We start from the raw sequence: 114,917 nt of genomic DNA, 5'->3' as shown, positions 1-114,917 counted from the left end.
ACCGAACTGAAAGGCGACAACGCCGATCAGGACGTGGGTATCGCTGTTCTGCGTCGCGCTGTTGAAGCGCCACTGCGCCAGATCGTTGCCAACTCCGGCGACGAGCCAAGCGTAGTCGTCGACAAGGTCAAGAACGGCGAAGGCAGCTTCGGCTACAACGCTGCGACTGGCGAATACGGCGACATGATCGAAATGGGCATCCTGGACCCTACCAAGGTTACCCGTTCGGCTCTGCAAGCTGCAGCCTCGATCGGCGGTCTGATCCTGACCACCGAAGCTGCTGTTGCTGATGCACCGAAGAAAGACGGCGGTGCTGGCGGCGGTATGCCAGACATGGGCGGTATGGGCGGCATGGGCGGCATGATGTAAGCCAGCCTTACCCCTGTACGAAAAAACCCCGCCTGCGACAGCAGGCGGGGTTTTTTATTGCCGGGAATTTGAAAGGCGCCTCGGTCTAGTGTGGGAGCGGGCTTGCTCGCGAAAGCGATGCGTCAGACAACATGTTTGTTGAATGTTGAGCCGCTTTCGCGAGCAAGCCCGCTCCCACATTTTTGATCTGTGTTTCAGGCACTCACCGGTTGTGCTTTGGCAACAGCGTCGGCTCGGGAAGCAGGCCGATAAAGAATCCAGTAATACGACCCCAGGCAAATCAGCCAGCAGAACACCGCCGTCCACAGGTTGTGCGAGAAAAAGTGCGCGCCCTGCATCATCCGGCCGATGGAAAACACCGAACCCAGGGCAAATGCAAAGACAAATGCCGCACGGGCCATGCGCGGGCGACGGTCACGCAGCACGAAGAACAACGCAAACAGGGTGAAACCGGTCGCAGCATGGCCGCCGGGCCAGCAGCGACCGGGCTTTTCGGTGGCCGGGCGCGGGCTGAGCAATTCGCTGTAGGTTTCATGACCGCCGAATTGCTCCAGGCTCCATGGGCATTGCACCGCCGTCACCGCTTTCATCGGCGTGACAAACGACGTCGCCAGCCCCAGCGAGAGCACCAGGCAACCCAGTTCCCGCTTGAACGGTTTGAGCCTGGCCATGAAAAACGAGGCGATGAAGCCGAGGATGGCAAACACCGAGAAGGCGATGACTACCTGCTTGGCGCGATCGTGCAGGATATCCTCGAGGAAGTAACTGTGGCGTCCGATGAATTCCCCGGCGACCGGGTCGTAAAACAGCCTGGCCAGGTCCATGTCCAGACTGGTCAATTCGAGCAACACCAGAATGATCGCGGCAACGGCAGGGACTCCAAGGCACACCCAGAAATTGAGCGGACGAGGAGCGGGGCGGGCGAGGGTCGAAACCATGCGAGTTCCTTGGTCGGTAAAGTGTTCTGAAAGGCGCAGCCGCGCAGAGTTTGAACCCGATTATGTCGTCAACCTGTGAGTCGATAGTGAAAAAGTCGTTAATGCCGCAAACGTTTGATTTCAACGGTTACAGCAGCACGCAATCCTAGCCCTGAGCCACACTTGGCCTTAAGCTGCGCGGGCCACGACGGCCGTTACTGTGGACGGAGAGATACCCATGCGAATTCTATTGGTTGAAGACAACCGCGATATCCTGGCCAACCTGGCCGATTACCTGGGGCTCAAAGGCTATACCGTGGATTGTGCGCAGGATGGTCTGTCGGGCCTGCATCTGGCGGCCACCGAGCACTACGATTTGATCGTGCTCGATATCATGCTGCCCGGCATCGATGGCTACACCTTGTGCAAACGCCTGCGCGAAGATGCCCGCCGCGAAACGCCGGTGATCATGCTCACGGCCCGCGATCAACTGGACGACCGTCTGCAGGGCTTCAAGTCCGGCGCCGATGATTACCTGATCAAGCCGTTTGCCCTGTCTGAACTGGCGGCGCGTATCGAAGCAGTCATGCGCCGGACCCAGGGCGGCGGGCGGCGGACCTTGCAGGTCGGCGACCTGAGCTATGACCTCGATACCCTGGAAGTCACCCGCGAAGGCCGATTGCTGAAACTCAACCCGGTCGGCCTGAAATTGCTGGCCGTGTTGATGCAGAAAAGCCCGCATGTGTTGCGCCGTGAAATTCTTGAAGAAGCGCTCTGGGGCGATGACTGTCCGGACAGCGACAGCCTGCGCAGCCATGTCCACCAACTGCGCCAGGTGATCGACAAGCCGTTCGCCAAGCCGTTGTTGCAAACCGTTCACGGCGTGGGGTATCGCCTGGCCGAGGGGCGTGATGGAGTTTAAGCAGAGCCTCTCCCAACGAATCATCATTGCCTTTGCGCTGATGAGCGCACTGGTGGCGGGTGCCTTTGCCATGGGCATCGTGGCGACTGTGCACCTGGTGGAAGAAAAACTGATTTCGGCAGGCCTGGGCGGTGATTTGCAGCGCCTGTTGCTGATGGACAATGTCACGGACTGGAGCCATCGCCCCGAACCGGACCAATTGTTCTACTTCAGCAACGGACCAGGCGATTTCAGGTTGCCCAAGGATTTGCGCCATCTGGAGCCAGGTTTTCACGAAGTCTTTCGTGAAAACCTGTCGTACCACGCCATGGTCGAAATCGTCGACGGCCGACGTTACGTGCTGTTGCAGGATCAGAGCGACTTCGAAGAGCGCGAGCGGGTGCTGTTTGCCGTGGTGCTGGTGGGTTTCGTACTGAGCCTGGCGCTGGCGGTGTTTCTCGGCTGGGTCCTGGCGCGCAAGGTCATGGCGCCGGTGGTGCGGCTGGCTCGGCAGGTACGCCATCGCGATCAACTGCTCGGCCTGGCCCCCCCTTTGGCCCCGGATTATGCCGCCGACGAAGTGGGCGAATTGGCCGTGGCCTTCGACGCTACCCTCGGGCGCTTGCGTCAGGCCCTGACCCGTGAGCGCTTGTTTACCAGCGATGTCAGCCACGAATTGCGTACACCCCTGATGATATTGGCCAGTTCCTGCGAGTTGTTGCTGGAAAATCCTGGTCTCGATCAGCGCGGTCGCGCCCAGGTCGAGCGCATTGCCCGGGCCTGTGAAGAAATGCGTGAGTTGGTGCAAACCTTCCTGATGCTGGCCCGTGCCCAGCGCGAAGACGCCGGCATGTCGCCGCAGCAGCCCCTGGGTCAGGTAGCCGAGGGCCTGGTCGGTCTGTGGCGCGAGCCCATTGAAAGCAAAGGGTTGAAGCTGATCTTCGAACCGGGCAACCCTGAGGCCAAGAGTTACAACGCGACGCTCCTGCACGCAGTGATGGGTAACTTGCTGCGCAACGCCTTGCATTACACGGAGCGGGGCTTCATTCGCCTGAGCCTGACGGGCACGGGATTTCTGGTCGAAGACAGCGGTGTGGGCATTCCCGAGGAAAAACGCGAGGCGATGTTCGAACCCTTCGTCCGGGGTACTGAAAAGCGCGGGGAAGGCCTGGGCCTGGGGCTTTCACTGGTGCAGCGGATTTGTGAAAACCAGGGTTGGAGCGTCAGCCTGACGACGATGGAGCCCAGTGGCTGCTGTTTTCAGGTGGAGCTATCACGAACTTGATCTGTTGAGTCAGGTCGTCCAGAAAACCCTATCAATTCAGTAAAACCCTGTAATAATTCTGGGTTTCCCATAACGATATTTTCACAAATGGATGACCAGTCACCGACACCACAAAATCTAAGGTAGTTGCATCAGAAGTTCAGGAGACCTGATGATGGACGGCCCGATCAAACTCGATTTTTCTGAAAAGTACGACGATCAACACGCGCAACGCTATTTGCGCAAACATCAGGAAGGTCTCGGTCGTCGATTGTCTCACTGGCGTGACGAACAACTGGCGCGCAAGGCGCTGGCCTTGGTTGGCGAGCCTGGTTTGGTCCTCGATTTGCCTTGTGGTGCAGGGCGTTTCTGGCCCTTGTTGGCGGAAAAATCCAACCGTGTGATCATCGGTGCCGATAACTCGGAGTCCATGCTGAAGGTCGCCACCCAGGCGCAACCGGCCGATGTGGTGAAGCGGGTACAACCCTTGCACACGTCTGCATTCGACATCGCCTTGCCGGACAACGCCGTCGACAGCATTTTTTGCATGCGCTTGCTCCACCACATCGGTGAAGCCAAGCATCGCATGGCTATCTTGCGTGAATTCGAGCGGGTTTCCCGCGACAGCGTGATCCTTTCGCTGTGGGTCGATGGCAACTTCAAGGCCTGGAAACGCAAGCGTTCGGAGAAATCCCGTGGGCAGGAAGGTTACCAAAACCGGTTTGTGTTACCGGCCGCTACCGTAGAGAAGGAATTTGAGCAGGCGGGTTTCCGGATCCAGGAACAACTGGACTTTTTGCCGCTCTATGCCATGTGGCGAGTTTACGTATTACGCAAGAGGTAACAGGATGGCAGTGCAGTGTGCAGCAGAAACGGAAGTCGTTCCCCAGGACCGCTTCGATTACTTCTGGAATCAGCGCGGTGAATGGGTAGAAGAGCCCAACGTCCGTCGCGGCGGGGAAAGCGGCGTTCAACGCCTGATGGGCAGTGATGGTCAACTGCTCTACGTCAAGCGCCAGACCGGGCATATCCATCGTAGCTTGCAGCACCCTTTCGGGCGGCCTACGGTCATGCGCGAGCATGTCGCGCTCACCGGTGTAACCGCGCTTGGCGTACGGGTTCCGGAGATCGTGTTCTGTGGGGCACAGCGCGATCCTGTGCACAAGTGGCGTGCCCTGCTGGTCACCAAGTCACTGGACGGCTTCGAGGAGATCGATCGCTGGTACGCCGGTGGCGGTCGCGAGCGTCATGGTGAAGCCATTAACGAACGAGTGCTCAAGGACCTGGCTGAAAACCTGGCTCGCATGCACAAGGGCCGCTGGCAACACGGTTGCCTTTACGACAAGCACGTATTCGTTCGCGTGACCGGTGAGGGCGAGACGGCCAAGGTCGAAGTGGCCCTGATCGATCTGGAAAAATGCCGACAGCGTCTGACGACCCATCGCGCAGCTGTTCATGACTTGAAGCAATTGCGTCGCCACTCGTCGTTCAGCGACGCAGACTGGAAAAAGCTCGTCTACTTTTATGAGACGGCGTTTGGCAGCGCTATCAAGGGTTTATAGCGATGAAACTCGAAATTGCACGAGGTTTGTTTCTGGTAGGAGCCTTGGCAGTTGCATCGATCGCGATGGCAGCCTGGGAGCAACCACGCCCCCAGGTTCTCAGCTCGATAAGCGCAGAAGAACATTGTCCGTTGCCGCGGGTTGCGAAGGCATCCGTGGCCACTCGACCCGATCATGATTTGTTGCTATTCATGTTCGGACTTTCTCAGGGATTGAGGCCGCAAAGTTGAACCGATTGAAGCCAAAATGAAAGGCCTCGCACCAACGAGGCCTTTTTTTTTGCCCGGATTTTCAACCTGCACGATTCAATGTGGGAGCGGGCTTGCTCGCGAAAGCGGCTCAACATTCAACAACGATGTTGTCTGACACACCGCTTTCGCGAGCAAGCCCGCTCCCACAGGTTTTTCTGCATCAGGGCTTATCCGGTTTGGCCAGCATCGTGTAGATGCAGGGCAGCACAAACAGGGTGAACAAGGTGCCGATCGACATGCCGGTCGCGATGACCGTGCCGATGTCGAACCGGCTGACCGCACCAGCACCGGTGGCGATGATCAATGGGACCATGCCGAACACCATCGCCGCGGTGGTCATCAACACCGGACGCAGGCGGATGGCCGCCGCTTCCTCCACGGCTTCCCGTGCCGTCAGGCCCTTGTCCTTGCGTAGCTGGTTGGCGAACTCGACGATCAGAATGCCGTGTTTGCTGATCAGCCCGATCAGCGTCACCAGCCCGACCTGGGTGTAGATGTTCATGCTCGACCACCCCAGGAACAGCGGAATCAACGCGCCGCAGATGGACAGGGGGACGGTGACCAGGATCACCAGCGGGTCGCGGAAGCTTTCGAACTGGGCCGCCAACACCAGGAAAATGATCGCCAGTGCCAAGGCAAAGGTGACCCACAGGGCACTGCCTTCCTGAACATACTGTCTCGAGGCGCCGGCGTAGTCGAAGGCAAAACCGACCGGTGCCTCTTCCCGGGCGATCTGGCGCACGAGGTCGATGGCTTCGCCCATGCTCACCAGCGGCACGCCGGACAGGATGGCCGAGTTGAGTTGCTGGAACTGGTTCAACTGGCGCGGTCGGGCGCGGTCGGTGACGGTGATCAGGGTCGACAACGCCAACAGCTCGCCCTTGGTGTTTTTCACGTAGTAATTGCTCAGCCAGTCCGGATTGTCGCGAAACGGCCGCTCGACCTGGGCAATGACCTTGTAGCTGCGACCTTCAATGGTGAATCGGTTGATCTCGGCTTCACCCAGCAGGGTCGCCAGGGTTCCCCCCAGATCCTGCATGGAAACCCCCATCTGCGCGGCCTTGGCGCGGTCGATATCCACCACCACTTCCGGTTTGTCGAAGGCCAGGTCAACGTCGACAAATGCAAACTTGCCGGATTCCATCGCCCGTTTCTTTACGCGGTCGACCACTTGCAGCAGCAGTTCGTAATCGTTGGAGGAGTTGATGACGAACTGGAACGGCAAGCCTTCGCCGGTGCCCGGCAGGGACGGCAGGTTGAAGCCGAAGATCTGCAGCCCCGGGATCTTTTCCAGTTTGGCCTGCACCTCGGGCAGGATCTCCATTTGCGTGCGACTGCGATCGTCCCATGGCTTGAGCAGGAAACCACCGATGCCCGATTGCACGCCGTTGAAACCGTTGATCTGGAACGATGAGTAGTACTCGGGAAACGCCTTGAAGATCGAGATGAACTCGTCGGTGTAGGTGTTCAGGTAGTCGAGGTTGGTCGGTTGCGGAGCGTTGGCCATCATGAAAATGATGCCCTGGTCCTCATCCGGCGCCAGCTCCGATTGGGTGAATTTGAGAAAGACCGGAATCAGGCACAACACGATCACGGCGAATACCAGCACCACCGGCCGGGTGTTGAGGGTGCCGTGGAGCATGCTCTGGTAGCGGCGCTTGAGGCGTTCGAAAATCATGTCCAGGCGATGGGCCAGGCCACTGGGATTCTCGTCGTGACGCAGCAGAAACGCACACATCATTGGCGAAAGAGTCAGGGCGACGATGCCGGAAATCACCACTGCGCCGGCCAGGGTCAGGGCGAACTCCTTGAACAGCGCCCCGGTCAGGCCGGTCAGGAAACCGATCGGCGCATACACCGCCGCCAGGGTGATGGTCATCGAGATCACTGGCATGGCGATTTCCCGGGCGCCTTCAATGGCGGCGTCGAACGGCGTCTTGCCTTCCTCGATGTGGCGATGAATGTTTTCCACCACCACGATGGCGTCATCCACCACCAGGCCGATGGCCAACACCATCGCCAGCAGGGTGAGCAGGTTGATCGAGTACCCCATCATCTGCATGAAGAACATGACACCGATCATCGACAGCGGGATGGTCACCACCGGGATCACCACCGAGCGCAGGGCGCCAAGGAACAGGAACACCACCACGATCACGATCAGCACCGCTTCGAACAGCGTTTTCACCACTTCGTCGATCGAGGCCTGGATGAACAGCGTGGCGTCGTAGGCGATTTCACCCTTGAGGTTCGGCGGTAGCTGGGCCTCAAGGTCCGGCATGATCTTGCGCACTTCCTTGATCACTTCCAGCGGGTTGGCGCCGGGTGTCGCCTTGATGCCGATGTACACCGAAGGGGTGCCACCGAACGAGCTGATGGAGTCGTAGTTTTCCGCCCCCATTTCCACACGCGCCACATCGCGCAGCAGTACACGGCTGTCGCCATCGACCTTGAGCGGAATCGCCCCGAAGGCCTCGGCGGACTTGAGTTCGGTATTGGCGTTGATGCTGGTGACCACGTATTCGCCTTTCACCTCGCCGGCAGCCGAGAGGAAGTTGTACTGGCGCACCGCGTTGGTCACATCGCTGGCACTGAGGCCGAAACCCGCGAGCTTCACCGGATCCAGCCACAGGCGCATGGCAAATACCTGGTTGCCGAGGATTTCGGCCTCGGCCATGCCGGGCAAGGTCGCCAGTTTGGGCTGGATCACCCGCGACAGGTAATCGGTAATCTGCGGGTTGCTCAATTCCTTGCTGAAGAAGCTCATGTACATCAGCACTGACGCATCGGCAGATTCTTTGCTCAGCACCGGGTCTTCTGCGTCCTGGGGCAGCTGGTTCTTGACCTCGTTGGCCTTGGCCAGCAGTTCGGTAAACAGACGGTCGCTGTTGGAGCCGACGCGCGCGTAGATCGAGATCACCGAAAAGTTCTGGCGACTCACCGAGGTCATGTAGTCGATACCCTCGGCGCTGGCGAGGCTTTGCTGCATCGGTTGGGTAATGTAGCCCTGGATGGTCTCGGCGTTGGCTCCGGGGTAGGCGGTGGTCACCGTGATCAGGGCGTTTTCCATTTGTGGATACTGACGCAGCGGCAGCTTGCTCCAGGCCTGGAAGCCCAGCAGCACAATCAGCAGGCTGACAACGGTTGCGAGAACCGGGCGGCGAATGAACGGATCGGTAAAAGCCATAGGGATTCCTTGATCAGTCCGCGCGAGGCGGGCTGTTCTGCTCGGCCAGGGTCTTGTCGTCGCTGATGGCAATGTGCGCGCCGTTATCCAGTTTGAGCTGGCCGGCGGTCACCACTTTCTCGCCGTTCTGCACGCCTTTGGTGATCATCACCTGCCCATCGCGGCGTTCGCCGGTTTCGACAAATCGCCGTTCGGCGATCAGCACCGGCTGGCCCTTGTCATCCTTTACCGGGCTGCCGTCTTCGGCCTTCTTTTGCACGGCCACATACACCGAGTTGCCGTAGAGCGTGTAGTTGATCGCGCTTTCCGGCACCACGATGCGCGGTTGGGGGTCGGGCAGGAGCACCTGGAGGTTGGCGAACATGCCTGGCATCAACTTGCCATCGGGGTTGGCCAGGGTGGCGCGGACCTGCACGTTACGGGTGCTGTTCTCGACTTTGGGGTTGATTGCACTGATGGTGCCGGGGTACTCCAGGGTCGGATACGCCGCGACAATGACCTGTACTGCCTGGCCGAGTGCAATCTTCGGCACCGACTGCTCGGGCACAAAAAAGTCCACATACAGGCTACTGAGGTCTTGCAGGGTGGCGATCATGGTGCCGCTGGCAAGATAGTCGCCAACGTCTACGTGACGAATGCCGATGGTCCCGCTGAAGGGTGCGACGATGCTTTTTTTGCCGAGCGCAGCCTTGAGTTGATTGACCGTGGCCCGGCTCTTTTTCAGCACCGCCGAAAGCCGGTCGAACTCGCCTTTGGAAATGGCCTGGCTGCCGACCAATTGGCTACCGCGACCGTAATCGAGCTGTGCCAGCCCGAGGTCGGCCTGAGCCGTTTCCAGCAGGGCACTTTCAACGGCGCTGTCGAGGCGCAGGAGTGGTTGACCGGCCTTGACCTTTTGCCCTGACTCGAACTGCAAATCGATGACGGTGCCATCGGTCTCCAGGCTCAGGTCCACGCCCTGCAATGCCTTGAGCGTGCCAACGGTAGGCAGGCGGGCTTGCCACGGACGCTCGGTGGCGGTGGCCACGGCAACGCTGATGGCCGGTTTAGGCGCAGAGAAGCCTTGAACCATCGTGTAGATCGAGAAGGCTTTGTACGCGGCCAGGACCAGCACAATCAGTAGAACCACACCCAACATGATCAGCATGCGGCGACGCAGCATATTCCAGTTCCTTGGAGAAAATCAGGTGAGACAGCAGGGCACATTACCGGGAGTCTAGAGGTAATCCAACTGCCGTTTTTACAGGTTGTGAGGTATTAGAGGGGGGAAAGCCTGAAAAGATTCGCCGTCTCGGGTCGCGCCTGCGGGGTGCACGTAAGGCGGCGATCTTTTCAATGATTCAGGCCATCAGATGCAGATGGTTGTCCCAGAGCCCTGCGGGTAGCTCCAGCGGTTTGGCGACCAGGTTTGTCTGACGGCAGTCGTAGTAGCGGCAGCGCCCCTGGCCCGAGGTCACGACAAAACCATCGGCCACGGCGCCGACCCCGGCGCAATCGGGCAGGGGGGCATCCAGGCGTACTTCACCGCTGTCCAGGTCCCAGATGAAGAAACGGTTGCCCCGCGGCGCGGTCAGCGCCACCAGGCGCAAGTCGTTGTGCACCGCGACGCTGGCGGTGTAGTGCCCCATGGCCTGCAACTGGTGCTCGGGCACCGGGAACGCCACGAAGGGCTGGCCGGGACGCTTGATCGCCAACAGCTCCGACGACTCGTGGGCCGCGCCCATGAACTGTTGGCTGGCGACGATGGTGCCGTCGCTGGCGATGGCCAGATGGCGCACGCTGTTCATCTGCTGGGCGAGGGTTTCCTTGCTCAGCAGGGTGCCGTCACGTTGCATCAGGACCAGGCTCGGTTCCATGGCGTTGAGGTTCATCTCCACCCGGCTTTCGGCCTCGGTGCGAATCCCGCCGTTGGCCACCACCAGGGTTTCGCCATCGGGCATCCACGACACCTGGTGCGGGCCCAGGCCGTGGGTGGAAATCTCACCGCTGTGCACCAGCCTTTCGCCTTCGAACTTATACACACCGAGCAGGCCGCGGCCCGGATCGGTGGTGTCATTTTCGGTGGCGTACAGCCAGTCGCCGCTGTGGTGAATGACCGCGTGTCCGTAGAAGTGCCGGTTGGGCTGCGACACCACGGTTTGCAGGAGGGCGCCGTCGCGCAGGTCGATCAGGTAGCTCTCGGTGCCCGGACGGCGGGCGACGAACAGTGCAATCGGCTGTGTCGGGTGGTTGATGATGTCGTGGCAACGCTGGCCGACCCGGGTGGCGAACACCTGGGTGCCATCGAGCCGATAACCGACGGCGTAATGCTGGCCATCGGTATCGTCCCGTGCCGAAAGCAACAACGGACTCTTGTCCTTTTGCTTGAACAGCGTCCAGCCGCCCAGCGTCACCGCACCCAGCAGCAAACTCCCTAATGTCAGAACCTGGCGTCGCAGCATGGAACTGGCCCTCATCAGTCACCGTCGTTGGCGTTGAAGCCCAGCTGGATGCCCAATGCCTTGGCCAGATCGGCCTCGTGCAGGCGATGGACGACGTTGAGGCTGTCATACAGCTCGTTGAGTTGCTGGCGGCCGGCCTCGTCATTGAGCATGTCGGTCAGCGAGCGCTGGTTGCCGGCAAACAGTTTCAGCGAGGCGGCATAGGCGGCATCGATCTTGTCGGCCAACGGCTTCTGCTCGCTCGGCAACAGTCCGCGCAGGCCTTTGTTATCCACACCCTCCCAGACCGTTTTGGCGGCCGCGAGGCTGGCTTCGAGGCTGGTCAGGGACGACTGGCTGCGCCAGGCATCGGCCTGGAACGGTTGCGGCACGCCCTTGCTCTGGCGACCCATCGGCGTGCCGAGTTTTTTCTTCAGGGTGTCGATGGCGGTGACTTGAACCCGCAGCAGATCGGCGATCGCTTCGTGGGAGTCGGCGTAGCGCTGGTTCGGGAATTTGCTCATTTGCGCGAGCATGCCGTCGGTGTTGTTCCAGGTTTGCAGAATCTCTTCGGCCAACTGTTTCTGGCGTTCGCCGATGGCGATCAGCAGTGGGCAGTATTTGCTCTTCTGCTCAGCGTTGGCCACGTCAGGCTTGCTGTCGAACAGAATGTATTCGTAGGCCGAAAGGCCCTGCACCACGACACTGGACTTGGCCAGCGCTGCAACATCGATCTGCGGCTGGGCGGTGACCAGTTGCTCGACCTGACGGCCGACCAGGTTTTTCTTGTCCGGCCAGAACTGCACTTGCCACGAACGGTTGCCTTCAGCCAACGGCCCGATCAGCAGCGGTTGCAGCTCGGCCCAGGCTTTTTGCGCGTGCAGGAAGTCGGCACGGGCGGTTTCCAGGGTTTCCTTGCCTTCGCAATAGGCGAGGGCGCTGACCGCCAATTGACGGTCGGCTTCAACCCAGCGGGTGTAGGTCGGCAGGATCACCGACTTGGCGATGGCCGCCGACGTGACCGCTTGCGGATCCTGGGGCGAGCAGGCGCCCAGGGCGAGGGCGGCAAGGCTGGTGAACAACAGTTTGGGACGGAACATGTCGGGCTCCCGCGAGTGGAATGCGTGTTAAAGGGAATTCAGGAACGCCAGCAACGCGGCGCGCTGCTCGGCATTGAAAGACAAAACCTGTTGCTGCGCCGCTGTCGCCTCGCCGCCATGCCAGAGCACGGCTTCGAGCAGGTTGCGGGCGCGGCCGTCGTGCAGGAACTGGGTGTGGCCGCTGACCGCCTGTGTCAGGCCGATGCCCCACAACGGCGGGGTGCGCCATTCGCGGCCACTGGCCTGGAATTCGCTACGGTTGTCGGCCAGGCCTTCGCCCATGTCATGCAGCAGCAGATCGCTGTATGGCCGAATCACTTGATTGGCCAGCTCAGGTTCGGCGGCGTTGGCGGCGGTGGTGTATTTCGGTGTGTGACAGGACTGGCAACCGGCCTGATAGAACAAGGTTTTGCCGGCCAGCACTTCAGGTGCGTTGACGTCACGACGGGCCGGTACGGCGAGGTTACGGCTGTAGAACAGCACCAGGCGCAGGATGTTATCGCTGACTTCCGGCTCGCCATCGGGGCCATTGCCGCTGGGTGCCTGTTTGCAGGCCGTTTGCGCGTCCGTGCAGTCATCAAAGGGTCTCAGGCTGGTCGTGAGGCCCATGTCGCCCGAAAACGCGTGAACATTCTGTTGATTGAGGTTCGGTTGTCCGGCTTTCCAGCCAAATCGTCCAAGCACCGTCTTTTGCCCAGCGTCATCCCAGACCCGGTTCGGTCGTCCGCTGATGCCGTTGTTCGCCTTGGCCTGTGCCTCGGCGTTGGCCAGGATCGCCTCGTCAGGGATCGCTTCGAGCAGGCCCAGGCCAATCATCGGCGGCGCTACGCGCGCCGAGAAACGGGTATCGGGGTGCATCGGGCCGTAGCCCAGCTGGGTGATGTTCAGGCTCGGTTTGCGCAACTCGACTTCGGTGCCGTCCTTGAAGCGAACCGGCACGGCGGTGTAATCGACCCGCACTTTGCCCTCGGGGGCCACGCCGGGTACGGCCATGTCCTGGAACTGACCGCCGTAGACGGGCTCCGGCACCACGCCGAGTTGTTCGATGACCTTGGCATACGCCGGGGCGTCGGGAATCGACAGGCGTACCAGCATCGACACGGCGTTCACATCGTCCGCAGTCGGTGGATGGCCGCGGCCGTCCTTGATGTGACAGCCCTGGCAGGCATTGGTGTTGAACAGCGGGCCGAGGCCATCGCGCGCGGTCGTCGTCGAAGGGGCGATCACCCAAGGGCTGCGGAAGAAGCTGTTGCCGACGCTGAAATCCACACGCCGGGACGGCGGCAGGTTCGCCGAGGGCATGGAAAACGCGTTCTGATCGGTCTTGCGCACCGTTGCACTGCCGCCGGAGCGGGCTTCACCGGGTTCTGCCTGGGTGAATTTCGGGGCGTCATCGCAGGCACTCAGGCCCAGGGCCAGAAACAGTGCGGACAAGCGAAGAGGCAGCGAGGGCATCAGGGATCCTGCAAGACGAGCAAAACAAGGGCGCAAAGTCTAACAGGGGATGGGAATTTGAATAAGAGGAATTATCGTTTGCTTGATGTGGGGCAGGGTTTATCTGGAAACGATGATCCCTCTGTGGGAGCGAGCTTGCTCGCGATGGGGCCATCATGACCAATATCAATGTTGAATGTGCTACCGCTATCGCGAGCAAGCTCGCTCCCACAGGGGATGAGTTGTGGCGGACACAAAAAAGGCGACCCGAAGGTCGCCTTTTTCATTCAGCCAGCGTTGATCAGAATTCGTGATCAGCGTTGTCCGGGTTCAGGTCGTTGATGCCCAGTTTGCCAGCGGCGGCTTCGATCGAACCGGTCTGCTTGACCAGGGCGGCGATGGCGTCACGGACGATCTGGTTGCCTGCGGTGTTGCCGGCAGCGATCAACTGGTCGTAGTGCTCACCCTTGTTGGCGTGATCAACCATGATCTGGATCTTGGCTTCGGTAGCGGCCAGGTCGTCTTTCAGCGCGGTGTCGGCAGCCGGGTCGGCCTTGGCCACCAGGGACGACAGGCTGGCGCCGGTCATTTTGGTGCCGTCGACACGGGTGTATTCACCCAGGTACACGTTACGAATGCCCTTGGCATCGTAGAAGTGCGAGTTGTGGGTGTTGTCGCTGAAGCAATCCTGTTCGTCTTCCGGGGAGTTGGCTTCCAGGGAAACCTTCATGCGCTCGCCCGCCAGTTCGCCCAGGGACAGGCTGCCCATGCCGAACAGCATTTTGCGCAGGCCGGTTTCAGCCGGTTCCGCTTCCAGGGTGGCGCGATAGTTGTCGGCCACGTTCGGCTTCCAGTTACCGACCATTTCTTCCAGGTCGCTGACCAGCAGCTGAGTCACGGACTTCAGGTAGGCGCGACGACGATCGTTGTGACCGCCGGTAGCGCCTTTGCCTTCCAGGTAGTCCGAAGCCGGACGGTTGCCGGCACCAGGGCCGGTGCCGTTCAGGTCCTGGCCCCAGAGCAGGAATTCGATGGCGTGGTAACCGGTGGCGACGTTGGCCTCGGAACCGCCCAGCTCGTTCAGGCTGGCGAGTTTTTCCGGGGTGATGTCTTTGACATCGACCTTGTCTTCGCCGATCTGCACTTCAGTGTTGGCGATGATGTTGGCGGTGGCGCCCGGGTTGCCCAGGGCGTGCTCGTAGGACTTGTCGACGTAGTCGATCAGGCCTTCGTCCAGCGGCCAGGAGTTCAGCTGACCTTCCCAGTCGTCAACGATGGTGTTGCCGAAGCGGAACACTTCGCTCTGCAGGTAAGGCACGCGAGCGGCAACCCAGGCAGCCTTGGCGGCTTTCAGGGTGTCGGCATTCGGCTTGGCGAGGAAAGCGTCTACGGCGGTTTGCAGGGTCTTCGCGGTGGATTCGGCATCGCTGTAAACGGCGAAAACGATGTCGGCGTAGTGAGCGACAACGGCTTTGGCGGCGGCTTCGTCGACTTTACCGGCAGCGGCAGGCGCAGCAGCCGGGGCGGCCGCGGTGCTGGCGGCTGGCGCAGGTGCAGGCGCGGCAGCTTTTTCTTTGTCACCTTCGCCGCAACCGGCGAGGGAAATAGCGATGGCCAACAGACTGGCGGTAGCCAGAGGCATACGAATCATAGCGAACATCCTGCTTCGATAGGGGTGGAGTGGCGCTGTGCGCACGCAAAACTGCGACATAATGCAAATCTTTCGCATTATGTGTAAAGGGTTGTAGGTGGAAATATTTCTTATTCACGAATCCCTGTAGGAGCGAGCCTGCTCGCGATGGACGTCAACGATTACGCTGGGAACCTGATACCCCGCGGTGTTCTCAAGTTCATCGCGAGCAGGCTCGCTCCTACAGGGGGGTTACAAAATAGCCGCGTTGCTGCGTTGGGCCTGCTTGAGGTAAACGCCCAGTTCCCGCGCCGGCAATGGCTTGCTGTAGTGATAACCCTGACCTTCGTGGCAGCCTTCGGAAATGATGTAGGCCTCCTGTTCGGCGGTTTCCACACCTTCGGCAATCACCTGCATGCCCAGGCTCTTGCCCAGCTGGATGATGGCGCGAACGATGGTCGCATCGTCGTCGTCATCGAGCAGGTCCTGAACGAAACTCTTGTCGATCTTGATCTTGTCCAGCGGCAGGCTCTTGAGATAGCTCAAGGATGAATAGCCGGTTCCAAAGTCATCGATGGCGATCAGCGCACCGGAGCGGCGCAGGCTGAGCAGATGCTGGGCTGCGGTGCTGATGTCTTCCATCAGGCCGGTTTCGGTGACTTCCAGTTCCAGGCTGCGTGGCGGCAGGCGGTACATTTGCAGCAGGTTGTTGACCACCCGTGGCAGTTCGGCGTGGTGCAATTGAACCGTGGACAGGTTGACCGCCATGCGCAGGTCACTGAAGCCCTGGTCATGCCACTCGCGTAATTGTTTGCAGGCCTGGTCCAGCACCCATTCGCCGATGGCAATGATGGTCCCGTTCTGTTCGGCCAGCGGAATGAACAGGTCCGGTGGCACCATGCCGTGCTCGGGGTGTTGCCAGCGAATCAGGGCTTCGACGCCCACCACGCGGTTGTCGCGGTAACTGATCTGCGGCTGGTAGACGAGGTAGAACTGATTGCGGACCAGCGCATCGCGCAGGTCTTTTTCCAGCTCGCGACGGCGGCGCATTTCGGTGTCGACGCTGGCGATATAGAACTGATAGCGGTTGCGCGAGCGGGTCTTGGCCAGCGTCATGGTCTGCTCGGCCTTTTGCAGCAGCTTCTCGGTGCTGTCGCCGTCCTCGGGGAACAGGGTGATGCCGATGGTGGCGCGCAGGCGGATTTCCTGATGGTCGAGGGCAAACGCCGCTTCCAGATCATCGAGAATGCTTTGTGCCAGTTCGGCGGCCTCGTAGGGTTGTTCGATATCGGCCTGGACCAGGGCGAACTGGTCGCCACCGAGGCGGGCGAGGGCGCCCAGGCGACCGCTATGGCCGCGCAGGCGATCGGCCAAGGCCAGCAACAACTGGTCGCCGGTCTGGTAGCTGAACTGCTCGTTGATGCCCTTGAAATCGTCGAGGCCGACACACAACACCGCGACCCGGCGCTGCAACCTGCCGGCGTCGATGAGGATCTTGTCCAGTTGCTGTTGCAATTGCTGCCGGTTCGGCAGCCCTGTCAGGAAATCGTACTGGGACATGCGCAACAGGCTGTTTTCCGCCTCGTGGCGCAGATGGGTGTTGCGTTCGATGGATTCGAGCAACTGGTTGGCGGTGTTGATCCAGATGCCCAGTTCGTTTTTCTCGTGGCCCTTGAGCAGCGGAATCTTGTGTTCGCTGGGACGATCCGGATTGATTTCCGTGAGGTGCTCGATGATCCGCGACAGCGGCTTGGTCAGCAGCCAGTGATAGACCAGATACAGCACCAGCCCCATGGCGAGCGCGCGCAGTACGCCGGAAATGAAGATGATCACCGAGCTGACAATGAACCCCTGGCCGTAGGTGGCGGTATCGAGGGTGATGCTCAGGTCGCCGTAATATTCGCTGTAGGGCCCGCGACCGACCAGCTGGGTGGTGAAGGTGCGTTCCTGGCCGAGAATCACGTCGGTCAGCCAGCGGCTGTGGGAGTGCTGCAATTCACGGGTTTTTTGCGCGAGCATGGCTTCGTTGGGATGGCCGATGGAGGCCTTGCGCACGGCGGCGTCCTGAAACAGGCCTTCGATCACCTGCATGCCCATTTCCCGGTCCAGGCTGTAGACGGCCTGGGTCGAGGGGTCGCGAAACATGTCGAGGATGCGTTCGGCATCGTTGGCGACGGCCTGGCGTGTTTTATAGGCATCGAACACGATCTGTGCGCAGCTCAAGACCACGCCGACGATCAATGCCGACAGGAGCACGACCCGGAGCAACTTCACCGACAAGCTGTTCTTGAGTTCCAGCTTCAAAGGGATATTCCTTGTTCCGTGCGGGTAGTATCAAGTTGCCATGAGTATTGGCAATCCCGTGATGGCAGTCAAAGGGACAATCATCCTTGGGGGATTTTGCCTGCAGCTTGGCTGATTTGCAGTTGTCTTGACGAGTTAGCCTATTCGCACTGTGTCGGTTGTCGAGTCCTTCAACTTTAGGGGTGAGGGTGGGGATATTTTCCTTTTGTTTGATGTTAGCCGTCTGTGGCGGGGGGGCAAGGGGTTCGAAGCTTGTTTCGTTGTTGGGTTTTTAACCGGGTACATATCCGTTTCTGCGGTAACGGCGGCTTATGGTTCCGCTCTTACAGCGGGTCACTTTGGCAAACGCCCCAAAGTAACCAAAGGTCTCGCCCCTTACGTACGGCCCCTCGCTGAGGCTCGGGGTTCCTTCGCTCCGGTGTCCATCCGGGGGCATTGCCCTCCGGTCGGCTTCGCTTCGACCTACATGCAATGAGTTCGACTGCGTCGAACGGCGCTGCGCGCCCATCCCCGGATGAACACCTGCGCTCAGCCTGCCGAGGGGGCGGGTGGATCAAGAGCTGCAGGCGAGCTAACGCTCGGCCTGATGAGTGGTGAAGAGCGAAGGTGTACGCCGCTCTGCCTTTGCTTTTCTGTGGGAGCGAGCTTGCTCGCGAAGGCGGCCTGACAGCCGACCTGAATCTGGCGGATGTACTTTGACCCTGTGGGAGCTGGCTTGCCAGCGATGACGGCCTGTCAACCGACCAATCTCCCACGCCTACAAGCTGATCAATCCCACACGCCCGCGTGGGAGTACTGCCAGGGACGCTCCGCGTTACGTTTCTGCGAGATGGCGCGGTGTAGGAAAGCGCCAGAAGTTTCCCACGCAGTTTTCAGGTTGTCCGTCGGAAGCGGGCTGAATAGCCTTTGGCTGTCGCTGAAAACTCAGCGATCGGGTGTGAGAACCCGGCTACTTATGGTCATCCAGAACCTGTGCACGCATAATCGCCGCCAGCTAGTCCGCTGTCTGTAAATGCGTCATGGCGGCTGTGTGCGGGCAGACTTAGGTCTGGCCCGGGTGTCCATACCGGTTTCTCACCTCGCACATAGCTGCCACCTCTTCACCGCGTGAGAAACGGCAAGTGGTGGCCACTGCGCCAGAGGAATGGTTTTATGGACAAATTAATCCCCGATCCCCCCAGCAGCACCACCAAACCCTACAGCCCCCACACCATGTTCATGATCGTTCCCGACATGGACACTGAAACCCTTCTTGCCCACGCCTGTGAATCACTGGCTTCAGCCAATGTCCTGGCGAGTGATTTCGCGACCTACCTCAATGGCCCCCAGCGCAACACAGCGCTGGCCATTTCGCAGATTGTCATGTTGGCGGAGCTGGCGGTGAGTCGAGCGTTGGATAACCTCGATCCGCAGGGATAGGTATTCATTCAGGTTGACCGCGTCATCGTTCTTCGCGAGCAAGCCCGCTCCCACATTTGATCTGTATACGACACGATCCAGCGTGGGAGCGGCGGTGCGGCGATCCGACTTGCTCGCGAAGACGGCCGGATAATCGATACATTTTTCATTGATGTGGCCACTTTCCCGAACGCATAAAAAAACCCGGCAAAAGCCGGGTTTTTTGACTGGCGTCGAGCTTAAGCGGTGAAGGTTTTGCCTTCGAACTGCTCAGCCACGAATTTCCAGTTGACCAGGTTCCAGAACGCTTCGACGTACTTCGGACGCAGGTTGCGGTAGTCGATGTAGTAAGCGTGTTCCCAGACGTCGCAGGTCAGCAGCGGGGTGTCGCCGTTGGTCAGCGGGTTGCCGGCGCCGATGGTGCTGGCCAGGGCCAGGGAACCGTCAGCCTTCTTCACCAGCCAGCCCCAGCCGGAACCGAAGGTGCCGATGGAAGTCTTGCTGAACTCTTCCTTGAACTTGTCGAACGAACCGAAAGCTGCGTTGATGGCTTCAGCCAGTGCGCCGGTTGGTTGACCGCCGGCGTTTGGCGCCAGGCAGTTCCAGTAGAAAGTGTGGTTCCAGACCTGTGCGGCGTTGTTGAAGATACCGCCCGAGGAAGTCTTGACGATTTCTTCCAGGGTCTTGCCTTCGAACTCGGTGCCTGGCACCAGGTTGTTCAGGTTCACGACGTAGGTGTTGTGGTGCTTGTCGTGGTGGAATTCCAGAGTTTCCTTGGAAATGTGCGGCTGCAGGGCATCGTGTGCGTACGGCAGCGGCGGCAATTCGAAAGCCATGATGATTCTCCTAATCAGGTCAGTTGCGGTGAGCGCAAGGCCGATCACGGGCGGCCAGACAAGCGCCGGGGAGTTTGTACTCTTTGCGGCGCAGGGAGACGGATCATAGCACCGGGGGGGCGGCATAACCACGCAACAACTGTGTGGAATAGAGGTTCCGCGAATCAGATGGCCGCGATCAACTGCAGCGCTACGGCAAACATCATCACCGCCACCAACAGATCGAGAATTCGCCAGGTACCGGGGCGGGCGAGCCAGGGAGCCAGCCATGCCGCACCCAGCGCCAGGGTGAAGAACCACAGCAGCGAGGCACTGGCCGCGCCGACCACATAAGCGCCGGGCTCGGTTTGTTGTGCGCCCAGGGAGCCGATCAGCAAAACGGTGTCCAGGTAGACGTGCGGATTGAGCAAGGTCACCGCCAGCGCGCTGAGCATGACCGCCCGCAGCGAGCGTACGGTCTGACCCTCGCCCTGCTCAAGGCTCTGTTTCGAAAAGGCCCGGCGCAGTGCCTGGGTGCCATACCACAACAGAAACGCTGCACCGCCCCAGCGGGCGATGGCCAGCAATGTCGGGTTCTGTGCCAATACCGTCGCTAGACCGAACACCCCGGCTGCCACCAGCAGGGCGTCGCAGGCCACGCAGAGTGCCGCGACCGGCAGGTGATGTTCACGCCGCAGGCTTTGCGCGAGGACAAACGCATTCTGGGTGCCGATCGCCATGATCAGGCCAAAGGCCACCAACAGGCCGTTCATATAACTTTGCCACATGATTTTTTACTCCGCGTTGGCTGCCAGATCCCGCAGCACCTGCAGGGCACGGTCGGCGTCGGCCTGGCCGACAAACAAATGGTCGTGGTAGTAGCCGGCAATCACGTTGCAACTGATGCCGGCCTTGCCCAATGCCGTGGCGAATGCCGCAGTCAGGCCTACCGCTTCGAGTGCCGAATGCACGTTCAGGGTGATCCAGGCGGCGACGTAGTCGAAGCTGAACCCGGCTTTTTCGGCGTGGGAGCGTTCGAGAATCACGGTCAGGCCTTCCTGCTCGCGGAAGCTGCCGACAATCTTCAGGCCTGCAGGCAACTGGCCGTAGCGCAGGGTGCAGAACACGTATTCGCCGGCATTGAGTTGCGGGCTCATGCTGCGCAGCAGCGTTGCCAATGAAGTTTCGCCAGCCATGTGGGTGATCCTTGTTCAAGAGTTCTTGCTGGTCATTGTCCCTGTGAAGGATGTATAAGAAAAACCAATCTTGCTGATCGCTCATTAGGAAAACTGATGTTCGACTATAAATTGCTTTCTGCCCTGGCCGCCGTGGTCGAACAGGCCGGTTTTGAACGGGCAGCCCAGGTGCTGGGCCTGTCGCAGTCGGCGATATCCCAGCGCATCAAGTTGCTGGAAGCGCGGGTTGGCCAGCCGGTATTGGTGCGAGCTACACCGCCAACGCCGACGGAAATCGGTCGGCGGTTGCTCAATCATGTGCAGCAGGTGCGTTTGCTTGAACGGGACTTGCAAAGCCTGGTGCCGGCACTGGATGAAGAGGGCCTGCCGGAACGCCTGCGGATCGCCCTGAACGCCGACAGCCTGGCCACCTGGTGGGCGCAGGCGGTGGGGGAGTTTTGCGCGCAACAGCATCTGTTGATGGACCTGGTGGTCGAAGACCAGACCGTCGGCCTCAAACGCATGCGTGCCGGCGAGGTGGCAGCCTGTGTCTGCGCCAGCGAGCGTCCGGTGGCAGGCGCGCGCAGCGTACTGCTGGGAGCCATGCGTTACCGTGCGCTGGCCAGCCCGGCCTTTATTGCCCGGCATTTTCCGCAAGGCGTACGCGCCGATCAGTTGGCCCGCACCCCGGCGCTGGTGTTTGGGCCGGACGATTTCCTGCAGCACCGGTATCTTGCGTCCCTCGGCGTCGAGGGTGGTTTCGAACACCATTTATGCCCGTCGTCCGAAGGCTTCATTCGATTGACCGAAGCCGGCCTGGGCTGGGGCCTGGTTCCGGAACTGCAGGTACGCGAGCAACTTGAAAGGGGCGTATTGCGGGAGTTATTGCCAGATAAGCCGATCGATGTGCCGCTGTACTGGCATCATTGGCGTAATGGCGGTCAGTTGCTGGGGCTGCTCACCGATCAATTGGTCAGCGCATCGAAGCAATGGCTGGTGCCCTGGGAGCAGCCTTAAGCGTCAAGCTGCAAGCTGCAAGTGAAGCGCTTGCGGTCCGTTTTTAACTTGCAGCTTGCCGCTTGAAGCTCGCGGCTGCATTTGTTGGAGCAATTCATGAAAATTCTGGTTACCGGCGCAAGCGGCTTCATCGGCGGACGCTTTGCGCGTTTTGCCCTGGAGCAGGGCCTGGATGTGCGGGTCAACGGTCGCCGGGCCGAGAGTGTGGAGCATCTGGTACGCCGCGGAGCGGAGTTCATCCAGGGCGACTTGAGCGACCCGGAACTGGCGCGCGAACTGTGTTCGGACGTCGAGGCCGTGGTGCATTGCGCCGGTGCCGTCGGTTTGTGGGGACGTTATCAGGACTTCCATCAGGGCAACGTCCAGGTCACCGAGAACGTGGTCGAAGCCTGCCTGAAGCAACGGGTTCGACGACTGGTGCATTTGTCGTCACCGTCGATCTATTTCGATGGTCGAGATCACCTGGGCCTGACCGAAGAGCAGGTGCCCAAGCGCTTCAAACACCCTTACGCCACCACCAAATACCTGGCCGAGCAAAAAGTCTTCGGCGCCCAGGAGTTCGGTCTCGAAACCCTGGCCCTGCGCCCGCGTTTCGTGACCGGGGCCGGCGACATGAGCATCTTCCCGCGTCTGTTGAACATGCAGCGCAAGGGGCGCCTGGCAATCATCGGCAACGGTCTGAACAAAGTTGACTTCACCAGCGTGCAAAACCTCAACGAGGCGTTGCTCAGCAGTTTGCTGGCCAGCGGTTCCGCGCTGGGCAAGGCTTACAACATCAGCAACGGCACGCCGATTCCTTTGTGGGACGTGGTCAATTACGTCATGCGCAAAATGGACGTCCCACAGGTCACCCGCTACCGCTCCTACGGCCTGGGCTACAGCGTGGCGGCGCTTAACGAGGGCGTGTGCAAGATTTGGCCGGGGCGTCCCGAACCGACGCTGTCGCGTCTGGGCATGCAAGTCATGAACAAAAATTTCACCCTGGACATCAGCCGCGCCCGGCATTATCTGGATTACGATCCCAAGGTCAGCCTCTGGACGGCGCTCGATGAATTCTGTGGCTGGTGGAAGGCGCAGGATATTCGCTGAGGCTCGAACAGCGCCATTTCTGAACCGGATACGGGCTTCAGGGTCAATGGTTGCGGCTGTGGGGTTTATACTGCGCGGCATAAAGCCATTATGTGATTCATTAAGGTTGATTCAATGTCCATGCGAAACGATGCCAACGACGACTTCGACGATGTACCGAGCCTGCGTGCAGACGTTCTCGATGACGATTATCCGCCGACTGCTCGCACGGTCGTGCATTCGCGCACGGCGCCGGTGGTGAAGGTCAAGGCGGCGAGTACCGGTCCCCTGTGGGCGTTGGTCGGGGCGTTGTTCTTTGCGTTCGCGGGCCTGGCCTGGTGGAGCTTTCAGCAGATCTCCCTGATGGAACAGCAACTGGTGGCGACCCAGGAAAGTTTCGCGCGGATCAGCGAGGAAGCGGCAGGGCGCCTGCAGGATATTTCCGGAAAGGTTGTGGCCAGCCAGACCAGTGTCACCTCCGACAGCGAGGCCCTGAAGCTGCAAATCCGCCAACTGGAAGGCAAGCTCCAGGACCAGAGCACCCAGCAGCAAGGTGTGGCCGGCCAGGCCTCGGACCTGGACAAGCGACTGGCGCAAATGACCGCGCAAACCACCGAAGTGGACAAGCGCCTTGCACTGATGGCCGCCCAGGGCACTGAACATCAGGCGGTCAATACGCAGTTGCAGGCCGAGGTCAAAGCCTTGAGTGCTGAAGTGGCCGCCCTGAAAAGTGCCCCGTCCGACTCGGAAAAATTCGATGCACAGTTGAAAAGCCTGGGAGCCGACATCGTCGCCCTGAAGAAGCAAGGCAACCCGAGCGCTGCCATCGAGCGTCTCGAGCAAGACATCGTCGTGCTCAAGAGCGTGCAGGACAACCGTCCGGCCGCCGCACCGGGCGCGACCAATACCGCCGAGTTCGATGCCTTCCGCAGCCAGGTCACCCGCAACATCAATACCCTTCAGGCGCAGATCCAGAACCTGCAACAGCAGTTGCGCGCCCGGCAGTAATCGACTGCTCCAGAAGCATTTGTGGCGAGGGAGCTTGCTCCCGCTCGGCTGCGCAGCAGTCGTAAAGCGGGCACCACGGTTTACCTGTGCAACCGCGGCGAATGGATTTGGGGCGGCTGCGCCACCCAGCGGGAGCAAGCCCCCTCGCCACACAAGCCCCATCGCACCACAGCATTCTGTGTTTTCCTGAATATCCATGCCTCCCCCCATTGCCGTCTACGCTCTTGAAACACCATCAGGAATGAGGGATGCGCAATGGGGTTTCTGCATAAGTCCGCCTTGCTATGCGGCATGTTCTTACTGTGCCTGGGCCAGGCACACGCCGCCGGGACGGAAAAGGACGACAGCAAGGCGGCCATCGCCCTGCTTGAAAAAGCCTTGGCCTACTACCACCAGAACGGCGACAAGGCCTTTGCGGCGTTCAGTCGCCAGGGCGAGTTTGTCGACAAGGACCGTTACGTCTTTGTGCTCGACACCAAGGGCGTGATGCTTGCCAGCGGCGGACCGTCGTCGGCATTGATTGGCCGGGACGTGTCGGAGGTGCTTGGGCCGGACTTGCAGAAAACTTTCAAGGATGCCCTGAAAGTGCCGGAGGGCAATGGCATTCAGCAGGCGGAGTATCGCTGGCAGAACTGGAGCGACGGCAAGGTCGAGCGCAAGCATGTCTACTACCAACGCATCGGCCAGCGAATTCTGGCGGTCGGTTATTACCTGCCCCGGGCCTCTGCTGAGCAGGCCATGGCCTTGCTGAACAAAGCGGCAACCGATCTGGCCAAGGACGAGAAGGGCACCCTGACGGCGATCAATTCCCTCAAGGGCGGCTACCTGCAGGATGACCTGTATGTGTTTGTCGTCGACCTGGACACCCGGCGTTATGTGGCCCACGGCACCAACCTGCGGCTGATCAATACCGACTTCAGCAAGATCGAAGACCCGGAAGGCAAGCCGGTGGGCGAGCCGATTCTGGCATTGATGGCCAAACAGGATTACGGCGAATACGAATACCGCTGGAAAAACCCGGTGACCGGCAAGGTCGAGAACAAGCATGCCTACCTGAAGAAGGTCGGGCATTTTCTGGTGGCTGTGGGGTATTACAGCCCTTGATTTTAGGGTTTCAATGAGGACGTCTTCGCGAGCAAGCCCGCTCCCACATTAGACCGAGTTCTTCATCAGCACGCGGTCAACTGTGGGAGCGGGCTTGCTCGCGAATACAGGCAACGCGGTCCACCTATCGAACCTTGTCCTCACGCCCGCGCAACAACATGTTCGGCATGGCAATCGCCGCCGCCAACCCCAGCAACGACACCACCGCACTGACTGTCAGCAAGTGCCGGAACGTCAGCAGCAATTCAGCACGCAAGGCGTTCTGCGCCTCACCTGGTGCGGCGTTCAATCCGTCGAGCAACACATTCCCCGAACTGCCTTCGGCAATCAGCGACGAGCCGGCCAGGTGCGCGAAGCTTGAATCCTGCAACAAGGCCAGCAGCAGCGCCGACATCAACGCCACACCCACGGCACCCCCCAGCGAGCGGAACAGATTGGTGGTGCTGGTGGCGACGCCTATGTCCCGCTGGTCCACCGAGTTCTGTGTGCCGACCAACGATGTCGGGAACTGCATACCGGAGGAAATCCCGCAGAGCAGCATGAACAAACTGCTCACGACGAATGCCTGCGGCGGGCTGAACGCCATGCCGAAAATCGCGATGGGCATCAGCGCGGCACCGGTGAGGATCATTGGTTTGTAGCGCCCGGTCACCGAGGTGCGGCGGCCCGCGAAGTACGCGCCAATCGGCAAGCCCATGGCCAGCGGCAGCAGATGCAGGGCGGCGCTGTCGGCCCCGGCGCCGGTGACGCTCTGGAAGCGCAACGGCATCAACACGATCAGCGAGATGGCCTGGAAACTGGTGAAGAAAATCGTGCACCAGCACAGGATCGCATTGCGGTTGGCGAACAGATGCATGGGTAGCAACGGCTCCCGTGCCCGCCGTTCATGAACGACGAACAGCCCCAGCACCAGTACCGCACAAACGAGCAGCGCCAGCACTTCGGCACTGCGCCAGGAATGACCCTGACCGACCTGCGTGATGCCCAGCAACATTGCCGTCAGCCCGATGATCATCAACACGGTGCCCAGGTAATCGATGACCGGTTTGCGTTGCGGAACCGGCAGGCCCACCAGCGTGCGATGGGCCACCAGCCAGGCACCCAGGCCCAGCGGCAGGTTGATCAGGAACACCCAGCGCCAGGACAGGTATTCGGTCATGTAACCGCCGAGCACCGGGCCGGCCACGCTGGCCACCGCGTACATGCTGCTGAAATAGCCCTGATAACGACCGCGTTCCCGTGGCGGCACGATGTCACCGATGATCGCCTGGCTCACCGAAATCATCCCGCCAGCCCCGATGCCCTGGAAGATCCGCGCCAGAACCAGTTGCTCCATGCTCTGGGCCATGCCGCAGAACACCGACGCCAGGGTGAACAGGCCCATGCCGAACAGCATCAACTTGCGCCGCCCGTACAGGTCACCCAGTTTTCCGTAGATCGGCACCGCCACGGTCATGGCCACCATGTAGCCGGAAATCACCCAGGCCAGCAGGCTGACGTCCTTGAATTGTGCGGAGATGGCCGGCATCGACACGGCGACGATGGTCTGATCCAGCGCCCCGAGAAAGATCGCCAGCATCAGCGCGATCAGCACGCTGCGGATGGCGGGTTTGGGCGTTTCAGGCTGATGGAGATTGGTCACGGGAAAACCTGCGGGCAGTGATTGACCCGCACGAGGCAAGGCGAGCGGGGATGCTCGCCAGTGTAAGTCGATAGCAGGCTATTCGATAGCCTCACAAGGAAGCCCGACGTAGTTTTCCGCAATGGTTTTTCGACCCGCCTCGGAGCCGATGAAATAGTCCAGTTCCGACTCGGCAATGCGCTGGCTGAAGGCATCGTGCTCCTCGAAACGGTGCAGCATCGAGGTCATCCACCAGGAAAACCGCTCGGCCTTCCACACCCGGCGCAGGCAGATTTGCGAGTAGTTCTCCAGCAGATCAAGGCGGTTTTCACGGTAAACCTTGAGCAGGATATTGAACAGCGTACTCACATCGCTGGCTGCCAGGTTCAGGCCCTTGGCGCCGGTGGGCGGAACGATGTGCGCGGCATCGCCGACCAGGAACATCCGCCCGTATTGCATCGGTTCGACCACGAAGCTGCGTAGCGGCGCGATGCTTTTTTCGATGGACGGGCCGGTCACCAGTTTGTCTGCCAACGCCTGTGGCAACCGCGTCTTGAGTTCATCCCAGAAGCGTTGATCCGACCAGTTATCGACATGATCGCTGGTGGGCACTTGAAGGTAGTAGCGGGTGCGTGTCGGCGAGCGCATGCTGCACAGGGCAAAACCGCGCTCATGGCGGGCGTAGACCAGTTCGTCGTGGACCGGCGGGGTATCGGCCAGGATCCCGAGCCAGCCGAAGGGGTAGATCCGTTCGAAGACTTTCAGGCTGTCGGCGGGAATCGATTGCCGCGCCACGCCATGGAAGCCGTCACAACCGGCGATGTAGTCGCAATCGAGTCGCCAGGTCTCGCCATCTTTCTCAAAAGTGACAAAGGCTTCGTCGGTTTTCATGCCGTGGGGAACGACGTTGGCTGCCTGGTAAATCGTCTGCGCGCCGGCCTCCCGACGGGCGGCCATCAAGTCGCGGGTGACTTCGGTCTGGCCGTAGATCATCACTGTTTTGCCACCCGTGAGGGCGTGCAGATCGATGTGCACCTGGCGCCCGTCGAGGGCCAGTTCGAAGCCGCCATGCACCAGTCCCTCGGCGTCCATGCGCTGACTCACGCCGGCCTGACGCAACAGCTCTACCATGCCTTGTTCAAGCACGCCGGCGCGGATTCTGCCGAGTACATAGTCCGGGGTCTGACGTTCGAGAATGAGGGTGTCGATACCGGCGTTGTGCAGCAATTGGCCGAGCAACAAGCCTGAAGGGCCGGCACCAATGATGGCGACCTGGGTTTTCAGCGTTTTCATTGTTTTTATGACTCGCAAGCTTCACGCGACCAGGGGCGGTGAATGATTTTTATGGATCGAGTGCTTGCATTTTTCCCTTGCGAGTCTGTCAATTGAAGGTGAAAACTGAGCCGAAAGCTGTACATTCTGCCAATCGGTGCGATTATCGCCCGCCATCAAACTCCGAGGCCTGGATTGAAGTGATGAACAAGCCTGACCTGCCTTCGATTCCGGTGTTCAAGCTCTACGGTGAAAGCCTGGATTGGCCAACCCCGGACTTGCTGCACTGTGAGACCATTTCCAAACGCAGCCGCGAACATCATTGGGAAATCAAACCCCACCGCCACGCTGATTTATGCCAACTGCTCTTCGTATTCAAAGGCCAGGCAGAGCTTGAAATCGAAGGCCAACGTACACAACTGGTGGAACCGGGGATCCAGATCCTGCCTCCGCTGTCGGTGCATGGCTTTCGCTTTTCCGAAGACGTGGAAGGCTTTGTCGTGACCCTGGCCGCGCCGCTGATCGCCCATCTGCAGATGCAGTTGGGACAATCGGTCAACGCCCTGGCCCAGGCCGAAAGTTACCCGGCAGGCAAGGACGCCGAGTACCTCAACAGCCTGTTCAGTGCCTTGCAGAGCGAATACAACAGCCATCAACCGGCGCGGGAAATGCTCATGCATTCGCTGGTCAGCGTGATTGTGGTGTGGGTCAGCCGCCAGGTGATCCAGCGTCGCACCGCCATGGCGCGACCGCAGCGGGCCCGGGAATACCTCAACGGCTTTATTCAACTGGTGGAAGAGACTTATCGCCAGCACGTCAAGGTCGAGGATCTGGCGCACCGGCTGGGGATTTCCGTGTCGCACCTCAACGGCACCTGCCGTGAGCTGGCGGGGCAACCGGCGTTGCAGATCATGCACGAACGGCAATTGCTGGAGGCCAAGCGCTTGCTGACCTACACCAGCATGACCATTTATGAAATGTCCGACGTGTTGGGGTTTTCCGATCCGACCAACTTCACGCGCCTGTTCCGGCGTCGTGTGGGGATTTCGCCCAAGGCCTTCCGTGACCGCTTGAAGGCCGATCAGGACAACGAAGCCTGACCCCCTTCCTTACCGGAGGGCGTTGAGGGTGGCGTTGTGGGGGATGCATCGCTCGAAGTTGCAGCTCGCGGCTTCACGGGGCTGGTTGCGCAGTTGCTCGACGCGCCAGGCGGCAGCGCCATACAGCCCGAGCGTGACCGCGCAGGTGATGAAGATCGCGAGGTATCTTCTTGTTCTGATGTTCATGGCGTTGACCTCTGAACGAATACCTTTCGGTATTACATTGAGCATAGGTCAGCGTTGGTGAGTTGTGTAGGAGCTGCCGAAGGCTGCGATCTTTTGATCTTGCTTCTTAAAATCAAAAGATCGCAGCCTTCGGCAGCTCCTACACGGGCGGGGTTACAGGCCGATGTCCCATTCGGGCTCCTGTGGAAACCTGAGCACCAGAAAATCCAGCAAGCTGCGCAGCGCCGCCGGCATGTGCTTGCGTGAGGCATACACCGCGTACACGTTCATTTGCCGGGGTTCGGCCGTCGGCAGCAGGCGAATCAATTCGCCGCTGTGAATGTGCACGCCGGCCTGGTAGGTGGGTAGCATCGCCACCCCGGCGCCAGCGATCGTTGCGCGCAACAGTGTGCTGGCCTCGTTGGCGCTGATGTTGCCCTGCACCGGTACTGAAACCTGCTCGCCGTCCTGATCGAAATGCCAGAGGCTTTTGCCGAAGTAGGAATGGGTCAGGCAGTTGTGCAGGCTCAGGTCCTCGACCCGTTGCGGCGCCGAATGTTCGCGCAAGTAAGCAGGGGAAGCGCAGATCACCGAGCGGCAAACCGTCAGGCGGCGGGCGATCAGGTTGGGGTCCAGGTCGTTGCTGGTGCGGATCGCCAGGTCGATGCGCTCGTCCACCAGGTTCACGGTGCGGTCGAGCATCTGCATGTCGACGCTGACGCCGGGGTAGCGCTTGACGTACGCGGCCATGGCATCGGCCAGTTGCGCCTGGCCGAACGAGGTGCTGACGCTGATCCGCAGCAGGCCGCGCGGTGCGTCATCCGGTTCGCTGACGGCGGCTTGCATGTCGCTGGACAAGTCGAGCATCTGCCGGCAGCGGGGCAGGATCTCGTTGCCGGCGGCGGTCAGGCTCAACTTGCGTGTGGTGCGGTGCATCAGGCGCGCGCCGACCCAATCTTCCAGTTCCGCCAGATACCGCGACACCACCGGCCGTGACAGCTCCAGGTGATCGGCGGCGGCCGACTGGCTGCCGAGGTCGACCACCGTGACGAACACCCGCATTGCTTGAAGACGATCCATGATTTGCCCGCTTTCAGAAACAAACTATGTTCAAGCATCGCATTTTTTGTACCGAGTCAGGCAACTAAGCTCTGTTCCCCTGTAGGAGCGAGCTTGCTCGCGATGGACGTTAACGATAACGCGGGTTGTCGGTTAAACGCGGCGTCTTCAAGTCCATCGCGAGCAAGCTCGCTCCTACAAAAAAAGGGCATCCGCCACGCACGGCATTCGGACAACGGAGCAACAAATGATCGGTTTCACCACCCTCAAGCGCGTTTTACTGGCAAGTGCCGCCTTCGGTTTCGTCGCCCATGCAGCTGCCTCGCCCCTGACACTGGATGTCTACAACCCCGGCGAAAAAGCCATCTTCCCGGTGACCTCGGTGCTGGTCAGCGGCGAAAAGGAAGCGATCCTGGTGGATGCCCAATTCGGCAAATCCCAGGCCGAGCAGGTGGTGGAAAAAATCCGCGCCAGCGGCAAGCAATTGACCACCATCTACATCAGTCACGGTGACCCGGACTACTACTTCGGCCTCGACACCCTGACGGCCGCGTTCCCCAAGGCCAGGGTCCTGGCCTCGCAGCCGACCGTCGACCACATCAAGCAAACCGTCGACGGCAAACTGGCCTTCTGGGGCCCGAAAATGGGCGCCGATGTGCCGGCCAAAACCATCGTGCCGGACGTGCTCAAGGGCGACAGTCTGATCCTCGAAGGGCAGAAGTTGCAGGTGCTGGGTCTTGAGGGTCCGCAACCGGATCGCAGCTTTGTATGGATTCCGTCGATCAAGGCGGTCGTCGGTGGTGTCGTGGTGGCGCAAAACATCCACGTGTGGATGGCCGACACGCAAACGCCGCAGTCCCATGCCGATTGGTTGGCTACGCTGCATTCCATTGAAACCCTGAAACCGCAGGTCGTGGTGCCGGGGCATTACCTCGGCAAGAGCGATCGTTCCCTGGCAGCTGTGCAGTTCACCGCCGCTTACATCAAGGCCTTCGACGAAGAAAGCGCCAAGGCCAGGGATTCCGCTGAACTGATTGCGGCAATGAAAAAACGCTTCCCGGCACTGGGTGATGAAAGCTCCCTGGAACTGAGCGCCAAGGTCGCCAAAGGTGAGATGAAGTGGTAAGTCGTTAATTGTTCCCACGCAGGTGGGAATAGACTTGTACAAACACCTCGAATGTTCGGGGTGTTCGCGTAGAAAACATCAAATTCAACAATAGCTCGAAGCTCAGTTTATTGTCCCTGTCGACAATGAAATGGGCTTCGTGTTTTTTTGTTGGGTGGGTGTTTTTTGAGCGTCTTGAAAAATAGCATAAATGATAAAAAGTTGCGTGTGTATTGGTGGGGTATATAAATATCGCTGATGTGGTTAGCTTTGAGGCTGTTTTGGTTTTGGCATTTTTAATCGGGGGCGATAAGTCCTACGTGGATTGACGTAGACGGATGATAGTAGGTCGGTTGTTGGGGGCGTATTGTTTTCTGGTCATGAACTCTATTCGTTGCTTTGTGATGCGTATGAATATTAACTCAAGCGTGGAGAATATATGGAAATTGATCTGGAGACGGCTGCCAAGGAATTGGAGGTCAGGGGGGCGCAGGTTTTTTCACAGTTGGAAGGTATAAGTGGCATAGTTAATGCCGCTAGATTTGTACCTGTGCAATACTTTGAAAAAAAGGTGGAAAATATTGATGATGAAACATTCATTGTCAAAAAAAGTCATGTGGTAATGATTAAGCGCTATGTTCGCGCCGGGCTTTCGTTGCCAGTCAATCTCGGCGAGATTGAAGATTATCTTGGGTACAAGAACGCGGGTCACCCGCTGCTTGAACCGACAAGTATGCAGCAGTTCTATCAGGAAATTCATTCGCATGCTTTATCCTGGGCAACCTTGGAGCGAGAGACAAAAAACATCGGAAACAGACTCGACTTGTTTGCCAGAAGTTTTTTTGAAAGCGGTTCGGCGATCATTAATCTCTTGAAGGAAACCGAAACCTACAGGCGCGTGGAAGGCAATATAGATTCACTGAACGATGATGAAAAAACACAACTAGCGTCCATTCCACTGAGTAGTACCGACACAAAGCGTGTTGAAAGCCTTCGTAAGGCGCTTAAGTACGCCAAAAAAGATGTTGCGGAGTTTTATCTCGCGGTTGCTGATGTCAATGCTATGGCTGTTGAGTTTTCTCGCAAGATATCGGATGGATTATTGATCAAGCTGGAACATAAGCTGAAGGCTGTCGATGAGGTGAGCATCGACAAACATGAAGGTATTGATAGGCTTCGTGAACAAATAAAAGATCTTGATGAGGCAATTGCTGAAAAGCAAACAGAGTATGACTATCAGGTAGGGTATGCCTTTACCGGTTTGGTATTCGGCCCACTGGGTCTGATAGTGACAGGCGGTATATTCGGCGCCGAAGCTGAAAAAACCAGAGCGCAGAAAAATGAGTTGCTAGAGCAAAAGAACCGATTGGTTACCCAGATGTCGTCTGCTCGCCTGTCTCAAAATTTAATAACGCTGACGACAAATTTTTCCGAGATGCGCGCATTAATGAAAGATGCTGAAAATGGTATCAAGTGCATCGAGGACGTGCTCGGTATTGTCTGGAATAGTCTGGGTGTGTCTTTGGGTGAGTTCGAAGACGGAGCGAGTGACCTGGATTTGATTTTGTTGGTGCTGAACCTTCAGGCGATTTTTAATCCATGGAAAACCATTCAAGGGCATGCTCACGCCTTGTCCACGGTTTTTAATCAGGTCGTTGAGGGTAAGTAAATATTTTGGTTCAAGGAGGAACTCTGCTATGAAAGACCATGAAGCTATTACAAGTAATCATTATGTGGTGCCCGATACCGGCGCAATGAGACGTGCCAAGGATCGATTGAATATGAGTGTGAGTGATGGGAGATTCGATTTTTTGCCCTCATCACAAGAGAAATTATTGAGTGTCAGTAGTGACCTGAATGATGCACATCAGCAGTTGTTTGAGGATGTCAAGAAAATCACTGCGTTATTGGCCAACTCTGGCTTGGAAGCAACGCTGGCGAGCATTGAGAAAATGCGTAGCAATGCTGTATTGTCTGCCTTGAAGAAAGATGAACACGTTAACCGGTTGCTCGAACATGGGGTCGCACGGGTTGCTGAGTCTCAGATCGCATTAGTGGTTGCTAATAATTATTTGGCTCGGGTAGCCGAAGACTTTGTTACGATCCGTTTTGCCGAGTCAACCATTGGTTTGCGTCGTACCTTTGATAGTGAAGTGAACGCTATTGAACAGCGCATCGGGGCTGACGAGGGCGACCTGGGAATGTTAAAGAAGGACAAGCAGTTTATCGACGACGCTATCCAGAAGTTCAAGGCCCCGGGCTGGCGCGATATTGTCAGTAGTCTGCTGCCGAGTGCAGAAGAAATCGAGGCTGCAATAAAGTTGGTTGCCACCGGGAAACCGGATAAGGAATTCTTGAAACTAGTATTGAACAAGCTTCAAGGTAACTTTGAAGCGCTCGACCAAGGGCGTCAATTCACTGACCTCGCCCAAGCGCGGGACGCAGTGCGTGATAGAATGAGCGAGCTGAACGACAGCATCAAGTCGGATAAATTGCAAGTACGCGAGTTGCAGTGCAAGCTCGGCGCGTTGGATGAACTGGGCGCATTGGATTCGGTACTTTTAAGTTGGTCGGAGCAAGTCGCAAAGGTCGCTGAGGCATACTCGAATTTTCTCCGGATAAACAACCCAAAATTGATCGTCGATGTGCCGACATTGAAGGACACTGCCGAGCGTTATGACGTATTCTTGAATTACTTGAAGTCCATCAAAAAAAGCTGAATGGTGATATCAGCAAAAGGCCATGCTTCGTGCATGGCCCGTCCGATTGATTGGGCTAACGCCAAGGATCATCGCGCCTGTTCCACCAACCACGCCATCAGCTCGCGCAGTTTGGGCGAAGGCCCGGGTTTTTCCGGGAACACCAGGTAATACGCAAGACCTGTTTTCACCTTCAATTCGAATGGCATGACCAGCCGCCCGGCACTCAGGTCATCGCCGATCAGCGACCAGTCGCCAATCGCCACCCCCGTTCCCTGGGACGCCATCGACATTGCCAGGTCCAGTGTTTCGAAATGCTGGCCCTTGCCGACATTGGTCAAATTCACATCCGCGGCTTTCAACCAGGCCTTCCAGTCCCGTTCATCGCGGGTCGGGTGCAGCAGCAGGTGTTGTTGCAGATCGGCAGGTGTCTGCAGGGGCATGGGGCCTTCGAGCATCGGTCTGGAACACACCGGCGTGAGTTGCTCGTCGAAGAGTTTTTGCGACATCAATGAATTGTCCGGCGGTGCGCCGTACATCACCGCCGCATCGAACTGCTCGAGATGAAAATCCACGCCGTGCTTGACCGTGGTGGTCAGTTCCACCGGCACGTCCGGGCGTTCCCTTTGCCATTGCAACAGACGCGGCAGCAACCAGCGCATGACGCAGGTCGGTGCCTTGAGTTGCAGGGTTTCGCGCTTCTCGCCGATCTGCTCCACGGCCTCATCGATCAGGCCGAAAATCTGCTGCACCCGTGGCAGCCACTCCCGTCCTTCGGCAGTCAGGTCCAGGCCTCGGGCCTGGCGAATGAACAGTTCATAACCCAGGTGATCTTCCAGCCCGGCGATCTGCCGGCTGACCGCGCCCTGGGTGATGTGCAGTTGTTCGGCGGCCCGGGTGAAATTGCAGCACTGCGCGGTAATCAGAAAAGTGTGCAGCGCCGGCAGGGGAGGCAGTCGTTTCATTGGGATCCAAGGTATGACGTGAGGACATGGCTAGTATGACTTTTTATCCATTGTTGCGGCTACGTGTCGCCCGTTCCAATGAGGCCATTCCCGGGCCTGCCAATCCATCATAAACACAGCGCATGCCCGGCGTCTCAAACGAACAAGAAGGGCAAAGACATGGCGACGTGCGGCGAAGTATTGGTCAAGTTACTCGAAAACTACGGAGTCGAGCAGGTATTCGGCATTCCGGGGGTTCATACCGTGGAGCTGTATCGCGGGCTGGCCCGTTCGAGCATCAACCACGTGACGCCGCGCCATGAGCAGGGCGCCGGTTTCATGGCCGACGGCTACGCCCGCACCAGCGGCAAACCGGGCGTGTGCTTCATCATCACCGGTCCAGGCATGACCAACATCACCACCGCCATGGGCCAGGCCTACGCCGATTCGATCCCGATGCTGGTGATCTCCAGCGTGCAATCGCGCAGCCAGTTGGGCGGCGGTCGCGGCAAGCTGCATGAACTGCCGAACCAGGGCGCACTGTGCGCCGGTGTCGCGGCGTTCTCCCACACCCTGATGTCGGCGTCGGAATTGCCGGGTGTGCTGGCTCGCGCCTTTGCGCTGTTCCAGGCGGGCCGTCCGCGTCCGGTGCACATTGAAATTCCATTGGACGTGTTGGTCGAAGACGCTGACGAGCTGCTCAGCAGCCTGCCGGTCAACATCGACCGCGCCGGTGCTTCGCCGAGTGCCGTGTCGCGCATGACCGAATTGCTGGCCAACGCCAAGCGTCCGCTGATTCTCGCCGGTGGCGGTGCCATCGACGCGGCGCCCGAGCTGACCGAACTGGCCGAACTGCTGGACGCACCGGTCGCCCTGACCATCAATGCCAAGGGCATGCTTGCCTCCGGCCACCCGCTGCTGATCGGCTCGACCCAGAGCCTGGTCGCCACCCGTGCGCTGGTCGCCGAGGCCGACGTGGTCCTGGCCATCGGCACCGAACTGGCCGAGACCGACTACGACGTGACCTTCGCCGGTGGCTTCGAGATTCCTGGCAAGTTGCTGCGCGTGGACATCGATCCGGACCAGACCGTGCGCAACTACCCGCCGCACGTGGCATTGGTGGCCGACTCGCGCAACGCTGCCCAGGCCTTGCTCAGCGCCTTGTCGCACAAATCCCTGGCCGAACGCCGCAACGATTGGGGCCAGGTACGGGCCGCTCGTCTGCGTGAAGACCTGGCCGTGACCTGGGACGCGCCGACCCTGGCCCAGACCCGATTCCTCGAAACCGTCCTGCACGAGCTGCCGGACGCGGTGTTCGTCGGTGATTCGACCCAACCGGTATACACCGGCAACCTGACGTTCAACCCGGAGCGTCCACGTCGCTGGTTCAACTCGTCCACCGGTTACGGCACCCTCGGTTACGCCTTGCCGGCGGCGATTGGCGCCTGGCTCGGCGGCAGCGCTGAAAACGGTGCTCGCCCGCCAGTGGTGTGCCTGATCGGTGACGGCGGCCTGCAGTTCACCCTGCCGGAACTGGCCAGCGCCGTTGAAGCGCGCACCCCGGTCATCGTGCTGCTGTGGAATAACCAGGGCTACGAAGAGATCAAGAAATACATGGTCAACCGTGCCATCGAGCCGGTCGGCGTGGACATCTACACCCCGGACTTCATTGGTGTGGCCAAGGCCTTGGGTTGCGCGGCCGAAGCCGTCAGCAGTGTCGAGCAATTGCGCGGCGCATTGCGTGTGGCTCACGATCGCCAGGGCCCGACCCTGATTGAAATCGACCAGGCCGAATGGATGAAGGCGGTGTCGAAATGACGTTCCCGACTACCCTGGATGGCCTGTACATCAACGGCCAATGGTCGGCCGGTAATGAACACCTGCGGGTGATCAACCCGGCGACCGAAGCCCTGTTGACCACGGTCAATGGCGGCGATGAGCGTGCAGTTGATCAAGCGGTGAGCGCGGCGACCCAGGCGTTCGCCGGCTGGTCGAAAACCACCGGTGCCGAACGCGCTGCCATCCTGCGCAAAATCGCCGCGGGCGTGCAGGCCAGCCGTGAAAAACTGATGCACTTGCAGTCGAGCAACAACGGCAAGCCGCAATTCGAAGCCGCGATCGACGTCGATGACGTAATCGCCACGTTCGAGTATTACGCCGGTCTGGCCGAAGGGCTGGACGCCAAGCAGGACAGCGCCATCGAACTGCCGAGCGACGACTTCAGCGCTCGCCTGCGCCGTGAACCTTGCGGTGTAGTCGGCTTGATCGTGCCGTGGAACTTCCCGATGGTCACCACCGCGTGGAAACTCGCCCCGGCCCTGGCCGCCGGTTGCTGCGTGGTGCTCAAGCCTTCGGAAGTCACGCCGCTGCCGGAGCTGGAACTGGCAACGATCATTGCTGAAGCCGGCTTGCCGGCGGGCGTGTTCAACCTGGTGTGCGGCACCGGCCTGGCCGTTGGCGCGCCGTTGTCGGCGGATCCGCGGATCGCGAAAATTTCCTTCACCGGCAGCAACGCCGTTGGTGTGCAAGTCATGCAGCGGGCAGCGGAAACCGTCAAAGGCGTGAGCCTGGAACTGGGCGGCAAATCATCGCTGCTGGTGCTGGCCGATGCCGACCTCGACCTGGCGGTGGAAGTGGCTTGCGGCGGTGGTTTCTTCAACGCCGGGCAGATGTGCTCCGCCACCAGCCGCGTGCTGGTCGCCGATGAGCTGGCCGATGAATTCCTCAGCCGCGTGAAGGCCCGTGCCGAAGCGATTCGTGTGGCCGACCCGTTCGACCCCAACGTGGAAATGGGCGCGCTGGTCAATCAGGCGCAATACCAGCGTGTACTGGGCCACATCGATCGTGGTTTGAGCGCCGGCGCCAAACTGGTTTGCGGTGGCAATCGCCCGGCGGACCTGCCGCGCGGATATTTTTTGCAGCCGACGGTTTTCACCGAAGTGCCCCTCGACAGTGCGCTGTGGTGTGAAGAGATTTTCGGCCCGGTGATCTGCGTGCGCAGTTTCGCCTCTGAAGCCGAGGCGATTGCCCTGGCCAACGACAGCCAGTTCGGCCTGGTCGCCAGTGTGGTCACGCGTAATGCCGAGGCTGCCGACCGCGTCGCCAACGCTTTGCAGGCGGGGCTTGTGTGGATCAACGCACCGCAGGTGATCTTCCCGCAGACCGCCTGGGGCGGCTACAAGCAGAGCAGCATAGGCCGCGAATTGGGGCCCTGGGGCTTGCAGGCTTTCCAGGAAATCAAACACGTGATCCGGGCTGTCTGACACCGATCTCTGTAGGAGCGAGCCTGCTCGCGATGGACGTCAACGATAACGCGGGGTACCTGAATGAGCGCGGTGCCCTTGCGTCCATCGCGAGCAGGCTCGCTCCTACAGAAAACCTATCCGCATGCCCCGAAAGAAGGCATGCACTGGCGTCATGGCTTCAATGAGTTTTTATCGATAGTCAGCTGTTTTACACAACCTCAGGATGAACTCGCTGGCTCAGCCAAGCCCCGAAAATACGAGGGCTAACGCTGATCCGGTCGCGCGGATGCAACAGTTTCGACCTGCCTTATACCTACAAAAACAAAGGGAGTCCGTAATGGGCGAGCATGATCTGAACAGACGTCAATTTATCAAGACCGTGGGCGTAGCCTCGGTTGCAGCGGCAGCCATGAGCATGCCGTTCATCAAGGCCAATGCCAGCGACACACGTTTTGCCGGCAAGACCCTGCGTTTGCTGACCTGGTCCGATGACACAGGCCTGGCTGCACTGCGCAATATCGCCGCGACGTTCGAAGACAAGTACGGCTGCAAGGTCATCGCTGACCGCACCGGCAGTACCTCGGAAATGGTCGCCAAACTCAAGGCCGGCGGTGATCGTCCGCAGTACGACATCATCACCCTGGCCGGCGTTGGCGCCGAAGGTCTGGCCGCCGCCAACCTGCTGGAAAAACCCGACCTCAACCGCATTCCCAACCTGGTCGATGTCCCGGAGAAATACCGCACCGGCGCCAATGGCCACGGTATCGGTTACCTGCTGTGGTGCAACAGCCTGGTCTACAGCACCCGCACCCAGAAAGAAGCCCCGACCAGCTACGCCTCCCTGTGGGATGCCGACGCGGCGCCGAACATCTTCCTGCCGCCGCCGAACTGGACCGAGGCCATGGACCTGATCATCATCGCCGCCAAACTGGCCGGTGGTGACGAGCACAACATCGAACCTGGCTTCAAGAAACTCGCCGAGCTGAAAGATCGTGTGGTGACCCTGGGTGAAAACCCGAACCAGATCGCCGAGCTGTTCCGCACCGGTTCCCTGGACATGGGCGGCCTGTATGCACCGGCGTTCTTCCCGAAACAGATCCGCGATCCGAACTACGGCCTGGGTGCGACCTTTGGCATGAAGGAAGGTTTCTACACCGACCTGATGCTCTCGGTGATGCCGAAGAACCGTCCGGGCGATACCGACATGGCCTATGCCTTCATCAACCACTCCCTGGACCCATTGGTGCAGGGCAAGATGGCTGAAGACATCTACAACGGCCCGGTCAACGCCAAGGCGATCATCTCCGCCGAAGCGCGCAAGAGCCCGTACATCCTCACGCCGGAGCAGATTGCCGAGAAGGCGATCATGCACGACAACGCCTTCCTGGCGACTGTGCATGACCAATGGATTCGTCGTTACACGGAAATCTTTTCTTCCTGATCGAGTGACCTACACAGGATCCTCAAACACTGAAGATCCCTGTGGGAGCGAGCTTGCTCGCGATAGCGGAGTGTCAGTCGACATCATTGGCGACTGACAAGCAGTCATCGCGAGCAAGCTCGCTCCCACAAGGGGCCGATGTGTCTGGAAGTCTTGTGTTTGTCAGCTGCTTTCCATTGACGAGACCCTTTGCTATGGAACACCAACCTCTGACCCATCCGGTGAGTGCCGCCCCCGTGCGCGCCGCTCGGGGTGTTTCGCCAACGACGCGCGCCTGGTTTTTCCTCACGCCGTCGATGCTGTTTCTTGGCGTATTGATTGCCGCGAGCCTCTTGGTACTACGCATGAGCGTGGGCACCAAAGGCGCGGAATGGTCCGGGTTCAGCCTGGCCAGCTACGCCCAGTTGCTGGAACCCTATTACCTCAAATCCCTGATGCTGACCCTGCGCCTGGCGCTGATCAGCGCGGTGATCGCAGTGATTCTGGCGATCCCGGTGGCCTACACCATGTCGCGCCTGACCTCGCCGTTCGTGCGACGGATCTTCCTGGCGGCGGTGTTGCTGCCGTTGCTGGTCAACCTGCTGCTGCAAAGCTACGGCTGGCTGGTGATCCTCGGTCCAGGCGGCATGCTCAACCAGGCCTTGATGGGCCTTGGCCTGATCAAGCGCCCGATCATGCTGTTGTACAACCAGAACGGCGTGTTGATGGGCCTGGTGCAAACCGCCTTCCCGCTGGCCGTGTTGCCGATCGCCAGCGCCATGCGCGGCGTCGCCCGCAGCTACGAAGAAGCCGCCGCCACCCTCGGCGCCAGTCGCTTCCAGGTGTTCCGCCAGGTGGTCTTGCCGATGAGTCTGCCGGGGATCATTACCGGTGCGACCCTGGTGTTCGCCTACAACGCCAGCAGTTTCGTGGTGCCCTTGCTGCTCGGTGGCCGGCGCGTACCGATGCTGGCGGTGATGGTGCACGACCAGATCGCCCCGCTGATGAACTGGCCTGCCGCATCCGCTGCCGGCGTGGTGCTGATCGTCACCACACTCGCGATCATGACCCTGTCCGAATACATCACTGGCCGTCGTCGCCGCATGCTGGAGGCTTCCCAATGAGTACCCTGACCAAGAAGCGCTATGGGCTGTTGCCTGGCGAGACCGGCAAGTTCGCCGGCATCCTCTCCGGCTTCATCCTGCTGTTGGCGGTGCTGCCGATCCTGACCATGATCGTGATGTCGTTCAGCGGCGCGTCGAACCTCGACTTCCCGCCGAGCAGCTACAGCCTGCAATGGTACAAGGCCGCCTGGCACACCTTCGTGTCGCCGGACGCCAGCGATGTCCTGAGCCTCGGCCAGGCCATGAGCACCAGCCTGCTGGTGTCGTGCCTGACCATGATTTTCGCCACGATCATCGCAGTGCCGGCGGCCTACGCGCTGACCCGTTGCGAGTTCCGCGGCAAGGCCGTGGCCCTGCAACTGATGTCGTTGCCGCTGGTGTTCCCGATGGTGGTGTTGGGTCTGGCGTTGCTGCTGGTGTTCGACAGCCTGCCGTTCCACATGACGACCTCGCGCCTGGTGATTGCCCACGTGATCCTGGCACTGCCGTTCGTGGTGAAGAACTGTACGGCGGCGATGCTCTCCATCGGCAGCGAAGTCGAGGAGGCCGCGCAGATGCTCGGTGCTTCACCGCTGCGGGCGATTGTCGATGTGGTGGTGCCGTTGATGAAGTCGGGAATCCTGGCGGGCATGCTGCTGGCGTTCATCGTCTCGTTCAACGAGTTCACCGTGACTTACTTCCTCTACACCATCGATGTGATGACCGTGCCGATCTGGATGTACAGCCGCACCGTGTCTTCGCTCGACCCAACCGTATTTTCGTTTGCCGTGCTGATCGTGCTGATCGACTTCGTCCTGATCTGGGCGCTGGAGAAGCTGGTTGGTGAAGGCGGCGTTTCGTTCTGATTTCTTGAGGTGATTCTTATGTCTGGTCTGATTCTGGAAAACGTCGAGAAACATTACGGCTCGGCCTGCGCGGTAACCGATGTGAACCTGCATTTGCCCGAGGGCAAACTGGTGTGTTTCCTCGGCCCTTCGGGCTGTGGCAAAACCACTCTGCTGCGCATGATTGCCGGCCTTGAAACCCTGACCGGCGGCGAGATCCGCCTGGACGGTGAAGACATCGGCCACACCCCGGCGCACCTGCGCAACTTCGGCATGGTGTTCCAGTCCCTGGCGCTGTTCCCACACATGACCGTGGGTGAAAACATTGCCTATCCGCTGAAACTGCGCGGGGTCAGCAAGGCTGACCAGCAGGCGCGGGTGGTGGAGTTACTGGAGCTGATCCAGTTGCAGCAAATGATTGATCGTCCGGTGGCCAAGCTCTCTGGCGGGCAACGCCAGCGTGTGGCGATAGCCCGGGCGATTGCCAACCACCCGAAAATCCTCCTGCTCGACGAACCGTTGTCGGCGCTGGACGCCAAGCTGCGCGAATCGATGCAGGTAGAAATCCGTCAACTGCAACAGCGCCTGAACATCACCACCATCATGGTGACCCACGACCAGCGCGAGGCCATGACCATGGCCGATATCGTGGTCGTGCTGGGTGAACATCGGGTGCAGCAAGTGGGCACGCCGATTGAAATCTACCGGCACCCGGCCAACGAGTTCGTCGCGGACTTCATCGGCTCGGGCAACATCTTCCCGGCCACGGCGCTGGGCAACGGCAAGGTCAGCCTGCCGGGTGGCGATGCGCTGCAAGTGCCGATCTGCACGAGCGTTGCGGCAGGGGAAAAGGTGAAGATGCTGATTCGTCCGGAAGACCTGCAACTGTCGGCGCCACAGGCGACGGCGGGCAACCGCTTGCTGGGCAAGGTGACCTTCGTGCGCGATATCGGCGCGACCATCGAGACCACGGTCGAGTGTTCCGGGGTGTCGTTTACCGCGCTGAGCACGCCATGCCAGGGCTTTGGCCTGAGCGTCGGTCATCCGGTGTCGGTGACCTTGCCGGCGGAGGCTTGCCGGGTACTTGGGGCCTGATCCAGGTTTGATGCTGTTTGTACTGGCCTCATCGCGAGCAAGCTCGCTCCCACATTGGACGGTGTACGCTGGACCCTGTGGGAGCGAGCTTGCTCGCGATGAGGCCAGTACTGCTTGCAAAGAAACAAGCTCAAACAGATAGCCGCAACCGCGCCAGATCCCGCAACGGCGGCGCCCCGAACAACCGGCTGTACTCCCGGCTGAACTGCGAAGGGCTTTCATACCCGACGCGATACCCCGCCGCCGAAGCTTCCAGCCCTTCGGCCAGCATCAACCGCCGCGCTTCCTGCAGGCGCAACTGCTTCTGATACTGCAACGGACTCATCGCCGTCATCGCCTTGAAGCGGTGATGCAGGGTCGACACGCTCAGGTTCACTTCCTTCGCCAGATCATCAATGCGCAACGGCTGTTCGAAATGGCCATTGAGCCATTTGATCGCCTGGCTGACGCGATGGCTCTGACTGTTGGCGATGGCGATTTCGTACAGTCGATGCCCCTGTTTGCTGCGCAACAGGCGATAGAGAATCTCCCGGCGAATCAGCGGCGCGAGCATGGCGATGTCTTTCGGCGTGTCCAGTAGCCGTGCCAGGCGCAGCACGGCATCCAGCATGGCCGTGTCGAGCCGCTCGACATACAGCCCGCGCCCGGTCGGCCGGGTGGGCACGCCGAGGGGGCCGGCGTCGGCGATCAGTGCGGTGATTTCCGCCGGATCGATGTCCAGGCGCAGGGCCAGGATCGGTTCCTCGGCCGAGACATCCACCACCCGTCCGCTGAGCGGCATCGAGACCGAGACCACCAGGTAGTTCAACGGGTCGTAGTTGAAGTACTCGTTGGCCAACTGAACTTCCTTGCGCCCCTGGGCCATGATGCACAGTGCCGGTTGCGCGAGCACCGGGGCAAACTCGTGGGACTGGCTGTGGCGGGACATGAACAGCGAGCCGATGGCCGTGGCATAACTGCCATCTTCGGCGGTGTTACGGCGGATGATCGCCGCCAGTTCCGCGCGCTGCTTTTCCATGTCGGTGTCCAGCGGGGCTTGAAAGTGATCGAGCGACGTCATGCGCGGCATCCTCGGCAGGCATGGAGGGAATGGAGCAGAGCATATGTTTGTGCAAGTGGCAGCGGTAGACACATCCTGCCGGATGCTTGCCTGATTCTGCCTGGGGTGACTTCCAGCCAGTGCATGACAGCCAGTGCCTGCCATCCCCCAACCCCTGTAGGAGCTGCCGAAGGCTGCGATCTTTTGATTTTGCTTTCAAGATCAAAAGATCGCAGCCTTCGGCAGCTCCTGCAGGAAGTTTCGCAGGATCGTGCAATGCACCGGCAGGAATCGACTAACGGCACCCGGGCAGTGGCCCTTAACCTTTGATCCTGTCGCAGCCCGTCCCACGGCTGCCACGCGACTCCCCGGGAGGGTTGAACATGTCCAAGCAGATCCCCGTCAGTCATATGGCCTTCGTTCGGGCGCGCGCCGGGCGCTCGGCGGAACTCGGTATGCGTCTCAGCGCCCTGATCGAACCGTCCCGCGCAGCGCCAGGCTGCCTGAGCTTCGCCTTGCAGCATTCGCAGTGCGATCCGGAGCTGTGGCTGGTGTCCGGTTTCTGGAGCGATCAACAGGCCATGACCGCTTACTTCAGCACGCCGGCGATGGAGATTTTTGCCGAGCTGGTGCAGGAACTGGTGGTCAACAGTCTGGATTTCCACACGTTCAAGGAGGTGTCGGCGGCCCAGGCCCTCGGTCAGTCCGGACTGACGGTACACAAACTGGCCGGTTGAGGGTTTAATGACGGCATTCTCAACCAGCCAGGATTCGCGACATGGCACGTAAAGCCTTTGATCACTTCGAAGCTGTTTCCGCTGTAGTACCGGGCGAGGGGGGTTATCACGCCGCTATCGCCGTCAAAGCGCTGGGTGGTGCCGGCGCCCCGCGGTTTCACAAAGTGCTGGAAGGCCAGACCTTCAAGACTGCCCACGAGGCCGATGATGCGGCCGCCAGGGAGCTGACCCGCCTCAAGGACGTCAAGGAAAACACCGACCTGCTCTGGTGATCACTTCACCGCCCCCGGGCGGTACATCTTGAACAACGCCTCAGGCCCCAGCTGGAAGTAATCCGCCGGCCCGCCGCCGCGCAGAATCGGTTCTGCCGCGGCGGTGTCGTATACCCCATCCTTCAACAGCCATTTGGCGATATGCACGGCGACCACTTCGCCGAGGATCAGCCAGCTCGGCACCACATTGCCGTCCGCCCGCTGCAACTGAATGATCTGCGTGACCTTGCACTCGAAGGACACCGGGCTTTCGGCCACCCGTGGTACCTGAATGACCTTCGAGGCAACGGTCGTCAGGCCGGCCAGTTCGAATTCGCTGACCTCAGGCCTGACCATGGCGCTGCTCTGGTTCATCTGCTCGGCCAGCGGACGGGTGGCCAGGTTCCAGGCGAATTCGCCGGTTTGTTCGATGTTGTTCAGGCTGTCTTTGCGTCCGACGCTGGAAAAACCAATGATCGGCGGGATGTAGTTGAAGGCGTTGAAGAAGCTGTAGGGCGCGAGGTTCAAGCGGCCCTCGTTATCCTGTGAAGAGATCCAGCCGATGGGGCGCGGGCCGACGATGGCGTTGAACGGATCGTGGGGCAGGCCGTGGCCGTTGGCGGGTTCGTAGAAGTGGATATCGTCGGGCATGGAGTGAGTACCGGAACTTGCGGGAGACGCTCATGGTGCAAGCACGCGCCGCGGATTTCCAGTCGGATTCAGTACATGAAATGATGAGATCCAATGTGGGAGCGAGCTTGCTCGCGATTGCGGACCGATATTCAGCATAGATGTTGACTGAATGTCAGTCATCGCGAGCAAGCTCGCTCCCACAGGTTTTAAGTGATTGCCAGACTTTGTGTTCCCCCAACATTGACCAGGCCCGGCCGAAGCCGGGCTGTGAATTTCCCTCCACATTCAGCCGATAGCTTCTGCGCTGCCGGTTTTGTCGAAACCGTCAGAGGCATAGGCGTCAGAGTGGCTGCGTTCGATGGCCGCGCTGGTGCCGGAGCCGTAGGAGGCCGAACCGGTCTTGTCGTAGCCGTCGGCAGCAAAGGCATTGGCAGCCAGCACGGAAAGGGTCAGGGCAAGGATCAATCGGGTTTTCATGACAGGTACTCCAGGTACGTTCGCTATGGGTACGTTCAGGCACTCCTTCGAGGCCTGTAACGGATATACGTGCGTCCTGTCGATCTGGATGCACTCAGCTGCAGGCTGCTGCCGGTGCATTAACCGATGATTATCCGGGTGGAGGGGGAGACGAATGGTGCCCTTCGCGAACCCGTTCGCGAAGGGCCTGGCGCTCACCGTTGCAGTGAGCGCCGGTCGCTGATCAGTCGGTGACGATCCGCGAATGTTTGCGGGTGTCTTTCATGGTGATGTACACCAGCAACGACACGGCAATACAGGCGGTCACGTACCAGTAGTAACCCGTTTCCATGCCGATGCTCTTGAACCACAGCGCGATGTATTCAGCGGTGCCGCCGAAGATCGAGACGGTCAGTGCGTACGGCAGGCCCACGCCCAGGGCGCGGATTTCGGTCGGGAACAGTTCGGCTTTCACCACGGCGTTGATCGAGGTGTAGCCGCTGACGATGATCAGCGCCGCCATGATCAGGAAGAACGCGCCCCACCAGGTCGTGATGGTGTGCAGGGTGGTGAGGATCGGCACGGTGAACAGGGTGCCCAGGATGCCGAAGGCAATCAGGATCGGCCGGCGTCCGATTTTATCCGAGAGCCCGCCGACGATCGGTTGCAGGCACATGAACAGGAACAGCGTGGCGGCGGAAATGGTGGTGGAGTCGGAAATGCTCATGCCGACAGTGTTCACCAGGTATTTCTGCATGTACGTGGTGTAGGTGTAGAACGCCAGGGTACCGCCCATGGTCAGGCCGACCACGGTCATCAGTTCCTTGGGGTGACGCATCAAGGTGCGCATCGCGCTTTCCTTGGCCTTTTCTTTCTTGGTGAAGGACTCGGTCTCTTCCATGCCGCGACGCAGGTACAACGCCACCACGGCACACAGCGCGCCAATGGCGAACGGGATGCGCCAGCCCCAGGCGTACAGCTCTTCGGTGGTCAGCAGTTGTTGCAGCACGATCAACACCGCCAGGGCGATGAGCTGGCCGGAGATCAGGGTCACGTACTGGAAGCTGGAGTAGAAGCCGCGACGTTCCTTGGTCGCCATCTCGCTGAGGTAAGTGGCGGAGGTGCCGTATTCGCCACCCACCGACAGGCCTTGCAGCAAGCGCGCGAACACCAGCAGGATCGGCGCACCGATGCCGATGACTTCATAACTCGGGCTCAGGGCGATCAGCAGAGAACCGAAGCACATCAGGTACACCGAGGCCATCAGGGCCTTTTTGCGCCCGACCTTGTCGGCATACAACCCCATCAGCCAACCACCGATCGGACGCATCAGGAAGCCCACGGCGAAGATCGCGGCGGTGTTGAGCAGTTGGGCGGTGGTGTCGCCTTTGGGGAAGAATGTCTTGGCGAAGTACAGGGAGAAGGCGGCGTAGACGTACCAGTCGTACCACTCGACCATGTTGCCGACGGAACCGCTGAAGATCGATTTGATGCGGCTGGACGTGGTTCTTTCTTTGGCCGGCACGGCAGCCGACCCAAGCGGCAGGGAGTTGGAGTTATCCATTGAAGGATCCTTCATTTAATTGTTTTTGTGGAGCGCGGTTAAACGCAGCCTGCAGGGGCTATAGCAGGAGCTGTGCCAAGGGGGAGAGGGCCGGTTTAGAGGGGTGGTGGTGTTTTGGTGAGCGGAAATCCGCTCATGAGAGATTTGGTGTGAGCGGAAAGTTGCTCATCTGGCGGTGTGTTTGTACTGCCTTTGCCGGCCTCATCGCGAGCAAGCTCGCTCCCACAATGTTCGGCGTACACAGATCCACTGTGGGAGCGAGCTTGCTCGCGATGGGGCCAGGACAGACACTGCAAACTCAGGTCTCTTGCAGGAACATCTCCCGGCTCAACCCATGCCGCTGCATCTTTTCATTGAAGGTCCGGCGTGGCAGTTGCAGTTCTTCGAGCACCGCTTTCACATCGCCCTTGTGCCGGGTCAACGCCGCGCGCAGGCACTGTGCTTCAAAGGCTTCCTGCTGCGCCGCCAGTGACTGACCGGGCTCGATCCCTGCCGGTACAGGCTCGCCAAGCCCCAACACCTGACGCTCGGCGACGTTCGCCAGTTCGCGCACATTGCCCGGCCAGTCGTGACTCAGCAGGTGACTCAACTGCGCACCGCTCAGCGGTGGAAATTTACGTCCCAGCCGTTCGGCAGCGTTTTGCGCGAAGGATTCGAACAGCAACGGGATGTCTTCACGGCGCTCGCGCAAGGGCGGCAGGCGTAGTTCTGCGACGTTCAAGCGATAGGCCAGGTCTTCGCGAAAACGTCCGGCCCGCGCTTCGTCGAGCAGGTCCGGTTTGGTCGCGGCAATGATGCGCAAATCCACGCGAATGCTCTGGTTCGAGCCCAGTCGCTCAAGCTTTTGCTCTTGCAACACCCGCAGCAATTTCACCTGTTGGGCCAGCGGCATGCTTTCGATTTCATCGAGAAACAGCGTGCCACCGTCGGCGTATTCGAGTTTGCCGATGCGCTTGCCGGACGCCCCGGTGAACGCACCGCTCTCGTGACCGAACAGTTCGGCCTCGAACAGCTGCTCGGGGATGGCCGCGCAATTGAGTGCGACAAAGGGCTTGTCGGCTCGCGGCCCGAAGTCATGCAGGCAGCGTGCGACCAGTTCCTTGCCGCTACCGGTTTCCCCGCGAATCAGCACGTTCACCGGCAGGGTTGCCAGGTCCAGCACCTGCTGGCGCAGGGTTTGCAGGCCACGGGACACGCCGAGCAGCGTGGCATCGAGTTTGGCGCGGTTGTCCGCCTGCTCGTGCAGCGCGCGGTTTTCCAGCACCAGCCGGCGCTTGTCGAGGGCGCGGCGCAGGCTGCCGAGCAGGGTTTCCGGGCTGAAGGGCTTTTCGAGGAAATCGTAGGCGCCGTCGCGCATGGCCTCGACGGCCATCGGTACGTCGCCATGGCCGGTCAACAGGATCACCGGCAAATCGGCATCCCGGCGTTGCACCTCGGCCAGCAGTTCCAGGCCGGTCATGCCGGGCATGCGCACATCGCTGAGAATCACCCCGGCAAAGTGCCTGGGCAATTGCGCCAGGCATTCATCGGCGCGGCTGAACAACTGCACCTCGAAACCCGACAGGCTCAACCATTGCTCGACGGCACTGCGGATGCTGCTTTCGTCGTCGACCACCATCACTGAGTTCAGCATGCTTCATGCACCTCCTGGTCGATGGGCAAGGTCACGGTAAACACGGCACCTTTGTCATGATTGTCGGCAGTCAGGCGCCCGCCGGATTCGTGGATGATGGCAAACGATACGGCCAAACCGATCCCCAGGCCATCGCCCACCGGTTTGGTGGTGAAGAACGGATCGAAGACTTTGGGCAGGTTCTCTTCGGCGATACCGCCACCGTTGTCGATCACGCTCAGGCGCCACAATTGTTCGTCGGCTTCGAGGCGGATCTCCAGGCGTTTGCAGGGTTTGTCCTGCATCGCATCGAGGGCGTTGCGCAGCAGGTTGATCAGCACCTGTTCCAGGCGAATCGCATCGCCGCGCACCCAGGCCGGGCGGGTCAGGTGCAACACGGTGCTGACCTGTTCGTCGCGCAGCCGGGTGTCGAGCAGTTGCAGTGACTGGTCCACCACCGCCGCCAGGTCCAGGCGTTCGCGCAAACCGCTGGGGCTTTTGCGGGCGAAGGTTTTCAGGTGGCCGGTGAGGGCCGCCATGCGCGTGAGCATTTCATCCACCGGTTTGAGCGCCTTGTAGGCGTCGTCGACCCGGCCGTGGTCGAGCAGCAGGCGCAAGGTCGCCAGCTGCATGCGCTGGGCGGTGAGCGGCTGGTTGATCTCGTGTGCCAGGGCGGCGGACATCTGCCCCAGCGCCGCGAGTTTGGCCGACTGCACCAGCCCTTCCTGGGCGGTGCGCAGGTCGCGGGTACGCTCTTCCACCAGTCGTTCGAGTTCTTCTCGGCTGCGCTGGCGCAGCTTGGCCAGGCGCCAGCGCTGATTGAGAAACAGCAGCAGGAACACCAGGGTCAACCACAAGCCGGCCGCAGCGAGGGCGGCATTGCGGCTGTCTTCGAAGGCGACTTGCGGGCGCCGCAACAGATGCAGGGTCCAGCCTTCGGCGCTCAGCGGCAGGGATTCCCACAGGTAATCCGCCTTGCCGTCCGGGCCATCGACCCGAGTCAGGTCACTGTTGTCGTCGAAACGCCGCAACGATTGAAACTCCAGTGGCGTCAGGGGCTGCTTGTCGTACTGGCGGGTGGCCTTGAGTTCGGCGTGATCGCTTTCATTCAGCGGCTTGAGCAGGCGATAGCGCCAGCCCGGCTGGTTGGCGATGAAGATGATCCCGCGCGCGTCGCTGACCAACAGCGTGTCGCTGCCCTGGCGCCACTCGCGTTCCAGTTCGGGAAACTCCAGTTTCACCACCATGGCGCCGAGGAATTGGCCGTCGTCATCGCTGACCGCGCTGGAGAGGAAGTAGCCGGGAATCCCGCTGGTCACGCCTACCGCGTAAAAACGCCCGGTGCCTTGGGTGCGGGTCTGGTTGAAATAGGGACGGAATCCGTAGTTATGGCCGACATAACTGCTGGGCAAACGCCAGTTGCTCGCCGCCACGGCGAGGCCGGTGCGATCGAGCAATTCCAGGGTCGAGGAGTCGGCGGCGCCGTTGATTTTTTCCAGTTTGCGGTTCAACGCATCCTGCTGCCCGGGGCTTACCGCTCCCTTGAGCGCCGAGCGCAACTCCGGGTCCAGCGCCAGCACGGCGGGCAGGGCGCGGTAACGTTCGATCAGGGTATGCAGCGATGTGGCATAGAGCGCCAGTTGCTGATTGGCGCGGGCGGCGTCTTCGACCATTGACTGGCGCACGGCGTGGCGCATGGCCAGGGTCGCGGCGATGGCGGCACCAGCGATGATCAACAGGGTGTAGAGCGCCAGGCGCAGGGGGCGGGAGGTCGTCAGCATGCAGTGAACAACAGGCCAGAATGGGGGAAGGCACCATAGCATGCGAAGGGCGCTCTTCTCTCGCCGGAGTACCGTTATCCGGCCGAAAAAAAACCGGTCTGTCGTTGCCGACAAACCGGTTTTTTCAGCGGAGCCGGGTGCCGTTTATTGCACTTCTACCGCCAGGCTTTCACTGATCTTTTTCTGCCAGATGGCAGGACCTGTGATGTGTACGGACTCGCCCTTGCTGTCGACCGCTACGGTCACCGGCATGTCCTTGACCTCGAACTCGTAGATCGCTTCCATGCCCAGTTCGGCAAACGCCAGCACCTTGGACTTCTTGATCGCCTGGGCGACCAGGTAAGCGGCGCCGCCGACGGCCATCAGGTACACGGCCTTGCTGTCCTTGATCGCTTCGATCGCGGTCGGGCCGCGCTCGGATTTACCGATCATGCCCAGCAGGCCTGTCTGCTCGAGGATCTGACGGGTGAACTTGTCCATCCGCGTGGCGGTGGTAGGACCTGCCGGGCCAACCACTTCGTCACCGACCGGATCGACCGGGCCGACGTAGTAGATGAAGCGACCCTTGAGGTCCACCGGCAGGGTTTCGCCCTTGTTCAGCATCTCGACCATGCGCTTGTGCGCGGCGTCGCGACCGGTGAGCATCTTGCCGTTGAGCAGGACGGTTTCGCCCGGCTTCCAGCTCTGTACGTCTTCCGGGGTCAGGGTGTCGAGGTTGACGCGACGGGCCGACGGGCCGGCTTCCCAGACGATTTCCGGGTAGGCGTCCAGTGGAGGCGCTTCCAGCGAGGCCGGGCCGGAGCCGTCGAGCACGAAGTGCGCGTGACGGGTGGCGGCGCAGTTCGGGATCATGCACACCGGCAGCGAAGCGGCGTGGGTCGGGTAGTCCATGATCTTCACGTCGAGCACGGTGGTCAGGCCACCGAGGCCCTGGGCGCCGATGCCCAGCTGGTTGACCTTCTCGAACAGCTCCAGGCGCATTTCTTCAATGCGGTTCTGTGGGCCGCGGGCTTTGAGCTCGTGGATGTCGATGGATTCCATCAACACTTCCTTGGCCATGACGGCGGCTTTCTCGGCGGTACCGCCGATGCCGATGCCGAGCATGCCCGGTGGGCACCAGCCGGCGCCCATTTCCGGGACGGTCTTGAGCACCCAGTCGACGATCGAGTCGGACGGGTTGAGCATGGCCATCTTCGACTTGTTCTCGGAACCGCCGCCCTTGGCCGCCACGTCCACTTCCACGGTGTTACCCGGAACGATGGAGTAGTGGATGACGGCCGGGGTGTTGTCCTTGGTGTTCTTGCGAGCACCCGCCGGGTCGGCGAGGATCGAAGCACGCAGGACGTTTTCCGGCAGGTTGTAGGCGCGACGCACGCCTTCGTTGATCATGTCGTCCAGGCCCATGGTGGCGCCATCCCAGCGCACGTCCATGCCGACACGGACAAACACGGTGACGATGCCGGTGTCCTGGCAGATCGGGCGGTGGCCGGTGGCGCACATGCGCGAGTTGATCAGGATCTGCGCCATGGAGTCACGGGCCGCTGGCGATTCTTCGCGCAGGTAGGCTTCGTGCATCGCCTGGATGAAATCCACGGGGTGGTAGTAGGAAATGAACTGCAGGGCGTCGGCAACGCTCTGAATCAGGTCGTCTTGCTTGATCACGGTCATGAGTCGCGCTCCTCTAAAAGACGGGAACATTCAATAAGGTGCTTGCAGCTTGGGTGCATCGGTCGGTTGCAAGCACCTTTCAAGGCACGCCGGGCATGCTGGCGCGACGCTAAAAAGGCGCGGCAGTATACCGCGCCTCGGTTCCGTAAACACCCGCCGGTGGTCAAACCTTGGTCTCATTGTCGTACCCGGTCCCTGTAGGAGCTGCCGAAGGCTGCGATCTTTTAAGATCAAGATCAAAAGATCGCAGCCTTCGGCAGCTCCTACAGGGGAATCGGGTCATCCCGAAAATTGAATGGTCATTTATCGGCCACGCCACTAAAGTGACATACGGTCTGTAGAGTAGGACGCTCTGTCAGTCTCCTTTCATTTGGTGAGTCAACGATTGACCCATAACGCCATCCAGCGCCTGTTGCTCAAACGTTTCGCCCTCGCGGCCGGCACCTATGCCCTGGCATTGCTGTTGCTGTGGCTGGCGTTTTTTACCGGTCACTACGACGCGCCGCTGGCCAGTGTCGCCATCGGCAGCGCACTGGTGGTGACCAGCCAGGCCATCCTGTTCGCGGTGTTCTACAGCGGCTGCAACCTGCGTTTCGCCGACCCCAGCCTGACCGAGGCGCAAGTGTTGTTGGGGCTTGGCTGGCAAACCTGGCTGATCGCCCATCTGGACGAAGCCCGGGGTGCGTTCCTGGTGTTTTACGTCCTTATCCTGCTATTCGGTCTGTTCCATCTGTCACGCCGATCTTTTGTGCGATGCGCATTGCTGGTGTTCTTCAGCTTTAGCGCGATCACCCTGTGGGAGGGCTACCACTTCCAGTTGCCCGACCCGGCCATGGCGGTGTTGCAGGTGTGCGTGCTGTTCATCGTGCTGGTGTGGCTGGTGTTGTATGCCCGCTACGTCCAGGCTTCACGACAACGCATGCGTCAGCGGCGTTTTGCCTTGCAGGCGCACCAGGACACCTTGCGCGGGATGATGCGCCAGCTCGAAGACCTGGTGGCCACCGATGAGCTCACGGGCCTGTTCAATCGCCGGCATTTCCTGCGCCTGGCTTCCCGCGAGTTGAACGCCATGGAAGCCGGTGTCGTACATGGCCTGGCGCTGATCGACCTCGATCATTTCAAACGCATCAACGATCTGCACGGGCATGCCGCCGGCGATCAGGTGCTGCAAGCCTTTGCCGGCGTTGCCACCGCGTGCCTGCGCGACAGCGATGTACTGGCTCGCTACGGCGGCGAAGAGTTCGTGGTGCTGCTGCCCGATTGCGATGCCGACAGTCTGACTTCGTGCTGCGAACGGCTGCGCATCGCCTTCACCGATGTCGAGTTGATCGGTCTGAATGTGCGCAATCTCAGCCTGTCCGCCGGCATGACCCTGCTGGAACTGGGCTGCGACCTCGATGACGCGCTGCAACGGGCCGATCAGGCGCTCTATCGTGCCAAGCGTGACGGGCGCAACCGATGCGCGGCGGCGTGGGAGAACGTCGATGCCTGAACTGCGGGTTGGCGAGCGCCACTGGTCGGTAGCGGCGGGCAGCAATCTGCTCGATGCGCTGAATCAGAGCGGCGTGCCGGTGCCTTACAGTTGCCGTGCCGGCAGTTGCCATGCGTGCCTGGTGCAATGTGTGCGGGGCCTGCCGAGCGACAGCCGCCCCGATGCCCTGAGTGCGCAGCAGCGAGAACAGGGTTGGCGCCTGGCGTGCCAGTGCCAGGTAGTCGAGGACTTGCAGGTGCATGCTTTCGACCCGCAGGTCGATGGTCAACCGGCCGAGGTCGCCGCCGTCGATTGGCTGAGCACCACGGTGTTGCGCTTGCGGGTGATCGCGCAGCGACCGTTGCGTTACAGCGCCGGCCAGCATCTGGTGTTGTGGGCGGGCAACGTGGCGCGGCCGTATTCCCTCGCCAGCCTGCCGCAGGAAGACCGTTTTCTGGAGTTTCATCTCGATTGCCGCAAGCCCGGGGAATTCAGCGATGCCGCCCGGCAATTGCGCATCGGCGATCCGATTCGTCTCGGTGAATTGCGCGGCGGTGCCTTGCATTACGATCCGGACTGGCATAACCGGCCATTGTGGTTGCTGGCGGCCGGCACCGGATTGGGGCCACTGTTTGGTGTGTTGCGCGAAGCGCTGCGCCAGGATCACCAGGGCGCCATCCGTGTCATCCACCTGGCCCATGATGCCGATGAGCACTACCTGGCCAAGCCTCTGCAGGCCATGGTCGCCAGCCGTCCGAACCTGAGTGTCGAATTCTGGACCCCGGCCGAGTTGCCAGCGGCTTTGGCGCAACTGCGGCTTGTTTCCCGGCAAACCCTGGCCTTACTCTGCGGAGCCCCCGACAGTGTCGATGCCTTTGCCCGGCGCCTGTACCTGGCGGGATTGCCGCGCAATCAACTGCTGGCCGATGTGTTCCTGCCCCGTGGTTGAGCGCTGAATCCGCTGTTGTGGCGAGCGAGCTTGCTCGCGCTTGAGTGCGCAGCGCTCACAGGTTTTTGGGGCTGCTGCGCAGCCCGGCGCGAGCAAGCTCGCTCGCCACAATGAAATCTTCTGACTTCGCACCGCTGAGTCCTGCCATGACCGATGCCATCCAAGTTGAACGCGAACGCGGCCTGTTGACCCTGCGCCTGAATCGCCCGGACAAGAAAAACGCCCTGACTCGCGCCATGTACAGCCAACTGGCCGAGGCGTTGAAACAGGCCGACAGCGACCCCGGGATCAATGCCGTACTGATCAGCGGCTCTGCCGAATGCTTCACCGCCGGCAACGACATCGCCGATTTCATCCAGCAACCGCCGACCAGCCTCGACAGCCCGGTGTTCCAGTTCATGCTCAACCTGCTCGAGTGCCGCAAACCAGTGGTCGCCGCCGTGGCCGGGGCGGCGGTGGGCATCGGCACGACGATGTTGCTGCATTGCGATCTGGTCTACGTCAGCCGCGATGCGCGCCTGCGCATGCCGTTCGTCAATCTCGGGTTATGCCCTGAGTTCGGTTCCAGCCTGATCCTGCCGCGCTTGCTCGGGCAGGCTAAAGCGGCGGAGTTGTTGCTGTTGGGTGAAGGTTTCAATGGTGAACAAGCGGCGGCGTGGGGGATTGCGTCCGAGGCCTTGGGCAGTGGCGAAGAGGCGTTGGCCAAGGCGAAGGAGATGGCGATGCGCTTTGAATCGCTGCCAAAAGAGGCAGTGCGCATCAGCAAACAATTGATGAAAGCGCCGGACCGGGAAGTGTTGCGCAAGGTGATAGAAGAAGAGGGCGTGTTGTTCACCCAGCGTCTACGTTCGCCGGAAGCGATGGCGGCGTTGGCGGGGTTTCTCAGTAGGTAAATTAAAGGCAACTGCTCGGGTTGCCTTATGAAAAGACGTAATTTCAGGCCCCGTTCAGCAGCCGATTGACGATGACAGTTCTGCTATAAACACCGTCATAATCATTACCGATTACCAGTATTTTTCCGTCCGATTGTAAATTCATCCCATGAGCGAGAGCTCGATCGAAATCGGACTCGTGAATAACCCAGCCCTCATCCCCAAAAGTCGTATCACGACAGCCATTACCGAGGTATCGCGCGGTAACAAAGTGCGGGGTCTGACCAATGATGTATCTTCCTGACACAATGATCTTTTCGTCTTGAGAACCCACCCCAAAAAACATGACGTTATCGGACGCATCAAAGTTTTCGTAAATGGGCGCGCCCTGGTGAAAGCTCCGGTCAATCAGACCGCTGGCCGTATAAGCGGCTATTAAACCTTTACGTGGAGTGAAACCAAAACCTGTGGCGATGGTTCGTTTATCAGCTAGCACTGCAAGGGAAGTAAATTGAAAACTTTCTCCGTCCAACAGCTTGTAACCGGCTTCCGCAAAAGTTTTGTCAAAACTACCATCGATATTGAGTCTGGCCAGTACCGCGCTATTGCCAGCCCAGCCACATACGGTGATTTTTCCATTATGCACTACGATGTCGTTGAACGAGCTACGGACACGGAGTACTTCGGAAAGCGATGCGTAACCGGAGTTGTTAAATGAATGGTCAGGAACTCCGTCGTAGTCGAAACACATCACGACACCTACAAATCCAAAGTCCGGATCACTGCCTGTGGAAATAATGTAAATCTTGCCGTCCGTTGCATGCACTGCACGACTGGAAGCAGAGCCGCCGACCTGCAGTACGTCCGATGCTGAGTGCTGATAAGCCTCGGGTTTGAAAGGACGGGGGATCAGCCAGATTCCATCGGTGCCGAAGTTCTTGTCCAACTCTCCCTTGTCGTTCAATCGGATCAACGCCTCCGCCATTGTGGGCGCATTGACTCCCATGGTGTACCTCCCTACGGAGATGAGGAGTTTGTCCTCTCCTTCATGGGTTATGTAGAACAGTTGAATAGGTGTCGTCCCCAAGGATTCGATATCAGGAATTTTGAGTTTTATGTGAGCAGTACCGGCAATACCGAACCCGGAATCGAGTGTGCCGTCGCTTAAAACTCGCGTCAGACTAAAATGTTCAGGTAAAGGGCTTTCAGGCGCCCTGCTGGTTCCTCCGATATAGATCTTCCCATTGGGGGCTTGCGAAACCAATCGGCCGGTCGTTGTCACGTAATCGCTATAAGTCAGAAATAGCTCGCCATCGTGATTTGGTCCAAAAGCTGGGTCGAACGCACCGGGTTTGAGTGACGAACTTGTATTCATTTCTTCTATTCCTTTAGTTAAAAGCTGTTGAGTGTCAGCAAGTTGATTAAATGTCTGCAGGTTGCAGACTGGTCATCATCTTGTTTTACTAAAGTTCAACTGTATTAAGTAAGGAGTAGAAAAAGCTGTCTACTGTCAAATCTGACAGGTTTTTATATTTTTTTGCTCTATATCTCAGGTATGAAAAAGCCCCGCCATTCACATGGCGGGGCTTTTGTTTTTCAGCAACCGGTCACTCAGACCATCGGGTCGCCAACGTGCAGGATCTTCATGCCGTTGGTGCCGCCGGTGGTGTGGTAGCTGTCGCCCTTGGTCAGGATGACCCAATCGCCTTTCTGTACTACGCCGCGCTTGACCAGCTCGTCGATCGCTTTCTGGCTGACTTCGTTCGGCGCCAGCGAAGCCGGGTCGAACGGGATGGTGTACACGCCACGGAACATCGCCGCGCGAGCCTGGGCTTCGCGGTGCGGGGTGAACGCGTAGATCGGCACCGAGGAGCGGATACGCGACATGATCAGCGGGGTGTAGCCACTTTCGGTCAGGGCGATGATCGCCTTCACGCCCGGGAAGTGGTTGGCGGTGTACATGGTCGCCAGCGCAATGCTCTCGTCGCAGCGCTGGAACTCCTTGCCGATGCGGTGGCTGGAGGTCTTGCTGGTCGGGTGCTTTTCGGCACCGACACAAATACGCGCCATGGCCTGAACGGCTTCCAGCGGGTACAGGCCGGCGGCACTTTCGGCCGAGAGCATCACGGCGTCGGTGTAGTCGAGCACGGCGTTGGCCACGTCGGACACTTCGGCGCGGGTCGGCATCGGGTTCTGGATCATCGACTCCATCATCTGGGTCGCGACGATCACCGCCTTGTTGTGGCGACGTGCGTGCAGAATGATCTTCTTCTGGATGCCCACCAGTTCGGCGTCGCCGATTTCCACACCCAGGTCACCACGGGCAACCATCACCGCGTCGGACGCCTTGATCAGGCCGTCGAGGGTTTCGTCGTCGGCCACGGCTTCGGCGCGTTCGATCTTCGCCACCAGCCAGGCAGTGCCGCCGGCTTCGTCGCGCAGTTGACGGGCGTATTCCATGTCGGCGGCGTCACGCGGGAAGGACACCGCGAGGTAGTCGACTTCCATTTCCGCAGCGAGCTTGATGTCGGCCTTGTCTTTTTCAGTCAGGGCCGGAGCGGTCAGGCCGCCACCGCGACGGTTGATGCCTTTGTGGTCGGACAGCGGGCCGCCGATGGTCACGGTGCAGTTCAGTTCGGTAGCCGTGGCGGTATCGACGCGCATCACCACGCGACCGTCGTCGAGCAGCAGCTCGTCGCCCACGCCGCAGTCCTTGACCAGGTCCGGGTAGTCGATGCCGACCACTTGCTGGTTGCCTTCGGTCAGGGGATGGCTGGTGGAGAAGGTGAATTGATCACCGATCTTCAGCTCGATCTTCTTGTTGGCGAATTTGGCGATACGGATTTTCGGGCCTTGCAGGTCACCCAGCAGGGCGACGAAGCGGCCGTGCTTGGCCGCGAGGTCACGCACCAGCTTCGCGCGAGCCTTGTGCTCGTCGGGGGTGCCGTGGGAGAAGTTCAGGCGGGCGACGTCCAGGCCAGCCAGAATCAGCTGTTCGAGAACTTCCGGCGAGTTACTGGCCGGGCCAAGGGTGGCGACGATTTTGGTACGACGGACGGACATGCAAAGACTCCTGAGTTCAAGCGCTGAGTGAGGCTACTATGCTCCGAAGGTGTAGTCATTGTTCGTATGCACTACTTTTTTCTTTCTTTATTGAACCTGACAACTTTGCGCCAGGCAGCCTGAAGATTTCCGCCCACGGGTCGATACAGCGTTCAAGACAGGAGATCCCCATGCGATTCGTACTTATTGCTGCCCTTGCCGTCGGCGCCCTCAGTGCCACGGGCTGCACCCGTTGGGCAATGAACCATCACTTGAACAATGCCTACAGCGCCTATGACCGGGGCAATTGCGAGCAGGTGATGCTCGAACTGTCCAAGGTCGAACGCGACAGCCGCGCGCGGCCTTACGTGTGGCCGGAAGTGTCGATGATGCGCGGCCAGTGCCTGGAGCGGCAGAAGATGTTTATCGACGCGGCCCAGACCTACCAGTTCATTATTGCCTCCTATCCGCAAAGCGAATACGCCTACCGCGCCCGCGCCCGCCTGGAAACCTTGCAGAGCCTGGGCCACTACCCGCTGCGCAGTGCCGCGGCGGTAAAACCGACGCAGTTCTGATGGCAGGCGAGCACTCCATCGCTGGCTCCCCGGTGGTGGTGAGCTATAGTCCAAGGAACCGGTTTTAGAGCCTTGCCTCTGAACCGGGGCAACACCTGTGACCGGCATTAGCAGGACTCAGCGCCGTAAGGATTGGCGCACCGGGAACGGGGAGAGCGGGCCACTATTCAATACGCACCCGTTCCGAAGCATTAGTGCGGCTCTGCTTAAGAGCCTTGCATAGCGAAAACGCACATGTTCACCGACCGCCGAATCGAGCGGCATCAACTGCCGTATTTCTTGAAAGTGTTCAACGGTATCACCGGCAAACCCATCGGCTACCTGGGCAATGTCTCCGAAGACGGGCTGATGCTGATTAGCCACCTGCCGATGATGATCGGCGCGGACTTCAACCTGCGCCTCAAAATTCCAGCGACCGAAGGCGGCCAGCGGATCATCGACCTGCAGGCCTGTTGCCTGTGGTGCCACGAAGACGCGACCCCCCAACATTACGACGCCGGTTTCAGCCTGCAACGGGCACCGCCGGAGTATGGGCAATTGGTGAAGGCATTGAAGCAGTACTTCAGCTTTCAGTCGTTGCCGGCTTCGGCTTGAGATCACTCAGGCTCAAGCTCTTTTCCAGCCCAGATACCGCGTCACCAACGCCGCCCCCAACTCGCCGGGTAACGCATCCATCACCAGCACTCCATGAGCGTTTAAGCGATCATGGAGTTCGGCGCGTGCATTGAGGTAGTCCACGGTCCCGCAATAGGCCAGCGCCTCGGGCAAGGTCTGTACCGGTGACTGACGCAGGGTGTCGAGCACGTCCTCGCGCAGGCTCGCGACCAGCACCTGGTGCTGCTGGCTCAGGCGCTTGACCGCCGGGAGCAATTCATCGTCGTCCTCTTCGCGCAAGTTGGTCACCAGCACCACCAGTGCCCGGCGTTTTTGCCGTGCCAGCAGTTGCGTTGCGGCGGCCTGGTAGTCGGCGCTGCGTTGGCTGCTGTTCAAGTCATAGACGCGATTGAGCAGTGTGTTGAGATGACTGGTGCCCTTAACCGGGGCGAGGTAGCGCGGCTGCTCGCTGGCAAAGGTGCTCAGGCCCACCGCGTCGCCCTGACGTAGCGCGACGTAGCTGAGTAGCAAGCAGGCATTGAGTGCATGGTCGAAGTGCGACAGCTCGCCGTCCTGGCTGCGCATGTGCCGGCCGCAATCGAGCATGAAGATGATCTGCTGGTCGCGTTCGTCCTGATACTCCCGGGCAATGGGCGAGCGCTGGCGGGCGGTGGCTTTCCAGTCGATCTGACGCAGGCTGTCGCCTTCGCGAAATTCCCGTAGCTGATGAAACTCCAGACCCAGGCCTCGACGCTGGCGTTGACGTACGCCGAGCTGGCTGAGCCAGTTATCCACAGCCCGTAACTGGCCGCCATAGAGGCGGGAGAAGTCGGGATAGACGCGGGTGTTGTCCGCGACATCGAGAATGCGTTTGTCGGACCACAAACCCAATGGGCTCGGCAGGTTGATTTCGCAGTGCTCAAAGCTGAAGTGCCCGCGTTTGAGCGGACGTAGCCGGTAGTCGATTCGGCTGTGCTGGCCCGGTTGCAATTGGACAGTCAGCGGCAGGTGTTCGAAGTCCAGGCCCGACGGTACATGGTCGAAGATCTGTACGCTCAGCGGTTGTGAAAAGTCGTGCTCAAGGATCAGTTGCACATCGCTCCAGCGACCGAGGGCCAGACTGCCGGGTATCTCACGGCTCAGCCGGGGCGAGGGTCGTCGCTTCAGCCGGAAAGCATCGAGCAGGGCCAGGACCAGCAATGCCAGGAGCAGTCCCCAATTGATCTGCGTGACGCTCGCCGGCATCGCCAGCTCCAGTGCCTGCAGACTGCCGAGCACGATGCCGATGGCCAGTAGCGAGGTTAACCAGATCAATAACAGGCGCGAGGGTTTCATGATTGGGCACCTGAAAGATCGCAGCCTGCGGCAGCGCCTACATCGATCGTGTACGCCTGCTGGAGCTGCCGAAGGCTGCGATCTTTACGTTTCAGCGCGGGTTTCACTGCCGCGGCGCCGGCACTTGGTCGAGCATCTGCCGGAGCACCTGATCGACATCCAGCCCTTCGATGTCCAGTTCCGGCGCGATGCGCACACGATGACGCAACACAGCCAGGGCGCAACCCTTGATGTCATCCGGAATCACGAACTCCCCGCCGCGCAGCAGCGCACGGGCCCGGGCACACCGCACCAGCGCGATGGACGCGCGCGGGCCGGCACCGAGGATCAGGCCGGGCCAGCTGCGGGTGGAGCGGGCCAGGCGCACGGCGTAATCGAGCACCTGATCGTCCAGCGCCAGGTCGCTGGCGATGCGTTGCAGGGCCAGCACATCCCGGGCCTGCAACAAGGTGCGCATCGGCTGGACATCGAGCATGTCGGCCCGGGTCGAGCGGCTGACCTGACGGACCATGTCCAGCTCTTGCTCGGCGTCCGGGTAATCCATGCGCACCTTGAGCATGAAGCGATCCAGTTCGGCTTCCGGCAGCGGGTAGGTGCCTTCCTGTTCGATCGGGTTCTGCGTGGCGAGCACCATGAAGGGTTGCGCGATCGGCAATGGCTGGCCTTCGAGGGTGACTTGCCGTTCCTGCATGGCCTCGAGCAGCGCCGCCTGGGTTTTCGCCGGGGCGCGGTTGATCTCGTCGGCCAGTAGCAGGTTGGTGAATAGCGGCCCCTTGCGCAGTTTGAATTGCTCGGTCTGCATGTCATACACCGCGTGCCCGGTGACATCGCTGGGCATCAGGTCCGGGGTGAACTGGATGCGCGCGAACTCACCGCCGAAGCAACGGGCGAGGGCTCGTACCAACAGGGTCTTGCCCAGCCCCGGCACGCCTTCGAGCAATACATGGCCGCCAGCGATCAGCGCGGTCAGCACGTCGTCAATCACGCTGTCCTGGCCAATTACGGCTTTTTGCAATTCTTTGCGTACGGCCTGGGCCAGATGGCCGGCACGCTGACGCTGCTGAGCGGCATGGCTCGCAGCATCGGGCTCGATCGGTTCATTCATTGGTTCCGGAGCCTTACAAACTGTTGCATTGGTTTTATCTTCCATAAATCAGTCACTTACCTTGTTCACGTATTTTTTTACGCGTGGAACGAGTGAGTGACTGCCAATCTGCCTCATTGCAATCCCATGGCAACCCCACATTTGAGCATTCGTCAGAGGTGGAGGTTAGTCCAAGACGGTCAGAGGGCACGCGATCTCATTTGAATGACCCGCCGTTCGGCCTGTAGTGCAACTGCCGACATTACCGCCTCGATCGAAGGTCAGCTTCTGGCCCGAAAGCTGCCGATCATCAAGGGCTGCTACCGAACTGGAGCAGTCGGCGAACAGAATAATTGCAAATTAGTGGCTATGCTTTGTCTGTTGTCGAAACTGATCAGACAGTCCGGCAGGCTGCGCGGAAATGACCCGCAACGCGCCCTATGTCACCCGATTATTCTGCGTGAAGCATCCAGTTCTGGGGCGCAAATCCGCAACAACACTCGGGAAGACATGGAGTAAACCCCGCACTTGCAGGCGCAGGGTGGTTTCCGAATACCGCTTCTATTGGTCAGTTTAGAAGGATTATGTTTGGAGATTGTGGAAATGGATTCTTTCAGGAATAAAAGCACCGCAAAGCAAGCCATACCCACCAGCTCAAATAAGCCGCGCTCGACCAAATGGCACCGCATGTACTTTTTTCTTGCGGGATTCGACGTGCTGGTTGTCGTGCTAAGCGTGCTATTGAATCACCTGATCGTCGATACCTATCACCGCTCCATCAAGGCAAACCAGTCGTGGGTGCAACAGCTGTCGAGCTATTCAACGCTGGGCAGCCTGGCTTCCACAGTCAATGCGCCGGGCAATAATGTGTTCGATACACATAATGTTGAAGCCGAATCGCGGAACATGAATGAAGCCTTGCGCGCCTTCAACGAGCATTTGGCAATGGCCAAAAAACAGTTGGAAGTACGGATCGCCCATGAGGCTGAACACAGTGCAGATATCCAAGCCTTTACCCTTGCATTGAAGGATGAGGTGGGTGCAGTTGATGCCGCGATGGTCGAAATGGTGAACGAGGCCTTGCTGATCTTTTCCTACTTCAGGGAGGGGCAGTCGGATAATGCCGGTAAACGCATGGCAACGATGGACAGGAAGTTTTCCCTGTTGCTCGCCTCACTCAGTACCGTGCGGGATCGCGTTGGCCTGATTCAAAGCAAGCTCCTGGAGGAGGAGCTTGAGTCGGTCGAAGAACTGCGCCGGGTCGAATACGCGATCATGGTGTTCGTGCTGTTGATGGTCAGTGCGGCCATGATCTACGGGGGCAAGATCAGGCGCGAAATGGAGTCGCAAGCAGCTGAAAGGGAAGGTTATCTGGCCGTGCTGCGCGAACGCGAGAAGCAGGCCCGCCAGCAAGCATCGCTGCTGGACAAGGCCCAGGACGCCATTGTCGTTCACGGGATGGATAACCGCATCCTGTACTGGAACAAAAGTGCCGAGCGTCTCTACGGCCTGTCAAAGGAAGAGGCACTCGGCAAATCGGCACAGGAGTTGATCTACCAGGGTAGCGCCGCTTTCAATGTGGCCACTAACAGCCTGATAGAAACGGGTGACTGGGCGGACGAAGTGACACTTCGACGCCGGGATGGCTGCACCATCACGCTCGAAAGTCATCGAACCCTGGTGCGAGACGATGATGGTCAGCCGCAATCCATTCTGTCGATCAATACTGACATCACTCACCGTAAGACCGCTGAGCAAGAGGTCCAGCGTTTGGCCTTCTACGATCAGTTGACCGGGCTGGCCAACAGGCGGCTCATGTTGGACCGGTTACAGCATCTGCTGGCGGGCAGCTCCCGTAGCCTGCATACGTACGCGATAATTCTGATTGACCTGGATAACTTCAAGGCATTGAACGACACGCTGGGGCATGACAGAGGCGACATGTTGCTGCAGCAAGTGGCTCTGCGCCTTTGCGGCTGCATACGCGAGAGCGACACCGTGGCTCGCCTGGGCGGAGACGAATTCGTCGTCCTGCTGGATGGCCTTAATGAGAATCCTCGAGAAGCAGCTATCCAGGCCAAGGCTATTGGCGAGAAGATTCTCAACTCCCTGAACATTTCCTACCAGTTGGATGGATATGAGCACCACAGCACCCCCAGCCTCGGCATTGCGCTGTTCCAGGGGCAGCTGAGCACAGTGGACGATATTATGAAGCGCGCTGACCTGGCGATGTATCGCGCCAAGGCGGCGGGCCGCAATACCATGCGCTTCTTCGATCCGGAAATGCAGGCGGTTGCCACGGCACGCGCCAGGCTGGAAGTAGACTTGCGCCAAGGCTTGCAGGACAACGAATTCCTTCTTCATTACCAGCCGCAAGTGAATAGTGAGGGCCGTATCATTGGCGCAGAGGCACTGATGAGATGGCAGAATCCTGAGCGCGGAGTCGTGTTTCCAGGCGAGTTCATTCCATTGGCAGAGGAAACGGGGTTGATTCTGCCGTTAGGCCGTTGGGCGCTGCAGGCTGCCTGCACTCAGCTGGTTGCCTGGGCAAAGCATTCGGAAACCGCCCGACTGGGTATGGCTGTGAATGTCAGCGCCCGTCAGTTTCACCATCCGGACTTCGTCGAGGAGGTACTGCAAGTACTGAGACTCACGGGGGCCGATCCGAAGAAATTGAAACTGGAGCTGACCGAAGGCCTGCTGATCGAGGATATGGAAGGTACAGTCGCCAAAATGATCGAGTTGAAAGAGATCGGCATAGGCCTTTCGCTGGATGATTTCGGAACCGGCTACTCGTCACTGTCATACCTGAAGAGCCTTCCGCTGGATCAACTCAAGATCGACCAGTCCTTCATCAGAGATGTGCTGGTTGATTCCAACGACGCCGCCATCGCCTGCGCGATTGTGAGCCTGAGCCAGATATTGGGGCTTTCGGTGATTGCAGAAGGTGTGGAGACAGAAGCTCAGCGCACCTTTCTGGTCAAGCATGGCTGCCAGACCTACCAGGGATTCCTGTTTTCCCCGCCACTGCCAGCCGAACAATTTGAGGCGTATGTTCACGAAAGAGTAATGGCGAGCACTGATTTCCCACGGACCAAGACTGAATCGCCATAACTTCGTAAGCCCGTCAGGGGCTGTCTTCCAAGACAATGGGAATCCAACGCTTGCAAGGTGTCAGCTCATAAGGCGTTCCTCAGGGATTGCAGGTGGGCGACCTGACGGCTGAATTCAACGCTGGAAAGCCGTTGGTTCGGACGCGGGCTCATGGCCTGGCTGATAGCGCGTGTCGGTTGGCCGGTCAGGCGTGCGAGCACCAACCATTGTTCGGCGACGGGGAGTTGTTCAAAGCCGGGGTGGCGACGCCGTACACGCCGCAGGATGTCTTGCTGCAAGGCTTGCAGCAGGCCGGCTTGACCGTTGCGGCGCAACAGAAAGTCGGCACTGGCGCGCAGATGCTCCTGCAGTTGCCGGCGTGCTTTCGGTGCCGGCTCCAGCAACGGCCCCTGACGCACGCCAAAGTGCCAGAAACCCAGGACGATCAAGGCGAACAACGCGACCAGCGCCTGGGGGAAGTCACGCAGCAGCAAGGTCGGCAGGCTGTCGTGATCGGTGTTGAAGATCAGCGTCACGCGGGTGTCGGCGGTCAGGTACCAGAGCAGCCAGGCGTTGTCGTACTGTTCGATGGCTGGAGTTTTCCACAGGTCGGCATCGGTGACCACGATGATCGAGCCGAGTCCGTAATCGAGTTGCATCATGTGCGTCGCCCTGGCGCTGTTGGCCCAGGCCTGGGCGAGGTTTTTCGGGTCCTCGAGATGGAAGGCGGTATCGAAACCGGCATAGGCCGGGGCGTCTTCGTCTTCCAGATAGAGCTTGGTCAGTTGTGGGTAAGGATCGTCACTGATATCCGCTGGCGGCTCCTTGAGGTCTTTGCTCAAGGACTGGCGCAGTTGTACCCGGTCAAGCAGCAGGTCATTGCTGTGGCCGAGTTTTTCATCCCACAACGACTCGGCGACGAACAGCAGCCGCCCACCGGCCCGGGTCCAGTTCATCACCTGGTCGATCTGCCGTGGCGTCATGTTGTAGCGGTCCCCGAGCAACAACAGGCTGTGTCGATGCGGATCGAGGCTGGGCAGGATATCCAGGCCGTTGGCGTGATCGACGCTCAGGCCGTGCTGACGCAGGAACAGCTGCGCCGCCAGATAAGGGTTGGCCCTGGCTTCGGGAGAAGGGCCGTGGTCGATTTCGACCTGATAAGGGGTTGCCTTGAGGTACAGATAAACACCCAGCGCCGCCGCCAGCACAGCGAGCAGCGCAATGGCGACCGTCCCCCGGCGCCGACTCAATGGAGCGCTTCCGGGTCGAACAACACGCGCCAGCCGTCACACAGTTCCTGTCGCACCTGTTCGGGGGGCAGGCGGTGACCATAGGCCATGCCTTGCCAGTGCCTGGTCAGGTTTTTGCTGTAGGCCAGCAAGGCCGGTTGCTCTAATCGCTTGATGCGCTGCAGCACCTGCCCTTCAGTGTCGGCGGCCTCGAGCGCGATGTTGAAGTCGTGCGACAGGCGGCTGAGCAGGGCGCGATAGAGCAAGCCGAGGGCTTCGCGCGGATGGCTCTGCCAGAGGCTTTCGGCGCAGGTGGCAATGTCGGTGGGCAGGGACTCGGGCTTGAGGTCCAGGCCAAACGCCTGCTGCGGCAAGGGGCGCACGGCTTGGGCGCCGAGGGGCGGTCGCCGGCTGACGAACGCCTGCACCCAGTCGCGATAGCGCCAGATCAACAGGCCCACAGCACCGATGGCGATGCCCCACAGCGCGATTTCAATCAGGTTCGCCAAGGCTCTGAAGTGCTGTCCCTCAAACAGCTGCAACAGGGACTTCAACCATTGCGGTGTCTGCCCGTCGCCCGGCGCTTCAGCGCCCGGCGGGTCTTCGCTGAAGCGATAGCGTGTCACCGCTTCCCGGTTCTTGAAGGGCGGCTGTTCGAGGATCGTCTTGATGCTGTCCCTGGCGACCTGGGTGTTCAGGGGCTGGTCCAGCAGGCGTGGGCTGTCGGGTGAAATGGCCGGTTCGGCGGCCCACAGGCTGTGTGTGGGTGACATCAGCAACATCACGGCGATCAACAGCACGCTGCTTGCACTGATCAGACGCTGGCGCATCCGGCGGAACACCAGTTCGATATCCCAAGCCTCGAGCACGGTGCGCCGGTTCAAATAAAGGCTGAAACCGCAGGCGACATAGATCGGTTCCCAGACCACCAGCACCAGTGCATAAAACAGGTTGGTCAGGTGTTCCAGCCAGCGCCAGTCCTGGGTGGCCGCAGAGATCAGCGACTGCCAGCTCCAGTCGAGCGCGACCTGTTGTGGCAGCAGCAGATAGAACAGCACCATCAAGCCGATCCATAGCGCGCCTTCCAGGTGCGCGCCGATGATCGTCAGCCAGCGTGCGGCGCCGGCGTCCCGCTGTAGCAGCACCTCTAAACGCTGCTGGCGCTGTTCTCCGTCGAGGCCTTCGAGCTGCGCCACCGGCATCACGAAACTGCGCTGCAGACTCAGGCGTCGCCAGGTCAGGCTGGCCAGCAATTGCCCTTTGAGCAGCCGCGGCCATTGCCGCAGGGCCTGCTTGAGCGTGGGTGTTTCGCCGAACATGGCTTTGGACAGGATGTACAAGGGCAAGCGGTCGAATGCCGGTTTCAGCCACCAGAAAATCAACACGGCGAGAGACGGCGAGTCCCAGAGCCCCCAACTGAGCAACGCGAACACCGGCAAGGTGAGCAAAGCCCAACTGCTCATCAGCAGGCGTCGGTGGCGCTGGCTCAGGAGCACGCCGAGGTCCATGGCTTCCCAGGTCGAGCGCGGGCGAATGACCACGCTGGCGTCATTCAGGCGCATGGCGGCGACGTCCGGCGCATACGAGATAAACCACGACCAGCAACCAGAGCGCCGCGCCGACCAGGTACTTGGTCTGGGGCGACGGGCGAGTCATCGATGACCAGTAGGCTTCGATAAACGCCGCGATCAACAGAAACAGCATGACCCCGCAGATCAGCAGCACGCTCTTGCGCGCCGCCAATCGCAAGGACTCGGCACGGGGCAGGCGCCCCGGGGCGACCAACGCCCAGCCCAGCTTCAGACCGGCGGCGCCTGCCAGGGCGATGGCGCTGAGTTCGAAAGCGCCATGGCCGATCACGAATGAACAGAAGGTCTGCCCGTAGCCGACGTAGGTCAGGTGCCCGGCCACCGCACCGATCATCAGGCCGTTGTAGATCAGGAAGAACACGCTGCCCAGGCCGAACAGCAAGCCGCTGGCGAAGGTCTGAAAGGCAATGCCGATGTTGTGCATGATGTAGTAGCCGAACATCACCCAGTCTTCACTGGCGGCCCGTTCCGCCGTGCGCCCGAGGTGACCGGCAACGGGGTCGTACATGCTTTGCATTTCGCTGACCTGTTCGGCGGGGATCAGGTTGTAGATCAGGTCCGGGAACAGGTACACCAGCAGCGCGAAACCGGCCAGGCTGACAAAGAACATCAGGCTGGCGGCGAGCACGAAACGCCACTGTTCGCGTACCAGGCGCGGGAAATCCGCGAGGATGAAAGCCAGCGCATTGGCCCCCAGGCGACTGCGGTGACGGTAAAGCTGTTGATGCCCGCGCAGCACCTGTTGCTGCAACGAGTCGATCAGAAAACTGCTGTAGCCACGCTCCCGTGCCAGTGCCAGGTGTTGGCACAGGCGTCGGTAATCCTTCGGGAAACTGCCAGCGTCGGTGACCTTGCCGTCCCGTTCCAATTGCTCGAGCAGCCCAGAGAAACGTTCCCACTCGGCCTTGTGCCGACGTTCGAAAAGGCTTTGCTTCATGTCGGCCCCAACAAGCCGCGGGCGATGCCGTTGAGCTCGGTCACCGCCTGCGCGGCCGGGACCTGCAAGGGTTGGGCGAGAATGGCGGCCAGTTCATCGGCCCGTGCCCGGGAGAGTTCGCCCTGGCGTTCGGCAAACCCGAGGATGGCCCGTTGCTCGCTGAGCGTCAGGGCAAATGCCGTGCGGCGGGGCTGGGCTTCGGGGAGTTCGGGGCGGGTGTGCGAGTGTTCGCGGTAGATCACCAGGGTCCCGGCGGCGATATCGCCAAGGCGCTTGAAGTGGGGGTGTTGCAGGCAGCTGATGGCCCCGAGGAAGTAACCGAAGGGCAACAGGTCGACAACGCGCAGCAGGTTGCGCAGCAGCGAAGCGGACCAGCCGACCGGGGTCCCGTCGTCGTGCACCACCCGCAGTCCCATCCATTGCTTGCCCGGCGAGCGTCCCTGGTTGAGCACCTCGAACAGCACCATATACCACCAGCTCACCCCGAACAGCAGGATCGACCCGAGCCCGGCGCCCAATTTGCCGAGCATCGCCAGCGCAATGAACAGCACACCGAGGACCAGGCCGCGCAATCCAAGATCGATGGCGAACGCCAACGCACGAACCATCAACCCGGCCGGGCGCAGTGGCAGGTCGACGCCCTCCGGCGTTTCGACCTGGTATCGCGTGTCCAGTGGCGGTGACAGCGGCGCATTCCCTGGCAGTGCTGTGGTCTCGAGCATGGGCAACCTGATGATGTGGCCTGGATCGGGATTCTCTGTCTATCCGATGCTAGCAGCCTATTCGAGGGGCGGGGGCGCAGGGAAGCGACATAACTATGTATTGCATGGTGAGCCGGGCAAGCTGCTTGAATGACAAGACTACTGGCCCTGGCGGGAGGTGAACGCCTAGACTTTGCCGATCTTCAGTTCAGGAATCGCCCGTGACCTCCATCTTCTGGTACGACTACGAAACCACTGGCATCAATCCCCGTTGCGACCGTCCGTTGCAAATGGCCGGCCTGCGCACCGACTTCGATCTCAATGAAATCGACGAGCCGGTCAATCTGTATTGCCAGCCCAGCGACGACATCCTGCCGCACCCGGCCGCGTGTGCGATCACGGGAATCACGCCCGGGCAACTGCAGGCGCAGGGCTTGAGCGAAGCCGATTTCATGACCCGGGTGCATGCCCAGCTCGCGGCACCGGGCACCTGTGGCGCGGGGTACAACACGCTGCGTTTCGATGACGAGATGACCCGCTACAGCCTGTACCGAAACTTTTTCGACCCTTATGCGCGGGAATGGCAGGGCGGCAACAGCCGCTGGGACCTGATCGATGTGGTGCGTGCCGCTTATGCCTTGCGCCCCGATGGCCTGCAATGGCCGACGGACGACGAAGGGCGGGTCACGCTCAAGCTCGAGCGCCTGACCGCTGCCAATGGCATCGATCATGGCAATGCCCACGAGGCGCTGTCGGACGTTCGCGCGACGATTGCCCTGGCGCGCCTCATTCGGGAAAAACAACCCAAGCTCTACGCCTGGCTGTTTCAACTGCGCAGCAAGCAGAAAGTCATGGACCAGATACGCCTGCTGCAACCGCTGGTGCATGTTTCCGGGCGCTTTTCGGCGGCGCGCAGCTATGTGGGGGTGGTGTTGCCGCTGGCCTGGCACCCACGCAACAAGAACGCCCTGATCGTCTGTGACCTGCACCTCGACCCCCAGGGCCTGCTCGACCTGGATGCCGAAAGTTTGCGTCAGCGCTTGTATACCCGTCACGACCAACTGGCCGAGGGGGAATTGCCGGTACCGTTGAAGTTGATTCACATCAACAAGTGCCCGGTGGTGGCCCCGTTGTCGGTACTTCGCCAGGAGGATCAGCAGCGCCTGGGTCTGGACATGGCGCTGTATCAGCAGCGAGTGCTGCGGCTAAATGACGCGCGGAAAGTTTGGCTGGATAAAGTCCTGGGGATTTATGCCCGCGAAGACTTTTCCCAGAGCCAGGATCCGGAGCAACAGTTATACGATGGATTCATCGGTGATCGGGACCGGCGTTTGTGCGAACAAGTCAGAACCGTCGACCCGATGCAGTTGGCACAAGAGCAGTGGCCTTTCGATGACGAACGCTTGCCTGAATTATTGTTTCGATATCGCGCACGCAACTTTCCCGATACGTTGAATGCCGAGGAGCAAGAGCGCTGGCGAATATTCTGTCAGAAACGTTTGTCAGACCCCGGATGGGGGGCGCCAAATACCCTCGAAAGTTTTGTAGAGGCCGCGGCCCAATTGAGCGTTAGTGCCACTCCATTTCAGCAGGGGGTGCTCGGTGAGTGGCAGGATTATGTCCAGGGACTGCGTCAGCGTATGCACCTTTGAAATCGAACCTGGCGGTGCTTAAACCCCGCGCATAAAAAAACGCCAGCATTTGCTGGCGTTCTTTTTTTGTCACGGATCCATCTGCGACAAGCTCTGAGGCTTAGCCCAGCAGGGTAGCCCAGCCTTCTACCACGTCGCCGCCCCACTTGGCTTTCCACTCTTTCAGAGTCTTGTGGTTGCCACCTTTGGTTTCGATGACTTCGCCGTTGTGCGGGTTTTTGTATTGTTTAACTTTGCGAGCACGCTTGGTGCCGGTAGTTTTCACTGCACCGCCGCGTGGTGCCTTGGTTTTCGACTCTGGATCCAGCAGCGCGATGATGTCACGCAGGGACTTGGAGTATTCACCCATCAAGGTGCGCAGTTTGCCTTCGAATTCCAGCTCGGTTTGCAGTTTGTCGTCTTGGGACAGGTTCTTCAAACGGGCTTGCAGCTCTTTGATAGCTTCTTCGGTGGCGCGATATTCGTTGATCAAGGACATGGGAACTACCTTATGTTGTACGCTGGATGGCAGGTGACAGTGCGGCAATAATAGTCACGGTGTTTCATCAAGTAAACATATAAGCCAACTTTATTTGATTTAGTTGCCTTGTCTTGGGCGAACATTGGTAATGCCGTTATTAATGTGATCCAGGTCCGTCAGATATACATAATTTAACAATTGCCCGGCAGCGCTAGAGCATCCGGACGAACCGGCACGGGTGTTGGCCGTCCAGCCGCATCGACCTTCCGGCAGGGCGAAACGTCAACAATACTGCAGTTTTGCTGCGCAATCGCTAGAATGGCGGCCTTTGCGAAGTTCTGGAGTTTCCCCCTCATGCGCACTTTTCGTCTGGTGATTTCTTGCCCGGACCGTGTTGGCATCGTTGCCAAAGTCAGTAACTTTCTGGCATCACACAACGGTTGGATCACTGAAGCGAGCCATCACTCGGACAATCTCAGTGGCTGGTTCTTCATGCGTCACGAAATCCGTGCCGACTCCCTGCCATTTGGTATCGAAGCGTTTCGCGAAGCCTTTGCCCCGATCGCCGAAGAGTTCTCGATGGACTGGCGCATCACCGATACCGAACAAAAGAAGCGTGTCGTGCTGATGGCCAGCCGCGAGTCGCACTGCCTGGCCGACTTGCTGCATCGCTGGCACAGCGATGAACTGGACTGCGAAATCTCCTGCGTGATTTCCAACCATGATGACTTGCGCAGCATGGTGGAGTGGCACGGCATTCCGTACTACCACGTCCCGGTCAATCCGCAGGACAAGCAGCCGGCTTTCGCCGAGGTGTCGCGCCTGGTCAAACAGCACGATGCCGAAGTGGTGGTGCTGGCCCGTTACATGCAAATCCTGCCGCCCGAGCTGTGCAGCGAATACGCGCACAAGGTGATCAACATTCACCACAGCTTCCTGCCGTCGTTCGTCGGTGCCAAGCCGTATCACCAGGCCTCCCTGCGCGGTGTGAAGCTGATCGGCGCGACCTGCCACTATGTGACCGAAGAGCTGGATGCCGGACCGATCATCGAGCAGGACGTGGTGCGTGTCAGCCACAGCGACAGCATCGAAGACATGGTGCGTTTCGGCCGCGATGTCGAGAAAATGGTGCTGGCCCGTGGCCTGCGTTATCACCTGGAAGACCGGGTGCTGGTGCACGGCAACAAAACCGTCGTCTTCTGATAGACGCACGACGCGGTTGAAATTCGAAGGGCCTGGGCGTTCAATCGCTCCAGGCCCTTCGCCGTTTCTGCACCGAGGACATGACCATGGCCGATCCACTGGACAAAGCCACATCCCGGGCTCCCGCCACGCTGGGCGAGGGTTGCCTGAGCCGCTTCGACCCGGATGACATGGGGCCTGAAGACGGTACGGAGTTTCCGGGGGCGGCCGAGTTGTGGGAGCAGCTGCAGCAGGAGTCTGACGATGAAGCCGGGAAGGATTAAAAAAGATCGCAGCCTGCGTACCCTGTAGGAGCTGCCGCAGGCTGCGATCTTTTCAGGCCTGCCTGATTTTCATCAATTTCTTCAGCAGCGGCCGCCCCAGCATCAGCAAAAATACCGGCCCACCGACCAGCAAGTAGAAGTAATACGTCACCGCCCGCCAAATCAGAATCGCCGCGGCGGCCGTGGATTTCCCGACCATGGGGGCCAATAGCGCCGCCGACGTCAGCTCCGCCGCCCCGGCTCCGCCCGGCAGAAGGCTGAATTGTCCGGCGCTGAGCGCCAGCATCTGGATCAGAAAACTCCAGGCCCACTGCAAATCCGCGCCGAGCCCGCGCAGCGCCAGATAGAGCACGCTGTAGCGCAGGAGCCAATGCACACAGGTCAGGACGAATACCTTGATCAAGGTCTGCGCGGGTAATTTCAGCGTATCGGTAAATGCCGCCAGAAACTGCAGGAGCTTGCGCGCCCAGCGCATTCGCGTGGCCGCCTTGACATTGACCCGGGCGAGCCATCGACCGCTCAGGCGAATCAACGAGCGGTGATAGCGGGCGACCATGGCGCAGGTGATCAAACCGCCGAACAGCGAGACAGCGCTGACCATCAGCATCCATTCCATGCGCTGGCTGAGGTGCTGGAACAGGGCGTAAACAAGAATCCCGCTCAGGGCGCAGAGGAAAAACAGCAAGTCGCTCAGTTGGTCCATGGCAAACACGGCACTGCCCCTGGCCGGACGCACGCCGTGACGCGCCAGCAACGCCATGATCGTCAGCGGCCCGCCGCTGCCGCCGGGCGTGGCGCAGTAGGCAAATTCGGCGGCCATCACCACGCCAAGGCTCCTGAGCCGGCTGACCTTGTGGCATTGATCCCCCAGCAACAGACGCAAACGCAGGGTGTTCACGCCCCAGCACAGCAGGATCATTCCGAACATGATCAACAGCCACGGCAGCGGAAAACCGCTCAGCCGGGAGCCGATTTCGCTGCCGCCCAACAGCAGTGGAATCAGCACCGCTGCGAGCAGGCCGACGAGCAACAGCAGGGCACGACTCATGCGGCACAGCCCATTCGGTTGTTTTGCAGCGCCAGCCACTGGGACTTGGTCATTGGAACGCGTCCATTATCGAGCAGGCGCTCAAGGGTTCGCAGCCAGTATCGGTGCGAGAACTCATGGCGCATGTCCACCGGATGCAAGCCCAGGCGAATCACCGGGGCGTGCTGCCAGCGTTGTTCACGGCGGTCGCTGACGAGCTTCGATACCCCCCGGCGCCAGGCACTGCGCGCACTCCAGACCAGCCCCGGGGCTTCAATCGCGGTGAAATCCGGTAGCCGGTATAAATGCTGCGAGTCGCTGGTGTAACTCAACGGCAGTTGGCGCAATGCCTGGCGAGTGCCTTGGCTCATCAACCAGGCCGGGGCGACGAACCCTTCCAGCGGCCAGTCATGCCGGTGGAACATCTCGATGCCCGAACGCAGGCGGGCGAGGGCGGCTTCTTGTGACAAACGATAAAACTCGCCTTCGTGGGTGTAGACCCGACGCATGAACCAGTCGCGGGGATTGAGGGGCATCGGCCCTTCGTCGCAATGGAAATAGCCATGCAGTGCCAGTTCGTCGCCCCGGGCGACCCTGGCACTGAGTTGGCGGCATAACGGCGGATGGACGTCCAGATTGTTGTGTTTGTGGTAATCCGGAACCACCAGCCAGGTGATCGGCACGCCCCCCAAGGCATCGACGGCTTTGACGAACGGTTGGTAGTCGGCCCAGGTGGGAGGTGCCACGTCGTGCAGCACCAGCAGTAAAGCGGGCCTGTTCATGGGCTCAACCATTGGCAGTCAGCGGCCATTGGCTGCCCAACACGGCGTGGTAGTGGCACAGCAAGCTGGTGACCACCGCATCCCAGGCGTAATGTCGTTCGACATGTAACCGCGCTTGGCGGCCCAGCGCTACGCTGCCCGAGCCGAACAGCTCTCGAACAGCGGTGGCCATCGCGGCTGGATCGTTCGGCGCGCAGAGCCGGCCACAGTCCTCGGTGACGATTTCCTCGAATGCCCCGGCCGCCACGGCCACCACCGGAATACCGCTGGCCATGGCTTCGAGTATCACCAGACCGAAGGTTTCCTGATCGCCGGCGTGCAGCAATGCGTCGGCGCTGGCCATCAGGCGGGCCACCTGCGGCGCCGGGCAGAACTGGTCGATCACCGTCACATTGGACGGCACGGCCGTCGGCATCGATGAGCCAACCAGCAGCAGGTGATAGCGTCGGCCCAGGCGTTTCATGCAGTCGAGCAGCACTGGCAGGTTTTTTTCCTTGGAACCGCGCCCGGCGAAGATCAGCAGCCGGGTGTTATCGTCCAGGCCCAACTCGGCCCGCAGCCCGGGGTCTCTGGCATCGGGATTGAAGGTTTGCAGGTCGACGCCCAAGGGTTGCACGAACACATTCCTGACCCCGAGCCCGGTGAGTTTGTCGGCCATGACCCGACTGGGCGCCAGCACCCGGTCGAAGTTGCCGTAGAGCTTGCTGACATAGGCCTCGACGTTATTGGTCACCCAGTTGCCCATGCGGTTGCTGACCAGCAGCGGCAGGTCCGAATGATAGAAACCTATGACCGGTACATCGAGTTGCCGCCGCGCGTCCAGCGCTGCCCATGCGGTGAGGTAGGGGTCGCCGACCTCTATCAGGTCAGGTTGCAAATCCTGCAGGACATTGCGCCAGGGCGCGAGACGCAGAGGGAAGCGATAGCCTTTGCCGAAAGGCAGGGCAGGGGCCGGAACGGTGAAGATGCCATCCTGCTCGCTCAAGGACGATCCGGGGATCAGCAAACTGTGGCGAATGCCCGGCTTGATGCCCAGGCGACGGTGCTTTGCATCCAGATAAGTGCGCACGCCACCGCTGGCAGGGGCGTAGAACATGGTGATGTCAGCGATATGCACGATGAACGATCCTCCGGTCCCGGTATTCCCTTGGTTGACCTTTATGAAGGATAGATGTTCGGTTGGGGTTGTGCGGGTGGGTGTCAGCCGGGGGGATGTATCGTTTGACCGGCCGCCTTCGCGGGCAAGCCCGCTCCCACAGTAGTCAAGGTGAAGCACAAATTGTGTTGACACCCAAGATCCCTGTGGGAGCGGGCTTGCCCGCGAAGGGGCCCGCAAGAGCGCCTCAGATCCTGAAGCTACCCACCAACTGCTTCAATCGCGCCGCCTGCTGCTCAAGGTCCGAGCACGCGCGCAAGGTCGATTGCAGGTTTTCCACGCCTTCCTGGTTCAGCGTGTTGATCTCGGTGATGTCGACGTTGATCGACTCCACCACGGCGGTCTGTTCTTCGGTCGCGGTGGCCACCGACTGGTTCATGCCGTCGATTTCCCCGATACGCAAGGTCACGCTGTTCAGGCGTTCGCCCGCGAGGTTGGCGATTTCCACACTGTCCTGGCTGTGGCGTTGACTGTCGCTCATGGTGCTCACCGATTCCCGGGCGCCGACTTGCAGCTCCTCGATCATGGTTTGCACCTGTTGCGCCGATTCCTGCGTGCGGTGTGCCAGGTTGCGCACCTCGTCCGCCACCACGGCAAAACCCCGACCGGCTTCACCGGCACGGGCGGCTTCAATCGCGGCATTGAGTGCCAGCAGGTTGGTTTGCTGGGAAATGCTGGTGATCACTTCGAGAATCTGCCCGATGTTCACGGTTTTGCTGTTCAGCGATTCGATGTTGGTGCTCGAGGCGCTGAGCATGCTCGACAGTTGATTCATCGCCACGATACTGCGGTCCACCACTTGCTGGCCGTCTTCGGCCAGGCTGCGGGCATCGCTGGCCTGGCTCGAAGCCTGGGCGGCGTTGCGGGCGATTTCCTGCGCGGCGGCGCCGAGCTGATTAATGGCGGCCGCGACACTGCTGGTACGCGAGGCTTGCTGGTCGGAGTTGAACATCGACGAGTTGGAAGCCGCGACCACGCGCAACGCCACTTCGTTGACTTGCCCGGTGGCCGAGGACACTTCGCGGATCGAGCCGTGAATGCGCTCGACGAAACGGTTGAACGCGGTGCCCAGGGTGCCGAATTCGTCATTGTTCTGGATGGTCAGGCGTTTGGTCAGATCACCTTCGCCGTCGGCGATGTCGGCCATGGCGCGGGTCATGACGTGCAACGGCTGGATCAGGATGCGTATCAACATGCCGAGCAGGGCGATGATGATGGCCACGGCAATGAGGGTTGCAACCACAGCCGAGGTACGGAACTCGCTGAGCATCGAGTAGGCTTTTTCCTTGTCGACCGACAGACCGATGTACCAGTTGACCGAAGGCAAGCCCTTGATCGGGGTAAAGCTGACAATGCGGGTCTTGCCGTCGACGTCCACTTCGCTGAAGCCGTTGCCGATGCGCGGGGTGTCTTTCGGATACGCCTCGCTCAGGGACTTCATCACCAGCGCTTTGTCCGGGTGAACCAGGATCTTGCCGTCGGCGCTGACCAGAAATGCGTAGCCCATGCCATCAAAGTCGCGGGCGCTGAGGGTCGCGATCAGGGTTTGCAGGCTCAGGTCGCCACCCACCACACCGACGCTCTGTCCGGCTTTTTTCGAAGCCGTGGCCATCGAGATGATCAGTTGACCGGTTGCCGCATCGATGTAGGGTTCAGTCAGGGTCGGCGTGCTGCTGTTTTCAGCGCCTTTGTACCAGGGGCGAACACGCGGATCGAAACCGTCGGGCATCTTCGCATCCGGACGAATGGTGAAGTGTCCGGTGGCATCACCCAGGTAGGACGCCATGAAGGTCGACGTCAGGCTTTTCTGCTCAAGCAGGCTGGCGACATTGGCTTGTTCGGGGTTGATGGCGATGTTTTGCGAGAGGTTCTCGATCAGCAAAATACGCCCGGCCAGCCAGGTCTGGATGTTGTTGGCGGTGACGTCACCCATCTCGTTGAGATAGTTATCGAGGTCTTCGCGGATGGCATTGCGCTGCAAATAGTCGTTGTACAGCGTGAATGAGGCGAAGGCGGCAATAACAATGAGGGCGGCGGCAAGCAGGATTTTATGGCTGAAACGCAGATTTTTGTTCATGGCTTGGGGTTCCGCTAAGGTCTTAATGTCCAGCGCGTGCTTTTATAAAGGGACGCACGACGGGCAAGGTTGAAAGCAATTGAATTTTCCGACTCTCCTTAGGGAAATTTCCTACCAGATCGTGTCTGACTGCTTTGTCGTTATCTCTATCGGCCGTGTAGGACCAAAGATTAATCATGGGTGACCAAATGCCTGACTCACTGCAACTCGTTATCGGCGCCGACCTCAAGGGGCAGCCGATTGCCCAGGCCATGCGCCTGGCCAATCGCCACGGTTTGATCGCGGGCGCGACCGGCACCGGAAAAACCGTGACGTTGCAACGACTGGCCGAGGCTTTCAGCGATGCCGGCGTGGCGGTGTTCGCCGCCGACATCAAGGGTGACCTGTGCGGCCTTGGCGCCGCGGGCAATCCCCAGGGCAAGGTCGCCGAGCGGATTGCCGGTATGCCATGGCTCAACCACAAGCCTCAGGCTTATCCGGTGACGTTGTGGGACGTACAGGGCCAGTCCGGTCATCCTTTACGCACAACCTTGAGTGAAATGGGGCCGCTGCTGTTGGGCAGCCTGCTGGAACTGACCGACAGTCAGCAGTCGGCGCTGTACGCGGCGTTCAAGGTGGCGGACCGCGAAGGCCTGTTGTTGCTCGATCTCAAGGATCTGAAGGCGTTGCTCAATCACCTGCGGGACAACCCCGAGTTGCTGGGCGACGATGCGGCATTGATGACCACCGGCTCCAGCCAGGCGCTGCTGCGACGTCTGGCGACCCTGGAACAACAGGGCGCCGATGCCTTGTTCGGTGAGCCGGCGCTGCAACTTGAAGACATCCTCCAACCCACTGCCGATGGCCGCGGGCGAATCCATTTGCTGGATGCCAGCCGTCTGGTGCATGAAGCGCCGAAAGTCTACGCGACGTTCCTGCTGTGGCTGCTGGCCGAACTATTCGAGCAATTGCCGGAGCGTGGCGATGCCGACAAACCCTTGCTGGCGCTGTTTTTCGACGAGGCCCACTTGTTGTTCAACGGCACGCCCCAGGCATTGCGTGATCGCCTGGAACAAGTGGTGAGGCTGATTCGTTCAAAAGGCGTGGGCGTGTATTTCGTCACCCAGTCGCCGGGTGACCTGCCTGATGATGTGCTGGCTCAGCTGGGCCTGCGCATCCAGCACGGTCTGCGTGCGTTTACCGCCAAGGAGCAAAAGTCCCTGCGCGCAGTGGCCGAAGGTTTCCGGCCGAATCCGGCGTTCGATACGTTGTCGGTGTTGACCGAACTCGGGATCGGCGAGGCGCTTGTCGGCACGCTGCAGGAAAAAGGCACCCCGGAAATGGTTCAGCGGGTGCTGGTCGCGCCGCCGCAATCGCGGATCGGGCCTTTGACCGGCGCCGAGCGTACGGCGCTGATTGCCGGTTCGCCGTTGCAGGGCCGCTATGACAAGCCGATTGACCGTCAATCGGCCTATGAAGTGCTGATGGGGCGCAAGGGCCTGGCGCCCGAGCCCGAAGCGGAGCAGGGCAAACAGGAGCCGAGTTTCACCGAGCAGGCCGGGGAATTCCTCGGTACGGCAGCAGGGAAGGCACTTAAATCGGCGATGCAACAGGCGGCGAACCAGCTTGGCCGACAGTTGGTGCGCGGCTTGATGGGGTCGTTGCTGGGCGGCAGCAAACGTCGCTAGTGAGTGGACACAATCTAACTGTGGGAGCGAGCCTGCTCGCGAATCGGTGTGTCAGGCAACATCATTGTTGAATGTTATGCCGCCTTCGCGAGCAGGCTCGCTCCCACAGAGGGCGCCTATGAGGTTCTGGTCTTGGCGTGCGCCGCCAGTCGCTCCAGCGCTGCCCGCAGATTCGGGTCGCTGATCCCGTCGGCCGTGGCCTGGATGGTCGCGGCCGCATTGTCCGACAGATCCATGGTGTGCCCGGCCGCGCCCCGCTGGACGGTCGGTGGCTGTACCTTGAACAGGATTCGCGTCAGGTTGGCAAACTCGTCGAACAGTTGCAGTTGCCGCTGCAGGCGCTTCTGCTGGTAGCGCAGGCGGGTTGCCCAATGGCCGTCGGTGACAATCAGCAACAAACTGCCTTCGCGCCAGGACGCCACGTGGCAATGCTCGCGAGCGGCGGGTTGCAATTGGCTTTCGAGCAAACGTTGCAAATGACCCAGGCGTTGAGCGTGGCCTAGAATGGCTTTCAGCGGCTTGGCTTCGCGTAGTAGAACGGCGGGTACTTTGGCCGTAAGTGGGCGAAATGCCATGATCAGACACCTGAAGTAACAGAGCCGCCATGGTAGCAGAAAGCACCGGATGCACCCGCCCATTGCTTTTGTGGGCGCTTTACCCATTAAATCAACGACTAACTTCTGCCTTGAACGGCTTGAAGTTGAGCAAAACGCCCCTATTTTAAGTGAGCCCCGTCAAAGCGCTGTGCCAGCATCGTGGAATATCGCCACTTTCCTCACCACCGTTTCCGGGTAGAATGCTCGTTCGCATGCGGCCATGAGGGCTGCACGGGCGACTCACGGGGCCGCCCTCCATCCCTTTAGTGTGGAAGATCCTGCCGATATGTTTGCGCCTTTGTTAAAGAAACTTTTTGGAAGCAAGAACGAGCGTGAAGTCAAACGCATGCTCAAGACGGTGCAACTCGTCAATGCCTTCGAAGAGCAAATGGTGGCCCTTTCGGACGATCAATTGCGTGCCAAGACCAGCGAGTTCAAGGCCCGCATCGCCAAAGGGGAATCCCTCGACAAGCTCCTGCCAGAAGCCTTTGCGGTCGCCCGCGAAGCCGGCAAGCGTGTCATGGGCATGCGCCACTTCGATGTCCAGCTGATCGGCGGCATGACCTTGCATGAAGGCATGATCGCGGAAATGCGTACCGGTGAAGGCAAGACCCTGGTGGCAACACTGGGCGTTTACCTCAACGCGCTGTCCGGCAACGGCGTGCACGTTGTGACGGTGAACGACTACCTGGCCCGCCGCGACGCCAACTGGATGCGCCCGCTGTATGAATTCCTCGGCCTGACGGTCGGCGTTGTCACGCCGTTCCAGCCGCCGGAAGAGAAGCGTGCTGCCTACGCCGCCGACATCACCTACGGCACCAACAACGAATTCGGGTTCGATTACCTGCGCGACAACATGGCGTTCAGCATGGAAGAAAAATTCCAGCGCGAACTCAATTTTGCCGTGATCGACGAAGTCGACTCCATCCTCATCGACGAAGCCCGTACGCCGCTGATCATCTCCGGTCAGGCCGAGGACAGCTCCAAGCTGTACATCGAAGTCAACAAGCTGATCCCGCAGCTCAAGCTGCACGTTGAAGAAGTCGAAGGCGAAGTGACCCAGGCCGGTCACTTCACCGTCGACGAGAAGACCCGTCAGGTCGAACTCAACGAAGCCGGTCACCAGTACGTCGAAGAAACGCTGACCCGCATCGGCCTGCTGGCTGAAGGCGAAAGCCTGTACTCGGCGCACAACCTGAGCCTGCTGACTCACGTCTACGCCGGCCTGCGTGCGCACAAGCTGTTCCATCGCAACGTCGAATACATCGTGCAGGACGGTCAGGTCGTACTGGTCGACGAACACACCGGCCGTACCATGCCGGGTCGCCGTTTGTCCGAAGGCCTGCACCAGGCCATCGAAGCCAAGGAAAACCTGAACATCCAGGCCGAAAGCCAGACGCTGGCGTCGACCACCTTCCAGAACTACTTCCGTCTGTACAACAAACTGTCCGGCATGACCGGTACGGCCGACACCGAAGCGTTCGAGTTCCACCAGATCTACGGCCTGCAGGTCATGGTGATTCCGCCGAACAAGCCGCTGGCACGTAAAGACTACAACGACCTGGTGTTCCTGACCGCCGACGAGAAATACGCGGCAATCGTGGCTGACATCAAGGAAAGCATGGCCGCCGGTCGTCCGGTGCTGGTGGGTACCGCCACCATCGAAACCTCCGAGCACATGTCCAGCCTGCTTGTGAAGGAAGGCATCGAACACAAGGTTCTGAACGCCAAGTTCCACGAAAAGGAAGCCGAGATCATTGCCCAGGCCGGTCGCCCGGGTGCACTGACCATCGCCACCAACATGGCCGGTCGTGGTACCGACATCCTGTTGGGCGGTAACTGGGAAGTGGAAGTGGCTTCCCTGGAAAACCCGACCCCTGAGCAGATTGCCCAGATCAAGGCCGACTGGCAGAAGCGTCACCAGCAAGTGCTCGAATCGGGTGGTTTGCAGGTGATTGCATCCGAGCGTCATGAATCGCGCCGTATCGACAACCAGTTGCGTGGTCGTGCCGGTCGTCAGGGCGACGCCGGTTCCAGCCGTTTCTACCTGTCGCTGGAAGACAGCCTGATGCGCATCTTCGCCTCTGACCGGGTGAAGAACTTCATGAAGGCCCTGGGCATGCAGCCTGGTGAGGCGATCGAGCACCGCATGGTGACCAACGCCATTGAAAAGGCCCAGCGCAAGGTTGAAGGCCGCAACTTCGACATCCGCAAGCAACTGCTCGAGTTCGACGACGTCAACAACGAACAGCGTAAAGTGATCTATCACATGCGTAACACGTTGCTGGCCGCCGACAACATCGGCGAGACCATCGCTGACTTCCGTCAGGACGTGCTCGACGCCACCGTCAGTGCGCACATTCCTCCGCAATCGCTGCCTGAGCAGTGGGACGTGGCCGGTCTGGAAGCAGCGTTGCAGAGTGACTTCGGTGTGACGCTGCCGATCCAGCAATGGCTCGACGAAGACGATCACCTGTACGAAGAAACCCTGCGCGAGAAGCTCATGAACGAGCTCGTCGCGGCGTACAACGAGAAAGAAGACCAGGCGGGCGCCGAAGCGCTGCGCACCTTCGAGAAGCAAATCGTTCTGCGCGTTCTGGACGACCTGTGGAAAGACCACCTGTCGACCATGGACCACCTGCGTCACGGTATCCACTTGCGTGGTTATGCCCAGAAGAACCCGAAACAGGAATACAAGCGCGAGTCGTTTACCCTGTTCTCCGAGTTGCTGGACTCGATCAAGCGCGACTCGATCCGTGTGCTGTCCCACGTTCAGGTTCGCCGCGAAGACCCGATCGAGGAAGAGCAGCGCCTGCGCCAGGAAGCCGAAGCATTGGCCGCTCGCATGCAGTTCCTGCATGAAGAAGCGCCAGGCCTGGAGCAACCGGAAGTGCTGGGTGAAGAGATCGATGTGGCGCTCGCCGCTGCCCCGGTTCGCAGCGAGCATAAGCTGGGTCGCAATGAGCTGTGCTACTGCGGTTCGGGCAAGAAGTTCAAGCATTGCCACGGGCAGATCCAGTAAAACCCGTTTCAATCGCTGAAATACCCGCGCCGCGACCGGCTTCTGCCGTCGCGGCGTTTTACCATTCGAACCACCGTCTTCCTGAAACGGTGCTGACATCATTTATAAAGGAGCGCATTCATGGCTGTTGGTCTTGGTCCTTTGCCAACGTTGCACCCGGTTGCCGGTTTTGAACTCGGTATCGCCTCGGCTGGCATCAAGCGCCCGGGGCGCAAGGATGTTGTGGTCATGCGCTGTGTTGAAGGCTCCACGGTAGCCGGCGTGTTCACCCTGAACGCCTTTTGCGCCGCCCCGGTGATCCTGGCCAAGCAACGCGTACAAGGCCCTGTGCGTTACCTGCTGACCAACACCGGCAATGCCAACGCCGGTACCGGCGAGCCAGGCCTGGCCGCCGCCGAGCGCACTTGCGCCAAACTGGCGGAGCTGACCGGCGTCGAAGCCAGCCAGGTGCTACCGTACTCCACCGGTGTGATCGGCGAACCGTTGCCTGTGGAGAAAATCGAAGGCGCACTGCAAGCGGCCCTTGATGACCTGTCGATCCACAACTGGGAAGCTGCCGCCACCGGCATCATGACCACCGACACCCTGCCCAAAGGTGCCAGCCGTCAGTTCCAGCACGACGGCGTGACCGTCACCGTGACCGGCATCAGCAAAGGCGCCGGCATGATTCGCCCGAACATGGCGACCATGCTCGGCTACATCGCGACCGACGCCAAAGTCTCCCGCGATGTGTTGCAAAACCTGATGCTCGATGGCGCCAACAAGTCGTTCAACCGCATCACCATCGATGGTGATACGTCGACCAACGACTGCTGCATGCTGATCGCCACGGGGCAGGCGGCGCTGCCGGAAATCACCCGCGCTGAGGGCGAACTGTTCGCCAAGTTGAAGCAGGCGGTGTTCGAAGTGTGCATGGACGTGGCCCAGGCCATCGTTCGCGACGGCGAAGGCGCGACCAAGTTCGTGACCGTTGAGGTCAACGGCGGCGGCAATCACCAGGAGTGCCTGGATGTCGGCTACACCGTGGCTCACTCGCCGTTGATCAAGACGGCGCTGTTTGCTTCCGATCCGAACTGGGGCCGTATCCTGGCCGCCGTTGGCCGTGCCGGTGTGCCGGACCTGGACGTGAGCAAGATCGACGTATTCCTCGGTGACGTGTGCATTGCCAGCCGTGGCGCGCGCGCCGCGACCTACACCGAAGCCCAGGGTGCGGCGGTGATGCAGCAGGAAGAAATCACCATTCGTATCGAGCTGGGTCGTGGCGATTGCAGCGAAACCATCTGGACCACCGACCTGTCCCACGAGTACGTGAAGATCAACGCCGAGTACCGTACTTAAGACCGAGTCGCTCCATTCGCGAGCAAGCCCGCTCCCACAGGGTTCAATGGTGACACTGTGGGAGCGGGCTTGCTCGCGAAGGCTGACGACCAGACGCTAGATATTCTGGCTTGTTACCCTGACGAGAAGGCACCCCGCACATGAGCCTGCACCTGATCATCGGCGACAAACTGCATTCCTCCTGGTCCCTGCGCGGCGCTCTGGCCCTCGATCTGGCTGGCGCCTCCTACACCGAAGAACTGATCAAGCTGAACCAGCCGGACACCCGCGAGCGTCTGCTCAAGCATTCGCCGACCGCCAAGGTCCCGCTGCTGAAGACCGAACACGGCACCATCGCCGACTCCCTGGCGATTGCCGAATACCTGGCAGAACGGTTCCCCGATGCGAACCTGTGGCCCAAAGACACCGCCGCCCGTGCCCAGGCGCGTTCGGCGTGCGCGCAGATGCACAGTGGCTTTTTCGCCATGCGTGGCAACATGCCGTTCGACCTGAGCCATGACGCAGCGCTGTCGCCGGTCCCGGCCGATGTCCAGGCGGACATCGAGCGCATGTCGGCGTTGTGGGCCGAGTGTCGTGCCGCTGCGACCGAGAGCGGTCCGTACCTGTTTGGCCGCCTCACGTTGGCCGACGCGTTTTTTGCACCCATCGCCGTACGCCTGCGCACCTATCGGGTGAAGCTGTCCGCGGCTGACGAAGCCTATGTTGAAACCCTCTACCAATGGCCGGCGTTCAAGGCCTGGCAGAAGGCCGGACTGGAGGAGTTGGAAAAGTGAAGCGAGTCCATGTCGCCGCCGCCGTCATCCGCGATGGCAGTGGCCAGATCCTGATCGCCCGCCGTGCCGATTCACAGCACCAGGGCGGCCTGTGGGAGTTTCCGGGGGGCAAGGTCGAGGCCGACGAGTCGGTCGAAACCGCACTGGCCCGCGAGCTCCATGAGGAGCTGGGCATCGTGGTCGATGCGGCGCGCCCGCTGATCAAGGTCCGGCACGATTATCCGGACAAGCAGGTGTTGCTGGATGTCTGGGAGGTCTCGGCGTTTAGCGGCGAGCCCCACGGCGCCGAAGGCCAACCGCTGGCCTGGGTGTCGCCCCGTGATCTGCCAGATTACGAGTTCCCGGCGGCCAATCAGCCGATCGTCGCGGCGGCCCGATTGTCATCGCAGTACCTGATTACCCCGGAAGATCTGGAAACCCCGGCGTTGCTGCGTGGCATCCAGAAAGCCATTGCCGGTGGCATCAAGCTGATCCAGCTGCGTGCACCGAATGGTTACGATCCCAAATATCGCGACCTGGCTGTCGATGCGGTGGGCCTGTGTGCCGGCAAGGCCCAATTGATGCTCAAGGGGCCGTTCGAGTGGTTGGGCGACTTCCCGTCCGCGGGTTGGCACATCACCTCGGCGCAGTTGCGCAAATACGCAGCGGCTGGCCGACCGCTACCGGCATCGCGCTGGCTGGCGGCGTCGTGCCATAACGCTGAAGAACTGGTGCTGGCCGAACAGATGGGGGTGGACTTTGTGACCCTGTCGCCGGTGCAACCCACTCTGACTCACCCGGGTGTCGAGCCGTTGGGATGGGAGCAGGCGTCGAGTTTGATCGAGGGCTTCAGCAAGCCGGTGTTCCTGCTGGGTGGCGTTGGCCCGGCCGAGGTCGAGAAAGCCTGGGCGGCGGGTGCGCAGGGTGTGGCGGGGATTCGGGCGTTTTGGCCTGAGGGCTGATTTTGTAGCGCTCCTGCTGGCCCTTTCGCGAGCAAGCCCGCTCCCACAGGTTTTGTGTGCGCCACAAATCCACTGTGGGAGCGGGCTTGCCCGCGAAGGGGCCCTGACAGACGCAGGCTAAACCTCAGGCTTCGCCGCCGGCTGCCATAGAATCTCGGCCACGCCCTGACGCTTGGCAATCAGCCGCGCCACCACGAACAACAAATCCGACAACCGATTGATGTACGCCAGGCCAACCCCGGTCAACGGCTCAATCGCATTCAATTGCTGACACCGCCGCTCGGCACTGCGCGCCAGGCTACGGCAGACATGGGCCTGGGCAATCAGCGCCGAACCGCCGGGCAAGATGAAATTTTCCAGTGGTCCCAGCTCTTCATTCCACACATCGATCGCCGCTTCCAGGCGCTCGATTTCCGCTGCATTCAAGGCCTGATACACCGGCATTGCCAGCTCACCACCCAGATCAAACAATCGATGCTGGCAAGGCGCCAAAACCTCGACCACTTCCTGCAGGCCTGCAAAAGTATCCGTTTGTGCCGCCAACCCGGCCAGCAACACGCCCACCTGACTGTTCAGCGTATCGACTTCGCCAATGGCCTCGATCCGCGGGTGATCCTTGGGGACGCGACGGCCATCGCCCAGCCCGGTCTCGCCTTTGTCGCCAGTGCGGGTGTAAATCTTCGACAAACGAAAGCCCATGGTTACCTCGATAGCAGATTGAGTTCTTGCGCGACAGGTGCCGTGCTCGCCAGGGGCAGGCGCAAGGTGAAGCAAGTGCCTTGGCCCAGGGTCGATTGCACTTCCATCTGCCCCTTGTGGTTATTGGTGATGATGAAGTACGACACTGACAGCCCAAGTCCGGTGCCCTGGCCGATTTCCTTGGTGGTGAAGAAGGGTTCGAAAGTCCGTTTGCGCACGTTTTCACTCATGCCGATGCCGTTGTCCTCGACCTGGATTTCTGCCCACGGCGGGTTCAGCCGGGTGCGCAGAATGATCCGCCCTGGCTCGCTGTCGTCTTCGCGCTGGTGAATGGCTTGCGCAGCGTTTTTCAGCAGGTTGAGCAGTACTTGCTCCAGTTCGTTGGCGGTGCCGGGGACCGGGCCCAGCGCCGGGTCGAACTGACGAATGATGGCCTGGCCCTTGAAGTCGAAGCCGATCGCCAGGTCGAAATCGTTGCCGGCGATTTCCACTGCCTGATCAATCAGGGCGGGCAGATCGCACGGGGCCATCTGGCGGGTGCTGCGACGGCTGAAACTGAGCATGTGGGTGACGATTTTGGCGGCCCGGGCACCGGCCTGCTGGATACCGTCGAGCAACTGTGGCACTTCGCGGATTTTCAGATACTGATTGACCGTCGCCAGTTCGATGCCGGCCTGTTCGGCGACCTCAAGGTTCTTCGGCAGGTCGGGGGACAGGCGTCGGCGAATGTTTTGCACGTTGTGCAGGATCGCACCCAGCGGGTTGTTGATCTCGTGGGCCATGCCAGCGGCAAGACCGCCGACCGACAGCATTTTCTCCGACTGCACCATCATTTCTTCCAGGGACAGGCGCTGGGTGATGTCGTCGATCCGGATCACCACGCCACGCCCGGCACCGCCCATCAGTGGATAGAAAGTCAGGGCGTAGTGGCGGGGCTCGTCGTCCTTGAGCCAGGTGACACGTTCGATTTTGGCCACCGTATGCTGTTCGACCGTTTCCTTGAGTTGCGGCAAGAACGGCTTGAGCGGTTCGAAGGCGAGGAAGATGGGCTGGTTCAGGGCTTCATCGAGGCGTGTGCCGGACAGGGCGCTGGCTTCCTGGTTCCATTGAGTCACGTAGAGCTGTTCGTCGAGGGCGATCAGCGCCGACGGCATGGAGTCGATGATGCTGTTGAGGTAGTTCTGGAAGCCGGTGAGCTTTTTCTCGATCTTGCTGCGCACCTGGACTTCGAGCTCCAGTTTGCGGTTGGTATGACGGGTTTCTTCCGCCAGGCCCTGGGCCTGGTCGTATGCGGCCTGGGAGTCGTCCCGAGCCCGCTTGAGTTGCTGCTCCCTGGCCTCGATCCGCGAGAGCATGGTGTTGAATGCCTCGGCCAGGCTGCCGATTTCATCGTGGTTCCCTCGCGAAGCACGCAGTGCGTAGTTTTCTTCACGGGTGACCTGCCGCGACAACTCTTCGAGCTGGTGGATCGGCCGGGTGATCAGGCGCTTGATCTGGCGGGCAATGATCAGCCACAGCAGCACACTGAAGATCAGAATGCCCAGGCTGGCCGTCAGGGTCCCGGTGTAGAACGCCACGGGCAGTTCACTGCTGGCGACCAGCAGCAAATGTCCCGGTGCAGCGCCGGGGCGGGCCAAGGTGATGACTTGATTGGTGCGAAACTCGGTGACCTGCCAGTCTTCGATATGCCGGAAATGTTTGGGCAGTTCCAGATTGTCGCCATGCTGCAATTGCGCCAATCGCTCACCCTTTGCGTCATACAGGGCGGCCGCGCGCAACGGCGAATAGCTATTGAGTTCATTCAGCAGGCGCTCGGCGCTTTGGGGGGACGCCAGGGCTTCGGAGGCCAGGCTGGGGTTGGATACCAGCCGGCCGATGGTCTGCAGGGCCTGGGGCGCCATGCTTTCCTGGGAGATGTAGTACGCGGCGCTGATAAAGGTCAGGTTGGCAACCAGCAGGACGGTGACCATCAGTACCAGCAGGGCGGCCAGCAGTTTCTGGCCGACGGGCAGGTTTTCAAGGCGCTGGCGCAATGGCATCGGATTCATCGCAGACAAGGAACAAGTGGCCAGCGTAGCCGCTGCTCAGTCGCTGGGCAATCCAAGGCTTTGCAGGCGAGCGATCAACCTTGCCTGAAGTTGATTGAGGTGAGGCAGGTTCAGTTGATGACGCCCGGCCACTTTGCAGGCGTAGCCCAGCAGGTAGCTGATTTCCGTGCGGCGCTGGCTCGTGACGTCCTGATGCATCGACGAGTAGTTGGCCGCGGTGGCGTGAATCACCCGTTCGACCTCTTGCTGCAGGTTTTCGCCCGCCGCCGGCTGACCGCAACGCTCAAGTAACTCCACCAGTTCACCGCACAGGGTGGCCACTTCGCATTGATGTTGCTGCAAACCGCCGTTGCGGCAATCGTGCAGCACCGTCAGCGGGTTGATCGCACAGTTGAGCGCCAGCTTGCGCCACAGCCTGGTCAGAATATCGGTGCTCCACTCGTGAGGGATGCTGGCAGCGCTCAAGTCATCGAGCCAGATCGGCGCGACCGGATGGCTCGCATCCCCCAGCCAGGTGAAGCCATGTCCAGCAAACACCACGCGCCAATCGCCATCACGGAAGGCGCCTTCGGTGCTCGAGGCATAGATGCAGCGTGCCTGGGGAACCTGTGCGGCCACCGCGTCCTGACTGCCCAGGCCATTTTGCAGCAGGATCAGTTCGGCGCCGGGGGCCAGGCGTGACGCCAGTCGGGCCACCGCGCTCTCGGTATCGTAGGCCTTGCACGCCACCAACAGGCGGTTGATCGGCTGGTGGCTGTCCGCTGTTTCGGCGGGCACGGCGTAGTGTTGCGCCAGGCCGTGTTCCACCAGTGTCAATCCGCCTGCAGTCTCATAGGCCTGCAGTCTCGCGGTGTCCCGCAGGATCAGCCTGACCGGCACGCCAGCCCGGGCCAGGCGAGTCGCCCATAAAGTGCCGAGGCTGCCGGCGCCGAGTACATGCCAGGTGGTGGACATCAGCTTTTTGCTCTGTTTATGGCGTGCATCGGCAGCTCACAGTGAATGATGGGAAAGACCCGTTATAATCAGCGCGGATTTTAACCGCAAGCCAGGCGCGCTCCATCGGTGCGCCTTTAAATTTGGAGAGATTACATGCCGTCGTTCGACGTGGTATCCGAACTGGACAAACACGAAGTCACCAACGCGGTCGAGAACGCCGTCAAGGAACTCGATCGTCGTTATGACCTGAAAGGCAAAGGCAGCTTCGAGTTCAAGGAAAAAGACCTGACCGTCAACCTGACCGCAGAAGCGGATTTCCAGCTCGAAGCGATGATTGAGATCCTCAAGCTGGCTCTGGTCAAGCGCAAGATCGACGTGCAGTGCCTCGAAGTCAAGGATGCCTTCGCGTCGGGCAAGCTGATGAAGCAGGAAGCCGTCCTCAAGGAAGGCATCGACAAGGAGCTGGCGAAGAAAATCGTTGCTCACGTCAAAGATGCCAAGCTCAAGGTCCAGGCGGCCATTCAGGGCGAGCAGGTTCGTATTACCGGCAAGAAGCGTGATGACCTGCAAGAAGCTATTGCTGTGCTGCGGGCCAAAGAGTTCGGTATGCCGCTGCAGTTCAACAACTTCCGCGACTGACCTTGAAAGCGGGAACCTCTTGGCGTTTGTGACGTCGCAGACCCAAGCAACGGCAGAAACGATTGAACCCGTCGCGGTTCGATCTTTCTGCCGCTTTTTTTACGCATGCCGCATAGCCGGAAAACAGGAGAAAGTAGATGGACTTAAGCGCTGAGGTAGACAACCTGGTCAAGGTATCCCAAACCTGGATCCCGATGATCATGGAATACGGCAGTCGCGTACTGCTGGCGGTCATCACCCTGGCCATCGGCTGGTGGCTGATCAACAAAGTCACGAAAAAGCTCGGCGGTCTGATTGCATTGCGCAATGCCGACCTGGCGTTGCAGGGCTTTATCAGCAGCCTGGCGAACATCATCCTCAAGATCCTGCTGGTCGTCAGCGTGGCCTCGATGATCGGTGTGGAAACCACTTCGTTTGTGGCAGCGATTGGTGCGGCGGGCCTGGCCATTGGCCTTGCATTGCAGGGCAGCCTGGCGAACTTCGCTGGCGGCGTGTTGATTTTGCTGTTCCGTCCGTTTCGTATCGGCGACTGGATCGAAGCCCAGGGGATTGCCGGCACCGTCGACAGCATCCAGATTTTCCATACCGTACTGCGCACCGGTGACAACAAGACCATCATCGTGCCCAACGGTAATCTGTCCAACGGCATTATCACCAACACCAATCGCCAGCCGACCCGCAAAGTCGTGTTTGATGTAGGCGTCGATTATGAAGCGGACTTGCAGAAAGCCCGGCAGGTGTTGCTGGAGTTGGCCAAGGATCCGCGTGTATTGACTGACCCGGAACCTCAGGCAGTCATTTCGACATTGGGTGACAGTTCTATCACTGTTTCCCTGCGTGTCTGGGTGAAGACAGCGGATTATTGGGATGTGATGTTCATGTTCAACGAACTGTCCCGTGATCGCCTGAGAGAGGCCGGCATCGATATTCCATTTCCGCAGCGGGTTATTCGCGTGGTTCAGGAGTCCGCAGTGCAGTGATTGACTTTGCCATATATGTCTGACTTTTCGGTCAGGCATGTGGGGTTGCTGTTCAATAATTGAACAATTTGCACAGGCAACAAAAAAGGCCCATCGGAAGATGGGCCTTTTATTTTGTTACCGCAAACTAACTGGATGCGATTACAAAACCGACAGCGGGTAGTCGACGATGAAACGGAACTCTTTCACGTCGCCTTCACCTTCGTCAGCGTTAGCGAAGTGCCATGCTTGACGAATACGGAAGGACAGGTCTTTTGCCGGGCCAGTCTGAACAACGTACTTGGCTTCGAAGTTGGTTTCGTTGTGCTTGCCGTCTGCACCGTAGATGCCTTCGTAAGCGCCGCCAACTGGGGCTTTGGTGCCGTCGATGTCCCAACCTTTCACGTAACGGGTCATGAAGCTCAGACCTGGAACGCCGTACTCAGCCATTTTCAGGTCGTAACGAACCTGGGCAGACTTCTCGTTCGGAGCGTTGAAGTCAGAGTACTGGATGGAGTTGGCGAGGAAGATCGAGTCGCCGCCGCGGTTGTTTTTGCCCACACCGATGTAGTCGAACGGAGTGTCACCGTTGATCTTCTGGAAGGCGAGGGTGATGGTGTGCGCTTTCATGAACGAGAAAGCGGCTGCCAGGGAGTAAGCGGTGTTGCTGATCTCGCCCGCTTTGGCATCACCAGTGTCTTTGGTGTTGTAGATGTTACCGTCCAGGTTCAGCGACTCGTCGCCGCCCAGCGGGATGGTGTAGTTCAGGTTGGCGTAGTACTGGTTCCAGATGTCTTCCAGCTTGGCGCCGTACAGCGATGCCGACAGGTTGTCGGTGATGCCGTATTTGCCACCGAAGTAGTCGATGGAGTTGGCTTCTACGCCAGCGTAGGTTGCAAACAGGCCGCCGTCACGAGCGTTACGGTCCTGGCTGGTCGCCGAGTAGAAGTGACCGGCTTCGAGGTCAAGGTCTTTGACTTCGCTGCTTTGCAGTTGGATACCGCTGGCAGTTTGAGGAAGGATACGGGAACCGCCAACAGCGAACACGGGAGCAGTGCTTGGCTGCATGTCGCCGACTTTCAGCTCGGTTTTCGATACGCGGAATTTAACGGCGCCGCCGGCTTTACCCTGGCTGTCGTTAACTTCGCCATCGGCGTCGCGGCTCATGTTGCCGGTGCCGCCGGTGCCATCACCGCCGTCCAGTTTGATTGCCAGGTAACCGAAAGCGTCAACGCCAACACCGATCAGGCCTTGGGTGTAACCGGAGCTGAAATTGCCCCAGATGCCTTGGGTCCAGTCTTTCTGGTCGTTGGCACCATCTTTGTTATCACGGTTGAAGTAGTAGTTGCGAACCAGCAAGTTCAGGGTGCTGTCTTCAACAATACCTTTGGCTTCAGCCTGGTCACTTACGAAAGGGGCGGCCGTAGCCAATTGGGTACTGGCTGCTGCTGCAACTGCCAGTGCGATCATGCTCCACTTCATCACGCGCATCGTGATTTGCTCCTTTGGTTTTAGAAGAGTACTGCCGTCCCACCTGTTTTATTATCTGGGCGGCTCTTTCTTTTTGTGTCGGCGCAAACTTATATCACGCCGACAATGTTGGCGATACTTGCGTATCTAACCTTTCGCGTTCTTTACGACCATGTCGCAAACAGCGAGGTAGATGTCGCAAATTTCGAGCTCCGACGCAACCGGGCTGACAACTTTAATGCTGTTTTCTGAGCCTTGGTGTCGGTAAAAAGAGTCCTGGTGAAACGTTTGAATCTCCATCGGGCTACCTTGCCACTGTCTTTTTTGCCTGAATGCCCCCCACTTCCAGCGGGTGTCACTCAGGTGATGTTGGGTACGTATGCAACAAGCGTGCACAAAATCATGTTTTGCTACGGTTTTTTAAAATTGATTGTCTGGCGCTGTAAAAACCTCATAAAACCGGGGGGTTCAAGCGTCCTTGGTGTGGGCTTGACGCTTTGCCTCGCATCATGTTGCAACCTTCTGGTCGACTGCCTGACAACCAAAAATGTTACCGGTTCACCCCGCCAGTGAGTAAATGGCGGATGTCGAAGCATCCAGCGTAGACCCACTGTGCGGTTTTGGTGCAAAAAATTTTAACCTTGTGCTGAATTCATTCCTGTTGATCGTGTGTCTGGCGCGAACTCTTCGTTGTTAATCAGTCATTTCGGTGTTTTTTTCGGTCGGCCGGTTCTGTACTGGTGCGTGGCGTCGAAAAGTGTCTCATCCGGGGGCGGGCTGTCAGCTTTACGCTGGTATTCGTGGCGTCAGTGCAAGGTTCGCCGTGAAGCATGCGCCGTTCACAGGTATGCTGCCGTCCGGTCGCTTGGTGCGCTGCTCCTCTGGATGGACGCTAAGCTGAAATTGATGACCCGGCGGGAGTACGCGCAGTGTTCGCTCTAGATCCACGACTTCAACAAGACACGTTACCGATAGGGGACTTTCCGCTCTGTCGGTTGCTGTTGTCCAACGACTCGAACTATCCCTGGTTCATCCTGGTACCTCGTCGTGAGGCTATCAGCGAGATATTTCAGTTGGATGTCGCAGACCAGCGACAGCTTTGGCAGGAGACGACGGCGCTTTCGCAAGTGCTCAAGGACTCGTTCGATGCGGACAAATTGAATGTTGCGGCGCTCGGCAATGTCGTCAGCCAGTTGCACATGCACGTGATTGTGCGCAAACACGAAGATGCCGCCTGGCCAGCACCCGTTTGGGGCCGGCACCCGGCAAAACCCTACGGTTCGGAGCAGGTTGCCGCCATTCGCGAGCGTTTGCGCCTGATATTGACCGATGACTTTACGTTTCTGGAGGGCTGAACCATGAGCCTGGAAGAACGCGTTACCGACCTTGAAAGTCGCCTGGCCTTTCAGGATGACACCATCCAGGCATTGAATGATGTGCTGGTCGCGCAGCAGCGGGTGGTCGAGCGTCTTCAACTGCAAATGGCTGCGTTGCTCAAGCGGCAGGAGGAAATGGTCGGCCAGTTCGAATCGTTCGAAGAGGAAGCGCCACCGCCGCACTACTAATCAATGTGCAGGCATGAAAAAACCGCGTACAGCCAGGCTGTGCGCGGTTTTTTTTCAGCCTTGAATCAGCGACGCGGCAGTGCGGCGATCACATCTTCGGCTTGCAGGCCCTTGTCACGATTCATGACAGAGAACTCCACGCGCTGGCCTTCTACCAGGACGCGGTGGCCTTCACCGCGAATGGCCCGGAAGTGGACGAAGATATCGTCGCCGGAGTCGCGGGAAATGAAGCCGAAGCCCTTGGATGTGTTGAACCACTTGACGGTGCCGGTATCGCGGTTGCTCATGTCGTAGCTTGGCGAGGCAGCGACCGGTGACGATTTGTAGAAGCTGATGCCCAGATGCAGGGCAACAGCGATCAGGGCGGCGACCAGGCTGAACAGAACGGCAGGTTGACCGGCGATGACAGGCATCGGCGCGATCAGCGTCAGGGTCTGCAGGACTACCGCCAGAGCCAGCAGGACGCTGACCAGGTTTTGCAGTTGGTGGCGCGGACCTTTGTTCCAGTAGGGGATGACAGGTGCAAGCGTGAGATTGAGCAGGCCGAAAAAGGCCAGGTAAAGCGCGTCAGGTTGTTGCAGGTAAGGCAAGGCTTCAGGGTGCAGGCTAGGGATGAAGGACAGCAGCAAGGCTGCTGCGCCTATCAACAGATGGACGATTTTCAACATTTTGATTAACTCACGTTAAGACAGCTCACAAGGAAGAGCTGATGGCGCACGGTTCGCTTCAAGACAATAAAGAGGCGTTGGACACGTGCCCGTTATCAGCCTATGCGCCAGGCCCGGAAAAATAGGCACTGGCGACACGTCGTCTATTTAACAGCAAAGCCGCAGGCTACTCAAATCAGGGCGTCCGGCGGCTCTTTGGCGGTGATTTGCCGCAGGTTGTCCGAAGTTCCGGGGCTGCGGTAAGGCAAGTGACTTGCTGATCCGCGTAGGCAGGTGCATGAAAAAGTGGCGTGGATGCATGGTGCTCTTCTTTCCTACGCCGTTCCGTAGGTGCTTCTGAAGGGGGCATCGCTTCGCTGTGTGGGAAAACGTCCGGAGTAGGACGATCTCCAGGGTCTGCCATAAGTTGTTGGCTTATCCTACGCCGAGGGTCATAAAGTCGGCTGGAAAACACCTTTGCACCTGCGTTTTTATAAGTCGACAGGCAGTTGCGCTTTAAGAAACCAGGATGGCAAAGGAGTGTCAGCGTTATGGTTTATGAGAGGCAAGAAGAGGGGCGATACGGTTCGCACAGGGATGTAAGGGTTGATCCGTTTGTTCGTGAGTTCGATATGGGATTGGCCCAGCCCTTGTCCCGCTCCGTACGATTGAATGGCTTTGCTACCTGTTTGCGGCTTGAGCAGGTTTATTGGGATATTTTGGGAGCGATGGCCCGGGCCAACGGTTGCTCGGTCAGTCGCCTGTTATCCCATGTGGATCGCGAAGTCCACTTGCGGCATGGCGGAGTAAGGAATTTCAGTGGATTGGTGCGGGTCGTCTGTGTCGTACACAGCCTCAAGGAAGGGGGTTGCATCGTCACTGCCTAGTCTGGGCGGTGAAAACGGCAGAGTGTCGGTCTGTGCAGTCTTACGGCTGCACAGGCCGCATTTAATGGATATAATCCCGCTCTTTGCCGCGAAACCCAGCGTGTGCGGTAGCAATCTGATCGCCGAGACAACCTCCATGCCGATGTACGATTATCAATGTGCTTCCTGTGGTCATCAGTTGGAAGCCATTCAAAAGATCAGCGATGCACCGCTGGTCGACTGCCCTGCCTGTCAGGCGCCAGAGCTTAAGAAAATGCTGTCCATGCCGGGCTTTCGCCTCAGCGGCACGGGTTGGTACGAAACCGATTTCAAGACCGGTTCCAAGAAGAACCTGGCCGGCGGCGACAAAGCTGACTAAGGTCCTGAACCTGAATTGAACGACACACGCGAGTTCTTGCATCACCCGACGACTTTTCAAAGGCGGGGCTGCTGTAGGATCTCCAACCGAATTTCGAATTACGAGAAGTGAAACCACGACCATGATGCGCAGCCATTATTGCGGCCAACTGAACGAAAGCCTGGACGGCCAGGAAATTACCCTTTGCGGATGGGTTCACCGTCGCCGTGACCACGGTGGGGTGATTTTCCTCGATATCCGTGATCGTGATGGTCTGGCCCAGGTCGTGTTCGATCCGGACCGCGCTGAAACCTTCGCCGCAGCCGATCGCGTGCGTAGCGAGTACGTCGTGAAGATCACCGGCAAGGTTCGCCTGCGTCCGGCCGGTGCGACCAACGCCAACATGGCGTCGGGCATGATCGAAGTCCTCGGCTACGAACTGGAAGTGCTGAACGAATCGGAAACCCCGCCGTTCCCGTTGAACGAGTTCTCCGACGTCGGCGAAGAAACCCGCCTGCGCTATCGCTTCCTCGACCTGCGTCGCCCGGAAATGGCCGAGAAGCTGCGTCTGCGTTCGCGCATGACCACCAGCATCCGTCGCTTCCTGGACGAGAACGGCTTCCTCGACGTCGAGACGCCGATCCTGACCCGTGCTACCCCGGAAGGCGCGCGCGACTACCTGGTGCCGAGCCGTACGCATGCCGGTTCGTTCTTCGCCTTGCCGCAATCGCCGCAGCTGTTCAAGCAACTGCTGATGGTGGCCGGCTTCGACCGTTACTACCAGATCGCCAAGTGCTTCCGCGACGAAGACCTGCGCGCCGACCGCCAGCCGGAATTCACCCAGATCGACATCGAAACCAGCTTCCTCGATGAAAAAGAGATCATGGGCCTGACCGAGCAAATGATCCGCAACCTGTTCAAGGAAGTGCTGGGCCTGGAATTCGGCGAGTTCCCGCACATGACCTTCGAAGAAGCCATGCGCCGCTACGGTTCCGACAAGCCAGACCTGCGTAACCCGCTGGAACTGGTTGACGTGGCCGACCAGCTCAAGGAAGTCGACTTCAAGGTGTTCAGCGGCCCGGCCAACGACCCGAAATGCCGCATTGCCGCCCTGCGCGTGCCTGGCGGCGCGAGCATGCCGCGCAAGCAGATCGACGACTACACCAAGTTTGTCGGCATCTACGGTGCCAAGGGCCTGGCGTACATCAAGGTCAACGAGCGCGCGAATGGCGTTGACGGTCTGCAATCGCCGATCGTGAAGAACATCCCTGAAGCCAACCTCAACGTGATCCTGGATCGTGTTGGTGCAGTTGACGGCGACATCGTGTTCTTCGGTGCCGACAAGGCCAAGATCGTCAGCGAAGCGTTGGGTGCATTGCGCATCAAGCTCGGTCACGACCTGAGCCTGCTGACCTGCGAATGGGCTCCGATGTGGGTCGTTGACTTCCCGATGTTCGAAGAGAACGACGATGGCAGCTTCAGCGCCTTGCACCACCCGTTCACCGCGCCGAAGTGCTCCCCGGCGGAGTTGGAAGCCAACCCGGCGGGCGCTCTGTCCCGTGCCTATGACATGGTGTTGAACGGCACCGAGCTGGGTGGCGGTTCGATTCGTATCCACCGCAAAGAGATGCAACAGGCGGTCTTCCGTCTGCTGGGCATCAACGAAGCGGAACAGGAAGAGAAATTCGGCTTCCTGCTAGACGCCCTGAAATACGGCGCACCGCCGCACGGTGGCCTGGCCTTCGGTCTGGACCGTCTGGTGATGCTGATGACCGGCGCCCAGTCGATCCGTGAAGTGATCGCCTTCCCGAAAACCCAGAGCGCGGCCGATGTCATGACCCAGGCGCCGGGCCAGGTGGATGCCAAGGCATTGCGCGAGTTGCACATTCGTCTGCGTGAAACGCCTAAGGCCGAGTAAGGCTGACCCGAAGGGCGCATCTGCGGATGCGCCCTTTCTTTATAGGCAGAGCTGTTCAAGATTTTTGTTTGCCGGCCGGCGCAATACAGCGCGGCGGGCAATGTTTCAAAGAGAATTCGGAGCGAGTTATGGCAGGTCATTCCAAGTGGGCGAACATCAAGCACCGCAAAGAACGTCAGGATGCCAAGAGGGGCAAGATCTTCACCAAGTGGATTCGTGAGCTGACCGTCGCTGCCCGTCAGGGTGGTGGTGATCCAGGCTCCAATCCGCGTCTGCGCCTAGCCCTGGACAAGGCCCTGGGTGCGAACATGAGCCGTGACATCATCGATCGTGCCATCGCCCGCGGTACCGGCGCTGCCGACACCGACGACGTGGTCGAGCTGACCTACGAAGGTTACGGTCCTGGTGGCGTGGCGGTGATGGTCGAATGCATGACCGACAACCGTAATCGCACCGCCGCCGCGGTTCGCCATGCGTTCAGCAAGTGCGGTGGCAACCTCGGGACTGACGGTTCGGTGGCGTATCTGTTCGAACGCAAGGGGCAGATCTCTTTCGCCGCCGGCGTTGACGAAGACGCGCTGATGGAAGCGGCCATGGAGGCCGACGCCGATGACGTGGTGACCAACGAAGACGGTTCGATCGATGTGTTCACCTCGTTTGCCGGATTCTATTCCGTGCGTAACGCACTGGAAGCGGCGGGTTTCAAGGGTGACGACGCGGAAATCGTCATGCTGCCGACCACCAGCGCCGAGCTCGATCTGGAAGGCGCCGAGAAAGTCCTCAAGCTGATCGACATGCTCGAAGACCTGGATGACGTGCAAAACGTCTACTCCAACGCGGAAATCCCGGAATCGGTGGCCGCGCAGCTCGGTTGATGGTCGATAAAGATCGCAGCCCTGTAGGCGCTGCCGCAGGCTGCGATCTTTTGATCTTCGCTTTTAAAATCAAAAGATCGCAGCCTTCGGCAGCTCCTACACGGTTATCCTCAGGCAACCGCGAATTCCTTTTGCAGGCGTTATGACTTTAATTCTTGGTATCGACCCCGGTTCGCGCATCACCGGTTACGGTGTGGTGCGTGATACCGGCCGTGGCTGCGAGTACGTCGCCTCCGGTTGTATCCGCACCGGTGCCGGCGAGCTGCCTGAGCGACTGCAGATTGTCTATCGCGGGGTGCGGGAGATCATTCAGACCTACCATCCGGTGACCATGGGGATCGAAAAGGTGTTCATGGCCCGTAACGCCGATTCCGCCCTGAAACTGGGGCAGGCCCGTGGCGCAGCGATCGTGGCGGGTGCAGAGGAAAGCCTGGAAATTGCCGAATACAGCGCAACCCAGGTCAAGCAGGCGGTGGTCGGCACCGGTGCGGCCAACAAGGAGCAGGTGCAGATGATGGTCATGCACATGCTCAAGCTGACCAGCAAACCACAGATCGATGCTTCGGACGCCCTGGCCATTGCCATCTGCCATGCTCATACCCGCTCCAGTCTGCTGCCCCATGGTCTCGGGGCGGCACGCAGTCGTGGCGGGCGCCTGCGTCTCTGATAGCATCAGCAATCATTTTCATGGGGTGAGGGCGTTTCGCCTGGGTTGTCGGCGCTACTCCCTTGCTCTATCAGTCGCTGGCCCAGAGCTGGCCAACGCTCAAGGATTTGTAACGTGATTGGACGTTTGCGCGGCACCCTGGCTGAGAAGCAGCCTCCACACCTGATTCTGGATGTAAACGGCCTGGGTTATGAACTCGAAGTACCCATGACGACCCTCTATCGCTTGCCGTCGGTCGGTGAGCCGCTGACGTTGCACACTCATTTGGTCGTGCGTGAAGACGCACAGTTACTCTATGGTTTTGTCGGCAAGCGTGAGCGCGATTTTTTCCGCGAGTTGATCCGCCTCAATGGTGTCGGGCCGAAACTGGCGCTGGCCTTGATGTCGAGCCTGGAAGTCGACGAACTGGTTCGTTGCGTACAGTCCCAGGACACTTCGGCGCTGACCAAGGTGCCAGGTGTGGGCAAGAAAACCGCCGAGCGTTTGCTGGTGGAACTCAAGGATCGCTTCAAGGCCTGGGAAACCGTACCGGCCATGTTCGCCCTGGTGCCGAACCAGCCGGATGGACCGGCCCCGGTGAACACGGCTGAAAATGACGCCGTCAGCGCCTTGATCTCCCTGGGCTACAAACCGCAGGAAGCAAGCAAGGCGGTATCTGCGATCAAGGAAAAAGGCTTGAGCAGTGAAGACATGATCCGTCGCGCCTTGAAGGGAATGATCTAAGTGATTGAAGCTGATCGTCTGATCGCAGCCACGCACAGTCCGCGTGAGCGCGAAGAAGTCCAGGACCGGGCGATCCGCCCGGTCAGCCTGGCGGAGTACATTGGCCAGCCGACCGTTCGCGAGCAGATGGAGTTGTTCATCCAGGCCGCTCGCGGTCGTAACGAGTCCCTGGATCACACGCTGATCTTCGGGCCGCCGGGCCTGGGCAAGACCACCCTCGCCAACATCATCGCCCAGGAAATGGGGGTGTCGATCAAGAGTACTTCGGGGCCGGTGCTGGAGCGTCCGGGTGATCTCGCCGCACTATTGACCAACCTTGAGCCTCACGATGTGCTGTTCATCGACGAAATTCATCGCCTGTCGCCCATCGTTGAAGAAGTGCTGTACCCGGCCATGGAGGATTTCCAGCTCGACATCATGATCGGTGAAGGCCCGGCCGCGCGGTCGATCAAGCTGGATCTGCCGCCGTTCACCCTGGTCGGCGCAACGACCCGGGCGGGGATGCTCACCAACCCGTTGCGTGACCGTTTCGGTATCGTTCAGCGTCTTGAATTCTACAATAACGCCGACCTGTCGACGATTGTCAGTCGCTCGGCGAGCATCCTCGGTTTGCCGCTTGACCCGGAAGGCGCCTTCGAAATTGCCCGCCGTGCCCGTGGCACGCCCCGGATTGCCAACCGACTGTTGCGCCGGGTGCGTGATTTCGCCGAGGTTCGCGCCAAGGGGCATATCACCAAGCCGATTGCCGACCTGGCGCTGAACCTGCTGGACGTCGACGAGCGTGGTTTCGATCACCAGGACCGGCGACTGTTGCTGACCATGATCGAGAAGTTCGACGGCGGGCCGGTCGGGGTCGACAGCCTGGCCGCCGCCATCAGCGAAGAGCGTCACACCATTGAAGACGTGCTGGAGCCCTATCTGATCCAGCAGGGTTACATCATGCGCACGCCAAGGGGGCGAGTGGTGACGCGGCATGCCTATCTGCATTTTGGTTTAAACATTCCGTCACGATTGGGCGAAATGCCCGTGGCAGACGAGTTCCTCGGTGCCTGTGACGATTAATTAACATTGCGTGCTGATTTTTTCGGGCAATGTAGGGTCCCAGCACCGTACTTTCGCAAGAAAGCCGCAGATCAATGAAAAACAGTTGCCTGGCCGGATTGGCAACCTGAGGAGTAAGCACTAGAGTATGCGCGCGCAAAACGGGCTTGAGCCTTTCGCACATCGGTGTCGCGTTTATTACGAGGACACCGATGCGGGCGGCATCGTGTATTACGTCAATTACCTCAAGTTTATGGAACGGGCTCGAACCGAGCGGCTGCGAGACCTGGGCTTTGCCCAATCGCAACTGGCAGGGGAGGACCTGTTGTTCGTCGTGCATTCCAGCGAAGCGCGCTACCACGCGCCGGCGCGACTGGACGACGAACTGCTGGTAAGCGCTGAAGTAATCGAATTGAACCGTGCCAGCCTGCGCTTCAAGCAGCAGGTCAGGCGGGCAACGGATAATGTGCTGCTCTGCGAAGGGCAGTTTCTGGTGGCCTGTGTGCGCACTGAAAGTTTGAAACCCCGGGCCATTCCCGAAGCTCTACGAGCGGCCTTTGCCGACGTGAGCGGCGCGGGTACACACTCAAAGCAGGAGATAAAGCGTGGAAGCTAACGTCGTCGACCATTCCTCCATGTGGAGCCTGGTCAGCAATGCCAGTATCGTGGTGCAACTGGTAATGCTGACCCTGGTAGCCGCATCGGTGACCTCGTGGATCATGATCTTTCAGCGCAGCAACTTGCTGCGCGCCGGTCGACGTGCCCTGGAGAGCTTTGAAGAGCGCTTCTGGTCGGGTATCGACCTGTCCAAGCTGTACCGTCAAGCCGGCAGCAACCCGGACCCTGATTCGGGTGTCGAGCAAATCTTCCGTGCCGGTTTCAAGGAATTCTCCCGCCTGCGCCAGCAGTCAGGCGTTGACCCGGAAGCGGTCATGGAAGGCGTGGCCCGTGCCATGCGCGTTGCGATTTCCCGCGAGGAAGAAAAGCTCGAACAGAGCCTGCCCTTCCTCGCCACTGTCGGTTCCGTCAGCCCCTACATCGGTCTGTTCGGTACCGTCTGGGGGATCATGAACTCCTTCCGTGGCCTGGCCACCGCTCAGCAAGCGACCCTGGCCACTGTGGCCCCGGGTATCGCCGAAGCACTGATCGCCACGGCCATCGGTCTGTTCGCGGCCATTCCAGCCGTTATCGCTTACAACCGTTTTGCTGCTCGCAGCGAAACCCTGCTGGGCCGCTACTACACCTTCGCCGACGAGTTCCAGGCGATCCTGCACCGCAAAGTGCACACCAGCGAAGAATAAGCAGGTAATTCCCAATGGCTTTAATCGCTCGAGCTCGCAAAAAGCGCAAGCCGGTCGCCGAGATGAACGTGGTGCCCTACATCGACGTGATGTTGGTGCTGCTGGTCATCTTCATGGTGACCGCGCCGATGCTCAATCAGGGCGTGAAAGTTGATCTGCCCAAGGTTTCCAGCGAAGCCTTGCCGCAGGACAACAACACCCAGGTCCTGACCATTTCCATCAAATCCGACAAGACCTACTACTGGAACCTTGGCAGCGAAGTCGACACGGACAAGCAGCAGGACCGGGCCATGACACTGCCGCAGATGACTGACGCCGTGACCAAGATCATTCGCGTCGGCAATGAAAACGGCAAGCACACCCAGGTCTTCATTCGCGGCGACAAATCCGTCGATTACGGTTCCGTCATGGGGGCCATGGGCGGGTTGCAGAAAGCCGGGGTCGGTAATGTTGGCTTGATTACCGAGGCGCCCTGATGCAGCAACAGCGAGAGCCGTCCGCCTCGGAAAGCTACTTCTGGCCTAGTGTCTGGGCGATTGGCTTGCACGTGCTGGTGTTCGGCATGTTGTTCGTCAGTTTTGCCTTTACCCCGGAGCTGCCGCCGGCCAAGCCGATTGTCCAGGCGACCTTGTACCAGCTGAAATCGAAAAGTCGGGCGACCACCCAGACCAATCAGAAGATTGCCGGTGAGGCGCAGAAATCTGCTGCACGTCAGACCGAAGTCGAGCAGATGGAGCAGAAAAAGGTCGAGCAGGAAGCGGTGAAGGCTGCGGAACAAAAGAAAGAAGAGGCGGCTCAAAAGGCCGAGGAAGCCAAGAAGGCCGACGAGGCGAAGAAAGCGGACGAGGCGAAAAAGGCTGATGAAGCCAAGAAAGCCGACGACGCGAAGAAAGCCGCGGAAGCCAAGAAGGCAGAAGAGAAACAATTGGCTGATATAGCCAAGAAGAAATCTGAAGAAGAAGCCAAGAAGGCTGCTGAAGAAGAGGCCAAGAAAGCGGCCGCTGAAGAAGCCAAGAAAAAGATCGTCGAAGACGCGAAGAAGAAAGCCGCGGAAGACGCCAAGAAGAAAGCCGAGGCTGAAGAGGCGAAGAAGAAAGTCGCCGAGGAAGCGAAGAAGAAAGCTGCTGCCGATGCTGCGAAGAAGAAATCGCAGGACGCGGCACGTAAATCCGCCGAAGACAAAAAGGCTCAGGCCCTGGCAGATTTGCTTTCCGACACGCCGCAGCGTCAGCAGGCCTTGGCCGATGAGCAGGGCGACGAAGTCGCCGGCAGTTTCGATGACCTGATTCGTGCGCGTGCAGCGGAAGGCTGGGCTCGTCCACCTTCGGCACGTAAAGGCATGACGGTCGTGTTGCAGATCGGCATGTTGCCGGACGGTACGGTGACCTCGGTCAGCGTGTCCAGGTCCAGTGGCGACGGCCCGTTTGACGCCTCGGCTGTTGCAGCAGTGAAGAATATTGGACGTTTGACAGAAATGCAGGGAATGAAGCCGAGTGATTTCGCTCCGTATCGTTCATTCAAGATGACATTCACACCTGAGGATCTAGCCTTGTGAGAAACCTTCTTCGAGGAATGCTGGTCGCTATCTGCTGCTTGGCAGGGATGGCGATGGCAGATGAGAAAAACATTCTGGTTACCAGCGGCAGCGATCGGGCGACCCCGATCGCCGTTGTACCGTTCGGCTTCCAGGGCGGTAGCGTGCTGCCGGACGACATGGCGGAAATCATCGGTAACGACTTGCGCAACTCGGGTTACTACTCGCCGATTCCAAAGCAGAACATGATCAGCCAGCCGAGCCAGGCCGGCGAAATCATCTTCCGTGACTTCAAGGCACTGGGTGCCCAGTACGTCATGGTCGGCAGCATTGTTCCGGCGGGCGGTCGCCTGCAGGTGCAATATGCACTGTTCAACGTAGCCACCGAGCAGCAAGTGCTGACCGGCAGCGTGTCGGGCGGTGTCGATCAGTTGCGCGACATGGCGCACTACATCTCTGACCAGTCGTTCGAAAAACTCACGGGTATCAAGGGTGCCTTCTCGACTCGCCTGCTGTATGTAACGGCCGAGCGTTTCTCCGAGAACAACACTCGCTACACCCTGCAGCGTTCGGACTACGACGGTGCCCGCGCCGTGACCCTGCTGCAATCGCGTGAGCCGATCCTGTCGCCGCGTTTCGCACCGGATGGCAAGCGCATCGCTTATGTCTCCTTCGAGCAGAAGCGTCCGCGTATCTTCATGCAGAACATCGACACCGGTCGCCGTGAGCAGATCACCAACTTCGAAGGCCTGAACGGTGCACCTGCCTGGTCGCCGGATGGCAATCGCCTGGCGTTCGTACTGTCCAAGGACGGCAACCCGGACATCTATGTGATGAACCTGGGCTCGCGTCAGATCAGCCGTGTCACTAACGGTCCTGGTATCAACACCGAACCGTTCTGGGGCAAGGATGGCTCGACCATCTACTTCACTTCCGACCGTGGCGGCAAACCGCAGATCTACAAGACCAGCGCCGGTGGCGGCGGTGCCGAACGCGTGACTTTCGTCGGTAACTACAACGCCAATCCTAAATTGTCGGCTGATGAAAAGACGCTTGTCATGATTCACCGTCAGGATGGCTTCACCAATTTCAAGGTGGCGGCCCAGGATTTGCAGCGCGGTAGTGTAAAAATCCTCACTGATAGCACTCTGGACGAGTCGCCTACTGTCGCGCCCAACGGCACCATGGTAATCTACGCCACCCGCCAGCAGGGCCGGGGAGTCTTGATGCTCGTGTCCATCAATGGACGCGTAAGGCTCCCGCTTCCTACCGCACAAGGCGAAGTCAGAGAACCTTCCTGGTCCCCTTACCTGAACTGACGCGGCGCTATACGTTTTACTTAACACACTGGGGTTCATTAGGAGTTTCACGATGGAAATGCTGAAGTTTGGTAAATTTGCTGCGCTGGCACTGGCCATGGCTGTAGCTGTAGGTTGCTCGTCCAAAGGCGGCGACAATGCCGGTGAAGGCGCGGTAGATCCAAACGCTGGTTACGGCGCAAACACTGGTGCAGTTGACGGCTCCCTGAGCGAAGAAGCTGCACTGCGCGCTATCACCACTTTCTACTTCGAATACGACAGCTCGGACCTGAAGCCAGAAGCCATGCGCGCTCTGGACGTTCACGCCAAAGACCTGAAAGCAAACGGCGCTCGCGTTGTTCTGGAAGGCAACACCGACGAACGTGGTACTCGTGAGTACAACATGGCACTGGGCGAGCGTCGTGCGAAAGCCGTTCAGCGCTACCTGGTACTGCAAGGTGTTTCCCCAGCTCAGCTGGAACTGGTTTCCTACGGCGAAGAGCGTCCAGTTGCTACCGGCAACGACGAGCAGTCCTGGGCTCAAAACCGTCGTGTCGAACTGCGTAAGTAATTCGTCATGCGAACGTGCCGTCGTGCTGTAACTGTTCTGGCTCTCAGCCTCGCGCCGCTTGCGGCGTGGGCTGCGGTTCCTGTGGTCGATAATGACTCCGGCTATAACAATAGCGGGAGCAGTTATCCGCCTGCAGGTTACGGTACGAACGGCGCCTATGCCGGGGGAGGGGTTTCGACCCCTGTCTCGGCACAGGGCCAGCTGTTCAACCAACTGCAACAAATGCAGGAGCAGATCTCGCGCCAACAGGGTGTGATCGAAGAACTGCAAAATGATGTAGCGCGCATGAAGCAGGAAAACCTGGAGCGATACCAGGATCTTGATCGGCGCATAGGAACCGGCGTTGCACCAGCCGCGACTCCTGAAAATTCTTCCACCGGTGGTGAAACGAACGCCCCCGGTGCAGCCGCAGGTGCAGCAGCTGGCGCAGCCGCCGCTCAAGCACCTGCCGCGGGTAGCGAACCGGCAGATCCGGCGAAGGAAAAGCTCTATTACGATGCTGCCTTCGACCTGATCAAGGCCAAGGATTTCGACAAGGCCAGCCAGGCTTTCGCCGCATTCCTGCGCAAATACCCGAACAGTCAGTACGCGGGCAACGCCCAGTACTGGCTGGGTGAAGTGAACCTGGCCAAAGGCGATCTGCAAGGTGCAGGTCAGGCGTTTGCCAAGGTTTCGCAGCTGTATCCCAAGCACGCCAAGGTGCCTGATTCGCTGTACAAGCTCGCTGATGTAGAGCGCCGCCTCGGTCATACCGACCGGGTCAAGGGCATTCTGCAGCAGGTCGTGTCCCAGTATCCGGGCACTTCCGCTGCTCAGCTGGCACAGCGTGATCTGCAGAAAATGTAAGGCGGCTTGAGCCGTTTCAAAGAAACCCGCGCTTGTCGCGGGTTTTTTCGTTAGAATTCACCCCCTTTTTCTGAAACACGCTTTTTGGGATCTGCGCATTGCCGGGGTTCCTTGAAGTGCCTGACGGAGGCGGACAGCCTGTTTAGCTGTTACGCCCGTGGCGACTATGCAAGACACATTGAGAATCACCGAAGTTTTCTACTCGTTGCAGGGTGAAACTCGGACTGCCGGCCTGCCCACGGTTTTTGTGCGCCTGACCGGTTGTCCGTTGCGTTGCCAATACTGCGACAGCGCCTACGCGTTCACCGGCGGAACCATTCGCACCCTCGACGACATCCTCGAGCAGGTCGCCGGTTTCCGCCCGCGTTATGTTTGTGTCACGGGCGGCGAGCCCCTGGCGCAACCCAACGCCATTCCCTTGCTCAAGCGCTTGTGCGATGCCGGTTACGAAGTGTCACTGGAAACCAGTGGCTCTATCGATATCTCGCCGGTAGATTCCCGGGTCAGTCGCGTTGTCGACCTGAAAACCCCGGGTTCGAAAGAAGCGCACCGCAATCGCTACGAAAACATCGAGCTGCTCACGCCCAACGATCAGGTGAAGTTTGTCATCTGTTCGCGGGAGGACTATGACTGGTCCGTATCCAAGTTGATCCAGTACGGTCTGGACCAGCGCGCTGGCGAAGTCCTGTTTTCGCCAAGCCACCATGATCTCAACGCCCGGGACCTGGCGGACTGGGTGGTGGCGGACAACCTGCCAGTGCGTTTGCAATTGCAGCTGCATAAATATCTATGGAATGACGAGCCGGGGCGCTGAAATGACTGAACAACTCAACACCGCTGAAAAACGGGCGGTCATCCTGCTGTCCGGTGGCCTGGACTCGGCGACCGTGGTAGCCATGGCGCGCGCTGAAGGCTACAGCTGCTACACCATGAGCTTCGACTACGGTCAGCGCTCTCACGCCGAACTGCACGCCGCCGAGCGCGTGGCGCGGGACCTGGGTGTGGTCGAGCACAAGGTGATCGGCCTGAACCTGAACGGCATGGGCGGTTCGGCGCTGACCGACAGCAGCATCGATATTCCGGAGGAGCTGGGTGAGGGCATTCCTGTCACTTACGTGCCTGCGCGTAACACGGTGTTCCTGTCCCTGGCCCTGGGCTGGGCTGAAGTGCTCGGTGCGCGGGACATCTTCATTGGCGTCAATGCAGTGGATTACTCCGGTTACCCGGACTGCCGCCCCGAGTTCATCGAATCGTTCGAGCGCATGGCCAACCTGGCGACCAAAGCCGGCGTGGAAGGCAATGGCTTCCGCATCCAGGCGCCGCTGCAAAACCTCAGCAAGGCGCAGATCGTCCAGGCGGGCATTAAGCTTGGCGTGAACTACGGGCTGACCGTTTCCTGCTACCAGGCCGACGATAATGGCCGTGCGTGCGGCAAATGCGACAGCTGCCGACTGCGCGCAGAAGGCTTTGCGGCGGCCGGAATCAGCGATCCAACACCTTATTTTTGATTTTTTTAAAATAGGTGTTGAATAGTCCTTAAAAATCAGTATTATACGCGCCACCACACAGCGGGTCGTTAGCTCAGTTGGTAGAGCAGTTGGCTTTTAACCAATTGGTCGTAGGTTCGAATCCCACACGACCCACCATTTTTGGCGGTTTAGAAAATCCGGAAGGCCCACGCAAGTGAGGATTTCCGGGTTTTTTTTTGCCCGCGATTAAAGTCCGCCTCGCTCCGGGCTGCTGCGCAAGGCGCAGGTCAGAATCATCTTTTGCATCTGTCGGATATTCTGTAGCCTTGCGCAGCTTCAACGCTGTCCGTGCCTGATGAATACTCACTTTCCCGGCGGTACCCTGAAGGGTCCGGAGCCGGGTGTATACTCGACTTTCGCGCGAATGCGCTTGCAGGTCTTGCGAACATGACGCAAATATCCGAACGTCTTCTGGTTCAAGCCCACCTCGACGCCAAGCAGCCCAAACCGCTGACCGCCGATGAAGAGGCTTACTACCGTGCCGCCATCGCTGCCGAGCTCAAGGCTCAGGACGCGGTACTGGTGGCCCACTTCTATTGTGACCCTGTCATTCAGGCGTTGGCCGAAGAGACGGGTGGCTGTGTCTCCGACTCGCTGGAGATGGCCCGCTTCGGCAACGCCCATCCGGCCAAGACCGTGGTGGTCGCCGGCGTGAAGTTCATGGGGGAGACTGCCAAGATCCTCAATCCGGAAAAACGCGTGCTGATGCCGACCCTCGAAGCGACCTGTTCGCTCGACCTGGGGTGTCCGGTGGACGAGTTTTCCGCGTTCTGCGATCAACACCCGGAGCGCACGGTCGTGGTGTACGCCAATACTTCCGCTGCGGTAAAAGCCCGCGCGGATTGGGTGGTGACTTCAAGCTGTGCGCTGGAAATCGTCGAAAGCCTGATGGACAACGGCGAGACCATCATCTGGGGCCCGGACAAGCACCTGGGGACCTACATCCAGCGCCAGACCGGTGCCGACATGCTGCTGTGGGACGGTGCCTGCATCGTTCACGAAGAGTTCAAGTCCAAGCAGCTTGAGGACATGAAGGCGCTGTACCCGGATGCAGCGATCCTGGTGCACCCAGAGTCGCCGACTTCGGTGATTGAGCTGGCCGACGCCGTGGGCTCCACCAGCCAGTTGATCGCGGCGGCTCAGAGCCTGCCGAACAAGACGCTGATCGTTGCCACCGACCGCGGCATCTTCTACAAGATGCAGCAGCTGTGCCCGGACAAGGTCTTTATCGAAGCCCCAACGGCGGGTAACGGTGCGGCGTGCCGCAGTTGTGCACATTGCCCGTGGATGGCCATGAACACCCTTGAGCGCACGCTCAAGGCGTTGAAAGAAGGCGCGAACGAGATCTTTGTCGATCCGGCGCTGATCCCGCAGGCGATTCGACCGCTCAAGCGGATGCTGGACTTCACCCAGGCGGCGCGGATGAAACTGGCCGGGAACGCCTGAGATCTTTCAACCAAGCGCAAAAAAATGTGGGAGCGAGCTTGCTCGCGATAGCGGCGTATCAGTCACCATTGAAATTGACTGACACTACGCCATCGCGAGCAAGCTCGCTCCCACAGTGGTTTCTGCGTCGGGAAATTATTTGGTCTTCTTCGGAATCCGCACCAGTTGCGTGTTGGAATACATGTCATGCCAGCTGCGTTGCTGTTTGTCGAACAGCGACCAGAAGAACCCAAGGCCAACACACAGCAAGGAAGCGATCGACACCACAAAGCGCAACAGCGCCTGCCACAGGCTGATGGATGAGCCGTCGGCGTTCTGGACGCGAATGCACCAGACCTGCATGCCCAGGGTCTGACCCGACCAGGTCCAGAATTTGGCGAAGAAGCCGAACAGTACGAACAGCAGGACGGTGGAGAGCAGGGGGTCGCCGTCCAGCGCGCCGGCTTCGGTCAGGGTACGCATCCTTTCTTCGCCGATGATCGCCATCTGGATCATCTTGTAGATGCCGCTGGTGACGATCAGCAGCGCGGTGCACAGCAGGAAATCATAGAACATGGCTGCCAGGCGACGACCCAGGCCAGCGGCAGGAAAGTCGCCCTGGGGAGTAAGCAGGTGTTTCGACATGGCAGGCTCTCGGCGGAAAAAGAAGCCATTTTACGGATTTACGCGCACAAAAAAGCCCCTGATGTCAGCATCAGGGGCTTTTTCGTTACAGAAGATTAGGCTTCTGCTTGTACTTCGTCAGCCTGCATGCCTTTCTGGCCCTGCACGGCGATGAAAGTCACTTTCTGGCCTTCTTTCAGGCTCTTGAAGCCGTTGCCCTGGATGGCGCGGAAATGCACGAACAGATCCGGACCGCTTTCAGGAGTGATAAAACCAAAACCTTTCTCGTCGTTAAACCACTTGACGGTACCGCTCTGACGTTGGGACATTTCTTATTTCCTTTGACGCAAAAAATTAATGACAGTCTCCTTCTCATGAAAGAGTACTGGGGCTGGTTGCAGGAGAGTAAGAAGACGTCGAACGGGATGTAGCTAACTTGTAGGCTACTGCCCAGGTCACGATTCCAAGCGACCCATGCAAACACAGTGAACAAACTCTACGCCAACTACAGGAGAAAAAACAAGCCCTGTGAAGGCCCCGTATTTCCTCAGGTTGATGGCAAAGTCAGTCCACTAGTGGGGCCTTATACGCGAGCGCTGTTCAAATGTTTTCGATCGTTATAAGCAAAGTTCATAATCGAAGCTTAGAGCCAAACAATGCACTATTTTATGGCGGTTGCGTTACACATTAGTGCACAGTTAACGCAACCGCGTTACTTATAGGAACATTCAATCAGCCGCGATAGTAGCGTTGTGGAACAAATGGCATTTTGCTTACAAGCAAAGGCACCTTTTTCCCACGTACAATCGCCCAGACGGGTGTGTCCAGTGCGATATAGGCGCTGTCGACATAACCCATGGCCAACGGGCCGCCCAGGGTCGGCCCGAAACCGCCGCTGCAGACGCTACCGATGATGTCGCCGGCTTCGTTGACGATCTCGGCACCCTCGCGCACCGGCGTGCGTTCCTGCGGTAACAGGCCGACGCGTTTGCGGCTGACACCTGCCTGTTGCTGGGCGAACACGGTTTCGGCGCCAGGGAAGCCGCCGGCCCGAGCGCCATCGGCGCGACGCGGCTTGGAGATCGCCCACAGCAGGCTCGCTTCGATCGGGCTGGTCTCGGTGTTCATGTCATGCCCGTACAGGCACAAGCCCGCCTCAAGGCGCAGGGAGTCGCGGGCGCCGAGGCCGATTGCGGCCACTTCCGGTTCGGCCAGCAGGGCGCGAGCCAGGGCTTCGGCGTTGGCGGCGGGGACGGAAATTTCGAAACCGTCTTCGCCGGTGTAGCCCGAGCGGCTGACAAAACAGTCCACGCCCAGCAGCTTCACGCGGGCGAACTGCATGAAGGTCATCTTCGCCACTTCAGGTGCCAGGCGCACCAGTACCGTCACTGCAGCCGGGCCTTGCAGAGCAAGCAGGGCACGCTCTTCGAACAGCGGCTCGATCGTGCACTGCTCACCGATGTGCTTGCGCAGGTGGGCCAGGTCCTGATCCTTGCAAGCGGCGTTGACCACCAGGAACAGTTCGTCGTTGCCCAGGTTGGCGACCATCAGGTCATCGAGGATGCCGCCCGTCGCATTGGTGAACATCGCGTAACGCTGCATGCCCACCGGCAGGTCGACGATGTCCACCGGCACCAGGGTTTCCAGGGCCTTGGCGGCATCGGCGCCGGTCAGGCGGATCTGGCCCATGTGCGAGACATCGAACAGCCCGGCCTGGTCGCGGGTGTGCTGGTGTTCTTTCATCACGCCCAACGGGTATTGCACCGGCATGTCATAGCCGGCGAACGGCACCATGCGCGCGCCGAGTTCGATGTGCAGTGCGTGCAACGGGGTTTTCAACAGTTGTTCGGTGGACATATTCAGCTCCTGAAGAAGGGTGCAGATGAGCGCGCATCAGCACTCGATAATGTTGACCGCCAAACCGCCACGGGCGGTTTCCTTGTATTTGCTTTTCATGTCGGCGCCGGTCTGGCGCATGGTGCGGATGACCTTGTCGAGGGAGACGAAGTGTTGCCCGTCGCCGCGCATGGCCATGCGCACGGCATTGATGGCCTTGACCGAACCCATGGCGTTGCGCTCGATGCAAGGCACCTGCACCAGCCCGCCAATCGGGTCGCAGGTCAGCCCGAGGTTGTGTTCCATGCCGATTTCCGCGGCGTTCTCCACTTGTTGCACGCTGCCACCGAGCACTTCGCACAAGGCGCCGGCGGCCATCGAGCAGGCGACGCCGACTTCACCCTGACAGCCGACTTCGGCGCCGGAAATCGAGGCGTTTTCCTTGTACAGAATGCCGATGGCGGCGGCAGTGAGCAGAAAGCGCACCACCCCGTCATCATTCGCGCCGGGGATGAAGCGCATGTAGTAATGCAGCACCGCCGGAATGATCCCGGCCGCACCGTTGGTGGGGGCCGTGACCACGCGGCCGCCGTTGGCGTTTTCTTCGTTGACGGCCAGGGCGTACAGGTTGACCCAGTCCAGCACGGACAGCGGATCGCGCAAGGACGATTCAGGGTTGCTGCACAATTGCCGATGCAGCGCTGCCGCCCGGCGCTTGACCTTCAAGCCACCGGGCAGGATGCCTTCATTACGGCAACCGGCGGCGACGCAGTCCTGCATGACCTGCCAGATCTTCAGCAGGCCGGCGCGGGTTTCCGCTTCCGGGCGCCAGGCGCTTTCATTCGTCAACATCACCTGGCTGATCGACAGGCCGTATTTGGCGCAATGAGCGAGCAGGTCCTTGGCGCTTTTGAAAGGGAAGGTCAGGGGCGTGGCATCTTCGACGATGCGGTCGGCGCCGGCGGCGTCCTCATCGACCACGAAACCGCCGCCGACCGAGTAGTACTCGCGGCTGCGGATCTGCAAACCCGCCGCGTCGAAGGCGCGAAAAATCATGCCGTTGGGGTGATAGGGCAAGGGTTTGCGAATCATCGCCAGGTGTTCTTTCTCGTTGAACGCGATGCTGTGTTCGCCGAGCAGGTTCAAGCGTGCGTTGCTGCGAATCTCTTGCAGGCGCGCAGCGACGGTTTCGGTATCCACGGTGTCCGGGTGTTCGCCTTCCAGGCCCAGCAGCACAGCCTTGTCACTGCCGTGGCCTTTGCCGGTGGCGCCGAGCGAGCCGTACAGCTCGACCTTGACGCAGGTGGTGGCCGTCAGCAGCCCTTCACGGCGCAGGCCTTCGACGAAACGCACAGCGGCGCGCATCGGGCCGACGGTGTGGGAGCTGGAGGGGCCGATGCCAATCTTGAACAGGTCGAACACGCTTAACGACATGGTGGTTCTCCGGTTTCTTGTTATAGGAATTCACGGAATCGGAAGGTTGGCGCAATTCACTGTGGGAGCGAGCTTGCTCGCGATGACGGTCTGACATTCACCATGGATGTCGACTGAAAGACCGCTATCGCGAGCAAGCTCGCTCCCACAGGGGACTGTGGTGTTTTTGCAAAAGGGGGGCGGGATCAACCGCCCCCTCATTGGTTTAAGCGTAGCTTTCGATCGACGGGCAGGCGCAGACCAGGTTGCGGTCGCCAAACACGTTGTCGACGCGACCGACCGGCGGCCAGTACTTGCCTTCGATCAGCGACGCAACCGGGTAAACCGCTTGCTCGCGGCTGT

Annotated in this window: 106 protein-coding genes and 1 tRNA gene (2 of these 107 cut by a window edge); 60 read left to right on the top strand and 47 right to left on the bottom strand. The window is 59.8% G+C overall.

The window, feature by feature from the left end:
* A protein-coding gene (groL, locus tag KW838_RS06675; RefSeq protein ID WP_102698443.1) for a chaperonin GroEL crosses the window boundary here: on the top strand, positions 1-369 show its end. The gene continues 1,278 nt to the left of window position 1, outside the view; 369 of the gene's 1,647 nt are visible here — the last part of the coding sequence; the start codon falls outside the window, past its left edge; its stop codon occupies positions 367-369.
* A gap of 194 nt (positions 370-563) precedes the next feature.
* Here groL and KW838_RS06670 read toward each other — a convergent pair whose 3' ends face one another.
* Entirely contained in the window at positions 564-1,307 is a 744-nt protein-coding gene (locus KW838_RS06670) for a phosphatase PAP2 family protein (protein WP_218500739.1), read from the bottom strand.
* 217 nt (positions 1,308-1,524) lie between these two features.
* Between KW838_RS06670 and colR the strand changes: the two genes are divergently transcribed.
* The 5 genes from colR to KW838_RS06645 all read left to right on the top strand — a co-directional run bounded on the left by colR (position 1,525) and on the right by KW838_RS06645 (position 5,243).
* Positions 1,525-2,208 (top strand): two-component system response regulator ColR, encoded by a 684-nt coding sequence (gene colR, locus KW838_RS06665; protein WP_007985839.1) that lies wholly within the window; start codon positions 1,525-1,527, stop codon positions 2,206-2,208.
* Complete coding sequence (locus KW838_RS06660; protein ID WP_102698441.1) at positions 2,198-3,472, top strand: HAMP domain-containing sensor histidine kinase; 1,275 nt, start codon at positions 2,198-2,200, stop codon at positions 3,470-3,472. The genes colR and KW838_RS06660 overlap by 11 nt, the downstream gene beginning before the upstream one ends.
* Positions 3,473-3,626: 154 nt before the next feature.
* Entirely contained in the window at positions 3,627-4,295 is a 669-nt protein-coding gene (locus KW838_RS06655) for a class I SAM-dependent methyltransferase (protein ID WP_218500837.1), read from the top strand.
* Positions 4,296-4,299: 4 nt separating this feature from the next.
* A complete protein-coding gene (locus tag KW838_RS06650; RefSeq protein ID WP_102698439.1) occupies positions 4,300-5,013 on the top strand; it encodes a lipopolysaccharide kinase InaA family protein in 714 nt (237 codons plus the stop codon).
* 2 nt (positions 5,014-5,015) lie between these two features.
* On the top strand, positions 5,016-5,243 hold the full coding sequence (locus KW838_RS06645; protein WP_102698438.1) for a hypothetical protein: 228 nt from the start codon (positions 5,016-5,018) through the stop codon (positions 5,241-5,243).
* 181 nt (positions 5,244-5,424) lie between these two features.
* On the opposite strand, the gene KW838_RS06640 is transcribed toward KW838_RS06645, so the two are convergent.
* From KW838_RS06640 to KW838_RS06610, 7 genes are all read right to left on the bottom strand, one after another.
* Positions 5,425-8,451 carry a multidrug efflux RND transporter permease subunit gene (locus KW838_RS06640; RefSeq protein WP_102698437.1) on the bottom strand — a complete coding sequence of 1,009 codons (3,027 nt, stop codon included), beginning with the start codon at positions 8,449-8,451 and terminating at the stop codon, positions 5,425-5,427.
* Positions 8,452-8,464: 13 nt separating this feature from the next.
* Positions 8,465-9,613 (bottom strand): efflux RND transporter periplasmic adaptor subunit, encoded by a 1,149-nt coding sequence (locus KW838_RS06635; protein WP_218500738.1) that lies wholly within the window; start codon positions 9,611-9,613, stop codon positions 8,465-8,467.
* 178 nt (positions 9,614-9,791) lie between these two features.
* The gene (locus tag KW838_RS06630; protein WP_102698435.1) at positions 9,792-10,892 is read right to left on the bottom strand and encodes a DUF1513 domain-containing protein; all 1,101 of its coding nucleotides are present in this window, start codon (positions 10,890-10,892) and stop codon (positions 9,792-9,794) included.
* Between the two features lie 14 nt (positions 10,893-10,906).
* Positions 10,907-11,971 carry an imelysin family protein gene (locus KW838_RS06625; RefSeq protein WP_102698434.1) on the bottom strand — a complete coding sequence of 355 codons (1,065 nt, stop codon included), beginning with the start codon at positions 11,969-11,971 and terminating at the stop codon, positions 10,907-10,909.
* 27 nt (positions 11,972-11,998) lie between these two features.
* Positions 11,999-13,426, bottom strand: coding sequence for a di-heme oxidoredictase family protein (locus tag KW838_RS06620; RefSeq protein WP_218500737.1), 1,428 nt, complete (start codon positions 13,424-13,426; stop codon positions 11,999-12,001).
* 280 nt (positions 13,427-13,706) lie between these two features.
* Entirely contained in the window at positions 13,707-15,056 is a 1,350-nt protein-coding gene (locus KW838_RS06615; RefSeq protein WP_102698431.1) for an imelysin family protein, read from the bottom strand.
* 231 nt (positions 15,057-15,287) lie between these two features.
* Positions 15,288-17,339 carry a bifunctional diguanylate cyclase/phosphodiesterase gene (locus tag KW838_RS06610; RefSeq protein WP_102698430.1) on the bottom strand — a complete coding sequence of 684 codons (2,052 nt, stop codon included), beginning with the start codon at positions 17,337-17,339 and terminating at the stop codon, positions 15,288-15,290.
* A 1,152-nt stretch (positions 17,340-18,491) separates the two neighbouring features.
* Between KW838_RS06610 and KW838_RS06605 the strand changes: the two genes are divergently transcribed.
* Positions 18,492-18,758 carry a DUF6124 family protein gene (locus tag KW838_RS06605; RefSeq protein WP_007978539.1) on the top strand — a complete coding sequence of 89 codons (267 nt, stop codon included), beginning with the start codon at positions 18,492-18,494 and terminating at the stop codon, positions 18,756-18,758.
* Positions 18,759-18,976: 218 nt separating this feature from the next.
* Here the strand turns inward: KW838_RS06605 and KW838_RS06600 are convergent, their stop codons facing one another.
* The 3 genes from KW838_RS06600 to KW838_RS06590 form a co-directional block, all read right to left on the bottom strand.
* Entirely contained in the window at positions 18,977-19,573 is a 597-nt protein-coding gene (locus KW838_RS06600; RefSeq protein ID WP_008022038.1) for a superoxide dismutase, read from the bottom strand.
* Positions 19,574-19,737: 164 nt separating this feature from the next.
* Positions 19,738-20,340 (bottom strand): LysE/ArgO family amino acid transporter, encoded by a 603-nt coding sequence (locus KW838_RS06595; RefSeq protein WP_015096661.1) that lies wholly within the window; start codon positions 20,338-20,340, stop codon positions 19,738-19,740.
* 6 nt (positions 20,341-20,346) lie between these two features.
* The gene (locus tag KW838_RS06590) at positions 20,347-20,748 is read right to left on the bottom strand and encodes an ACT domain-containing protein (protein ID WP_218500736.1); all 402 of its coding nucleotides are present in this window, start codon (positions 20,746-20,748) and stop codon (positions 20,347-20,349) included.
* Between the two features lie 96 nt (positions 20,749-20,844).
* Between KW838_RS06590 and KW838_RS06585 the strand changes: the two genes are divergently transcribed.
* The 4 genes from KW838_RS06585 to KW838_RS06570 all read left to right on the top strand — a co-directional run bounded on the left by KW838_RS06585 (position 20,845) and on the right by KW838_RS06570 (position 24,924).
* Positions 20,845-21,744 (top strand): LysR family transcriptional regulator ArgP, encoded by a 900-nt coding sequence (locus KW838_RS06585; RefSeq protein ID WP_095965443.1) that lies wholly within the window; start codon positions 20,845-20,847, stop codon positions 21,742-21,744.
* A gap of 96 nt (positions 21,745-21,840) precedes the next feature.
* Complete coding sequence (locus KW838_RS06580) at positions 21,841-22,833, top strand: NAD(P)-dependent oxidoreductase (protein WP_218500735.1); 993 nt, start codon at positions 21,841-21,843, stop codon at positions 22,831-22,833.
* Positions 22,834-22,947: 114 nt separating this feature from the next.
* On the top strand, positions 22,948-23,820 hold the full coding sequence (locus KW838_RS06575; RefSeq protein ID WP_218500734.1) for an ATPase: 873 nt from the start codon (positions 22,948-22,950) through the stop codon (positions 23,818-23,820).
* 255 nt (positions 23,821-24,075) lie between these two features.
* Complete coding sequence (locus tag KW838_RS06570) at positions 24,076-24,924, top strand: cache domain-containing protein (RefSeq protein ID WP_218500733.1); 849 nt, start codon at positions 24,076-24,078, stop codon at positions 24,922-24,924.
* Positions 24,925-25,048: 124 nt separating this feature from the next.
* Here the strand turns inward: KW838_RS06570 and KW838_RS06565 are convergent, their stop codons facing one another.
* Together KW838_RS06565 and pobA are read right to left on the bottom strand one after the other, a co-directional pair.
* Positions 25,049-26,566 (bottom strand): MDR family MFS transporter, encoded by a 1,518-nt coding sequence (locus KW838_RS06565; protein ID WP_218500732.1) that lies wholly within the window; start codon positions 26,564-26,566, stop codon positions 25,049-25,051.
* 78 nt (positions 26,567-26,644) lie between these two features.
* On the bottom strand, positions 26,645-27,838 hold the full coding sequence (gene pobA, locus KW838_RS06560) for a 4-hydroxybenzoate 3-monooxygenase (protein ID WP_218500731.1): 1,194 nt from the start codon (positions 27,836-27,838) through the stop codon (positions 26,645-26,647).
* A gap of 182 nt (positions 27,839-28,020) precedes the next feature.
* Here pobA and KW838_RS06555 point away from each other — a divergent pair, with 182 nt between their 5' ends.
* The gene (locus KW838_RS06555) at positions 28,021-28,917 is read left to right on the top strand and encodes a helix-turn-helix domain-containing protein (RefSeq protein ID WP_218500730.1); all 897 of its coding nucleotides are present in this window, start codon (positions 28,021-28,023) and stop codon (positions 28,915-28,917) included.
* 9 nt (positions 28,918-28,926) lie between these two features.
* Here KW838_RS06555 and KW838_RS06550 read toward each other — a convergent pair whose 3' ends face one another.
* The gene (locus KW838_RS06550; protein WP_172435705.1) at positions 28,927-29,103 is read right to left on the bottom strand and encodes a hypothetical protein; all 177 of its coding nucleotides are present in this window, start codon (positions 29,101-29,103) and stop codon (positions 28,927-28,929) included.
* A 153-nt stretch (positions 29,104-29,256) separates the two neighbouring features.
* A complete protein-coding gene (locus KW838_RS06545) occupies positions 29,257-30,162 on the bottom strand; it encodes a LysR family transcriptional regulator (RefSeq protein ID WP_218500729.1) in 906 nt (301 codons plus the stop codon).
* Between the two features lie 226 nt (positions 30,163-30,388).
* Here KW838_RS06545 and KW838_RS06540 point away from each other — a divergent pair, with 226 nt between their 5' ends.
* The 3 genes from KW838_RS06540 to KW838_RS06530 all read left to right on the top strand — a co-directional run bounded on the left by KW838_RS06540 (position 30,389) and on the right by KW838_RS06530 (position 33,966).
* Positions 30,389-31,267 carry an MBL fold metallo-hydrolase gene (locus KW838_RS06540; RefSeq protein WP_218500728.1) on the top strand — a complete coding sequence of 293 codons (879 nt, stop codon included), beginning with the start codon at positions 30,389-30,391 and terminating at the stop codon, positions 31,265-31,267.
* 418 nt (positions 31,268-31,685) lie between these two features.
* Positions 31,686-32,915, top strand: a complete 1,230-nt coding sequence (locus KW838_RS06535; protein WP_218500727.1) for an alpha-xenorhabdolysin family binary toxin subunit A — start codon at positions 31,686-31,688, stop codon at positions 32,913-32,915.
* A gap of 28 nt (positions 32,916-32,943) precedes the next feature.
* Positions 32,944-33,966 (top strand): alpha-xenorhabdolysin family binary toxin subunit B, encoded by a 1,023-nt coding sequence (locus tag KW838_RS06530; protein ID WP_218500726.1) that lies wholly within the window; start codon positions 32,944-32,946, stop codon positions 33,964-33,966.
* A 68-nt stretch (positions 33,967-34,034) separates the two neighbouring features.
* Here the strand turns inward: KW838_RS06530 and KW838_RS06525 are convergent, their stop codons facing one another.
* Positions 34,035-34,910 (bottom strand): LysR substrate-binding domain-containing protein, encoded by an 876-nt coding sequence (locus KW838_RS06525; RefSeq protein WP_102698415.1) that lies wholly within the window; start codon positions 34,908-34,910, stop codon positions 34,035-34,037.
* Between the two features lie 159 nt (positions 34,911-35,069).
* On the opposite strand from KW838_RS06525, the gene KW838_RS06520 reads away from it, so the two are divergent.
* From KW838_RS06520 to KW838_RS06495, 6 genes are all read left to right on the top strand, one after another.
* Positions 35,070-36,707 carry a 5-guanidino-2-oxopentanoate decarboxylase gene (locus KW838_RS06520; RefSeq protein WP_102698414.1) on the top strand — a complete coding sequence of 546 codons (1,638 nt, stop codon included), beginning with the start codon at positions 35,070-35,072 and terminating at the stop codon, positions 36,705-36,707.
* Complete coding sequence (locus KW838_RS06515) at positions 36,704-38,152, top strand: aldehyde dehydrogenase family protein (RefSeq protein ID WP_102698533.1); 1,449 nt, start codon at positions 36,704-36,706, stop codon at positions 38,150-38,152. The genes KW838_RS06520 and KW838_RS06515 overlap by 4 nt, the downstream gene beginning before the upstream one ends.
* 319 nt (positions 38,153-38,471) lie before the next feature.
* Complete coding sequence (locus KW838_RS06510; protein WP_007978499.1) at positions 38,472-39,575, top strand: extracellular solute-binding protein; 1,104 nt, start codon at positions 38,472-38,474, stop codon at positions 39,573-39,575.
* Positions 39,576-39,769: 194 nt separating this feature from the next.
* Entirely contained in the window at positions 39,770-40,678 is a 909-nt protein-coding gene (locus KW838_RS06505) for an ABC transporter permease (RefSeq protein ID WP_102698413.1), read from the top strand.
* Positions 40,675-41,523: an ABC transporter permease gene (locus KW838_RS06500; protein WP_007978496.1), complete on the top strand. Its 849-nt coding sequence runs from the start codon at positions 40,675-40,677 to the stop codon at positions 41,521-41,523. The genes KW838_RS06505 and KW838_RS06500 overlap by 4 nt, the downstream gene beginning before the upstream one ends.
* Before the next feature lie 18 nt (positions 41,524-41,541).
* Positions 41,542-42,597, top strand: coding sequence for an ABC transporter ATP-binding protein (locus KW838_RS06495; RefSeq protein WP_102675244.1), 1,056 nt, complete (start codon positions 41,542-41,544; stop codon positions 42,595-42,597).
* A 130-nt stretch (positions 42,598-42,727) separates the two neighbouring features.
* On the opposite strand, the gene KW838_RS06490 is transcribed toward KW838_RS06495, so the two are convergent.
* On the bottom strand, positions 42,728-43,657 hold the full coding sequence (locus KW838_RS06490; RefSeq protein WP_218500725.1) for an AraC family transcriptional regulator: 930 nt from the start codon (positions 43,655-43,657) through the stop codon (positions 42,728-42,730).
* Between the two features lie 362 nt (positions 43,658-44,019).
* On the opposite strand from KW838_RS06490, the gene KW838_RS06485 reads away from it, so the two are divergent.
* Entirely contained in the window at positions 44,020-44,373 is a 354-nt protein-coding gene (locus KW838_RS06485; protein ID WP_218500724.1) for a putative quinol monooxygenase, read from the top strand.
* A 41-nt stretch (positions 44,374-44,414) separates the two neighbouring features.
* A complete protein-coding gene (locus KW838_RS06480) occupies positions 44,415-44,645 on the top strand; it encodes a hypothetical protein (RefSeq protein WP_102698409.1) in 231 nt (76 codons plus the stop codon).
* Here the strand turns inward: KW838_RS06480 and KW838_RS06475 are convergent, their stop codons facing one another.
* From KW838_RS06475 to KW838_RS06450, 6 genes are all read right to left on the bottom strand, one after another.
* The gene (locus KW838_RS06475; protein ID WP_218500723.1) at positions 44,646-45,275 is read right to left on the bottom strand and encodes a flavin reductase family protein; all 630 of its coding nucleotides are present in this window, start codon (positions 45,273-45,275) and stop codon (positions 44,646-44,648) included.
* A gap of 267 nt (positions 45,276-45,542) precedes the next feature.
* A complete protein-coding gene (locus tag KW838_RS06470; RefSeq protein WP_007978482.1) occupies positions 45,543-45,734 on the bottom strand; it encodes a hypothetical protein in 192 nt (63 codons plus the stop codon).
* A 223-nt stretch (positions 45,735-45,957) separates the two neighbouring features.
* A complete protein-coding gene (locus KW838_RS06465) occupies positions 45,958-47,277 on the bottom strand; it encodes an MFS transporter (RefSeq protein WP_007978480.1) in 1,320 nt (439 codons plus the stop codon).
* 298 nt (positions 47,278-47,575) lie between these two features.
* Positions 47,576-48,910, bottom strand: coding sequence for a sigma-54 dependent transcriptional regulator (locus KW838_RS06460; RefSeq protein ID WP_218500722.1), 1,335 nt, complete (start codon positions 48,908-48,910; stop codon positions 47,576-47,578).
* Positions 48,904-50,670 carry an ATP-binding protein gene (locus tag KW838_RS06455; protein WP_218500721.1) on the bottom strand — a complete coding sequence of 589 codons (1,767 nt, stop codon included), beginning with the start codon at positions 50,668-50,670 and terminating at the stop codon, positions 48,904-48,906. The genes KW838_RS06460 and KW838_RS06455 overlap by 7 nt, the downstream gene beginning before the upstream one ends.
* A gap of 144 nt (positions 50,671-50,814) precedes the next feature.
* On the bottom strand, positions 50,815-52,338 hold the full coding sequence (locus KW838_RS06450) for a fumarate hydratase (protein ID WP_007993671.1): 1,524 nt from the start codon (positions 52,336-52,338) through the stop codon (positions 50,815-50,817).
* A gap of 385 nt (positions 52,339-52,723) precedes the next feature.
* Here KW838_RS06450 and KW838_RS06445 point away from each other — a divergent pair, with 385 nt between their 5' ends.
* From KW838_RS06445 to KW838_RS06435, 3 genes are all read left to right on the top strand, one after another.
* Positions 52,724-53,830 carry a GGDEF domain-containing protein gene (locus KW838_RS06445; RefSeq protein WP_104449245.1) on the top strand — a complete coding sequence of 369 codons (1,107 nt, stop codon included), beginning with the start codon at positions 52,724-52,726 and terminating at the stop codon, positions 53,828-53,830.
* Positions 53,823-54,758 carry an iron-sulfur-binding ferredoxin reductase gene (locus KW838_RS06440; RefSeq protein ID WP_102698405.1) on the top strand — a complete coding sequence of 312 codons (936 nt, stop codon included), beginning with the start codon at positions 53,823-53,825 and terminating at the stop codon, positions 54,756-54,758. Before KW838_RS06445 ends, KW838_RS06440 begins: the two co-directional genes overlap by 8 nt.
* A 146-nt stretch (positions 54,759-54,904) precedes the next feature.
* Entirely contained in the window at positions 54,905-55,651 is a 747-nt protein-coding gene (locus tag KW838_RS06435) for an enoyl-CoA hydratase-related protein (RefSeq protein WP_218500720.1), read from the top strand.
* A gap of 43 nt (positions 55,652-55,694) precedes the next feature.
* Here the strand turns inward: KW838_RS06435 and KW838_RS06430 are convergent, their stop codons facing one another.
* Positions 55,695-57,005 (bottom strand): hypothetical protein, encoded by a 1,311-nt coding sequence (locus KW838_RS06430; RefSeq protein WP_218500719.1) that lies wholly within the window; start codon positions 57,003-57,005, stop codon positions 55,695-55,697.
* 236 nt (positions 57,006-57,241) lie between these two features.
* Positions 57,242-58,693: a pyruvate kinase gene (gene pyk / locus KW838_RS06425; protein ID WP_007978464.1), complete on the bottom strand. Its 1,452-nt coding sequence runs from the start codon at positions 58,691-58,693 to the stop codon at positions 57,242-57,244.
* A 170-nt stretch (positions 58,694-58,863) separates the two neighbouring features.
* On the opposite strand from pyk, the gene KW838_RS06420 reads away from it, so the two are divergent.
* The gene (locus KW838_RS06420; RefSeq protein ID WP_102698401.1) at positions 58,864-59,247 is read left to right on the top strand and encodes a tol-pal system YbgF family protein; all 384 of its coding nucleotides are present in this window, start codon (positions 58,864-58,866) and stop codon (positions 59,245-59,247) included.
* Between the two features lie 234 nt (positions 59,248-59,481).
* Positions 59,482-59,841, top strand: coding sequence for a PilZ domain-containing protein (locus KW838_RS06415; RefSeq protein WP_102698400.1), 360 nt, complete (start codon positions 59,482-59,484; stop codon positions 59,839-59,841).
* A 12-nt stretch (positions 59,842-59,853) separates the two neighbouring features.
* Here the strand turns inward: KW838_RS06415 and KW838_RS06410 are convergent, their stop codons facing one another.
* On the bottom strand, positions 59,854-61,176 hold the full coding sequence (locus KW838_RS06410; RefSeq protein WP_218500718.1) for a DUF58 domain-containing protein: 1,323 nt from the start codon (positions 61,174-61,176) through the stop codon (positions 59,854-59,856).
* A gap of 103 nt (positions 61,177-61,279) precedes the next feature.
* Positions 61,280-62,281 (bottom strand): MoxR family ATPase, encoded by a 1,002-nt coding sequence (locus tag KW838_RS06405; RefSeq protein ID WP_218500717.1) that lies wholly within the window; start codon positions 62,279-62,281, stop codon positions 61,280-61,282.
* Between the two features lie 204 nt (positions 62,282-62,485).
* Between KW838_RS06405 and KW838_RS06400 the strand changes: the two genes are divergently transcribed.
* Both KW838_RS06400 and KW838_RS06395 read left to right on the top strand, forming a co-directional pair.
* Positions 62,486-62,779 carry a hypothetical protein gene (locus KW838_RS06400; RefSeq protein WP_218500716.1) on the top strand — a complete coding sequence of 98 codons (294 nt, stop codon included), beginning with the start codon at positions 62,486-62,488 and terminating at the stop codon, positions 62,777-62,779.
* 84 nt (positions 62,780-62,863) lie between these two features.
* Entirely contained in the window at positions 62,864-65,374 is a 2,511-nt protein-coding gene (locus KW838_RS06395; RefSeq protein ID WP_218500836.1) for a bifunctional diguanylate cyclase/phosphodiesterase, read from the top strand.
* A gap of 65 nt (positions 65,375-65,439) precedes the next feature.
* Here KW838_RS06395 and KW838_RS06390 read toward each other — a convergent pair whose 3' ends face one another.
* From KW838_RS06390 to KW838_RS06375, 4 genes are read right to left on the bottom strand one after another with little or no spacing between them, the layout of a single operon-like run.
* Positions 65,440-66,603 carry a DUF4350 domain-containing protein gene (locus KW838_RS06390; RefSeq protein WP_218500715.1) on the bottom strand — a complete coding sequence of 388 codons (1,164 nt, stop codon included), beginning with the start codon at positions 66,601-66,603 and terminating at the stop codon, positions 65,440-65,442.
* Positions 66,600-68,144 carry a DUF4129 domain-containing protein gene (locus KW838_RS06385; protein ID WP_218500714.1) on the bottom strand — a complete coding sequence of 515 codons (1,545 nt, stop codon included), beginning with the start codon at positions 68,142-68,144 and terminating at the stop codon, positions 66,600-66,602. The genes KW838_RS06390 and KW838_RS06385 overlap by 4 nt, the downstream gene beginning before the upstream one ends.
* A complete protein-coding gene (locus tag KW838_RS06380) occupies positions 68,131-69,108 on the bottom strand; it encodes a stage II sporulation protein M (RefSeq protein ID WP_218500713.1) in 978 nt (325 codons plus the stop codon). Before KW838_RS06380 ends, KW838_RS06385 begins: the two co-directional genes overlap by 14 nt.
* The gene (locus tag KW838_RS06375; protein ID WP_102698394.1) at positions 69,105-69,830 is read right to left on the bottom strand and encodes an RDD family protein; all 726 of its coding nucleotides are present in this window, start codon (positions 69,828-69,830) and stop codon (positions 69,105-69,107) included. Before KW838_RS06375 ends, KW838_RS06380 begins: the two co-directional genes overlap by 4 nt.
* A 200-nt stretch (positions 69,831-70,030) precedes the next feature.
* Between KW838_RS06375 and sbcB the strand changes: the two genes are divergently transcribed.
* Positions 70,031-71,461, top strand: coding sequence for an exodeoxyribonuclease I (gene sbcB / locus KW838_RS06370; protein WP_218500712.1), 1,431 nt, complete (start codon positions 70,031-70,033; stop codon positions 71,459-71,461).
* A gap of 100 nt (positions 71,462-71,561) precedes the next feature.
* On the opposite strand, the gene mvaT is transcribed toward sbcB, so the two are convergent.
* On the bottom strand, positions 71,562-71,939 hold the full coding sequence (gene mvaT, locus KW838_RS06365) for a histone-like nucleoid-structuring protein MvaT (RefSeq protein ID WP_007933316.1): 378 nt from the start codon (positions 71,937-71,939) through the stop codon (positions 71,562-71,564).
* Between the two features lie 336 nt (positions 71,940-72,275).
* Here mvaT and purU point away from each other — a divergent pair, with 336 nt between their 5' ends.
* The gene (gene purU, locus KW838_RS06360) at positions 72,276-73,124 is read left to right on the top strand and encodes a formyltetrahydrofolate deformylase (RefSeq protein WP_007993692.1); all 849 of its coding nucleotides are present in this window, start codon (positions 72,276-72,278) and stop codon (positions 73,122-73,124) included.
* An 86-nt stretch (positions 73,125-73,210) separates the two neighbouring features.
* A complete protein-coding gene (locus KW838_RS06355; RefSeq protein ID WP_218500711.1) occupies positions 73,211-73,387 on the top strand; it encodes a hypothetical protein in 177 nt (58 codons plus the stop codon).
* Between the two features lie 52 nt (positions 73,388-73,439).
* On the opposite strand, the gene KW838_RS06350 is transcribed toward KW838_RS06355, so the two are convergent.
* The 4 genes from KW838_RS06350 to KW838_RS06335 form a co-directional block, all read right to left on the bottom strand.
* On the bottom strand, positions 73,440-74,435 hold the full coding sequence (locus tag KW838_RS06350; RefSeq protein WP_217836226.1) for a lysylphosphatidylglycerol synthase transmembrane domain-containing protein: 996 nt from the start codon (positions 74,433-74,435) through the stop codon (positions 73,440-73,442).
* A complete protein-coding gene (locus KW838_RS06345; protein ID WP_218500710.1) occupies positions 74,432-75,208 on the bottom strand; it encodes a DUF2334 domain-containing protein in 777 nt (258 codons plus the stop codon). The genes KW838_RS06350 and KW838_RS06345 overlap by 4 nt, the downstream gene beginning before the upstream one ends.
* Positions 75,201-76,313, bottom strand: a complete 1,113-nt coding sequence (locus KW838_RS06340; protein ID WP_218500709.1) for a glycosyltransferase family 1 protein — start codon at positions 76,311-76,313, stop codon at positions 75,201-75,203. The genes KW838_RS06345 and KW838_RS06340 overlap by 8 nt, the downstream gene beginning before the upstream one ends.
* Before the next feature lie 226 nt (positions 76,314-76,539).
* Positions 76,540-78,429: a methyl-accepting chemotaxis protein gene (locus KW838_RS06335; RefSeq protein WP_218500708.1), complete on the bottom strand. Its 1,890-nt coding sequence runs from the start codon at positions 78,427-78,429 to the stop codon at positions 76,540-76,542.
* A 188-nt stretch (positions 78,430-78,617) separates the two neighbouring features.
* Here KW838_RS06335 and KW838_RS06330 point away from each other — a divergent pair, with 188 nt between their 5' ends.
* Positions 78,618-80,096, top strand: a complete 1,479-nt coding sequence (locus KW838_RS06330; protein WP_218500707.1) for a helicase HerA-like domain-containing protein — start codon at positions 78,618-78,620, stop codon at positions 80,094-80,096.
* 116 nt (positions 80,097-80,212) lie between these two features.
* On the opposite strand, the gene KW838_RS06325 is transcribed toward KW838_RS06330, so the two are convergent.
* Positions 80,213-80,671, bottom strand: a complete 459-nt coding sequence (locus KW838_RS06325; protein WP_218500706.1) for a DUF721 domain-containing protein — start codon at positions 80,669-80,671, stop codon at positions 80,213-80,215.
* Positions 80,672-80,978: 307 nt separating this feature from the next.
* Here KW838_RS06325 and secA point away from each other — a divergent pair, with 307 nt between their 5' ends.
* The 4 genes from secA to KW838_RS06305 all read left to right on the top strand — a co-directional run bounded on the left by secA (position 80,979) and on the right by KW838_RS06305 (position 86,766).
* A complete protein-coding gene (secA, locus tag KW838_RS06320) occupies positions 80,979-83,714 on the top strand; it encodes a preprotein translocase subunit SecA (RefSeq protein ID WP_102698386.1) in 2,736 nt (911 codons plus the stop codon).
* A gap of 120 nt (positions 83,715-83,834) precedes the next feature.
* Positions 83,835-85,052, top strand: a complete 1,218-nt coding sequence (gene argJ / locus KW838_RS06315; RefSeq protein ID WP_102698385.1) for a bifunctional glutamate N-acetyltransferase/amino-acid acetyltransferase ArgJ — start codon at positions 83,835-83,837, stop codon at positions 85,050-85,052.
* Between the two features lie 140 nt (positions 85,053-85,192).
* Positions 85,193-85,825 (top strand): glutathione S-transferase family protein, encoded by a 633-nt coding sequence (locus KW838_RS06310; RefSeq protein ID WP_102698384.1) that lies wholly within the window; start codon positions 85,193-85,195, stop codon positions 85,823-85,825.
* Positions 85,822-86,766, top strand: coding sequence for a Nudix family hydrolase (locus KW838_RS06305; RefSeq protein ID WP_102698383.1), 945 nt, complete (start codon positions 85,822-85,824; stop codon positions 86,764-86,766). Before KW838_RS06310 ends, KW838_RS06305 begins: the two co-directional genes overlap by 4 nt.
* 117 nt (positions 86,767-86,883) lie before the next feature.
* Here the strand turns inward: KW838_RS06305 and KW838_RS06300 are convergent, their stop codons facing one another.
* Genes KW838_RS06300 through KW838_RS06290 form a run of 3 tightly spaced genes read right to left on the bottom strand, consistent with a single transcriptional unit; the run spans position 86,884 to position 90,467 of the window.
* Positions 86,884-87,465, bottom strand: coding sequence for a cob(I)yrinic acid a,c-diamide adenosyltransferase (locus KW838_RS06300; RefSeq protein ID WP_218500705.1), 582 nt, complete (start codon positions 87,463-87,465; stop codon positions 86,884-86,886).
* A 2-nt stretch (positions 87,466-87,467) separates the two neighbouring features.
* A complete protein-coding gene (locus KW838_RS06295; protein ID WP_102698381.1) occupies positions 87,468-89,504 on the bottom strand; it encodes a HAMP domain-containing sensor histidine kinase in 2,037 nt (678 codons plus the stop codon).
* 45 nt (positions 89,505-89,549) lie between these two features.
* On the bottom strand, positions 89,550-90,467 hold the full coding sequence (locus KW838_RS06290) for a putative 2-dehydropantoate 2-reductase (protein WP_218500704.1): 918 nt from the start codon (positions 90,465-90,467) through the stop codon (positions 89,550-89,552).
* 135 nt (positions 90,468-90,602) lie between these two features.
* On the opposite strand from KW838_RS06290, the gene KW838_RS06285 reads away from it, so the two are divergent.
* Both KW838_RS06285 and KW838_RS06280 read left to right on the top strand, forming a co-directional pair.
* On the top strand, positions 90,603-91,088 hold the full coding sequence (locus tag KW838_RS06285; protein WP_007977344.1) for a YajQ family cyclic di-GMP-binding protein: 486 nt from the start codon (positions 90,603-90,605) through the stop codon (positions 91,086-91,088).
* Positions 91,089-91,225: 137 nt separating this feature from the next.
* A complete protein-coding gene (locus KW838_RS06280) occupies positions 91,226-92,068 on the top strand; it encodes a mechanosensitive ion channel family protein (RefSeq protein ID WP_102698379.1) in 843 nt (280 codons plus the stop codon).
* 141 nt (positions 92,069-92,209) lie between these two features.
* On the opposite strand, the gene KW838_RS06275 is transcribed toward KW838_RS06280, so the two are convergent.
* Positions 92,210-93,538, bottom strand: coding sequence for an OprD family porin (locus KW838_RS06275; protein WP_095965396.1), 1,329 nt, complete (start codon positions 93,536-93,538; stop codon positions 92,210-92,212).
* Between the two features lie 908 nt (positions 93,539-94,446).
* On the opposite strand from KW838_RS06275, the gene KW838_RS06270 reads away from it, so the two are divergent.
* Together KW838_RS06270 and KW838_RS06265 are read left to right on the top strand one after the other, a co-directional pair.
* Entirely contained in the window at positions 94,447-94,872 is a 426-nt protein-coding gene (locus KW838_RS06270; protein ID WP_218500703.1) for an HIT domain-containing protein, read from the top strand.
* Between the two features lie 3 nt (positions 94,873-94,875).
* On the top strand, positions 94,876-95,082 hold the full coding sequence (locus KW838_RS06265; RefSeq protein ID WP_007977339.1) for a SlyX family protein: 207 nt from the start codon (positions 94,876-94,878) through the stop codon (positions 95,080-95,082).
* 65 nt (positions 95,083-95,147) lie between these two features.
* On the opposite strand, the gene KW838_RS29715 is transcribed toward KW838_RS06265, so the two are convergent.
* A complete protein-coding gene (locus KW838_RS29715; protein ID WP_095965394.1) occupies positions 95,148-95,750 on the bottom strand; it encodes a cold-shock protein in 603 nt (200 codons plus the stop codon).
* A gap of 530 nt (positions 95,751-96,280) precedes the next feature.
* Between KW838_RS29715 and KW838_RS06255 the strand changes: the two genes are divergently transcribed.
* From KW838_RS06255 to nadA, 18 genes are all read left to right on the top strand, one after another.
* Positions 96,281-96,616 (top strand): ribbon-helix-helix domain-containing protein, encoded by a 336-nt coding sequence (locus KW838_RS06255; protein WP_102698377.1) that lies wholly within the window; start codon positions 96,281-96,283, stop codon positions 96,614-96,616.
* Between the two features lie 136 nt (positions 96,617-96,752).
* Positions 96,753-96,974 carry an FmdB family zinc ribbon protein gene (locus KW838_RS06250; protein WP_007977333.1) on the top strand — a complete coding sequence of 74 codons (222 nt, stop codon included), beginning with the start codon at positions 96,753-96,755 and terminating at the stop codon, positions 96,972-96,974.
* A gap of 121 nt (positions 96,975-97,095) precedes the next feature.
* A complete protein-coding gene (gene aspS / locus KW838_RS06245) occupies positions 97,096-98,871 on the top strand; it encodes an aspartate--tRNA ligase (RefSeq protein WP_102698376.1) in 1,776 nt (591 codons plus the stop codon).
* Between the two features lie 128 nt (positions 98,872-98,999).
* On the top strand, positions 99,000-99,746 hold the full coding sequence (locus tag KW838_RS06240) for a YebC/PmpR family DNA-binding transcriptional regulator (protein WP_007977329.1): 747 nt from the start codon (positions 99,000-99,002) through the stop codon (positions 99,744-99,746).
* 142 nt (positions 99,747-99,888) lie between these two features.
* On the top strand, positions 99,889-100,413 hold the full coding sequence (ruvC, locus tag KW838_RS06235) for a crossover junction endodeoxyribonuclease RuvC (RefSeq protein WP_104449214.1): 525 nt from the start codon (positions 99,889-99,891) through the stop codon (positions 100,411-100,413).
* Positions 100,414-100,527: 114 nt separating this feature from the next.
* Positions 100,528-101,136, top strand: a complete 609-nt coding sequence (ruvA, locus tag KW838_RS06230) for a Holliday junction branch migration protein RuvA (protein WP_007995640.1) — start codon at positions 100,528-100,530, stop codon at positions 101,134-101,136.
* The gene (gene ruvB, locus KW838_RS06225; protein WP_007977324.1) at positions 101,137-102,198 is read left to right on the top strand and encodes a Holliday junction branch migration DNA helicase RuvB; all 1,062 of its coding nucleotides are present in this window, start codon (positions 101,137-101,139) and stop codon (positions 102,196-102,198) included.
* A gap of 127 nt (positions 102,199-102,325) precedes the next feature.
* On the top strand, positions 102,326-102,793 hold the full coding sequence (ybgC, locus tag KW838_RS06220) for a tol-pal system-associated acyl-CoA thioesterase (RefSeq protein ID WP_007990726.1): 468 nt from the start codon (positions 102,326-102,328) through the stop codon (positions 102,791-102,793).
* On the top strand, positions 102,783-103,478 hold the full coding sequence (gene tolQ / locus KW838_RS06215; protein WP_007977321.1) for a protein TolQ: 696 nt from the start codon (positions 102,783-102,785) through the stop codon (positions 103,476-103,478). Before ybgC ends, tolQ begins: the two co-directional genes overlap by 11 nt.
* A 23-nt stretch (positions 103,479-103,501) precedes the next feature.
* Positions 103,502-103,954, top strand: a complete 453-nt coding sequence (gene tolR / locus KW838_RS06210) for a protein TolR (RefSeq protein WP_162130292.1) — start codon at positions 103,502-103,504, stop codon at positions 103,952-103,954.
* Positions 103,954-105,033, top strand: a complete 1,080-nt coding sequence (gene tolA / locus KW838_RS06205) for a cell envelope integrity protein TolA (RefSeq protein ID WP_218477973.1) — start codon at positions 103,954-103,956, stop codon at positions 105,031-105,033. Before tolR ends, tolA begins: the two co-directional genes overlap by 1 nt.
* A gap of 17 nt (positions 105,034-105,050) precedes the next feature.
* Positions 105,051-106,331 (top strand): Tol-Pal system beta propeller repeat protein TolB, encoded by a 1,281-nt coding sequence (tolB, locus tag KW838_RS06200; protein ID WP_256358771.1) that lies wholly within the window; start codon positions 105,051-105,053, stop codon positions 106,329-106,331.
* 52 nt (positions 106,332-106,383) lie between these two features.
* Positions 106,384-106,881, top strand: a complete 498-nt coding sequence (gene pal, locus KW838_RS06195; RefSeq protein WP_003178634.1) for a peptidoglycan-associated lipoprotein Pal — start codon at positions 106,384-106,386, stop codon at positions 106,879-106,881.
* Between the two features lie 6 nt (positions 106,882-106,887).
* Positions 106,888-107,727, top strand: coding sequence for a tol-pal system protein YbgF (gene ybgF / locus KW838_RS06190; protein ID WP_102698372.1), 840 nt, complete (start codon positions 106,888-106,890; stop codon positions 107,725-107,727).
* Positions 107,728-107,893: 166 nt separating this feature from the next.
* The gene (queE, locus tag KW838_RS06185; RefSeq protein WP_007977310.1) at positions 107,894-108,541 is read left to right on the top strand and encodes a 7-carboxy-7-deazaguanine synthase QueE; all 648 of its coding nucleotides are present in this window, start codon (positions 107,894-107,896) and stop codon (positions 108,539-108,541) included.
* Position 108,542: 1 nt separating this feature from the next.
* A complete protein-coding gene (queC, locus tag KW838_RS06180; protein WP_218500702.1) occupies positions 108,543-109,235 on the top strand; it encodes a 7-cyano-7-deazaguanine synthase QueC in 693 nt (230 codons plus the stop codon).
* Positions 109,236-109,297: 62 nt separating this feature from the next.
* Positions 109,298-109,373: transfer RNA gene (locus tag KW838_RS06175), tRNA-Lys, on the top strand.
* A gap of 270 nt (positions 109,374-109,643) precedes the next feature.
* Positions 109,644-110,702, top strand: coding sequence for a quinolinate synthase NadA (gene nadA, locus KW838_RS06170; RefSeq protein ID WP_007995624.1), 1,059 nt, complete (start codon positions 109,644-109,646; stop codon positions 110,700-110,702).
* A gap of 135 nt (positions 110,703-110,837) precedes the next feature.
* Here nadA and KW838_RS06165 read toward each other — a convergent pair whose 3' ends face one another.
* The 5 genes from KW838_RS06165 to gcvP all read right to left on the bottom strand — a co-directional run.
* Positions 110,838-111,326, bottom strand: a complete 489-nt coding sequence (locus tag KW838_RS06165) for an RDD family protein (RefSeq protein ID WP_218500701.1) — start codon at positions 111,324-111,326, stop codon at positions 110,838-110,840.
* 95 nt (positions 111,327-111,421) lie between these two features.
* Positions 111,422-111,634, bottom strand: a complete 213-nt coding sequence (locus KW838_RS06160) for a cold-shock protein (protein WP_007977299.1) — start codon at positions 111,632-111,634, stop codon at positions 111,422-111,424.
* A 403-nt stretch (positions 111,635-112,037) separates the two neighbouring features.
* Positions 112,038-113,162 (bottom strand): glycine cleavage system aminomethyltransferase GcvT, encoded by a 1,125-nt coding sequence (gene gcvT, locus KW838_RS06155; RefSeq protein ID WP_218500700.1) that lies wholly within the window; start codon positions 113,160-113,162, stop codon positions 112,038-112,040.
* Between the two features lie 36 nt (positions 113,163-113,198).
* Positions 113,199-114,575: an L-serine ammonia-lyase gene (locus KW838_RS06150; RefSeq protein ID WP_015096592.1), complete on the bottom strand. Its 1,377-nt coding sequence runs from the start codon at positions 114,573-114,575 to the stop codon at positions 113,199-113,201.
* A 205-nt stretch (positions 114,576-114,780) separates the two neighbouring features.
* On the bottom strand, positions 114,781-114,917 hold the 3' portion of the coding sequence (gene gcvP, locus KW838_RS06145) for an aminomethyl-transferring glycine dehydrogenase (RefSeq protein WP_218500699.1). 2,716 nt of this gene lie beyond the right edge of the window; 137 of the gene's 2,853 nt are visible here — the last part of the coding sequence; the start codon falls outside the window, past its right edge; its stop codon occupies positions 114,781-114,783.

This window comes from Pseudomonas sp. PDM27 (assembly GCF_019219205.1).
Lineage (GTDB): Bacteria > Pseudomonadota > Gammaproteobacteria > Pseudomonadales > Pseudomonadaceae > Aquipseudomonas > Aquipseudomonas laurylsulfatiphila.
Note: the sequence above shows the minus strand (reverse complement) of the source record. Positions and strands in the feature narration are given on the sequence as shown.

Coding starts and splice junctions, on each gene's coding strand:
- KW838_RS06670 (WP_218500739.1), bottom strand. CDS start 1,307: ATGGTTTCGACCCTCGCCCGCCCCGCTCCTCGTCCGCTCAATTTCTGG.
- colR (WP_007985839.1), top strand. CDS start 1,525: ATGCGAATTCTATTGGTTGAAGACAACCGCGATATCCTGGCCAACCTG.
- KW838_RS06660 (WP_102698441.1), top strand. CDS start 2,198: ATGGAGTTTAAGCAGAGCCTCTCCCAACGAATCATCATTGCCTTTGCG.
- KW838_RS06655 (WP_218500837.1), top strand. CDS start 3,627: ATGGACGGCCCGATCAAACTCGATTTTTCTGAAAAGTACGACGATCAA.
- KW838_RS06650 (WP_102698439.1), top strand. CDS start 4,300: ATGGCAGTGCAGTGTGCAGCAGAAACGGAAGTCGTTCCCCAGGACCGC.
- KW838_RS06645 (WP_102698438.1), top strand. CDS start 5,016: ATGAAACTCGAAATTGCACGAGGTTTGTTTCTGGTAGGAGCCTTGGCA.
- KW838_RS06640 (WP_102698437.1), bottom strand. CDS start 8,451: ATGGCTTTTACCGATCCGTTCATTCGCCGCCCGGTTCTCGCAACCGTT.
- KW838_RS06635 (WP_218500738.1), bottom strand. CDS start 9,613: ATGCTGCGTCGCCGCATGCTGATCATGTTGGGTGTGGTTCTACTGATT.
- KW838_RS06630 (WP_102698435.1), bottom strand. CDS start 10,892: ATGCTGCGACGCCAGGTTCTGACATTAGGGAGTTTGCTGCTGGGTGCG.
- KW838_RS06625 (WP_102698434.1), bottom strand. CDS start 11,971: ATGTTCCGTCCCAAACTGTTGTTCACCAGCCTTGCCGCCCTCGCCCTG.
- KW838_RS06620 (WP_218500737.1), bottom strand. CDS start 13,426: ATGCCCTCGCTGCCTCTTCGCTTGTCCGCACTGTTTCTGGCCCTGGGC.
- KW838_RS06615 (WP_102698431.1), bottom strand. CDS start 15,056: ATGATTCGTATGCCTCTGGCTACCGCCAGTCTGTTGGCCATCGCTATT.
- KW838_RS06605 (WP_007978539.1), top strand. CDS start 18,492: ATGGACAAATTAATCCCCGATCCCCCCAGCAGCACCACCAAACCCTAC.
- KW838_RS06600 (WP_008022038.1), bottom strand. CDS start 19,573: ATGGCTTTCGAATTGCCGCCGCTGCCGTACGCACACGATGCCCTGCAG.
- KW838_RS06595 (WP_015096661.1), bottom strand. CDS start 20,340: ATGTGGCAAAGTTATATGAACGGCCTGTTGGTGGCCTTTGGCCTGATC.
- KW838_RS06590 (WP_218500736.1), bottom strand. CDS start 20,748: ATGGCTGGCGAAACTTCATTGGCAACGCTGCTGCGCAGCATGAGCCCG.
- KW838_RS06585 (WP_095965443.1), top strand. CDS start 20,845: ATGTTCGACTATAAATTGCTTTCTGCCCTGGCCGCCGTGGTCGAACAG.
- KW838_RS06580 (WP_218500735.1), top strand. CDS start 21,841: ATGAAAATTCTGGTTACCGGCGCAAGCGGCTTCATCGGCGGACGCTTT.
- KW838_RS06575 (WP_218500734.1), top strand. CDS start 22,948: ATGTCCATGCGAAACGATGCCAACGACGACTTCGACGATGTACCGAGC.
- KW838_RS06570 (WP_218500733.1), top strand. CDS start 24,076: ATGGGGTTTCTGCATAAGTCCGCCTTGCTATGCGGCATGTTCTTACTG.
- pobA (WP_218500731.1), bottom strand. CDS start 27,838: ATGAAAACGCTGAAAACCCAGGTCGCCATCATTGGTGCCGGCCCTTCA.
- KW838_RS06555 (WP_218500730.1), top strand. CDS start 28,021: ATGAACAAGCCTGACCTGCCTTCGATTCCGGTGTTCAAGCTCTACGGT.
- KW838_RS06550 (WP_172435705.1), bottom strand. CDS start 29,103: ATGAACATCAGAACAAGAAGATACCTCGCGATCTTCATCACCTGCGCG.
- KW838_RS06545 (WP_218500729.1), bottom strand. CDS start 30,162: ATGGATCGTCTTCAAGCAATGCGGGTGTTCGTCACGGTGGTCGACCTC.
- KW838_RS06540 (WP_218500728.1), top strand. CDS start 30,389: ATGATCGGTTTCACCACCCTCAAGCGCGTTTTACTGGCAAGTGCCGCC.
- KW838_RS06535 (WP_218500727.1), top strand. CDS start 31,686: ATGGAAATTGATCTGGAGACGGCTGCCAAGGAATTGGAGGTCAGGGGG.
- KW838_RS06530 (WP_218500726.1), top strand. CDS start 32,944: ATGAAAGACCATGAAGCTATTACAAGTAATCATTATGTGGTGCCCGAT.
- KW838_RS06525 (WP_102698415.1), bottom strand. CDS start 34,910: ATGAAACGACTGCCTCCCCTGCCGGCGCTGCACACTTTTCTGATTACC.
- KW838_RS06520 (WP_102698414.1), top strand. CDS start 35,070: ATGGCGACGTGCGGCGAAGTATTGGTCAAGTTACTCGAAAACTACGGA.
- KW838_RS06515 (WP_102698533.1), top strand. CDS start 36,704: ATGACGTTCCCGACTACCCTGGATGGCCTGTACATCAACGGCCAATGG.
- KW838_RS06510 (WP_007978499.1), top strand. CDS start 38,472: ATGGGCGAGCATGATCTGAACAGACGTCAATTTATCAAGACCGTGGGC.
- KW838_RS06505 (WP_102698413.1), top strand. CDS start 39,770: ATGGAACACCAACCTCTGACCCATCCGGTGAGTGCCGCCCCCGTGCGC.
- KW838_RS06500 (WP_007978496.1), top strand. CDS start 40,675: ATGAGTACCCTGACCAAGAAGCGCTATGGGCTGTTGCCTGGCGAGACC.
- KW838_RS06495 (WP_102675244.1), top strand. CDS start 41,542: ATGTCTGGTCTGATTCTGGAAAACGTCGAGAAACATTACGGCTCGGCC.
- KW838_RS06490 (WP_218500725.1), bottom strand. CDS start 43,657: ATGACGTCGCTCGATCACTTTCAAGCCCCGCTGGACACCGACATGGAA.
- KW838_RS06485 (WP_218500724.1), top strand. CDS start 44,020: ATGTCCAAGCAGATCCCCGTCAGTCATATGGCCTTCGTTCGGGCGCGC.
- KW838_RS06480 (WP_102698409.1), top strand. CDS start 44,415: ATGGCACGTAAAGCCTTTGATCACTTCGAAGCTGTTTCCGCTGTAGTA.
- KW838_RS06475 (WP_218500723.1), bottom strand. CDS start 45,275: ATGCCCGACGATATCCACTTCTACGAACCCGCCAACGGCCACGGCCTG.
- KW838_RS06470 (WP_007978482.1), bottom strand. CDS start 45,734: ATGAAAACCCGATTGATCCTTGCCCTGACCCTTTCCGTGCTGGCTGCC.
- KW838_RS06465 (WP_007978480.1), bottom strand. CDS start 47,277: ATGGATAACTCCAACTCCCTGCCGCTTGGGTCGGCTGCCGTGCCGGCC.
- KW838_RS06460 (WP_218500722.1), bottom strand. CDS start 48,910: ATGCTGAACTCAGTGATGGTGGTCGACGACGAAAGCAGCATCCGCAGT.
- KW838_RS06455 (WP_218500721.1), bottom strand. CDS start 50,670: ATGCTGACGACCTCCCGCCCCCTGCGCCTGGCGCTCTACACCCTGTTG.
- KW838_RS06450 (WP_007993671.1), bottom strand. CDS start 52,338: ATGACCGTGATCAAGCAAGACGACCTGATTCAGAGCGTTGCCGACGCC.
- KW838_RS06440 (WP_102698405.1), top strand. CDS start 53,823: ATGCCTGAACTGCGGGTTGGCGAGCGCCACTGGTCGGTAGCGGCGGGC.
- KW838_RS06435 (WP_218500720.1), top strand. CDS start 54,905: ATGACCGATGCCATCCAAGTTGAACGCGAACGCGGCCTGTTGACCCTG.
- KW838_RS06430 (WP_218500719.1), bottom strand. CDS start 57,005: ATGAATACAAGTTCGTCACTCAAACCCGGTGCGTTCGACCCAGCTTTT.
- pyk (WP_007978464.1), bottom strand. CDS start 58,693: ATGTCCGTCCGTCGTACCAAAATCGTCGCCACCCTTGGCCCGGCCAGT.
- KW838_RS06420 (WP_102698401.1), top strand. CDS start 58,864: ATGCGATTCGTACTTATTGCTGCCCTTGCCGTCGGCGCCCTCAGTGCC.
- KW838_RS06415 (WP_102698400.1), top strand. CDS start 59,482: ATGTTCACCGACCGCCGAATCGAGCGGCATCAACTGCCGTATTTCTTG.
- KW838_RS06410 (WP_218500718.1), bottom strand. CDS start 61,176: ATGAAACCCTCGCGCCTGTTATTGATCTGGTTAACCTCGCTACTGGCC.
- KW838_RS06405 (WP_218500717.1), bottom strand. CDS start 62,281: ATGAATGAACCGATCGAGCCCGATGCTGCGAGCCATGCCGCTCAGCAG.
- KW838_RS06400 (WP_218500716.1), top strand. CDS start 62,486: ATGACCCGCCGTTCGGCCTGTAGTGCAACTGCCGACATTACCGCCTCG.
- KW838_RS06395 (WP_218500836.1), top strand. CDS start 62,864: ATGGATTCTTTCAGGAATAAAAGCACCGCAAAGCAAGCCATACCCACC.
- KW838_RS06385 (WP_218500714.1), bottom strand. CDS start 68,144: ATGCGCCTGAATGACGCCAGCGTGGTCATTCGCCCGCGCTCGACCTGG.
- KW838_RS06380 (WP_218500713.1), bottom strand. CDS start 69,108: ATGAAGCAAAGCCTTTTCGAACGTCGGCACAAGGCCGAGTGGGAACGT.
- KW838_RS06375 (WP_102698394.1), bottom strand. CDS start 69,830: ATGCTCGAGACCACAGCACTGCCAGGGAATGCGCCGCTGTCACCGCCA.
- mvaT (WP_007933316.1), bottom strand. CDS start 71,939: ATGTCCTTGATCAACGAATATCGCGCCACCGAAGAAGCTATCAAAGAG.
- purU (WP_007993692.1), top strand. CDS start 72,276: ATGCGCACTTTTCGTCTGGTGATTTCTTGCCCGGACCGTGTTGGCATC.
- KW838_RS06355 (WP_218500711.1), top strand. CDS start 73,211: ATGGCCGATCCACTGGACAAAGCCACATCCCGGGCTCCCGCCACGCTG.
- KW838_RS06350 (WP_217836226.1), bottom strand. CDS start 74,435: ATGAGTCGTGCCCTGCTGTTGCTCGTCGGCCTGCTCGCAGCGGTGCTG.
- KW838_RS06345 (WP_218500710.1), bottom strand. CDS start 75,208: ATGGTTGAGCCCATGAACAGGCCCGCTTTACTGCTGGTGCTGCACGAC.
- KW838_RS06335 (WP_218500708.1), bottom strand. CDS start 78,429: ATGAACAAAAATCTGCGTTTCAGCCATAAAATCCTGCTTGCCGCCGCC.
- KW838_RS06330 (WP_218500707.1), top strand. CDS start 78,618: ATGCCTGACTCACTGCAACTCGTTATCGGCGCCGACCTCAAGGGGCAG.
- KW838_RS06325 (WP_218500706.1), bottom strand. CDS start 80,671: ATGGCATTTCGCCCACTTACGGCCAAAGTACCCGCCGTTCTACTACGC.
- secA (WP_102698386.1), top strand. CDS start 80,979: ATGTTTGCGCCTTTGTTAAAGAAACTTTTTGGAAGCAAGAACGAGCGT.
- argJ (WP_102698385.1), top strand. CDS start 83,835: ATGGCTGTTGGTCTTGGTCCTTTGCCAACGTTGCACCCGGTTGCCGGT.
- KW838_RS06310 (WP_102698384.1), top strand. CDS start 85,193: ATGAGCCTGCACCTGATCATCGGCGACAAACTGCATTCCTCCTGGTCC.
- KW838_RS06300 (WP_218500705.1), bottom strand. CDS start 87,465: ATGGGCTTTCGTTTGTCGAAGATTTACACCCGCACTGGCGACAAAGGC.
- KW838_RS06295 (WP_102698381.1), bottom strand. CDS start 89,504: ATGCCATTGCGCCAGCGCCTTGAAAACCTGCCCGTCGGCCAGAAACTG.
- KW838_RS06290 (WP_218500704.1), bottom strand. CDS start 90,467: ATGTCCACCACCTGGCATGTACTCGGCGCCGGCAGCCTCGGCACTTTA.
- KW838_RS06285 (WP_007977344.1), top strand. CDS start 90,603: ATGCCGTCGTTCGACGTGGTATCCGAACTGGACAAACACGAAGTCACC.
- KW838_RS06280 (WP_102698379.1), top strand. CDS start 91,226: ATGGACTTAAGCGCTGAGGTAGACAACCTGGTCAAGGTATCCCAAACC.
- KW838_RS06275 (WP_095965396.1), bottom strand. CDS start 93,538: ATGCGCGTGATGAAGTGGAGCATGATCGCACTGGCAGTTGCAGCAGCA.
- KW838_RS06265 (WP_007977339.1), top strand. CDS start 94,876: ATGAGCCTGGAAGAACGCGTTACCGACCTTGAAAGTCGCCTGGCCTTT.
- KW838_RS29715 (WP_095965394.1), bottom strand. CDS start 95,750: ATGTTGAAAATCGTCCATCTGTTGATAGGCGCAGCAGCCTTGCTGCTG.
- KW838_RS06255 (WP_102698377.1), top strand. CDS start 96,281: ATGGTTTATGAGAGGCAAGAAGAGGGGCGATACGGTTCGCACAGGGAT.
- KW838_RS06250 (WP_007977333.1), top strand. CDS start 96,753: ATGCCGATGTACGATTATCAATGTGCTTCCTGTGGTCATCAGTTGGAA.
- aspS (WP_102698376.1), top strand. CDS start 97,096: ATGATGCGCAGCCATTATTGCGGCCAACTGAACGAAAGCCTGGACGGC.
- KW838_RS06240 (WP_007977329.1), top strand. CDS start 99,000: ATGGCAGGTCATTCCAAGTGGGCGAACATCAAGCACCGCAAAGAACGT.
- ruvC (WP_104449214.1), top strand. CDS start 99,889: ATGACTTTAATTCTTGGTATCGACCCCGGTTCGCGCATCACCGGTTAC.
- ybgC (WP_007990726.1), top strand. CDS start 102,326: ATGCGCGCGCAAAACGGGCTTGAGCCTTTCGCACATCGGTGTCGCGTT.
- tolA (WP_218477973.1), top strand. CDS start 103,954: ATGCAGCAACAGCGAGAGCCGTCCGCCTCGGAAAGCTACTTCTGGCCT.
- tolB (WP_256358771.1), top strand. CDS start 105,051: ATGCTGGTCGCTATCTGCTGCTTGGCAGGGATGGCGATGGCAGATGAG.
- pal (WP_003178634.1), top strand. CDS start 106,384: ATGGAAATGCTGAAGTTTGGTAAATTTGCTGCGCTGGCACTGGCCATG.
- ybgF (WP_102698372.1), top strand. CDS start 106,888: ATGCGAACGTGCCGTCGTGCTGTAACTGTTCTGGCTCTCAGCCTCGCG.
- queE (WP_007977310.1), top strand. CDS start 107,894: ATGCAAGACACATTGAGAATCACCGAAGTTTTCTACTCGTTGCAGGGT.
- queC (WP_218500702.1), top strand. CDS start 108,543: ATGACTGAACAACTCAACACCGCTGAAAAACGGGCGGTCATCCTGCTG.
- nadA (WP_007995624.1), top strand. CDS start 109,644: ATGACGCAAATATCCGAACGTCTTCTGGTTCAAGCCCACCTCGACGCC.
- KW838_RS06165 (WP_218500701.1), bottom strand. CDS start 111,326: ATGTCGAAACACCTGCTTACTCCCCAGGGCGACTTTCCTGCCGCTGGC.
- KW838_RS06160 (WP_007977299.1), bottom strand. CDS start 111,634: ATGTCCCAACGTCAGAGCGGTACCGTCAAGTGGTTTAACGACGAGAAA.
- gcvT (WP_218500700.1), bottom strand. CDS start 113,162: ATGTCCACCGAACAACTGTTGAAAACCCCGTTGCACGCACTGCACATC.
- KW838_RS06150 (WP_015096592.1), bottom strand. CDS start 114,575: ATGTCGTTAAGCGTGTTCGACCTGTTCAAGATTGGCATCGGCCCCTCC.